Below are 86,234 nucleotides of genomic sequence, written 5' to 3'. Positions count from 1 at the left end.
GCGTCTGAGTGCGGCGGAAAGCCAGGGCGATTCCGCCCGCGCGCAGTTGGAGACGCGCCAATGGCTGCGGGCGATGCTGTGGCTTTCCGCCCTCATCGCGCTGGCGGGCATGGTGGCGGCGCCGGGCGTCATTCGCCTGCTGTTCGGCTGGGGCCGCATGACCGCCGAGGCGCAGCAGCAGGTCACCGAAGCCATGCGCTGGATCTTGCTGTTGTTGCCGCTGCAGGCGGCGCAACTGGTACTGGCCACGCGGCTCAACAGCCACCGCCGTATCGCCGATCAGGTGCTGGGTTACGGCGCGGGGCTCGCCGCGCTCGCCCTCGTCGGCGCCCTGCTGCCGGTCACGTCTTGGCGCGGCTTGGCGGCGTACGGTGCGGCCTGGGGGACAGCCACCGCGGTGCTGTGGTGGCGGCTGGCGCGGCATCAGGCCGATGCGCAGTGGCGCAACGCGGGAGTGCTGCTGGCAGCGCTGCTGCTGCTGGCGGCGGCAGGCGCTGCGCTGCGATCGATGCCGCTGCCCTGGGCGCTGGATCTGGCCTTGGCCGCGGTGCTGTTCGCCGCCGGCGTGTGGGCCTTGCTGCGCTTCGACCCCTTGGGACGGCTGGTGCGCGATCGCTACACTTCCCGTCGGCTGCGCCGCGCTGCCTGAACCTTGCTCAAGATGGACTTCATCCAAATCACCAACGATCCCGACTTTGCCGCTTTCGCCGTGGGCTGCGGCGTGACGCGGATCATGGTCGACCTGGAGCAGCACGGCAAGCAGCAGCGCCAGGGCGGCTTGGGCACCTTCATTTCCGACCATGTGCCGCAGGACGTGGCCCGCGTGCGTCAGGCCGTGCCGAAAGCGGCGCTGATCGTGCGCATCAATCCCCTGCATGAGGCCAGCGCCAACGAGATCGATCAGGCCATCGCCAGCGGCGCCAGCCACCTCATGCTGCCGATGTTCCGCAGTGCCGACACTGTGGCGCAGTTCGTCGCCCTAGTGGCCGGTCGTGCCCAGACCATCGCCCTGCTCGAAACCCGCGATGCGCTGCAAAGCCTGCTGCAGTGGGCGGGTCTGGACGCGCTGGACGAAATCTACGTCGGCCTCAACGATCTGCACCGCGAACTGGGCCTGCGCTTCATGTTCCAGCCGCTGGCGGACGGCGTGGTCGATCGCGTCGCCGCCGTGGCGCAGCAGCAGGGCAAACGCTTCGGCTTCGGCGGCATCGCCCGGCTGGACGAAGGCCTGCTGCCCGGGCGTGTGGTGCTGGGCGAGCACTTAAGGCTGGGCTCGCGCAGCGTGATTCTGTCGCGCACCTTCAACCGCGAGCGCATCGAAGCCCCCGATTCCGACTGGCGGGCCATCTATGCCGCTGAAATCCATCGCCTGCATCATGCCGTTCAGGTGCTGGCGCAGCGCGAGCCCGCCGAGATCGAGAACGACCGGCTGCTGGCCATCGACCTGATCACCCGCGTCGCCCAGAGTCTGGGTTTTGCCCCGACGCCGCGCTGAACCTCCGTGGCCAAACGTCTGTTCGACATCGTGCTGGCGCTGCTGGCGCTGTTGCTACTCTCGCCGCTGATGATCGCGGCGGCGCTGGCCGTGTGGCTGGACTCCGGCCGCCCGGTGCTGTTCGCCCAGACCCGCGTGGGGCGGGGGACGCAGCCCTTTAAGCTCTACAAATTCCGCAGCATGGTGGTGGACGCGTCGCAACGCGGCCCCTACAACACGAGGCAGAATGATCCCCGCATCACCCGCGTCGGCCACATCCTGCGGCGCAGCAGCGTGGACGAACTGCCGCAACTGCTCAACGTGTTGCGCGGCGACATGAGCCTGGTCGGCCCGCGCCCCGATGTGCCCGCGCAGCGCAGCAACTACACCGCAGATCAATGGGCGCTGCGCCACCGCGTACGCCCCGGCATCACCGGGCTGGCGCAGGCGCTGTACCGCTCCAGCGCCACGCCGCAGCAACGGCTGCAGGCCGATCTCGACTATGCAAGACACCACGGCCTGCTGGTCGATCTGCGCATCATCGGCCTCACCGTGGTGCAACTGTTCCGGCGCAACGCAAACTGACCCGCGCCGTCAAAGCGCGACAATCCCGCCATGTGTGGAATTTATGGATTTTTCGACCGGACCGGCGGCGAGCTGAGTGAGCAAACCCTCGCCGCGATGGACTCCAGCCTGGTTCATCGCGGGCCGGATGACAGCGGCGCCTTCACCGCTCCAGGCGTGACGATTGGCAACCGAAGGCTCTCCATCATCGACCTCGCCGGTGGTCACCAGCCCTTCGTCAGCGACGACGGGCGAATCGCCCTGGTGCAAAACGGCGAGATTTTCAACCATGTGGAACTGCGCGCTGAGGCGCAGCGCCGGGGCGTGCGCTTCCACTCCGATCACAGCGATACCGAAGTGCTGCTGCGGTTGTATGAACGCGAAGGGCTGGGCTTCCTGCCGCGGCTCAACGGTATGTTCGCCATCGCCATCTGGGACGGGCGCGATCCCGAAAACCCTCGGCTGCATCTGGTGCGCGACCGCATCGGCGTCAAACCGCTGTTCGTGCACGACGACGGCAGGCAGGCACTGTTCGGCTCCGAGATCAAGGCCGTGCTCGCCGCGCTGCCGGGCCGTCCCGCGCTCGATCTGCCCGCGCTGCAGCACTACCTTGCCTACAACTACGCCCCGCCGCCCTTCACCCTGTTCGCGGGCGTGCGCCACGTCATGCCGGGCACGGTGCTCACCGTCGATGGCGCTGGCAGCCACACCCGCCGCTGGTGGAGCCTGGCGGCGCAGGCGCCTGCGCCGCAGACCTTCACCGCGTGGCAGGAGGAATTTCTCGATCTGCTCGACGACGCAGTGAAGCTGCGGCTGCGCGCCGACGTGCCCTTCGGCGCCTTTCTCTCGGGCGGGGTCGATTCCAGCACCGTCGTGGCGCTGATGGCGCGACACGTGCGCGAATCTGCCCGCACTTTCTGCATCGGCTTTCCCGATCCGCGCTTCGACGAATCGCCCTACGCCCGCGAGGCTGCGCAGCGCTTCGGCGCCACGCACCGCGAGCGCATCGTGCAGCCCGACATGCTCGACGACTGGGCCCGCGTGCTGTGGCACTGCGACCAGCCGCACGGCGACGCCTCGTTCATGCCCACGCGCAGCGTCAGCCAACTCGCCGTTCAGGATGTGAAAGTCGTGCTCACCGGCGACGGCGGCGACGAGCTGTTCGCCGGCTACGACAAATACGCCAGCTTCATGGCTGCCCCCGCGCTGCGCGACCTGCCCGCGGCCGACTTCGCGCGGCACTACGTGGAGCACACCGGCCTGTTCGGCGAGCAAGCCCGTGCCGCGCTGTTCCAGCCCTGGCTGCGCGCAAAGCTGGCCGATGTGGACAGCGTGCGCGACGTCGCCGCGCCGTGGTTCGAGCAGGCCGCGCACTTCGACCGCATCAATCAGATACTGTTTCTGGACATGATGTTGCTGCTGCCCGGCAACAACCTGGTGAAGCCCGACCGCATGGGCATGTCGGTGTCGCTGGAGGCGCGCACGCCCTTTCTCGATTGGCGCCTGATGGAGTTCGCCTTCCGCGCCCCTGGCGATACCAAGCTGAAGGACGGCGACAAGAAGCATTGGTTCAAACGCGCGGTCGAGCCCCTCATCGGCGCCGACCTCGCGCATCGCAAGAAGCAGATGTTCACCGTTCCCATCGGCGAGTGGTTTCGCGGGCCGCGCAAAGCCTGGCTGGCCGAACTGCTGTTCGCCCCGCAGGCGCTCGGCGCGCGGCTGTTCGAAGCCGACACGGTACGCAAGCTGTTCGACGACCATGTCTCGGGCGCGGCGAATCACACTCGCGAACTGCGCGCCCTGGCCGCGCTGGAACTGTGGGCGCAGCAGTTCGAGCCCGAGATTCCCGCATGAGCCGGGCGCAGCGCATCCTCGCCGTTGCCTACGGCGGCGGTCACATCGCCATGATGCTGCCAGTGCTGCGCGCCCTGCGCTCACGGCAGCCCGATCTCGACATCACCCTGCTGGCCCTCACCACCGCGGCCCGCGTGGCGCGCGACGCGGGTGAGGCGCCGCTGGGCTATGCCGATCTGCTGCACTTGCTATCGCCCGAAGAACAAGCTGAGGCCCTGGCACTGGGCCGCGCACTGCAGCCGGGCAACACCCATCCCGACATTCTTGAAGCCGAAACCGTGGCGTATCTGGGCATCAACGCCTGGGATCTGCGGCAGCAACTCGGCGTTGTCGCAGCCGATGCGCTGCTCGCGGCCAAAGGTCGGCAGGGCTTCCACCCGCTGCACTTTTTTCGCCGCATCGTTGCCCATCTGCAGCCCGAGCTGGTGCTGGCGACTAATTCACCGCGCAGCGAATCTGCCGCGGTCGATGCCGCCACTGAGGCCGGTATTCCCAGCCTAGTCATGCTCGACCTGTTCGCCTTGCCGGGCGATGCCTTCGCCGCGCGCAAGCGCTATCCCAGCCGGGTCTGCGTGCTGTCCGAGGTTGCGTGCGACAACCTCGTCCGGGCCGGATGGCCGCCCGAGCGCATCGCCATCACCGGCAACCCGGCCTTCGATAACCTCCATGCCCCGCAAACCCGCGCGGCCGGGCTTGCCTTGCGCGCCGAGCTGGGCGCCCCACCGCAACGCCTCATCCTGCTTGCGCTGCAACCCGAGCCCGCCACGCACCCGGCCTCGCCCGGCCGCCAGGGCGACCCGCATCTGCCCGAACGCGTGCTGCAGGCCTGCATCGACAGTGTGCGCGCGCATCCCGACTGGATCCTCATCGTGCGACCGCACCCTTCGCAGCCCGCCCCGGTGCTGGGCAATCATCCGCAACTCCACCTGTCCCTACCGTCCGAACCGCTGCACCCGCTGCTGCACGCGGTGGACGCTGTCATCACCGGCACCTCTACCGTCGCGCTCGAAGCCCATCTGGCGGGCAGGCGCGTACTGCAACTGCTCGACTCCATCGCCGCACCCGCCATGCCCTACCTCGCGCTGGGCGTGGCCGATGCCGCTTGTCACCTGACCGATCTGCCGCAGACGCTGTCCGCCCTGCTCGTGCAGCCCAGCATGGAGCGCGCAGCCGTCCGCGGCGGCCCCGCCGCCGGACCGTCCCAGGGCGGGCGTCTCCCCCTCCCAACCTCCCCCACGCCGTGGGGGAGGAGTGGCCGCTCCCTCTCCACTTGTGGGGAGGGCCGGGGTGGGGATGCCCCCCTCGGGGGGCAGCGAGGGCAAAACCCGAGCGTGGGGGCGCCCAACACCGCCGCCGACCAAGTGAGCGAGCAGGCCCTGGCCCTGCTCGCAGCCCATCCACGCCTCACTCCATCTGCCCCGGCCTGAACCCATGACCACCATCGCCACGATCTGCGCCCGCGGCGGCAGCAAAGGGCTGCCGGGCAAGAACATCCTGCCCTTCGCGGGCCTGCCGCTCATCGCGCACAGCATCCGCTTTGCGCTGCGGCACCCCGCCATCAGCGCCGTGTATGTGTCCACCGACGACCCAGAGATCGCGCACATCGCCCGCGAGGCAGGCGCCGTGGTGCCTTATCTGCGTCCGGCGGAACTGGCGCGCGACGACACCCCCAAACTTCCGGTCATCGAACACCTCGTGGCCTATCTCGAAGCGCAGGGTCAGACCATCACCCGCATCGTCGATCTGCAACCCACCTCGCCGCTGCGCATCCCCGCAGATCTCGACGGCTGCCTCGCCCGCGCCGCCGCCCCGGACGCGCCGGGGCTGGTGCTCAGCGTGTTCGACAGCGGCTTCAACCCCTATTTCAACCTCGTCGAAGAGCAGCCCGACGGCAGCGTCAGCATCAGCAAGGGCGGCGGACTGGGTGCGCGGCAACAAGCGCCCAAAGTCTGGGCGCTCAATGGTTCGATCTACGTCTGGCGGCGCGAAGCCCTGGCTCACGCCGCGCAGCACGGCCTGTGGAGCGTGCCCGTAGCGGCTTACGCCATGCCGCCGCAACGCTCGGTGGATATCGACACCGCCGACGACTTCGCCCTGGCCGAGTGGCACTATGCCCGGCAGAACTCCGGAACCTAGGAGCCTGTCGGGCTTTGGTCGTCGAGCGCGAAAATGGGGCTCAGCTTGGACAGTTTTTGCCGGATTTGCAGGCCCATAGCCCCGCTATGGGCCAAAAAGCCGGTGAAAAATGGACTGCTGCGCCCCATTTGCAGCCGACGATTCCAAAGCCCGACAGGCTCCTAGAATGAAACAACCCCCTGACTCGCTACGCTCGCCTCCCCCTGAGGGGGTGTTAGTTCCTTCGGGACGGCCGTGCGGAACTGACATGCCCAACAACCGCGTCTTGCTCATTGCCGAAGCCGGCGTCAACCACAACGGTCAACTCGACCTCGCGCTGCAACTGGTCGACGCCGCCCGCGCCGCCGGGGCCGACGCGGTCAAGTTTCAGACCTTCCGCGCCGAAGACCTCGCGCTGCCCGGCACCGCCACCGCCGCCTACCAGCAAGGCGCCACCGGCGAGACCGATCAATTCGCCATGCTGCGCAAGCTCGAACTCAGCGCCGAGCAACACCGGATCATCGCCACGCATTGCGCGCGCGTGGGCATCGAGTTCATGTCCACCCCGTTCTCGGAAGACGCGGTCGATCTGCTGGTCAGCCTCGGCGTGCGGCGGCTGAAAATTTCGTCCGGCGAAATCGTCAACCGTCCGCTGCTGACCAAAGCTGCCGCCACCGGCTTGCCGCTCATTCTCTCCACCGGCATGGCCACGCTGGAAGAAGTCAAGCAGGCCGTCGGCTGGGTACGGGCGGCGTGGGCGCTATATGGTTCACCCCTTTGCGAAGACACGCCTGACCCCGCTGCCGGGCCGCCCCAAGGCGGGGGGGGCAGCCCCCTCGGGGGGCAGCGAGGGCAAAGCACGGGCGTGGGGGCCTCTGCGCTCACCCTGCTGCAATGCACCTCCGCCTACCCCGCGCCGGATGACGCGCTCAACCTGCGCGTCATCGCCACCCTGCGCACTGAGACCGGCCTGCCCACCGGCTATTCCGACCACAGCCTAGGCAATACCGCCGCGCTCGCCGCCGCGGCCCTGGGCGCCTGCGTGATCGAAAAGCACATCACCCTCGACCGCAAGCTGCCCGGCCCCGACCACAGCGCTTCCAGCGAACCCGACGAGTTCGCCGCACTGGCGCGCGACATCCGCCGCATCGAGGCCATGCTGGGCGACGGCATCAAGGCCCCGCGGCCTGACGAGATCGACGTGCGCGCTGTGGCCCGCCGCAGCGTGGTGCTGTCCACGGCCCTGCCCGCAGGCGCCGTGCTGCAGCGCGAACACCTGCAACTGCGCCGCCCCGCCAGCGGCATTCCCGCCGCCGAGCTGGATGCCGTCATCGGCCAGCGCCTGCGCGCCGACACCCCGGCGGGCGCCGTGTTGCAGTGGGAAAACCTCAAGCGCCGAAACGGAACCTAATGCCGTTTCAGGCTTCAGCAGCCCGGCGCATCCAAGCGGGTCTGCTCGGTCGCGAGTAAAACCGGCAAAGCATTCTGCACAATATTCCTAAGGGGCTGAAGAGCGGATTTATTTCCATCATCACGCGATATGGAACCTGATTTTGCGCATTTTCTAAATCCGGACTGCGCGAAATTTACAAAATTACCGCTGCACCGTGAAACCATGACGTGGTAATTTCGTCACATGAAGTAGATATCTTCGGGTTCGCTGCAAAACATCATGCCCACAAAAAACATCGATCTGATTTATTTCAACGCCGGAGGCGGCCACCGCGCCTCGGCTCTGGCCCTGGAAAAGAGTATTGCGCAGTCGGGTTTGCCCTGGCAGGTTCGGCTGGTCAACCTCACCGACGTGCTCGACCCGCAGGGCACGCTACGCAAATACACCTTCTCTCCGGAAGACTATTACAACGCCCGTTTGGCGCGCGGCCTCACCATCGGTCTGAGGCACGAACTCAAACTGCTGCAAGGGGCGTTGCGGCTGCTGCATCCCACCCTGCTCAAAATTCTCAAGCTGCACTGGCTGCGCACCGAGCCCGATCTGGTGGTGTCGCTGATTCCCAATTTCAACCGTTCGCTGTTCGAGAGCCTGACGGCCACTCTGCCCGGCGTGCCCTACGTGACCCTGTTGACCGACCTCGCCGATTTCCCGCCTCATTTCTGGATGGAACAGGGGCAAGACCAGCACCTTATCTGCGGCTCGGCGCAAGCCGTGCAGCAGGCTTTGCAGGCCGGGTTCGATGCCGAGAAAGTGCATGCGACCTCGGGCATGATCATTCGCCCCGATTTCTACACCGAGCCCGTGGGTTTCGACCGAACGGCCAGCCTGCAGGCCTTGGGTTTTGATCCGCAGCGCCCGGTGGGGGTGGTGATGTTCGGGGGGCACGGCTCGCGCAGCATGCTGGCCATCGCCGAGCGCCTGCCTGATGTTCAACTCATTTTCATGTGCGGTCACAACGCCAAGCTGGCGACCAAATTGCGCGCCTTGCCGACTACCGCGCCGCGCCATGTGATGGGCTTTACTAGCGCCGTAGCCGAGGTGATGCGGCTGGGCGATTTTTTCATCGGCAAGCCGGGCCCCGGCTCCTTGAGCGAGGCGCTGCATCTGGGCCTGCCGGTGATCGTCACGCGCAATGCCTGGACGATGCCGCAGGAGCGCTACAACACCGATTGGGTGCGTGAAAATGGCTTCGGCCTGGTGCTGCCGAGCTTTCGCGGCATCGAGGCGGCGCTGCCCGCGTTTCTCGACGATCTTGCCGCGAGCCGCGCGCGCGTGGCCGCGTATCGCAATCGGGCGGTTTTCGAGGTGCCGCAGATTCTGCAAGACATTCTGCGCAGCGCCGAGCAGGTGCAGCTTGATGCGCAGAGCTTGATGGGCGCTTCTACCCCCCGCCTTTTTGAAAATGGGCGGTGAACTGCTGCCACCACGCCCTGCGCTTGGCGGGGTCTGCAGCGGTGAGCGACACCTCGGCCAGCCAGCGTTCGAGCACGATCAGTCCGAGCCGGGTGGGCTCGGCAGGATGCAGGCGGATGTGCCAGTCGCAACCTGCATCATGCCCTGAGTAAGCCTGCGGGCCGTCGGCGCGCAGAGTGGGGAACGCCATCGTCAGCTGCCGCGCAAACGCGCTGCGGGTGATGGCCATATCGAGTTCGCAATGAGCAGGGGCGCCTAGGCCGTACATGAAGTGTGCTCAGCCTCCAGCGACGGGCGGCCAGATCGCCAGGGTTTCACCTTCCTGCAGCACGCGGGTGTCGCGCTGGTCGGGCGCGATATAAACACCATTGACCAGAACCAGATGCACCAGCTTCCAGGGCAGGCGAAAGCGCTCCACCACGTCTTGAATGGTGGTGCCCGGCGCGATGTCGAGCGTGATCTGATGGCCCTGCCGCGGCTGCGGCAGATAGTCCGTCAGGGTGGCCATCAGCTTGAGCGTGATTTGCACGCCAGTCTGAGGCTGAGCCTGGGCAAGAGGGGATGAGGTGGGCGCATCCATGAGGGAGTGACTCGCCTTCAATGATGCACCGTATCGCCGCGACGGTCTTGCGCCTGCGCGCTGGCGAGGTAGGCTTCCATCAGGCGGGTGGGGTCGGCCAGCAGGCGGTCTTTCCAGGCGCCGAGCTTGACCCGGCCTTCGACTAAGCCGCGCAATACGCCGATGTGCTGCGTCGTGCCGATGCTGTTGCTGCCCACCATCACATCGCCCTCGAATTGCAGGCTGAGGTGTTTGTATCCTGCCCGGTCGGTCAGCTCCACGCCTTGCCCTCCTTTCACGCCCTGCCATTGGCCGAAGCTGCTGGAGATCAGTCCCAGGGTGTCGAGCACGTTGATCTGCGTCACTCCGCGCAGCTGGGTGCGCCGACCGGCCATATTCATGGCTGCGACATACGCCTGATCGACCGCGTTGGGCTGGATGGCGCTGACCATCGGCTTGCCGTAAAGCATGTCGAACGCCTCGGCGCAATCTCCAGCGGCAAAGATGCCGGGAACATTGGTCTGCAGGTGTTCATCGGTGAGCACGCCTTGCAGGCAATGCACGCCAGAGCCTTCGAGAAAACCGATATTGGGCTTGACGCCGGCCGCCGAAATCACCAGATCGGCGGGCAGACGTTCGCCGGTGGACAGGCGCACGGCCAGCGGGGCGGCTATGTCGCTGGGGTTGGATTCGATGGACTCGATGCGCGCGCCGGTGTGCACCGTCACGCCCTTGCCCTGCACCCAGTCGCGGATCATGCCGCCGGCGGTTTCGCCCATCATGCGCGGCACCATGCGGTCGCCCATTTCCACCACGGTGAGCTGCACCCGGCGGCGCACCAGACTTTCCATGATGATGCAGCCGATGAAGCCCGCACCGAGCTGGATGACCCGCGCGCCGGGCACGGCGAACTGGGTGATGGCGCGGGCGTCTTCCAGTGTCCAGCAGGTATGCACCCGCTGAGCGTGAATGCCGGGAATGCGCGGCAGCGTCGGCGTGGACCCGGTGGCGATCAGCAGGGTGTCGAAGGACAGCGTTTCACCGGATTCGAGGGTGAGGGTTTTGCGCGCCGCGTCGAGCGACTTCACCCGCGCATGGCGCAGGCTGACGCCGATCTGCCTGAAGTGCTGCGGGTCTTTGCGCAGCCAGGTGCCGCGCTCGGTGATGTCGCCGTGCAGCAAGTACGGAATCGCCATGCGCGAATACGGCGGCCCTTCTTCGTCGCCGATCAGGGTGATGGTGTCTTCGGTGGCGCTGTGCTTGCGCAGGGTTTCTGCAGCAACGACACCCGCGGGGCCGTTACCGATGATGATGTGATGTTTCATGGGGTCTGCCTCGATTCCGAGCCGATCTCACGCCGTCCACCATCCCCCCAAACCGTAGGGGAGGTGGTGGGTGCACAACCCTCCCCACGCGTGGGGAGGGGGCTCCAGTCAAAGCCCGAGCCGCGTGCGGGTTTCGGGCTTGAGCGTGCCTTCCGGAGTCCAGCCGCGCAGCTCGTAATACCGGGGCAGCATCTCGGGCAGCTTGTTGGTCAGCCCCTTGGCCGGGCCGGTCTTGGCGGGCTCTTTGAGCAGACGCGGCGGCAAGGTGTCGTCCTTGGCGGTGAAGCCCGCGCGGTTGTTGTAGTCGCGCTCCATGTTCCAGATGCGCTCGCCTATGGTGTTCAACTCGTCCATGGTGAACTCTTCCAGGCAGGCGGCGGCAAGCTGCGGCTGCACGTCGGCCAGCGTCCAGGCGAAACTGGTGAACAGGCAGATACCGGCAGAGTCGAACACGGCGGTGGCGTCCTGAAACGCCTTGACCAGTTCGGGCTTGCCGTCGGCCACCAGCGGGTCAGTCTTGACCGGAATGCCCAGCACTTCCGAAGCCACCGTGTAACCGCGCAGATGGCAGGCGCCGCGGTTGCTGGTCGCGTAGGCCAGACCCATGCCTTGAATGCCACGCGAGTCGTAGGCCGGGAACTCCTGGCCCTTGACGCTCATGCTCAGTTCCGGGTGGCCGTACTTAGCCGTCAGGCGTTTGCTGCCCAGCGCCAGTTCCTTGCCGAAGCCCTCGCCGCGGGCGGTGATTTCGGCGAAGTAGGTCAGCGCCTTGGCCGAGCCGAAAGGTGCTTCCACGCCGAGTTGTTCCTTGGTCAGCAGGCCCATGTCGTACAGCTCCATCACCGCGCCCACGGTGGCGCCGAAAGTGATGGGGTCCATGCCGTCTTCGTTGCAGAGGAAGTTGGCGTAGGTCAGCGCCTCCAGATCGTTGACGCCGTTGGCCGAGCCCAGCGCCCAGGCGGCTTCATATTCCAGACCGCCCGATGCGCCCCAATACTGCGGCTTGTTCTCGACGCTGAAATGGTGTTCGTCGATCTTGCTGATGCGGCCGCAGGCGATGGTGCAGCCAAAGCAGGCCTGGTTGGTGACCAGATTGGGCTTGCCATCGGTTTTGCGCGGCTCGTGCATGGCCTCGCCGGAGATGTCTTTCGCGCCTTCGAATTGCACGTCGCGGTGGTTACGCGTGGGCAGGGCGCCGATTTCGTTGATCACGTTCATCAACACCTGGGTGCCGTATTTGGGCAGTCCCTGGCCGGTGACGGCGTTGTCGTGCAGCACTTTTTTGCCTGCGTTGACCGCAGCCATGAACGCCTTGGGGTCGCGCACATTGCCCACGCCCAGGGTGCCACGCACCGCGATGGCCTTGAGGTTTTTGCTACCCATCACCGTGCCCACGCCCGAGCGACCGGCGGCGCGGTGCAGATCGTTGACGATGGCCGCATACATCACCCCGTTTTCACCCGCACGGCCGATGGAGCTGACGCGGATCAGCGGGTCTTGGTGATGGTTCTTGATCCACGGCTCGGTTTCCCACACGGTCTTGCCCCAGATCGGCGAGGCGTCGAGCAGTTCGACCTTGTCATTTTCGATGGACAGATACACCGGCTTGGGCGATTTGCCTTCGACGATGATCATGTCCCAGCCCGCCATCTTCAGCTCGGCGCCGAAGTAACCGCCCGAATTGGAGCAGGCGATCGCGCCGGTCAGCGCGCCTTTGGTAATCACCGAATAGCGCCCGCCGGTGGACGCCATGGTGCCGGTGAGCGGCCCGGTGGCGTAAATCAGCTTGTTGTCGGGCGAGAGCGGATCGACCTTGGCGTCGACCTCCTCGACGAAATACTTGGTCGCCAGCCCGCGCTGGCCGATGTACTCGCGCGCCCACTGCCTATTCAGCGGCTCGCTCTTGATGGTGCCTTGCGTGAGGTTCACGCGCAGAATTTTTCCGGCCCAGGTCATGGTCGTCTCCTCAATGTGGTTGCGGTCAGGCTGCGGCGTTCTGGTTGCCCAGCTTGTCGGCCCATTGCTGCATGCGCGACAAGCCGGTCCAGCTGGCATCGACATAGGTGATAGCGCCAGTGGGGCAGGCTTCGGCGCAGGCCGGCTCGCCGCCGCACAAGTCGCATTTCTGCACCTTGCCAGTATCGGCCACATAGTTCACCGTGCCGAATGGGCAGGCGATGGTGCAGACCTTGCAGCCCACGCAAACATTTTCGAGCACGACCTTGGCGCCCGTGGCGGCGTCGAGCTTGATGGCCTCTACCGGGCAGGCGTGCAGACACCAGGCTTCGTCGCACTGGGTGCAGGTATAGGGCACCTTGCGGCCAGTCTCATGGAAGTCGAACACCTTGATGCGGCTTTTTGAGGTGTTGAAAATTCCGTAGTTTTCATACGAGCAGGCCATCTCGCATTGCAGGCAACCCGTGCACTTGTCAGGGTCGATATGCAGGGACTTTTGCATCTTGCATCTCCTCGATTGTTATGGACATCTGAGCCACTTGACCGCGCTGCACGCCCGGTACTTGCTGCGAACGGGCCTGATGCGGCTTTGACCATCGCAATATAGGCCGTGGTTCTGAAGGGTGAAAGCGGGCGAAATGCTTTGCCCGACTAGGGCGCTCGGGTATGTGCCGGAGCGTTATCCACCTGCTGTGCAACGGGAGAAACCACGAAGCTCGCGGCGGGCTTTCGCGCCCGAATTCACGCGGCCATCACCCGCCGCGCCAGATGGGTCAAAGGCCGCTCGATCAAATACTCCATACGGTGCGGCAGCGCCAGCGGCTTGAGCAGCATCTTCACCGCCTGCTCCATCGGAAGCCGCGCGCCCACATGGTGGTACAGACGTTGGCAGATATGCTCGAAAGGTACATCGCCGACTGCATCGAAGTGGGGCTGGAACAGCCAGACGTGACGCAGCGCGATGTCGGAGTCGCTGGTGCGCAGTTCAGCCAGCCGACGCTTGAGCGCGCCGAGAATGCGTGCGCGCGACAGATTGCGCTCGGCGTTGATCTCTTTGAAGTAGCGGTAAAAGTGCTTGTAGTGCTGCACCTCGTCGACACGAATGTGCTCGGCCAGTTCGTTGAGAACCGGCTCGCAAGTGAAGTCGCGCAGGGTCTGGTAGTAAGTGGCCGTGCCGGTTTCCACCACACAGCGGGCGACGAGTTCCAGTGCGCGGTCGTCTTCAAGTTCTTCGACGGTGCACAGGCGCGAGTATTCGCTGAAAAAAGAAGCGTAGGCTGCCTCCCAGTCGAACTCGGGCCAGACGGTCTGCACATAGGTCTTGAGCGCGCGGCCGTGCTGCAGTTCTTCCGGTTCCCACTGATGCTGCAGCCAGTCGGAAATAGCGGGATAGGCGTCGAAATGTTCGACCAGATTGCGGGTGTAGGTTTCCGAGCCCGACTCGACAAAAGAAGCGCTGGCCAGCAGATAGAACAGTTCGACGTTGTCGTGAACCGACTCGGTGTGGATACGCGGGTAATCGATCCAGTCCAGCGTCCAGTGCGGTTGATGGTCTGACGCGCTTCGGCCGGGGGATGGGGATGTTGGAGTGGCGCGGTTCATAAGATGACTTTCTACCCTGTCATGCTTCAAGCATAGACTGAAAATTCGACATCACAGTTCCTCACACGCCTCCCAACCCGTCTAAACTTGTCACAAGGCATGACCTCTTCACATTGGCACAAGGAGCCCTTCATGAAGTCCCAAAAAACCCTGGCAGTCGTTCTCTCCGCCAGCCTCGTCGCGCTGTCGCTGGGCGGCTGCGCGAACATGAATGAGTCGCAGAAAACCACCGCCTCCGGTGCGGGCATCGGCGCCGCTGCCGGGGCTGTGATCGGCGCTTTGACGGCGGGCGGCAACACCGGCAAGAGCGCCGCAACTGGCGCGGTAGCGGGTGCGGCAGTGGGCGCCTTGGGCGGCTATTTGTGGAACCAGCATCTGGAGAAGCAAAAGCAGGACTTGCAGGCTCAGGCGCAGGCCTCGGGGACGGGCGTGCAGGTCACGCAAACGCAGGACAATCGTCTCAAGATGAACGTGCCGGCCGATGCAGGCTTTGCCACGGGCAGCGCGCAGCTCAACCCGCGCATGTATCCCATTCTGGAAAGCCTGGCCACCGGCCTGAATCAGAACCCGTCTGAAACCGTGCAGGTGTTCGGTTTCACCGACAACACGGGAACCGACGCGATCAACTACCCGCTTTCTGAAAACCGCGCGCTGACGGTGAAGAACTTCCTCGTGTCGCGCGGCGTGGCGCCGCAGCGCGTCACCACCCAGGGACTGGGCCCGCAAAACCCGGTGGCGAGCAACGCCACGGCACAGGGCCGCGCCGCCAACCGGCGGGTGGAAATTTATGTGGCCATGCCAGCCCAGCGCTGAGACGGTGCCGCCCTGTGCGGTGCTCCACTAGCAGCGCTGCACTTCAGGCGGCGACGGCCATGGGTTCCGGTATCGGGCGCTCCAGCAGCTCCACGGTTTTGCACAACGCGTCGAAACACTGGGGGTCAAGCGCGGTGCCTACGGTCTTGGACATGATCTGCAGGGTTTCCGGGATGGGCACGGCGCCGCGGTAGGGCCGGTCGGCGGAAATGGCGTCGAAGATGTCGGCGGTGGTGATGATGCGGGTTTCCAGCGCAATGTGTTCGGCGGTGAGGCGGCGCGGGTAGCCGTTGCCGTCGAGCCGCTCGTGATGCGCGGCGCTGACGCGGGCCAGATCGGAGAAGGCGCTGATCCGTCCCAGAATCCGCTCTGTGTAGGTGGCATGCATCTGCACGGCCTGCCATTCGGCCGCGTCGAGTTTTCCGGCCTTGTCGAGTATCGCATTGCTCACGCCGAGCTTGCCCACGTCGTGCAGCAGTGCGCCGCGGTACAGCCAGCGGCGTCGCTCGGGCGCGAAATCAAGCTGGGTGGCGATGTGGTCGGCGTAGAGCGCCACGCGGGCGCTGTGTCCGGCGGTGTAGGGGCTTTTGGCATCGACAATCTGACCGAAGGCGGCGGCGATTTCGTCCAGATAGTCTTCGTCCAGCGGCACGCAGCATTGCGCGGGCTCCAGTGCGAGAACCTGGTGGTCGAGATCGGGGGCGCGCAGCGTCTGCCAGAAGCCTTCGCGTTCCGAGAGGGCGAGAAAGGCATCGACCAGTTCAGGGTCGAACCAGCCGCCGCGCCGACGGAGTACTTCCTCGCGCGCTTCGGCCGGGCCGCTGGCGGTGAAAAACACATCGACCACCTGCGACAGCAAGGCCAGCCGGGCGTAGAGCGGAATGTGCTCGCCCGTCAGACCTTCGGGTTTGCCGCTGCCATCCCAATGTTCATCCAGTCCGTGGATGCCTTGGGCGACGTTTTCGGGAAAGCGCAGTTGCCGCGCAATGTCGGCGCCGCGCTGGCAGCGGGTCTGAATGAGTTCCTGCGCGATGTCACTGCCATTGCGAAAGATGTTGAGCGTGGCGCGAAAGCGCTCGGCCAGGCCACTGCGCAGACCCGTGTGATCGAGCACGAAGCGCAGCACATGCGGCAGGCTGCCGTCGAGCAGCTTGAAGTCGCGCTTGAATTGCAGATCGTCGGCGAGGTAGAGCTCGCAGATGCGGGCGGCATTACTGCTGCAGCCCAGGTCTTTGAGCAGCAGGGTGTAGTACAGCTCCCATTGCTGCGGAGCGGGCAGGCCGATTTCTCGACCGACCGACATGCCGATCCAGGCGCAGCGCACGCAGTGGCCTTCGGGCTGGCCCTCGGTCATGTCGAGCGCGTGACTGAGGGCGCTCATCAGTTCGGCGAGTTTGAGATTTTCCATGCGGGCAGCATAGAAGCCAGGGATTTCCCGAGTTTGTTGTGTTGCACCATCTGATCGGCGCTTGCGTGAAATTTGTCACGAAAATGCCCTGAGCGTTGTTCTCATATGGAAATAACAGCCTCCCTACAATGGCGGTTTATCTCCCCCGCTCCGCCTGCCGGACGCCGCTGCGATGAACGCCCCCGCTTCACACGCTCCTGAATTAATGCCCACCTTGGGCGCAGACGCGGCCGATGCCGCCCCCCGCCTGCGCGAAATTCCGTACAACTACACTTCCTTCTCCGACCGCGAAGTGGTCATGCGCCTGCTGGGCAGAGAAGCCTGGGACTGGCTCAACCAGTTGCGGCAGGAACGTCGCACCGGGCGTTCGGCGCGCATGTTGTACGAGGTGCTGGGCGACATCTGGGTGGTGCAGCGCAACCCGTTTTTGCAGGACGATTTGTTGCAGAGCCGCAAACGCCGTGCCGCGCTGATCGGTGCGCTCGAACACCGCCTGCGCGAAATCGACCGCCGCCGCGACGACAGCGCGCACAGTGGCAACTCGGACGCGCAGCGCGACGCCCTGGTGCGTCAGTTGCTCGACCGCGCCCGTGGGGCCGTGGCCGCCTTCGCCGCCTGGTTCGACGAGGCCGCGGCGCTGCGCCAGCGCGCCCGCAAGGTGCTGGGACGGCACAGCGCGCAGGGCGCGATTCGCTTCGACGGCATGGCGCGGGTGTCGCATGTGACCGACGCCACCGACTGGCGGGTGGAATATCCCTTCGTCGTGCTCTGTCCCGACAGTGAGGACGAGATTGCCGGGTTGGTGCGGGGCTGCATCGAGCTCGGGCTGACCATCATCCCGCGTGGAGGCGGCACCGGCTATACCGGCGGCGCGATTCCGCTGGTGTGGAAGAGCGCGGTGATCAATACCGAAAAGCTCGACCGCATCGGCGCGGTCGAATACCTCGAACTGCCTGGCGTGGCCCACCCGGTGCCCACCATCCACACCCCGGCCGGGGTGGTGACGCAGCGCGTCTCCGACGCGGCCGACGCCGCTGGACTGGTGTTCGCCGTCGATCCCACCTCGGCCGACGCCTCCTGCGTGGGCGGCAATGTGGCGATGAATGCGGGCGGCAAAAAGGCCGTGCTGTGGGGTACAGCCATCGACAACCTCGCGTCCTGGCGCATGGTCGATCCGCAAGGTCGTTGGGTGGAGGTGCAGCGGCTCGACCACAACCTCGGCAAGATTCACGATGTGGATGTGGCCCGCTTCGAGGTGCGCACCTTGGCGGCCGACGGCGTGACCTTGCTGGAGCAGCGGCTGCTGGAAATTCCCGGCGCGCGCTTCCGCAAGGAGGGGCTGGGCAAGGACGTGACCGACAAATTCCTCGCGGGCCTGCCGGGTGTGCAGAAAGAGGGCTGCGACGGCATCATCACCAGCGCCCGCTGGGTGTTGCACAAAATGCCGCCGCATGTACGCACCGTCTGCCTGGAATTTTTCGGCCAGGCGCGCGAGGCGATTCCCAGCATTGTCGAGATCAAGACCTTTCTCGATGCCCGACCGGGCGGCGCCATTCTGGCGGGCCTGGAACATCTGGATGACCGTTACCTCAAGGCCGTGGGCTACGCCCCCAAGAGCGCGCGCGGCACCCTGCCCAAGATGGTGCTGTTCGGCGACATCGTCGGCGAAGATGAAGCCGCCGTGGCCCGCGCTGCCTCTGAAGTGGTGCGCATGGCCAATGCGCGGGTGGGCGAAGGCTTCATCGCGGTGAGTGCCGAAGCGCGCAAGAAGTTCTGGCTCGACCGCAAGCGCACCGCGGCGATCGCCCGACACACCAACGCCTTCAAGATCAATGAAGACGTGGTGATTCCACTGCCGCGCATGGGCGAATATGTCGATGGCATCGAACACATCAACGTCGAGCTGTCGCTGAAAAACAAGCTGGCGCTGGTGGCCGAGATCGACCGGACGCTGCGCGGCACGCTGCCGCTGGCGCGCAACGAAGAGCTGGCCGATGGCGAGCCTGCGCTGTCCAAGGAAGACCTGGAGGCCAAGCGCGCCCAGGCGCTGGAACTGCTGGCGGCAGTGCATGCGCGCTGGTCGTTCTATCTCGATCAGCTCGACAGGCCTTTGGCGGAACTGCCCGATGCACAGCGCGCGCTGTTGTCTGCATCGCCCGCATTGCTGGCGCTGCCTGCGGGGGCAAGTGCCGAAGGCCGCACGCTGTTCCACCTGCTGCAGGATCATTCCCTGCGCGCCTCTTGGAAGGCCGAGTTGCGCAAGCCTTTGGCGGCGGTGTTTTCCGGCGGCTTGTTCGAACCGCTGCGCCGCGAGATCGACGCCATTCATCAGCGCGTGCTCAAGAGCCGCGCCTGGGTGGCGCTGCACATGCACGCGGGCGACGGCAATGTGCATACCAATATCCCGGTCAACTCCGACGATTATTCGATGCTGCAGCAGGCGCACGACGCGGTGGCCCGCATCATGGCGCTGGCGCGCAGCCTGGGCGGGGTGATCTCGGGCGAGCACGGCATCGGCATCACCAAGCTGGAGTTTCTCACCGAAGCCGAGATCGGCGCTTTCCGTGCGTACAAGCGCGAAGTCGATCCCGAAGGGCGTTTCAACAAGGGCAAGCTGCTCGACGATCCGGCGTATCCGGCCGATCTGCGCAACGCTTACACGCCCAGCTTCAACCTGATGGGGCACGAGTCGCTCATCATGCAGCAAAGCGACATCGGCGCCATCAGCGCCTCGGTGAAGGACTGCCTGCGCTGCGGCAAGTGCAAGAGCGTGTGCGCCACGCATGTGCCGCGCGCCAATCTGCTGTATTCGCCGCGCGACAAGATTCTCGCCACCTCGCTGCTGATCGAGGCCTTCCTGTACGAAGAGCAGACCCGGCGCGGGGTGAGCATCCGGCATTGGGAAGAGTTTGAAGACGTGGCCGACCACTGCACGGTCTGCCATAAATGCGTGACGCCCTGCCCGGTGGACATCGACTTCGGTGATGTCACCATGAATATGCGCAACCTGCTGCGCAAAATGGGCAAGAAGAGCTTCAAGCCGGGCAACGCGGCGGCGATGTTCTTCCTCAATGCAACCAATCCGCAGACCATCAAGCTGGTGCGCAGTGCCATGGTGGACGTGGGCTTCAAGGCGCAGCGCCTGGCTACGCGCCTGCTCAAACCCGCCGCCCGCGCGCAGACCGCGGCGCCTAAGCTCACGGTGGGCAAGCCGCCGATCCGCGAGCAGGTGATTCACTTCGTCAACAAGCCCATGCCGGGCGGCCTGCCGAAAAAAACCGCGCGCGCGCTGCTCGACATCGAAGACAAGGATTTCGTGCCCATCATCCGCAACCCGCGTGGCACCTCGGTGGACAGCGAGGCGGTGTTCTATTTTCCGGGCTGCGGCTCAGAACGCTTATTCAGCCAGGTCGGGCTGGCGACGCAGGCCATGCTGTGGCATGCGGGGGTGCAGACCGTGCTGCCGCCGGGCTATCTGTGCTGCGGTTATCCGCAGCGCGGCTCGGGGCAGTTCGACAAGGCGGAGAAGATCATCACCGACAACCGGGTGCTGTTCCACCGCGTGGCCAATACTCTCAACTACCTCGACATCAAGACCGTGGTGGTGAGCTGCGGCACCTGCTACGACCAGTTGCAGGGCTATGAATTCGAGAAGATTTTTCCGGGTTGTCGCATCATCGACATCCACGAATTCCTGCTGGAGAAGGGCTATAGCCTCAGCCCCGGCGGCGCGGCGGGCGAGGTCAAGTACCTCTATCACGACCCCTGCCACAGCCCGATGAAAACGCAGGAGCCGATGAAAACGGTCAAGGCGCTGCTGGGCGACGGCGTGCTCAAGAGCGAGCGCTGCTGCGGCGAGAGCGGCACGTTTGGCATCTCACGGCCCGACATCGCCACGCAGGTGCGTTTTCGCAAGGAAGAAGAGCTGCGCAAGAACGAGCTGGCGCTGCGCGCCGATGGTTTTGCCGGGGACATCAAGATTCTGACTTCTTGTCCGTCGTGCCTGCAGGGGCTCACGCGCTATGGCAGCGATCTGCAGCATGGCTTGCTCGAAGCCGACTACATCGTGATCGAAATGGCGCGTCACCTCATCGGCGAAGACTGGATGGCCGACTACGTCAAGGCGGCGAACAACGGCGGCATCGAGCGCGTGCTGGTGTGAGCATGAAGTCTGCCCCCGTGCTGCTGGTGATCGACGTGCAGAACGGTTTTTGCACCGGAGGCGGCCTGCCGGTGCCGGATGGCGAAGCCGTGGTGCCGGTGATCAACCGGCTGGCGGCCAAGTTTTCGCAGGTGGTGTTGACGCAGGATTGGCACCCGCCGGGCCATGCGTCCTTCGCCAGCGCGCATCCGGGACGGCAGCCTTTCGAGACCATCACCTTGCCCTACGGCCCGCAGGTGCTGTGGCCGGATCATTGCATTCAAGGTACGCACGACGCGGCCCTTCACCCCGATCTGCACATTGCGCACGCTCAAGTCCTCATTCGCAAAGGCTGGCGGGCGGGCATCGACAGTTACTCGGCCTTCATGGAAGCCGACCGCAGCACGCCCACCGGCTTGACGGGCTATCTGCGCGAACTGGACGTGCGCGAACTGGTGTTGTGCGGATTGGCCACGGATTTCTGCGTAGCCTGGAGCGCCTTGGACGCCCGGGCTGCAGGTTTTGAGGTGACCGTGGTGGAAGATGCCTGCCGCGCCATCGATCTCAACGGCTCGCTGGATCAGGCCTGGGCGCAGATGCGCGCCGCCGGAGTGCGGCGCGCAATGTCCATCGCGTTCTGATCAGACGTTTTCGCCGGCGTGTGGCCCGTGGTGGTGAGATAGACGTGGATGATGAAAAAAATCAGCATCATGTAAGCGCCGATGGTGTGCGCCCAGGCCACAGTCTGCAGGCTGATGCCCCATTGCCGCCAGATAGGCCAGGCGCCCCAGTCGGCGAAGAACAGCAGCCAGATGCCGCTGATCCAGATAATGGGATTGATCATCAGCTTCACCCACAGATAGGCCAGGCGTTGCAGCGGGTTGTGCTTGCGCGCGACGGTCTGGTGATAGGGATGTTCCTCGCCGCGGAACATGCCATAGGCGTAATGCCGTGCGACCAGAAAAATCTTGTCGAATGTGGGGATGTATTGCTTCCATTCCCCGGTGGTGAAGTGCCAGAAGATGGCGAACACCCACAGGGTCACCAGCGCCCAAGCCGCAAAGGTGTGAATGCGCAGCGCGGTAAGGAACTCCGCGCCGAGGTCATACAGGCCGTGGATGCGAAAGCCGGTCAACATCAGCAGGATGATCAGCGCGGCCTGGCTCCAGTGCCAGAAGCGCTCGAACCGCTTGAACAGGATGACGTGTTTTTTGTGTGACATGACGAATTCCTCGAAGTGTCTGTGTGAGGTTGCACTGCGGGCTGCGGGTCAGTGGCTCTTGCTGCCGGGCTTGTTGCGGCGGCGCAGCCACAGAAAACTGCGGATGCCGCCATGCACCATCACCCCGGCCAGACTCAGCCCGGCAACGCCCAGGCCGATGGTCTCGATCCAGCTCTGATGGTCTTTGTCGCGACCCGGGATGTAGATGCCGTCGATCTTTTCCAGCCGACCGTTGTTGCTGTGGCATTGCGCGCAGCTCAGCGCCTTGTCCTTGGGTGCGACCATATGCGTGATCGGCCAGGTGGTGGTGGTCTTGACGAATTCGTACTTGCCCGACCACTCCAGCCCCGCCTCCTTCATGCCGGCGGCGATGGACTTTTGCCAGTCCATGGTGTGCCAGTAGGCCGCATCGTCGAAGCCTGCGTTGTGGATGGCGAGCAGGCGGTGCATCTCCGGGTCGTAGGGCTGGGTGCCCTTCATGGTCTTCACCGGCCAGATGCGTGATTTGCCATCGGTAGCGCTGCCGCCGTACTGGTTGATGGCGACGACCCCGTCTTTGTTAGGCGTCACGTTCTCGCCGATGTTCATCCACTTCACCGCGCCGTTGAACCAGGTGTAGTCGGGCACGACGTTTTCACCCAGTTTGAACTGGCCTTTGATGCCGAGGTAAGTGGGGTGGCCGTGCTCGTCCTTGATGACCAGGGGCTTGCCGTCCGGGCCGCGCTGGCCGGCCTTGGAATAATCCCATTCCATTTTGGTGGGCACGCCGCCGCGGGCGAACTCGGGGATATGGCAGGTCTGGCAGGCGATATTGCGGGTGTGCATGTTCAGGTCCTGCGCCAGACTGCCCTTGTGCGGGGTGTCGCCGTGGCAGGACTGGCAGCTTGCCGCGCTGCCCATATTGTGTTGGCTGCCGCGCACATACTGTCCGCCCTCGTGCTTGGCGTCGAGCTTGTAGTGGCTGCCGCTGACCTCGTGTCCGCCGGTGGCGTGGCAGGTCTGGCACTGGAAGTTCAGCCCGTCCTTGGCCATATGCACGTCGAGTGATTTGGGCGGATTAATCAGCGAGCTGTCCAGGTCGCCATGCTTCACGCCGTCTCCTCCGCCGCCGTTGAAGTGGCAGGTACCGCAGTTGGCGCGCGAGGGCGCGCCCACATGCTGCGCGATCAGGGCCAGATCGATCGGTTCGATGAACTTGCCCGAGCCAGGCGGCATTTCGATGCGGGTGGTGGGCGGGTTGCCCGACTGATAGGGCGCTTTGACGTATTTGCCGGTCTGGTCGTGACAGACTAGGCAGTCCACATCGGTATCGGGGCGTTTGCTGAAGGCGACGAACTCGCCGCTTTTCGCATCGCCGTAGCTGACATGACAGCCGGTGCAGAACTGCTGGTTGCTCGGCGTGGACACGCAGAAGTTGTTCATCACCTTGTTCTTGCCGACGATGCGCTTGGAGTCCTGCTCCACCTCCTCCCACTTCCAGTGGATGGTGCCCTTGATCTGCTTGGCCGCCTCGGTGTGGCAACTCAGGCAGGCGGCGGTGACTTCGGAGCCGCTCTTGAACGGACCCTGCAATTCCTTGAACTTGCTGTGATCCGCCGTGGTTTTTGTGCCTGTAGGCATTTTGGGCACCACGCGGTAAGGCGAGTGGATGTCGACCTCGGCTATCGCCGACTGCGGCGCCGACGGAGGGATAGACGCAGCAGGGTTGGCCAGGGCTAGCGGGGCGCTGGTCGCAACCGCGCAGACAGCGGCCAGACGAAGCCAGAAGCCGAAGCGGGCGGCAGGCGCGAAGCGGTGGGTAAACGGCATGACGAACACTCCAGTCGGTGTGCGAAACGGATCAATCAGGAGCGCATGGTTGCAGATACATACAGTTGCAAAAGTGACAGGACGCAAAAACTTCCCAGCCCGATATGCCGGAATTGCAATCTTTTGATCTGGGATAAATGAATCGCGTGGCTTGAATCCGTTTTGCCCGCTGGCGCGTAATTCGAACAACAGCCGCACAGAACGCGCTGTTCTCGTTTTTTCTCTTTCAGGAGGTTTCACCATGCAACGCACGCAAGCCGCAGCCCACACCGCCCTTTCCCCTTCCGCCGCCCCCGAGGATTCCAGCGGGCAGGGTGCCAGCCGCCGTCAGTTCTTCCGCGTCGGCGGCCTGTTCGCCGCGGGGCTGGCCGCTTCCAGCGCACTGGCACCAGCAACGAGTTGGGCAGGGACGATGTCCCAGTCGACCACGGACGACATCGCCATTCTCAACGTCGCGCTCGGGTTGGAATATCAGGCCATCGCTGCCTATCAGGTTGGCGCCGAATCGGGTTTGCTGGAAAAGCCGGTGCTCGCCGTGGCCGTGAAGTTCCAGGGACAGCACAAGGCGCATGCCGAGGTGCTGTCGTCCACCATCGGCAAGCTGGGCGGCACGCCGGTCATGGCCAAGAAGCCCGCTGAGTACGGCTTCCCCACAGCCTCGCTCAAATCGCAGGCCGACGTGCTGGAATTCGCCGCCGGGCTGGAAAAGGGCGCGGCCAGTGCCTATCTGGGCGCGGTGCCGCAATTCCACAACAAAGATCTCGCCAAGGCCGCGGCCAGCATCATGGGCGACGAGACCATGCACTGGGCCATTTTGCTCAACGCCTTGGGCAAAGACCCGGTGCCTGCGGCGTTCATCGTCTGATCGCCGGGGGCATCCCGAACAGCGGGTGCGGCGCGATGTCGGTAACATTCGCCGCAAACCCGCCTGCTTTGCGGCACGCCTTCATCGGGCGGCGCTGCGAACGCCGGGTTGCCCCTCACGCTGCGCTCATGCCCGACCTGCAATCCCTGCTTGCCTACACCGCCCTGGCCGACCGCGACGCGTTCGGCCAGTTGTACGCGGCCACGCAAAACCGGGCCTGGGCGATCTGCCTGCGGCTGCTGCGCGACCGGTCGTTTGCCGAAGAGGCGATGCAGGATGCGTATGTGAAGGTCTGGCATCAGGCCGCAAGCTACCGGCCTGCTTTGGGTAGCCCGGAGGCCTGGATTTCCGCGCTGGTGCGCAACACCTGTCTCGATCGCCTGCGCGCCAACAAGCGCGAGGCGCAGTATGTCGTTTCACTGCAGGGCGATGAGGCGGATGATCCGCCCGAAATCGCGGATGACCGCACGCCTGAAGCGCTGCTCGAAGCCCGCTTGCAGGGCCAACCGATGGAGGATTGTTTGGGACAGTTGCAACCCCGCCAGCGTGATCTGCTCGCGGCGGCGTATGTCTTGGGGCAGTCGCACGCCGAAGTCGCCCGCGAGCGCGCTCTGCCGCTGGGCACGGTGAAAACGCTGATCCGGCGCGCGGTGCTGTTTTTGCGCGACTGTCTGGGGGAGGGCGCAAGGTGACGCTGCCCGCACGCTACCGCAACAGCGATCTGCTCGACCGGCTGGCGGCCGACTGGCTCACAGGCGGGCTCAGCCCGGCTGCGCAGCGTCGCGCCCAGCGTTTGCTGGAGCAGAGCCCTGAGTTTGCCCAAGCGGTGCAAGGCTGGCGCACGCGGCTCGATGCCAGCTTGCTGTCGGCAGCGCAAATCGGTCAGCCGTCCGACTCGGTCTGGCAGGGCATCACCGCGCGCCTCGATTCCCCGCGCGTGACTCAGCCTGCGGGGGCTGGTAAGTCGACGTCTTGGGGCGTTGAAGCCTGGCGGCGCTTGTCTCTGTGGCTCGGCGGCGTGGCCGTGGCAGCGGTGGCCTTTTCAGTCGTGGTGCTGGTGCAGAACCCGGAGGTCGGCCGTGGTACGGCCGCTCCGGTGCAGATGGCGGCGTTGATGCATGGCGCGGGCGGGCAGGCCGCCGTTGTGACGGTGCAGAACGGCAAACTGACTTTGACGGCCGTTGGCGCCATGACGCCACCCAGCGGCAAGAGCTACCAACTCTGGCTGTTGCCCACGCAGGGCGCCCCCATTTCTTTGGGCGTCGTGGCGGCGGGACAGAGCCGCTACCCCATTCCCAAGTCGGCGCAGTCGCATCTGTCGCAGGCCAAGGCGTTTGCCGTCAGCGTGGAGCCGCCCGGTGGTTCTCCCACAGGCCTGCCGACCGGGCCGGTGATCATGGTGGGCGCGGCGCAGCGCGCGTGAGCGATGTCGAGCGAAACGGCCTGCGCACTCTGTGAGACCGACGGCGGGCGGCTGATCTGGCGCGGTGCGGAATTCCGCCTGATCCGGGCAGACGACGCCCTGCTTCCGGCGTTTTACCGGGTGGTGTGGAATGCGCATGTGGCCGAGTTCAGCGACTTGAGCGCGCTGCAGCGCCTGACCTGCCTGGACGCGGTGGCGCTGGCCGAGCAGTCGCTGCGCGAAACGCTGGCACCCGACAAAATCAACCTCGCCAGCCTGGGCAATGTGGTGCCGCATCTGCACTGGCATGTCATCGCGCGCTGGCGCTGGGACGCTTATTGGCCGCAATCTGCCTGGTCTGCTGCGCAGCGCCCAGCCGATGAGGCCATGCTGGTCAGCCTCGGTGCGCGCCTGCCGGAGGTGGATGCGGTTTTGAAGCGCGCGTTCGCACAGCGTTTCGGCGGGGAATAAGTCGAAAAATCAGATCAGGGCGATCAGACGTACTCGCCTTTGCTCAGATCGTGCTCACCGCGCTCGTGAATGAAGTTGGCGCGGCCGACGATGAGGTTGTCCACCTCGCCGATGCGCGTCACATCCTTGCCGGTGTAGGGCAGCGAATGCAGCACGTAGCGCATGGCGTTGAGGCGCGCGCGCTTCTTGTCGTTCGACTTCACCACAGTCCAGGGGGAATCGGCCGTGTCGGTGTGGAAGAACATGGCCTCTTTGGCGCGGGTGTAGTCGTCCCACTTGTCGAGCGAGGCCATGTCGATGGGCGACAGCTTCCACTGCTTGAGCGGGTGCACCTGTCGCTCCTTGAAGCGGCGGCGCTGCTCGTCCTGGCTGACTGAGAACCAGAACTTGATGAGATGAATGCCGCTGCGCACCAGATTGCGCTCGAACTCCGGCGCTTGGCGCAGAAATTCGTGGTACTCGGCGTCGGTGCAAAACCCCATCACGCGCTCGACCCCAGCCCGGTTGTACCAAGAGCGGTCAAACAGCACGATCTCGCCGGCCGTGGGCAGATGCTGCACATAGCGCTGGAAATACCACTGGCCGCGTTCGACCTCGCTAGGTTTTTCGAGCGCCACCACGCGCGCGCCACGGGGGTTGAGGTGCTCCATCACCCGTTTGATGGTGCCGCCCTTGCCCGCTGCGTCGCGCCCCTCGAACAGAATGATCACACGCTGTCGGCTTTCCTTCACCCAGGCCTGCAGCTTGAGCAGCTCGGTTTGCAGCACGAATTTCTGCCGCTCGTAATCTCGCCGCAGCATCTTGAATTTGTAGGGATAGCCGCCCTTGCGCCAGTCTTCGGCCAGCTCATCACTGGTGTGTTGCGGGGCGGGCTCGTCCGCCGGCATGCCCAGCGCCGCCCGCATGGCCGCTGCATCGTCGGGGGCGTCACCCTCCAGGATGGCTTGCACGCCTTCGTTGTGGAGGTCTACAGGCGGCGGGCCTTTGAGGATGGTGTCGAGCGCCGCCAGTTCAGCCTGCTGCGCCGCCTCTTGCGACTGATCGATCACGAACTTGCGCACGCCAGCAGGCGTGAGATGCGGCGGAATGTCGCCTCGCGCAACCTTGTTGTGGGCGGTGTTGTGCGCGGCCTGGCGCTGCTGTGCCGACTTTGCCGGGCTGACCCGCTTGCGCGCAGGCCGTGCTGTTGTTTTACGTGGGGCGGTGGGTGAATTCATGGCATCTCCAAGTAGATACTGCCTTTATAGACCCTGGGTGCGGCCGCTCACAATGACATTGGACAAACGGCAGCGCTTATAAGCGCCCCCAGGGCCGGGCTGCGCCCAGCCCGCCCCCCGTGGGGGTCAAGGAAACTTGGGGCGGCCCGGCGTTTCCTTGAGCGCTGTGTTCAGCTTGACCTGACCCCCGACCACTCCTCGCCGAGATCGTGGGCGATGGCGAACTGGTCGAGCACGCGCGCCAGGCTGGCGTCGACCATCGCTTCGATGCTGGCGGGCCGCAGATAGAACGCGGGCAGGGGCGGGAAAATGACGCCGCCCATTTCCGTGACGGCGGTCATATTGCGTAGATGGGCGAGGTTGAGCGGCGCCTCGCGCGGCAGCAGCACCAGCTTGCGGCGCTCTTTCAGGCACACGTCTGCCGCGCGGGTGATGAGGTTGTCGCAAAAACCGTGGGCAATGGCTGCCAGAGAGCGCATGGAGCAGGGCGCCACCACCATGCCCAAGGAGGAAAACGAGCCGCTGGCAATGGTCGCGCCGATGTCGCCGACGGGATGCACCACATCCGCCAGCGCCTCGACTGCCTTGCGGTCGAGGTCCATTTCCACCTTGAGGTTGAGCACGCCGGCGGCGGAAATCAGCAGATGCGTCTCAACGCCGCCGAGCCGCTGCAGATGTTGCAGCAGTCGCACGCCATAGACGATGCCCGTCGCTCCGGTCAGCGCCACGATGAGTCTTGGCCGGGTCATGGGAGCGGCGGGCTGAAGGGGGGCGTCAAGCGAATGTGAGTCAAACGAATGCGCGCTTATTTCAGGCTGCCCAGCAGAGCTTGCAGCTCGCCGCTTTGCGCCATCTCGGCCATGATGTCCGAGCCGCCGACGAATTCGCCCTTGACGTAAAGCTGCGGGATGGTGGGCCAGTTGGCGTATTCCTTGATGCCCTGGCGAATGCCTTCGTCCTGCAGCACGTCCACAGCCTTGATCTGGCTGACGCCGCACGACTTGAGCAACTGCACCGCGCGCCCTGAAAAACCGCACATGGGGAATTGCGGCGAGCCTTTCATGAACAGCACTACGTCGTTGTTCTTGACGATTTGATCAATTTGCTCTTGCACACTGGACATGGCGGCATTTCCTGGTTGATGTCGATCAAGCAATTTTAGAGGGCGGCCGGTTTTGTTGCGGACGGGAGCCTATTTCGAGAATCGCCGCAACCAGCCGCGACTATCCCGCCGCTCACCCGTTCGATACCGGCCAGATCACGTGCGCTGAACACCTTGCGATACCCGTGAGCCTCCAGCAAATCGCGCACGGCGGCCGCCTGATCGTAGCCATGCTCCAGCAGCAGACAGCCGTCGTCCCGCAGAAACCGGTCGGCCTGCGCAATGATCTGGTGCAGATCGCCCAGCCCGTCCGGGTTGGGATGCTGGCCGGTCAGCGCGAGGGCGGGTTCATGGCGCAAGGCGGGCAGATGCGGGTCGTGCGCAGCGATGTAAGGCGGGTTGGAAACAATGCAGTCGAAGCGCGCTGTCGTCGCCGGGGGTTGCAAGGCATCCCACCAGTTGGACTGGAGAAAGTGCACTTCGCCGCCTGCGCGTCGGGCATCGAGCAGCCGCTGCGCATTGCTTTGCGCCACGGCGAGCGCGGCAGCGCTGGCGTCCAAGGCCCAGACCCGCACATGCGGGCGGGCATGGGCGATGGCGATGGCAATCGCTCCGCTGCCGGTGCCCATATCGAGCACCGTGGGCGCGTGGGTGGCGGGCAGGGCGTCGAGATGGCGCAGGGAGAGTTCCACCAACAATTCGGTATCCGGGCGGGGAATGAGCACATCGGGGGTTACTTCGAAACTCAGGCCGAAAAACTCGCGCTCTCCCAGCACATAGGCCAGCGGTTCGCCGCCGAGCAGGCGCGTCGCCAGCGCCTGCAGCCGGGTCAGTTCGGCCGTCTCAAGCAGGCGTTCGGGATGGGCGGCTTGCTGGGCGCGGCTCCAGCCGAGTACGGCCTCGATGAGGGCCTGTGCGTCCAGCCGGGGTAGGCCGCAGGTTCGCGTCCAAGCGGCCAGATCGCGCGGCGCTGTCATCTCATGCTCCTAAGGCTGCTAGTTGCGCGGCCTGATCTTCGGTGCGCAGGGCGGTGAGCAGCTCGTCGAGGTCGCCGTCCAGGATGGCGTCGATTTTGTAGAGGGTGAGGTTGATGCGGTGCTCGCTGACCCGGCCCTGTGGAAAGTTGTAGGTGCGGATGCGGTCGGAGCGGTCGCCGCTGCCCACCAGGCTTTTGCGGGTGGCCGCTTCCTCCGCCTGCCGGGCCTGTCGTTCTCGCTCGGCCAGACGCGCGGCCAGTACCGACAGTGCGCGCGCCTTGTTGCGGTGCTGCGAGCGCTCGTCCTGACACTCCACGACCAGCCCGGTGGGCAGGTGGGTGATGCGTATGGCCGAGTCGGTCTTGTTGATGTGCTGCCCGCCCGCACCCGAGGCGCGAAAGGTGTCGATGCGCAAGTCGGAAGGATTAATCTGGATCGCCTGAGCCTCATCCATTTCGGGCATCACGGCCACGGTGGCCGCACTGGTATGAATGCGTCCCTGCGTCTCGGTCTTGGGCACACGCTGCACGCGGTGGCCGCCCGATTCGTATTTCAGCAGACCGTAGGCGCCTTCACCCGCGACGCGCAGAATCACTTCCTTGTATCCGCCGAGATCGCTCGGGCTCTCGCTGATCACTTCGGTCGCCCAGCGCTTGCGCTCGGCATAGCGCGCATACATGCGCAGCAAGTCGGCGGCGAACAGCGCGGACTCTTCACCCCCCGTCCCGGCCCGGATTTCCACGAACACGTTGCGGCTATCGTCCGGGTCGCGCGGCAACAAGGCGACCTGAAGCTGGGCTTCAAGCGCGTCGAGGGCAGCGCGTGCATCCTGAATTTCCTGCTGCGCCAGCTCCTTCATGTCAGGGTCGCTCAACAACGATTCCGCCTGCGACAGGTCTTCTGTTTTTGCCTTGTATTGCACATACAGCCCGACCACGGCTTGCAGCTCGGCCAGTTCCCGCGTCATGTTGCGAAAGCGCTGCAGATCCGCGGTGCAATCGGGTGCGGCAAGCAAGGCGTCAAGCTCGTCGGCCCGGCGTTGCATCTGCTCCAGTTTGTCCAGCAGGGAAGGTTTCATGGGGGATGTGGAACAGCCGCGCCTGAGTGCGCGGGCGGTAAACCGAAGGCGTTATAAAAAGAAGCGCCGGATTTGGAGGGCGCGGAGGACGCGCTAGACCTGCGAGTCAGAGGGGGAATCGGAATCGCGTCGGTGCGGGCACAGAAACACCCGCTCGACCGCCTGCGCCACGACTTGGCGATGAGACGGATCGCCCTGGTGCAGCGCGGTGAAGGCGCCGTGCAGGAATTTGTGCGACAGGCCCCGCGCGAGTGCGTCCAGCACGGCCTCGGGCGACTCGCCCCGAGCCAGCAGACGTCGGGCGCGTTCGACCTCGTGCGTCTGCCACTGTTCGCTTTGCGACTGCAGTCGTTGAATGAGGGGCACCTGCGAGCGCAGATCAAGCCATTCGAGAAAACCATGCACCCGGTTTTCGATAATGGCCTCGGCCTGTTCGATCGCGGCCTGGCGCTTCTCCGTATTGCTGCGCACCAATGCAGACAGATCGTCGACCGAATACAAATAGACATCGCGCAGTTGCGCGACCTCGGGCTCAATGTCGCGCGGTACGGCCAGATCGACCATGACCATGGGTTTGTGCCGCCGCTGTTTGATGCTGCGTTCAACCGCGCCCAGACCGATGATCGGCAGGCTGCTGGCGGTGCTGGTCACGACCACATCAAATTCGCCCAGCCGCTGCGGCATGTCGGTCAGCCGAATGGCTTCCGCCCCGAACCGCTGTGCCAGATGGGCGCCGCGCTCCACGGTGCGATTGGCGATCACCATGCTCTTGGGATGGTGCGCGGAAAAATGCGTGGCCACAAGTTCGATCATGTCGCCCGCGCCGATGAACAACACGCGACACTCCTGAAGGCTCTCGAACACAGTTTGTGCCAGGTGCACGCTGGCTGCTGCCATGCTGACCGAATGAGCGCCGATTTCCGTATTGGTGCGTACCTCTTTGGCCACGGAAAAAGTTCGCTGAAACATCTGGTTCAGCGTGCTGCCCAGAGCGCCCGAATCCGAGGCGACCCGCACCGCTTCCTTCATCTGCCCCAGAATCTGCGGCTCGCCGAGCACCATGGAGTCCAGACCGCTGGCCACACGGAAGGCGTGTCGAACGGTACCGTCTTGTACCAGGCGATAACTATGGTCGGCCAGATCATCGAACTGCACTTGGCGCTCGGTGGACAGCCAGTGCAATAGGGCATCACGCGGGTCGCTTTCGGCCGCGCAATAGATTTCAGTGCGGTTGCAGGTCGATAGAATGGCCGCTTCGATGGGGCCATTTCGGCGCCCGTTCAGCATGTTCACCTTCAGCCGTTGAAGCGCGTCTACCAAGGTATCGGCAGAAAACGCCAGCCGCTCGCGTACCCCGACGGGTGCGGTTTGGTGGTTGAGTCCGATGGCAGCGAGCAACATAATCAGATCGTGATTTTAAGAACTGTCGCGACTTTGAGCGACTGATCTTGATCAAACCAAGAATGCGCTTGGGGCCTTCAAAGGTGACATTGTCCACCATTAAACGACCTGGTGCATCGGTGCAAACAGCAGGTTTCGCGTATTGCTGACGTTCTTCCCGCACGATTTCTTCGAGAATTTTCATGCTCCCCCTCTTTTTATCGTGGCTGATCCAGACAAGCCTCATGCCCTTGTTTGTGGGCGCCTTGACCGGGGGATTGGCGCACCTGGCCTGGGGAGGTGGCTGCGCCGCCAGTTGGGGACGCCGAGCGAGTTGGGCGGCGATCGGTGCGCTGCTGTTGCATCTCGTACTCGTGGGGGGCGGATTGCTTCGCGAAGGATCGATCTGGGATTACGCTGCCGTACTGCTGGCGGCCACTCTCATCAGTGCTGTCGCTTGCCGGGGTGGCCGCGTCACCAAACGCTCTTGAGCATCAAAGGCGGAAGGTCGCGAAAAAGGAGTTGACAACGGCTTTGCGCCCTTGCATAATTCAATGCTTCGCCGTTTTGCAGCTCTTTAAAGGGTGCAGAGAAGCGCGAAGCCAGCCGATGTTCGTGATGCTGCGAGTTGGCGCACGGCGGCTGCTGAACAAAAACTGAGCAACACAGATCAATTCCCGCACCAGGGAGCCAAGACTGGCGCATTTTTTGCGACTAAGTTGGGTGAAGGAAACTACATGATTCAGACGCAATCCAGACTGGATGTCGCCGACAATACGGGCGCCAAATCCGTCATGTGCATCAAGGTGCTGGGCGGCTCCAAGCGCCGCTACGCCGGCGTGGGCGACATCATCAAGGTCAGCATCAAAGAGGCTGCCCCGCGCGGTCGCGTGAAAAAAGGTGAGGTTTACAGTGCCGTCGTGGTGCGTACCGCCAAGGGTGTCCGTCGTGCGGACGGCTCCTTGATCAAGTTCGATGGCAATGCGGCCGTGCTGCTCAATGCCAAACTCGAGCCCATCGGTACGCGCATTTTCGGCCCGGTGACGCGTGAACTGCGTACCGAGCGCTTCATGAAGATCGTGTCTCTGGCGCCTGAGGTTCTTTGAGCCCTGCTCTGAGCTGTCGAAAAAGGATTTGTGATGAACAAGATTCGCAAAGATGACGAAGTGATTGTCATTGCTGGCAGCGACAAGGGTCGCCGCGGCAAAGTGGCGGCTCGTGTGGATGCCGACCATATCGTGGTCGAGGGTGTGCATACGGTCAAGAAGAATGTGCGCCCCAATCCGATGAAGGGCGAGGCGGGTGGTGTGGTGTCCCGCGACCTGGCGATTCATCAAAGCAATGTGGCTATTTACAACCCCGCGACCGGCAAGGCGGATCGCGTCGGCTTCAAGACTCTGGGTGATGGCGCCAAAGTGCGCGTCTTCAAATCCAGTGGCGAGCAGATCAAGGGCTGACCGGAGGATTTATGTCGCGCCTGCAGACGATTTATAAAGACAAAGTCGTGCCCGAATTGATGGCCAAGTTTGGCTACAAGTCGGTCATGGAAGTGCCCCGCCTGACCAAGGTGACACTCAATATGGGTGTGTCCGAGGCGGTGGCTGATAAAAAAGTGATGGAGCACGCGGTGGGTGATCTCACCAAGATCGCGGGCCAAAAGCCGGTTGTCACCAGGTCGCGCAAGGCGATTGCCGGATTCAAAATCCGCGAAGACCTGCCTATCGGCTGCATGGTGACCTTGCGTGGTGGTCGCATGTACGACTTCCTCGATCGTTTTGTGACTATCGCCCTGCCGCGTGTACGCGATTTCCGCGGCATCTCCGCGCGTGCTTTCGACGGTCGTGGCAACTACAACATCGGGGTCAAAGAGCAGATCATCTTCCCGGAAATCGAGTACGACAAGATCGATGCGCTGCGCGGTCTGAATATCAGCGTGACCACGACGGCGAAAACCGACGAGGAGTGCAAGGCCTTGCTCGCCGCGTTCCGCTTCCCTTTCAAGAACTGAAGAATCATCATGGCGAAACTGTCCCTGATCAACCGCGAAAAGAAGCGCGAAGACTTGGTTGCAAAATTTGCATCGAAGCGCGCTGAACTGCAGGCCATCGTTGATGACGCCTCCAAGTCTTTTGAAGAGCGCTACGAGGCGCGCTTGAAGATTCAGCAGATGCCGCGCAATTCCAGTCCAACCCGGCTGCGCAATCGCTGCGCCATCACCGGTCGCCCGCGTGGGACGTTCCGCCAGTTCGGGTTGTCGCGCAGCAAGATTCGCGAGCTGGCGTTCCGCGGGGAAATCCCCGGCGTGACCAAATCCAGCTGGTAATCGGTCACACAGACAAGTTGAGTTCGGTTGTCACGTATCGATTATTGCGTTGCTTGCCGACTAGACGCCAAAAGTTTTTAGGAGAGTATTGATGAGCATGAGTGATCCCATCGCCGACATGCTGACGCGTATTCGTAACGCGCAGATGGTCGAGAAGGCGAAGGTAACGATGCCAGCTTCCAAGATCAAAGCTGCAATCGCTCAGGTCCTGCACGAAGAGGGCTATATCGACGGCTTCAATATCCGTCGTGAGAGTGATGCCAAGGCGAATCTTGAGATTTCGTTGAAGTACTACGCGGGCAAACCGGTGATCGAGCGTCTTGAGCGCGTCAGTCGCCCGGGCCTGCGCGTCTATCGCGGCAAAGAAGCCATTCCCCAAGTGATGAATGGCCTGGGCGTTGCCATCGTTTCGACTCCCCGTGGGCTGATGACCGACCGCAAGGCGCGTCAAGTCGGCGTGGGTGGCGAAGTTCTCTGCTACGTCGCTTAAGGAGAGAACGGACATGTCACGTATTGCCAAATATCCGGTTGCAGTGCCGGCAGGTGTTGAGGTCAGCCTCAGTGCCGAGACTATCGCCATCAAGGGCGGGCTCGGCAAGCTGGAGCGTGCCCAATACGCCGGCGTGCGGATCGCCCAAGAAAATGGGGAACTGACTTTCGCGCCGGCCGACGAGTCTCGTGAGTCGCATGCCATGTCGGGAACCATGCGTGCCCTGGTTGCGGGCATGGTGCACGGCGTGTCCAAGGGTTTTGAGCGCAAGCTCACCCTGGTTGGTGTGGGCTTCAAGGCTCAGGCTCAAGGCGCCAAGTTGAATCTCTCGTTGGGTTTTTCCCATCCCATCGTCAAGGACATGCCTGAGGGCATCAAGGTCGAAACGCCGACTCCCACCGAGATCGTCATCAAGGGTGTGGATAAGCAACTCGTTGGCCAGATCGCTGCCGAAGTTCGTGCCTATCGTCCGCCTGAGCCCTACAAGGGCAAGGGTGTGCGTTACGCCGACGAAGTGGTGGTGATCAAGGAAACCAAGAAGAAGTAAGGGCCAGGATCATGATCAGCAAAAACATTTCCCGCTTGCGCCGTGCCCAGGCAACTCGCCGCCGTATCGCGCGTCTGCGTGTGGTTCGTCTGTCGGTGCATCGCACCAATCAGCATATTTACGCCAACATCATTTCCGCCGAGGGCGACCGCGTGCTCGCCTCTGCATCAACCGTGGAAGCGGAAGTTCGCGGACAACTGGGCGGGCATGGCGGCAACCTGGCAGCCGCGGTTGCCGTGGGCACCCGTATTGCCGAGAAGGCCAAGGCGGCCGGCATCGACACCGTCGCTTTCGACCGTTCGGGTTTTCACTTTCATGGGCGCGTCAAGGCGCTCGCTGAGGCTGCGCGTGAAGCCGGCCTGAAGTTCTGAGAACGAGCACATCATGGCTAAAGTTCAAAACAAGTTTTCCAACGAAGCGCGCGACGATGGTCTGCGCGAGAAGATGATTGCGGTCAACCGCGTCACCAAAGTCGTCAAGGGCGGTCGTATTCTCGGTTTCGCCGCCTTGACCGTGGTGGGCGACGGCGATGGCCGCATCGGCATGGGTAAAGGCAAGGCGCGTGAAGTGCCTGTGGCCGTTCAAAAGGCCATGGAGCAAGCGCGTCGCAATATGGTGAAAGTGCCCCTGAAGGGCGGCACGCTGCACCACAAGGTGATGGGCCAGCATGGTGCTTCGAACGTCATGATGCTGCCTGCTGTGCAGGGTACGGGCATCATCGCGGGTGGCCCAATGCGCGCCATGTTCGAAGTGCTAGGGGTGACCGACATTGTGGCTAAGAGCCACGGTTCGTCCAACCCGTACAACATGGTCCGCGCAACGCTCGACGCCTTGACTAATATGAACTCCGCTCAGGAGATCGCCATGAAGCGTGGCAAGACCGTTGAAGAAATTCTGGGTTGAACATCATGAGTGACAAGAAAACCATCAAGGTCAAGCTGGTTCGCAGCGTGATCGGCACGCGCGATTCGCATCGTGCGACGGTGCGTGGCCTCGGTCTGCGCAAGCTGGGCAGCGTGCGTGAGCTAGAAGACACGGCTGCCGTGCGTGGCATGGTCCGCAAGGTCAGTTATCTGGTTGAAATCTGCGAATAAAGCCGATTCAGATCGGGCGCAAACCAGCGGCTGATCCAGCTTCGGTTTGCGCGCAACAGCAGAATTTGTGAAATTCGCGATTAGTGAGATTCAATATGCAACTCAACACCATCAAACCCGCCGCTGGCGCCAAGCACGCCAAGCGCCGCGTTGGCCGCGGAATTGGATCGGGTCTCGGTAAGACCGCGGGCCGCGGTCACAAGGGCCAAAAATCGCGTTCCGGCGGTTTCCACAAGGTGGGCTTCGAAGGCGGTCAAATGCCCTTGCAGCGCCGCCTGCCCAAGCGCGGCTTCAAGTCGCCGATTGCGCGCTACAGCGCGCAGGTCACTCTGGCTGATCTGAACCGCATGCAGGAAGACGAAATCGACATGCTCACGCTCAAGGCTCACGGACTGGTGCCTGATCTGTCGCGTACCGTCAAGGTTATAGCTTCGGGTCAGATCGCTCGCGCTGTCAAACTACAGGGCATTCTGGCAACCAAGGGCGCCCGCAGCGCCATCGAGGCGGCCGGCGGAAGCATCGCCGAAGTCGCAGCAGCCTGAACGGACGTCTCGACATGGCCAGCACAGGCGTGACTCAGCAGGGCAAGTACGGCGACCTCGGTCGTCGTCTGCTGTTCCTGCTCGGCGCACTGGTGGTGTACCGCATTGGTGCACACATCCCTGTGCCCGGAATCGATCCGACGCATCTGCAACAACTTTTCCAGAACAATTCGAGCGGCATTTTGGGCCTGTTCAATATGTTCTCAGGTGGAGCGCTGGCACGTTTCACGGTATTTGCGCTGGGGATCATGCCGTATATCTCGGCGTCGATCATCATGCAATTGCTCACTTATGTGGTGCCCTCGCTCGAAGCCCTCAAAAAGGAAGGTGAGGCAGGGCGGCGCAAGACGACACAATACACGCGCTATTTCACTTTGGTGCTGGCGCTTTTTCAGTCCTTCGGTATTGCAGTGGCGCTGCAGGCTTCCCCTGGCCTGGTCATCAGTCCTGGCATCGGTTTTCAGCTATCTGCCGTGCTGACCCTGACCTCTGGCACCATGTTTCTGATGTGGCTGGGTGAGCAAATCACCGAGCGTGGTCTGGGGAATGGTATTTCCATCATTATTTTCTCGGGTATTGTGGCTGGTTTGCCTTCCGCGATCGCCGGGCTGATGGAGTTGGTCAGTACAGGCGCGATGAGTGTATTGGTGGCGCTGTTCGTATTAGCCATCGTGGTGCTGGTGACCTATTTCGTGGTATTTGTCGAGCGGGGTCAGCGCAAGATTCTGGTGAACTACGCGCGGCGGCAGGTGGGCAATAAGGTGTATGGTGGACAAAGCTCGCATCTGCCCCTGAAGTTGAATATGGCAGGCGTGATTCCACCGATTTTTGCATCGTCCATTATTTTGCTTCCCGCAACGGCAGTGAGCTGGTTTGGTGCTGCCAAAGGTATGGGCTGGTTGAAGGATATTGCCGGTGCGCTTTCGCCAGGGCAGCCGCTCTACATTCTGTTGTACGCCACTGCGATCATTTTCTTTGCTTTTTTCTACACGGCCTTGGTTTTCAATAGCCGTGAAACTGCCGATCAGCTCAAAAAAGGCGGCGCGTTCATTCCTGGCATTCGGCCAGGGGAGCAGACCGCCAAATTCATCGACAAGGTGCTGATGCGCCTGACGTTGGTGGGGGCGATTTACATCACTTTGGTTTGCCTGCTGCCGGAGTTTCTTGTATTGAAATACAATGTGCCGTTCAGTTTTGGTGGAACTTCGCTGCTGATCATTGTGGTGGTCACCATGGATTTCATGGCGCAAGTGCAAGCTTATGCCATGTCGCATCAGTACGATGCCCTGCTGAAAAAAGCCAATTTCAAATCGGGTCTTGGCGGGGTGCGTTAACGGAGTTTTATGGCCAAGGACGATGTCATTCAGATGCAGGGGGAGATTCTCGAAAATCTCCCGAACGCAACCTTCCGCGTCAAGCTGGAAAACGGCCACACGGTTTTGGGGCATATTTCCGGAAAAATGCGCATGCATTACATCCGCATTCTTCCGGGAGACAAGGTCACGGTTGAGCTGACGCCCTACGATTTGTCACGTGCGCGGATTGTGTTCCGCGCCAAGTAATAGCAAGAGAGGATCATCATGAGAGTGAGCGCATCGGTTAAAAAAATGTGCCGTAATTGCAAGATTATTCGTCGCAAAGGTGTTGTGCGTGTGATTTGCACCGACCCGCGTCACAAGCAGCGCCAGGGTTGAGCCCAAATCATTTTTTGAAGTTCGAGGTATTCAATGGCACGTATTGCTGGTATTAACATTCCGCCACATCAACACTCCGAAATCGGCCTCACGGCGATTTACGGCATTGGTCGCACCACCGCGCGCGCCATTTGTGATGCTTCGGGCGTTCCCTACAACAAGCGGATCAAGGATCTGTCCGACGCCGATCTGGAGAAGGTGCGCGAAGCCATTGGCAAGCTCACCATCGAGGGTGACCTGCGTCGCGAGATCTCCGTCAACATCAAGCGCCTGATGGATCTGGGTTGCTATCGTGGCTTCCGCCATCGTCGCGGCCTGCCCGTGCGTGGTCAGCGCACCCGCACCAATGCCCGCACCCGCAAGGGACCGCGCAAGGGCAGCATCACGCTGAAGAAATAAGTAAGGAACATCGCAAATGGCTAAACCGTCTTCCCAAAACTCCGCAGCCCAGCGCGCACGCAAGAAGGTTCGCAAGAACGTCTCTGACGGCATTGCGCACGTTCACGCGTCGTTCAACAACACCATCATCACCATCACCGACCGTCAGGGCAACGCGCTGTCGGCATCGTCTTCGGGTGCGCAAGGCTTTAAGGGTTCGCGCAAATCCACCCCGTTTGCGGCGCAGGTTGCTGCCGAGCAGGCGGGCCGTGTGGCGCTGGAATACGGCATCAAGAACCTGGAAGTCTTCATCAAAGGCCCGGGCCCGGGGCGTGAGTCGTCGGTGCGCGCACTGAACAACCTCGGCATCAAGGTCACGCTCATCGAAGATGTGACGCCGATCCCGCACAACGGCTGCCGTCCGCCGAAGCGTCGCCGCGTCTGATTTTGTTGATAGGTTTTGTCGGCAGGTTTTGTTGAATTTTTGTTGCACTGATTTGTAGAACTATCCCCGCGCCCTTTGGTCGTCTAGTCGGCCCTGGGCGCGTTTTCAAGCCCACTGCCCGATTGTTCGGGCTCCCATGCAATTCACGGCATGGCAGTATTGAAAGGAATTCCAAGTGGCTCGTTTTATTGGCGCCAAAGGCAAACTCACCCGCCGCGAAGGCGCAGACCTCTTTCTCAAGAGCGCACGCCGCGGTATCGACTCCAAGGTCAAGCTCGAAACTAAACCGGGTCAGCACGGCCGCACTTCTGGTGCCCGCACGTCCGACTACGGCAAGCAACTGCGTGAAAAGCAGAAGGTCAAGCGGATGTATGGCGTGCTTGAGCGCCAATTCCGCCGCTATTACGAAGAAGCGCAACGCCGCTCTGGCAATACCGGCACCAATCTGCTGATGCTGCTGGAATCGCGCCTGGACAATGTGGTGTATCGCATGGGTTACGGCTCGACCCGCGCTGAAGCGCGCCAGTTGGTCAGCCATCGCTCGATCACTGTCAACGGCAAGGTGTTGAATATCCCCTCGGCGCTGGTGAAGACGGGCGATGTGATCGCGGTGCGTGAAAAGTCGCGCAATCAGGCCCGCATCCAGGAATCTGTGAAACTGGCTGAGTCGAATGGTTTCCCTGCCTGGGTGCAGGTGGATGGCGCCAAGATGGAAGGCGTCTTTAAGAAGGCCCCGGACCGCGATGAATTTGGCAACGACATCAACGAGTCGCTGATCATCGAGTTGTACTCGCGTTAATTTTTATCCACGCCCCGGACTCCCGGGGTGTGTTCGTGCCTTGCCAACGCTGGCAGCGGCCGCTCACCTCAGCCTTATCCGCGTAACGTGCGGAGGGTATTGAACAGGAAGCCTTATGCAAACTGCACTTCTTCGCCCCAAGTCGATTCAGGTCGAATCTCTCGGTCACAACCGTTCCAAAGTGGTGCTCGAACCTTTCGAGCGCGGCTACGGACACACCCTTGGCAACGCGCTGCGCCGCGTCATGCTGTCGTCGCTGGTCGGTTATGCGCCGACCGAGGTCAGCATCAACGGCGTGCTCCACGAGTACTCTGTGGTCGACGGCCTGCAGGAAGATGTGATCGGCGTGCTGCTCAACCTCAAAGGCGTGGTGCTCAAGCTGCACAACCGTGACGAAGTCACCCTGTCGCTGCGCAAGGAAGGCGAAGGCGTGGTGACTGCGGCTGATATTCAGACGCCTCACGATGTCGAGATCGTCAACCCGGATCACGTGATCGCGCATCTGTCGCAAGGCGGCAAGCTCGACATGCAGATCAAGGTCGAAAAGGGTCGTGGCTACGTCCCCGGCACCCTGCGTAATTTCGGCGAAGAAGGCGGCAAGAGCATTGGTCATATCGTGCTCGACGCTTCGTTCTCGCCGGTGCGCCGCGTCAGCTATGCCGTGGAAAGCGCCCGCGTGGAGCAGCGAACCGATCTGGACAAGCTGGTCATGGAAATCGAGACCAACGGCGTGATCAGCGCGGAAGAAGCCATTCGTTCGTCAGCGCGCATTCTGGTTGAGCAGTTGTCGGTGTTCGCCAGCCTGGAAGGCGCCGAGACGACCGAGGCCGCCGAGGCGGCTGCGGGTGGACAGACCTACGATCCGATCCTGCTGCGCCCGGTTGACGAGCTCGAACTGACGGTACGTTCGGCCAACTGCCTCAAGGCCGAGAACATCTATTACATCGGCGACCTGATTCAGCGTAGCGAAACCGAACTGCTCAAGACCCCCAACCTGGGCCGCAAGTCGCTCAACGAAATCAAGGAAGTGCTCGCCGCGCGCGGGCTGACGCTGGGCATGAAGCTCGACAACTGGCCGCCCAGCGGCTTGGACAAGCGCTGAGCGAACCTCGTTGATCAATCTCGTTGATTACAAGCTTTTTGATGACAAGTTTCGCCGGGTGGAGTACCCGGCAGTGCAGGGCCAGTACCTGATCCGGCTGGCCTAATTCATAAGGAAAGGAAAGCACCATGCGTCACGGAAACGGACTTCGCAAACTCAATCGCACCTCCAGCCATCGCAAGGCCATGTTTCGCAACATGGCCAATTCGCTGATCGAGCACGAGGCCATCAAAACCACGCTGCCCAAGGCCAAGGAATTGCGCGCCGTGGTCGAGCCCCTGATCACCCTGGGTAAAAAGCCCTCGCTGGCCAATCGCCGTCTGGCGTTTGACCGCCTGCGCAACCGGGACTCTGTGGCCAAGCTGTTCAACGTGCTCGGTCCCCGTTATCAGACTCGTCCGGGCGGTTATACGCGCACCCTGAAGTTCGGCTTCCGCGTGGGTGACAACGCGCCGATGGCTCTGATCGAACTCGTTGACCGGCCCGATGTGGACGCCGCGCCGGCCGAAGACAAGTCGGAATAAGTCAGGCGGAACCTTAAAGTATCGGCGGGCCCTCTCGCCGTCAACCTGAAAAAGCGCCAGCAGTTGCTGGCGTTTTTCATGGCCAAAGCAGTTTTCACAGCGAGCCCGTAGCATGTCCCCCATGCCAGAAAGCACTGCCCGCCTGCCCGATACACCCGCACCCTCCGTGCTGCTTGAACTCGATCAGGTCTATAAAAGCTATGGGCAGCTGCAGGTGGTCGATGGCCTGAGTCTGCGGCTGTCGCGCGGCGAGTGTTACGGCATCATCGGCCCTAACGGCGCCGGAAAAACCACCACCATTCAGCTTTGCCTCGGCCTGGCGCGGCCTGATCGCGGGCAGATTCGGCTGATGGGGCAGCCCGTGCCGCAGGCGGCCCGGCAGGCCCGCCTGCGTGTGGGGGTGGTGACGCAGTTCGACAGCCTCGATCCCGACTTCACGGTGGAAGAAAACCTGTTGGTCTTTGGTCGTTACTTCGGCTTGCGCGACGCCGAGTTGCGTCCGCGTCTGCCGCAGTTGCTGGCGTTCGCCGCGCTCGAATCAAAAGCGCGGGCGCGCATCAGCGAGTTGTCCGGGGGCATGCGGCGGCGGCTGAGTCTGGCACGCGCGCTGGTCAATGATCCGGACCTGATCTTTCTGGACGAGCCGACCACCGGCCTCGATCCGCAGGCCCGCCACCTGATCTGGGAGCGCCTCAAAGTGCTGACCGCGCAAGGCAAATCGCTGCTGCTGACGACGCATTTCATGGACGAGGCCGAACGCCTGTGTCATCGCATTCTGGTGCTCGACCACGGCCGCCGCATCGCGGAAGACACGCCCCGCGGTTTGATCGCCGCCCAGGTCGAAGCCGAAGTCATCGAGATGGACGGCGAGGGGCTCGACGCCGCAGAGCAGTTGCTGCGCCCGCATGTGCAACGCATGGAGCGCAGCGGAGATGGTTTGTTCGCCTACATGACGCACGGCGCCGAGGCCTTGCGCGCGCTGGAGGCGCTGCCTGGCCTGAGGGTTTTGCACCGCCGCGCCAATCTCGAAGACGTTTTCCTCAAACTCACCGGGCGGCAACTGCGCGATTGACTACGCGCGCGCCCGATCTGCCGATGCACCATGTCTGATCTCACTCTGCTCGAGCGCCACAGGTGGCGCTTCTTCCCTATTTGGCAGCGCAACTTTCTGGTGTGGAAGAAGCTCGCCATTCCCAGCCTGATCGGCAATATCGCGGAGCCTCTGATCACCCTTTTGGCCTTTGGGTTTGGCGTGGGCGCCCTGGTCGGCACGGTACATGGCGTGCCCTACATCCAGTTTCTCGCTTCCGGCGCGATCTGCATGAGCGTGATGATGGCCGCGAGTTTCGAGGCGCTATATTCCGCGTTTTCACGCATGCATGTGCAAAAAACCTGGGACGCCATCCGCGTCACCCCCACCTCTCTCGACGACGTGCTGCTGGGTGAACTCACCTGGGCGGCGAGCAAGTCCGTGTTCAGCGGCGTGGCCATTCTTGCGGTCATCGTGGTCCTGGGCATCAGCCGGCAGTGGACGCTGCTCATCGCGCTGCCCTTGCTGCTGCTCACCGGGCTGGTGTTTTCCGCCATCGGTCTCATCGTCAACGCCAAGGCGCGCGGTTATGATTTTTTCACCTACTACTTCACCCTGGTGCTCACGCCGATGACGTTTCTGTCCGGCGTTTATTTTCCGCTGACCGCGCTGACGCAGCCGCTGCAGTGGCTGGCGCAGGTGCTGCCCCTGAACGCCGCAGTCGAACTGGTGCGCCCGCTGTTTTTCGGACAATTCGACCCGAAGGCGGGGCTGCATCTGGCCGTGCTGGTGTTTGATTTGCTGCTGGCTTGGTGGGTGGCGCGCACGCTGACGCAGAGACGCTTTCGGGCCTGAGAGCCCCCCAGCGTCGATGCCGGGTAATTCAGCGAGTGCAGCAGGGCAAGCCCTAAGGCATTCAAATATGCCACTGGACTTATATTTCAACTTCCACGCGATGCGCGACGCCTGACGGGCTGTCAGGATTTCACGCGGCACGCGACCAAACGATAAGACAAGGGAGACCGTTCATGCGCCACAGCATTCCATCCACTTCGCGAGCACCGCGTTTCTGGGCAGGGCTCAGTCGTGCTCTGCTGGGCTTTTTCCTGGTCTGGGCCGGCGTTTTGCAGCCCGTGGCGCACGCTCAGCAGGCCGATTTCCTGCCCCCGGACGAAGCCTTCCAGTTCACCGCCAAAGTGCAGGATGCCAAGACGGTGCTGCTGCAGTTCAAGGCGCACGACGGGTATTACCTGTACCAGGAGCGGTTTCATTTCGAGTCGCAGACACCGGGCGTGGAACTCGGCAAGCCAGAATTTCCTCCGGCGCACAAAATTTTCGATAAGAACCTCGGCCACGAGGTGTTTCACTACCGCGGACTAGTGCCGATTCCCCTGCCCGTGCTCAAGGCACCGGCCACCTTCAAGATGTTGGTGACTTATCAGGGCTGCGCCGACGCGGGGCTTTGCTATCCGCCAATCGAAAAGCTCGCCACCGTCAGTCTTAGCGGGTTTGGCGGCAACGGAACGGTGAGCATTTCCGAACCCGATGACGAAAGCGGTAGCGCACCCGCGGCAAGCGGCAGCGGAGCCAGCGGCTTGGTACAGGGCTTGATGGCTGGCGCCAGCGCAGCACAACCGGCGGCGGCCTCGGCCTCTGCCACGACCGCGCCAGCTCCGGCTGCAACGGCATCGGCCGTCGCCGCCTCGGCTGCTGCGGCCGCTGTCGCCCAGGGTGGCGACTCGTCGCGCATTGGTCAGGCGCTGGCGTCGGGCAGCCTGCTCAGCATCATTCCCATGTTCCTGGTGTTCGGTCTGCTGCTGGCCTTCACGCCTTGCGTGCTGCCGATGATTCCCATTCTGTCGAGCATCATCGTGGGGCAGGGTGACAAAGTGTCCCGGGGGCGCGGCTTCGCCCTGGCCGTGGCTTATTCGCTGGGCATGGCCATTGTGTACACGGCCTTTGGCGTGGCGGCCGGTCTGCTGGGCCAAGGGCTGGCGGCCTCGTTGCAGAACCCCTGGGTGCTGTCGGTCTTCGCCTTGTTGCTCGTGGTGCTGTCGCTGTCGATGTTCGGTTTCTACGAACTGCAAGTGCCCAGCAGTCTGCAGAGCAAGTTGTCATCCACCTCCGACAAGATGCAGGGCGGACACTTCGCCGGGGTTTTCATCATGGGCGGCATTTCGGCGCTCATCGTCGGGCCTTGCGTGGCCGCGCCGCTGGCCGGGGCGCTGCTCTACATCAGCCAGACCGGCAACGCGCTCATCGGTGGGGTGGCGCTGTTCTCGCTGGCGGCGGGCATGAGCGTGCCCTTGCTGCTGGTCGGTCTGGGCGCGGGCACTTTGCTGCCCAAGGCGGGCGGATGGATGGATGGCGTCAAGGCCTTTTTCGGTGTGCTGCTCATCGCCACCGCGCTGTACATGATCGCCCCGGTTCTGCCGACCTGGCTGCTGATGGTGCTGTGGGCGCTGCTTTTGCTCATCAGCGCCAGCTTCCTGCGAGTGTTTGACCGGCTGCCCGATGAGGTTTCCGGCTGGAAGCGGCTGTTCAAGGGCTTTGGTGTGGCGTTGGCCGTGGCGGGCGCGGCGCTGATTGTCGGTCTGGCGGCGGGCAACCGTAATCTGCTGCAGCCGCTCGCCGGGCTGGGCGGCGGCACAGCGGGGGCGGTGAGCGCCGCGCCTGCGGTGCAGTTTCAGCGCATTCACACGGTGGCTGATCTCGACCGTGTGGTCGCCAGCAGCAGCAAGCCCGTGATGCTCGACTTCTACGCCGATTGGTGCGTGTCGTGCAAGGAAATGGAGCACTTCACCTTCACCGATCCCGCAGTGGCGCAACAGTTGGCGGGCTTTACGCTGATTCAGGCCGACGTGACGAACAACACCGCTGACGACAAGGCGTTGCTCAAGCGTTTCCAACTGTTCGGCCCGCCGGGCATCATCTTTTTCAAGAGCGGCAAGGAAGTGGGCCGCGTGGTGGGCTTCGAGGATGCCAAGACCTTCCTGGCGTCGATGAAGCGCGCGGGGGTTTGAGCGCGGTTTCGACGCTTGGCAGAGATTCAGTGCGCTGTGCTGCGGCAGTGTGCCGCGCGCACTGCGCTGATCCACTGCTGCCAGACCGGGTTCGGTGTCCAGATTTGCGACATCGGCCACGACGCTTGTTCTTCAGTTTCGCCACGAATGAGCAGGCGGTAGAGATAGACGAAGGCCGAGGCCCGCATATTTTTTGCGCAATGCAGCCAGACAGGTTGTTGCCCGAGCGCAGCCATCACCCCGGCGAACTGCTCAAACTGCACAGGTTTCGGCGCGCCCCACAGCACCGGGATGTGCACATAGTTCATTCCTAAGGCCGTCACCTGCTCGGCTTCGCCGGACAAGACCTTGGAAGACGTCGGCAGCGCGAGGTTGATGACCGTGGCCACGCCCAGAGCAGGCAGGCGGGCAATGTCGGCGACGCTGAGCTGGCCCGAGCACCAAAGACCTTCGAATGCCGCGAAGGTGTTTTCGGCGTCAAAGCGCAGCGGCGCTGACTCGCTCACGCTGCGGCTACCTCCACCAGGCAGTCGTAGAAGCACGGCCCATTGCCCAGATCGGTCAGGCGCTGGTGGGTGAGGGCATTGACGTTGTTGCCATCGGCGTAGAGCTTGCGCCACCAGATGCCTAAAGCGACGATCTGGCCAGGGCGGGTGCGCGAGCTCAGGCGGGCGCGGGTGAGGGTGGCGCCGCGGTCGTTGAAGGTGCGCACCATCTGGCCGTCGGCAATGCCGCGCGCTACAGCATCATCCGGGTGGAGCAGCAGCAGCGGTTCGCCTTCGAGATTGCGCAGGCTGTCGACGTTGACAAAGCTGGAGTTGAGGAAGTTGCGCGCCGGGGGCGAGATCATCGCCAGCGGGTAGCGCGTGGCAAGGTCTGGTGCAGAGGCGACAGATTCGTAGGGCAGCAGCACCTCGGGCAAGGGGTCGCGCCCGGCATCCGCTTCGCGTTGTGACCAGAATTCGCACTTGCCCGAAGGCGTGGGAAAGCCGCCCTGCGCAAACGGCGCGGCGGCGCCGGGCAGCTTGGCCCAGCCGCTGGCCCGCAATTGCTTCCAGGTGATGCCACCGTTGCGCGGATCGGGGGCGATGGCTTGCGCTGCGATCTGCTCATCGCTCTCGGCAAAGCAGGGGTCGGTGTAGCCCATGCGCGCGGCCAGTAACCGGAAGATTTCGGTATTCGGCTTGACCTGCCCCAGCGGGGCGATGGCGGCGTTGTTCGCCATCCAGTAGCGATGGCCGTAGGCCTTGTGCACGTCGAGATGTTCGAGCTGGGTGGTGGCGGGCAGCAGGTAGTCGGCGTAGTCGGCGGTATCGGTCTGGAAGTGCTCCAGCACCACGGTGAACAGATCGTCGCGGGCGAACCCGGCGCGCACCTTGTCACCTTCGGGCGCAACCGCGAGCGGATTGCTGTTGTAGACGATCACGGCTTCGACTTTCGGGCCGAATTCGGCTGAGCCCGGCCGCAGCAGATCGTCGCCGATGGTCACCATATTGAGGGTGCGCGGGGCGCGTCCGGCCAGCAGATCGGGACGTTCCAGCGCGGCGCCGTTGGCGGCGAAATGACTGGAGCTCGACATCAGCAGCCCGCCGGCATCGTGCCGCCAGGCGCCCACGAGCGCCGGCAGGCAGGCAATGGCGCGCACCGCATTGGCGCCGCCGCGCACGCGCTGCAGGCCGTAGTTCATGCGGATGGCCGCCGGGGTGAGCGTGCCGTAGTCGCGCGCCAGTTGGCGAATTTGCTCGGCGGGCACACCGCAGACCAAGGCGGCGCGCTCGGGCGGCCACTCCAGCGCGCGTTCGCGCAGGGCGTCGAAGCCCACGGTGTGCTGCGCGATGTAGTCGTGATCGAGCCAGTCGTGCGCAATGAGTTCGTGCATCAAGGCATAGGCCAGCGCGGCGTCGGTGCCGGGGCGCAGTTGCACATGGTCGTGGCACTTCTCGGCGGTGTCGTTGCGCCAGGGGTCGATGCACACCAGCTTGGCGCCATTGCGTTTGGCGCGCTGCGCGTAAGTCCAGAAATGCAGATTGCTGGTGATGCTGTTGCTGCCCCAGATGAGGATGAGCTTGCTGTGTTCGAACTGCTCGACGTCCGTCCCCATCTTGCCGCCGATGACCGCCTTGAGTCCGGCCTCGCCCGCGGTGGAGCAAATGGTGCGGTCGAGCAGGCTGGCGCCGAGCTTGTGAAAAAAGCGCGCCGCCATGCTTTCGCTCTGCACGAAACCCAGCGTGCCGCCGTAGGAGTAGGGCAGGATGGCCTGCGGGTCGCGGGCGGCAATCTCCTTGAGCCGATCGGCGATGTCGTCCAGCGCTTCGTCCCAGCTCACCGGGGCGAACTGGCCGCTGCCTTTGGGGCCGACTCGCTTCATCGGCTGCAGCAAGCGGTCCGGGTGATAGGTGCGCTCGGTATAGCGCGACACCTTGGCGCACAGCGCGCCGTGCGTGGTGGGATGGTCGGGGTCGCCGCGCACACTGATGGCCACGCCATCTCGCACGGTGACGAGCAGGGCGCAGGTGTCGGGGCAGTCGTGCGGGCAGGCGGAGCGCACGACGGTGTCTTGGGCGGAGACTGCGTTGGAAGAGTCGGGCATGGCGACGGTTTTTGAAGTCAGGGAGTCAGTCCGCGAGTTTAGGCGGCAAATCCCCTGATCGCAGTTTGCGGTTGACAAAGTGCCGAGAATCGGAAATAGTACGACCGTTCGTTTTTTATCAACCCCTCCCGCACACGACAAAAATGACCGCCAGCCACTCCCCAATCTCTCCGCGCCGAACGCCGCACCGCACGGCGGGCTCCGAAACGGCGGTAAAAGCGGTGGCAAAGCGCGGCGTGAGCGCAAGCCCGCCAGTTGAGCCAGTCGGCAGCGGTTCGGCCAAGGGGCGGCAGACGCGGCAGGCCATCATCGACTGCGCGCTGCAGATGGCCGGGCGCATCGGCCTGGAGGGTTTGTCCATCGGGGTGCTCGCCGACCGGATGGAAATGAGCAAATCAGGGGTGTTCGCGCATTTCGGTTCGCGCGAAGAGTTGCAGATCGCGGTTATCCGCCACTATCACGACCAGTTCGAGCAAGAGGTGTTTTACCGCGCCATCGAGCAGCCGCGCGGCATGCCGCGTCTGGCGGCCATGGTGCAGCGCTGGCTGCAGCGGGTGAGCGTGGAAATGGAGACCGGCTGCATCTACATCTCCAGCGCGGTCGAATTCGACGACCGCCCGGGCACGGTGCGCGATGCGCTGGTCGCCATGATCCAGACCTGGCACGACGCGGTGCGCCGCGCCATCGTGCAGGCCATCGAAATGGGCCATCTCAAGCCCGACACCGATCCGCAACAGCTCATGTTCCAGATTCACGGCTACATCCTGGCGCTGCATCACGATGCCCGGCTGCTCAGGTTGCCCAACAGCCTGGAGCTGGCCTGCCGCAGTCTTGATGCGCTGCTGCGCGACCACGCCACGCCCGAAGGGTTGCCCCTGCTTTTGCCTTGTCTGGCCAAGGAGCACCCCGCAAGCGACTCCGCACCCCATTGAGCGCGTTTCCAGTCCATTTTCAGCCCGTTTTTCGATTCACGATTTTCAGGAGACAGTTATGCCCCAATACACCCCGCCGTTGCGCGATATGCAGTTCGTCATGCACGAAGTCCTCGACGCCACCACCCTGCTCAAAGAGCTGCCGCCGTATGCCGAGGTCGATGCCGACCTGATCAACCAAGTGTGCGAAGAGGCGGGCAAGTTTTGCAGCGAAGTGCTGCAGCCGCTCAACGCCAGCGGTGATGCCGAGGGCTGCCATTACGACGCCGCCACGCACACCGTGACCACGCCCAAGGGTTTCAAGGCGGCGTGGGATCAGTTCGTGCAGGCCGGTTGGACTTCGCTGACGGCGGACGCCGAATTCGGTGGCCAGGGCCTGCCGCACCTGGTGGGCAGCGCGGTGCACGAGATGCAGAACGCCGCCAATCAAGCCTGGACCATGTACCCCGGCCTGACGCAGGGCGTGACCGAATTGCTGAACGCGCATGGCAGCGCCGAGCAGAAGGCGCTCTACATGCCCAAGCTGGTTGCGGGCGAATGGACCGGCACCATGTGCCTGACCGAGCCGCATTGCGGCACCGACCTCGGCCTGATTCGCACCAAGGCCGTGCCGCAGGCCGACGGCAGCTACAAGCTCACCGGACAGAAAATTTTCATCTCCAGCGGCGAACACGACCTGGCGGACAACATCATTCACATGGTGCTGGCCAAGCTGCCAGGTGCGCCCGAAGGCAGCAAGGGGATTTCGCTGTTCATCGTGCCCAAGTTCGTGCCGACCGCCGATGCGGGCGTGGGCGAGCGCAACGGCATTTTCTGCTCCGGCATCGAGCACAAGATGGGCATTCACGCCAACTCCACCTGCCAGATGACCCTCGAAGACGCCACCGGCTGGATGGTGGGCGAACCCAACAAGGGTTTGGCGGCCATGTTCGTGATGATGAACGGCGCCCGGCTCGGCGTGGGCATGCAGTCGCTTGGCCTCACCGAAGTGGCGTATCAAAACGCGCTGGCCTACGCCCGCGACCGGCTGCAGATGCGTGCGCTCACCGGGCCGAAGGCGCCCGACAAACCGGCCGATCCCATTCTGGTGCACCCCGACGTGCGCCGCATGTTGCTCACCGCGCGCGCCTGGGCCGAAGGCGGGCGTTTTCTGGCTTACTGGATTTCGCTGCTGCTCGACCAGTCGCTGCACCACCCGGACGCCGAGGTGCGCAAGGACGCCGACGACCTCGTCTCGCTGCTCACCCCCATCGTCAAAGCCTTCATCACCGACAACGGTCTGCAGGCCACCAACGAATGCCTGCAGGTGTTCGGCGGGCACGGCTACATCCGCGAATGGGGCATGGAGCAATTCGTGCGCGATGCCCGCATCAACCTGATCTATGAGGGCACCAACACCATTCAGTCGCTCGACCTGTTGGGCCGCAAGGTGTTGATGGACGGCGGGGCGCGGCTGCGCAAGTTCGGCAAGATCATCACCGATTTCATCGAAGAAGAAGGCGTCAACGAGGCCATGCAGGAGTTCGTCAACCCGCTGGCCGATCTGGCCGACAAGGTGCAAAAACTCACCATGGAACTCGGCATGAAGGCCATGGCCGACAAGGACGAAGTCGGCGCGGCCGCCGTGCCGTATTTGCGCGTGGCCGGTCATGTGGTGTTTGCCTACGCCTTCGCCCGCATGGCGCAGGTGGCGCAGCGCAAGATTGCTGAAGGCGACGACTCGCCCTTCTACCAAGCCAAGCTGCAGACGGCGCGCTTTTACTTCGGACGCCTGTATCCCGAATCCGCCGCCGCGATCCGCATGGCGCGCAGCGGCGCAAAGAACTTGATGGACACCGAGGCGGTGTTCGCCTGAATCCCCCGAAGGAGCTGACATGACACAGACGATACACATCCGCAAAGTCGCCGTACTCGGCGCTGGTGTGATGGGCGCGCAGATCGCCGCCCATTGCATCAACGCCCGGGTGCCGGTGGTGCTGTTCGACCTGCCTGCCAAAGAAGGCAGCAAGAACGGCATCGTGACCAAGGCCGTGGCCAACCTCAAGAAACTCAGCCCGGCGCCGCTGGGCGACGCGGCCGAGGCCGGCCTGATCACCGAAGCCAACTACGAGACCGATCTCGAACTGCTGCAGGGCTGCGATCTGGTGATCGAGGCCATTGCCGAGCGCATGGACTGGAAGCACGATCTATACAAAAAGGTCACGCCGCATCTGGGCGCGAACACCATCTTCGCCTCCAACACCTCGGGCCTGTCGATCACCGCGTTGTCGGCAGGCTTCGACGCCGAATTGCGCCGCCGCTTCTGCGGCGTGCATTTCTTCAACCCGCCGCGTTATATGCATCTGGTGGAACTCATCCCCACCGCAGACACCGACGGCGCCATTCTCGACCGGCTCGAAACCTTCCTCACCACCACCCTGGGCAAGGGCGTGGTGCGCGCCAAGGACACGCCGAACTTTGTCGCCAACCGCGTGGGCGTGTTCTCCATTCTGGCGGTGATCAAAGAGGGTGAGAAATTCGGTCTGGGTTTCGACGTCATCGACGACCTCACCGGCAGCAAACTGGGCCGCGCCAAGAGCGCGACCTTCCGCACCTCCGACGTGGTCGGCCTGGACACCATGGCCCACGTCATCAAGACCATGCAGGACACCCTGCCCGCGGATAAAGACCCCTTCGCCGCGCTCTATGCCACCCCGCCCGTGCTGGCGACGCTGGTCGCCAATGGCGCGCTGGGGCAGAAGAGTGGCGCCGGTTTCTACAAAAAAGTCGGGCGCGACATTCTGAAGTTCGACCCCGCCAAGGGCGACTATGTGCCTGGCGGCGGCAAGGCAGACGAGATCGTGACGCGCATGCTGAAAAAACCCGCGGCCGAGCGATTCAAGCTGCTGCGCGAATCGAGCAATCCGCAGGCGCAGTTCCTGTGGAGCATCTTCCGCGACGTGTGGCATTACGTGGCCCTGCATCTGGCCGACATTGCCGACAACGCCCGCGATCTCGACTTCGCCATCCGCTGGGGCTTCGGTTGGAACGAAGGCCCGTTCGAAAGCTGGCAGGCTGCAGGCTGGAAGCAGATCGCCGACTGGATCAGCGAAGACATCGCCGCAGGCAAGACGCTGTGCAGCGCACCGCTGCCCGCCTGGGTGGGCCAGGTGGACGGTGTGCACAAACCCGAGGGCTCCTACTCGGCGGCGAAGAACGCCTACATCGGCCGCTCGAAGCTGCCGGTCTATGCCCGCCAGCCGTTCAAGCAGGCCGTGCTGGGCGAGAACGCCCCCGACCCACGCGCGGCGGGCAGCACCGTTTTTGAAGATGAGTCGATCCGCCTGTGGACGGCGCCCGGCGCCGACGACGTGCTGGTCGTCAGCTTCAAGACCAAGATGAACACCATCGGTCCCGGGGTCATCTCCGGTCTGCACCAGGCGGTGGAACTGGCCGAAGGCCGCTACAAGGGCGTAGTGGTCTGGCAGCCGACCTCATTGTCGGGCGGGCCGTTCAGTGCCGGGGCCGATCTGCAGTCGATGATGCCCGCCTTCATGGCCGGTGGCCCCAAGGCCATCGAGCCGGAAGAAAAGAAGTTGCAGGATCTGATGCTCACCCTGCGCTACGCCCAGGTGCCCGTGGTGGCCGCAGTCAGCGGCATCGCCCTTGGAGGAGGCACTGAGCTGAGCGTGTACTGCGCCAAACGCGTGGTGCATTTCGAGAGCTATATGGGCCTGGTGGAAATGGGCGTGGGCCTGATTCCGGGCGGCGGCGGCCTCACCTACCTGGCCCGTCGTGCCGCAGAGCAGGCGCAGGGCGGCGACATTCTGCATTTCCTCAAGACGGGCTTCCAGGCTGCGGCCATGGCCACAGTGGGCAAGTCGGCGCTGGAAAGCCGCAATCTGGGCTATCTGCTGCCCAGCGACGCCATCGTCATGCATGCCCACGAACTGCTGCATGTGGCGGTGGGTCAGGCGCGGGCGATGTTCGACGCGGGCTATCGTCCGCCGATGCCGGGCCAGACTTTTCCGGTGCTCGGACGTAACGGCATCGCCACCATCCGCGCGCAACTGGTCAACCTGCGCGACGGCGGCTTCATCTCCGCCTACGACGACGAAATCGCCACGCGCATCGCCACCGTGCTGTGCGGCGGCGATGTGGAAGAAGGCGCCCCGGCCGACGAAGCCACGCTGATGGCGCTGGAACGCAAGCACTTTTGCGAACTGCTCGGCCAGGGCAAGACCCAGGAACGCATCATGGGCATGTTGCAGACCGGCAAGCCGGTGCGTAACTGATCCGCCACCAGGAGAACAACATGAGCAAACAAGTTCAAGACGCCTACATCGTTGCCGCCACCCGCACCCCGGTGGGCAAGGCCCCTCGCGGGCTGCTGAAAAACTATCGTTCCGACGACCTGCTGGTGCACGTCATCCGCTCGGCATTGGCGCAGGTTCCCAACCTCGATCCCAAGCTGATCGAAGACGCGATCATCGGCTGCGCCATGCCCGAGGGCGATCAAGGCATGAATGTGGCGCGCATCGGCGCGCTGCTGTCCGGCCTGCCCGACACGGTGGGCGGCGTGACCGTCAACCGTTTCTGCGCGTCGGGCATCACGGCCATTCAGATGGCGGCAGACCGCATCCGCTTGGGCGAGGCCGATGTGATGATCGCCGGGGGCACCGAGAGCATGAGCCGTGTGCCCATGGGCGGATTTCATCCCAGCTTCAATCCGGCCATCTTTGCCAACAACGAGCATGTGGGCATCGCCTACGGCATGGGCATGACGGCCGAGAAGGTGGCGCAGCAATGGAAGGTGACCCGCGAGGAGCAGGATGCCTTCGCGCTGGCCTCGCATCAGAAGGCGCTGGCCGGCATTGCCGCAGGCGAGTTCAACGAAGAAATCACCCCGCTGGACATCGTTGAAAAGTTTCCCCGCCTGGGCACCGCCGAGGTGGACATCAAGACCCGCAAGATGACCGTGGACGAAGGTCCGCGTGCCGACACCACGCTCGAAGCGCTGGCCCGCCTCAAGCCGGTGTTCGCGGCCAAGGGTAGCGTGACCGCGGGCAACAGCTCGCAGACCTCGGACGGCGCGGGCGCGCTCATTCTGGTGAGCGAGAAGATTCTCAAACAGTTCAACCTCGTGCCGCTGGCGCGCTTCGTCAGCTTTGCCGTGCGCGGCGTGCCGCCCGAGATCATGGGCATAGGCCCGAAGTTCGCCATTCCTGCGGCGCTGGACAAAGCGGGGCTCAAGCTCGACGACATCGGCTGGATCGAACTCAACGAAGCCTTCGCCGCGCAGTCGCTCGCCGTGGTGAAAGATCTGGGCATCAACCCCGAAGTGCTCAACCCGCTGGGCGGCGCCATCGCCTGGGGCCACCCGCTGGGCGCCACCGGCGCGGTTCGCGCGGCCACGGCGATCTACGGCATGCGTCGCCGTAAAGCGAAATACAGTATGGTGACCATGTGCATCGGCACGGGGCAGGGCGCTGCGGGCATTTTCGAAAACGTCTGATCGCAGCCGTTTGCAGCCCTTCGGCCAAGGCCCGGGCTGACGCGCCCGGGTTTTTAATTGGGAGACAACATCATGAGTCAGATGCAGGTGGAATTGCGCAGCGGGGTGCTGCACATCGTGTTCAATCGCCCCGAAAAAAAGAATGCGCTGACCCTGGCGATGTACGAGGCGGCCAACGAGGCCTTCGAACGCGCTGCGACCGACGCGGATGTCAAGGCGGTGCTGATCGCAGGCGAAGGTGGCAGCTTCACCGCGGGCAACGATCTGCAGGACTTTCTCTCCGCACCGCCGCAGGGCGAGGAGGCGCCGGTGCTGCAGTTTTTGCGCCATCTCGCCGGGTTGGACAAACCGCTGGTCGCAGCCGTCCAAGGCTTTGCCGTCGGCGTGGGCACCACGCTGCTGATGCATTGCGATCTGGTCTATGCCGCCGATGGCGCGCAGTTCGTGCTGCCCTTCGTGCATTTGGGTCTGTGCCCCGAGGCGGCGTCCAGCCTGCTGCTGCCGCAGATCGCCGGTTACCAGCGCGCGGCGGAAAAGCTCTTGCTGGGCGAACCGTTCGACGCTGCCGAGGCCTTGAGCATGGGCCTGGTCAACCGCGTGCTGCCTATCGAAAATCTGCGTGAATTTGCCGTGGCGCAGGCCGAAAAATTCTCTCGTCTGCCTGCGCCCTCGGTGCGGGCGACCAAGCGCCTGCTCAAAGGCCTGGGCGATCAGGGGCCGCAGGCCGTGCTGGCGCGCATGCGCTCGGAGGAGGCGGTGTTTCAGGCGCTACTCGGCGCACCGGCCGCGCGCGAGGCGATGATGGCGTTTTTGCAAAAGCGCAAACCCGACTTCTCGTCCATCACCTGAGTTCAAATTCCACCGGCGTAGCCGTTCTGCCGCCAGGCTTCGAACACGGCGACAGCGACCGAATTCGACAGATTGAGACTGCGCTGGCCTTCGCGCATGGGCAGTCGCAGCCGTTGCGTCGGGGCGAATTGCTCGCGCACCGCATCGGACAGGCCGCGGGTTTCGGCGCCGAAGACAAAACAATCGCCCGGCTCGAAGCGCACTGAGCCGATCAACCGACTACCGCGCGTGGTGAAGGCGAACAGGCGCTCGGGGCGCGGCTGCAGCGTTTGAATCAACGCGTCCCAACTGGCGTGCGTTTGCAGCGTGGCGTATTCGTGATAGTCGAGCCCGGCGCGGCGGAGCTGTTTGTCATCCAGCGAAAAACCCAGCGGTTCAACCAAGTGCAGGGTGCAGCCGGTATTGGCGCACAGGCGGATGACATTGCCGGTGTTGGGCGGAATTTCGGGCTCGACAAGAACGATGTGGAACATGGGTCACAATGCGGAAGATCAGCGGAAGATCAGGGAGCGGAATCGCGAGGAGTGCGCAAGGCGATGGCGACCCAGACCGCAGCGGCGCCCTGGCGCAGCAGCACCCGGGTGGCTTCATGCAGCGTGGCGCCGGAGGTCATCACATCGTCCACCAGCAGCAGGGTCTGGCCATCCCAGCGTGTATCGCAGGCGTAGGCGCCGCGGATGTTGCGGCTGCGCGCGTGCAGCGGCAGGCTGCTTTGCGCGGCGCTATGCCGCAGCCGCTGCAGCGCGTAGGCATTGCCAGGGCGGTTCAGCGTGGCAGCGATGCGCCGCGCCATTTCCCACGCGGGGTTGAAGCCGCGCTCCAGCAAGCGCTCGCGCGAAAGCGGTATGGGCAGAATATGGTCGGGCAGCGGCATGTCGCCTTGCGCCCAGCGCGCACCGAGCAGGTCGCCAAACCACCGGCCCAGCGCGGGTTCTGCGCCGAACTTCATGCGCAGAATGAACTGATCGTTGGGAAATCGATAGTCGCCTAGCGCCATGGCGCCCGCCCACAGCGGGGGGTGCAGCAGACATTGGCCGCAGACCTGCCCGTCGTGCGCCACCGCCACCGCGCAGCGCGGGCAGCGTGGACGCAGGGGCAGGTCTTCATGCAGGCAATCGTCGCACAGCGGCTGACTGCTGCGCGCGTCGCAATGGGCGCAGCGACCGGGCCAGAGCGCAGACCAGCGCGAGGCAGGCAAAATAGGGCGCTCAAGTGCGGACATCGCCGCACTATATCGCCCGCGCCTGCGGTGTCGCCGCCTTCGTCGCAGTCCCTTGAATAAAGCTGATGGATCGCCCCGATCAATTCCTTGCCGCACAACAACAGGCCCGCTGGCTGGCGGCTGCGGCCTGCGCGCGTGATCGCCTGGCGCGCTGGCCCGCGCCCTACATCTGGCAGGAAGCCGCGCGCCGCATGGCCGAACGTCTGCCTTTGCTGCGGGCGCAGGCGCAGCGCGTGCTCGACGCGGGCTGTGCCTGGGGCGATGGGCTCGACTTGCTGCAAAAGCAGTATCCCGCCGCGCAGATTCTGGGCTACGAGCCCTCGCCCCTGCTGGCGCAACTGGCCTCGAAGCGGTTTGCTCGTGCGGGGCTGGCGCGTTGGTTCGGGCGGCCCAGCCGGGTGCAAGTGCAGGCGGTGGATGCGGCAGACCCCGAATATCCCGCGCAGGCCGACGTGCTGTGGTCCAACCTCTATCTCGACTGGCACCATGACCGCATGCGGGTGCTCGAAGCCTGGCGGCGGCAGCTTCAGCCCGAAGGGGCGCTGTTTTTCACCACCTTCGGGCCCGACACGCTCAAGGAGCTTGGCGAGGTATGCCGCACCCTCGGCCATTCCTCGCAGCCGATGGCGTTCACCGACATGCACGACCTGGGCGACGAACTGGTGCAGGCCGGTTTTGCCGACCCGGTGATGGATATGGAGATGGTGCGCATGACCTGGCCGTCGGCGCAGGCGGCGCTGACCGAGCTGCGTGCCCTCGGCGCCGTGCCTCACGCCGCGCATTCGCGGGGCCTGCGCACGCCGCGGGCCTGGCAGGCGTTGGTCGATGCCCTGAATGCCACAGCCCGCGCACCGAGCGGGCACGGGCTGGAGAGGCCACTTTCGGCGTCGAGCAATTGCGCAACACTGCGCGTCAACCCGGATTGCCGACCCGTACCCATCGGGGCTAAAACTGCGTCAAATCGTCGCGATGGATGGCGGTCACATAGATGGATCGAAATGTAACGCGCCCATCTTGATCTCACGCAAAATCAGATCAACTGATGCCGTGATTTTCGATGCGTCATTCTGTCGCACCTATAATCGCTCACTCATATAGACCCGTCATGGCTTGGCGCAGATGCCGGGTTGTGACCCCGATTGACGCAAATGCACCACGCTGATCTTCCGCAAAGCGCACCCAACCTCCCGCCGCAGGATGTCCCTGCAGCCGAGGCTGGGGTGGCGCTTGAGCAGTCGTCTGGTCAAGCGCCTGATCGGGAGGCAGGCGAGGGCTGGATGCGCGACTGGGTGTTCCGCCGCAACTGCTCTATGTCGCCGCGACAGCTGATTGTGTTTTACGCCTCGCTGTGCGTGGTGTCGCTGATCGTGGCGTCTATCGCGTGGGACGTGGGTGGGTCGCTGGTGTTGCCGTTCACCGGCATTGAGCTGGGGTCGGTGGCGCTGGCGCTGGTGGTGTATGGGCGTCATGCCACGGACCGCGAACGAGTGCGTCTGTCGACGCAGCAGTTGCAGGTCGAGTGGGAAAACGCGGGTGTGGTGCAGTCGGTCAGCTTCAATCCGCATTGGGTGCGGGTGTCGCTGCCAGAAAGCGGGCTGGTTGAAGTGTCTTCGGCTGGTCGTACGGTTTACATCGGCCGGTATTCGCGCCCCGAGCGGCGTGCCGTGCTGGCAAAAGATTTGAGGGCCGCGTTGCGGGCCCTTTGAAGTGTTTTAGGGACGAGACCAATTCTTAGAGTGGGGCGACATGAAAGCAATACATCAAATCCGTCTGGCCACCGCAGCATCGCTGCTGGGCGTCATGGGCGCGGCCCATGCCGCAGTGGAAAGTCTGCCGGGTGGGCCGCAGGTGCTGGGGCTGTATTTCCAGAACCCGGTTTCGCCCATCGCCAAGCAGGAAAAATTCCTGATGGACATGATGCTCTGGGTCTGCCTGGGGATCGGTATCGTGGTGTTCGGGGCGATGTTCTATTCGGTTTACAAACACCGCAAATCCAAGGGTGCCGTGGCGGCCCACTTCCATGAAAGCACCAAGGTCGAGATTGCCTGGACGATTATCCCCATTCTGATCGTGATTGCCATCCTGATTCCGGCGACCCGTACCGTGATCGCGCAGGAAAACCACAGCGACTCCTTCATGACCGTCAAGGCGACGGGCGCGCAGTGGAAGTGGGGCTACGACTACATGGCCGGTCCGGGCAAGGGCATTTCTTTCTGGTCCACGCTGACCACGCCTTATTCGGAAATCTACGAAGGCAAGGATCTGCCCAGCAACTTCGTGCTGGCCGTCGATCACGAACTGGTCGTGCCGGTGGATAAAAAAATCAAGATTGTCACCACCTCGGATGACGTGCTGCATGGTTTCTATGTCAACTCGCTAGGTGTGCAGATGGATGCGATTCCCGGCTTCGTCCGCTCGACCTGGTTCACCGCCGAAAAGACCGGCACCTACTACGGGCAGTGTGCCCAGATTTGCGGCAAATACCACGCCTTCATGCCCATCGTGATCAAGGTCGTGACTATGCCCGAATACGAGCAATGGGTCGCGCAGTGGAAAAAGGCGCATCCCGACAGCACCCCGCCAGCCGACGGCGCGGCGCCCAGCAAGACCTGAGCCGGTGTGGTGAGAGACAAACCCTAAAAGCAGCCGAGTTTAGAACGAAGTATCAACATTTTCTGGAATGGCAGGAAAGGAAAGCACTATGAGCGCAGTCATCGATCACGCACCGCCATCGGCTCACGCCGGTGATCATGCCCACGAACATCCGCACGGCTGGCGCCGTTGGCTGATGTCCACAAACCACAAAGACATCGGCACGATGTATCTGCTGTTTGCCTTGTGGATGCTGTTCGAGGGCGGCATTCTGGCCCTGGCGATTCGCACCGAGTTGTGGAAACCGTATGTCTGGCTGCTGAACCCTGAGTTGTTCAACGCCTTCGGCACCATGCACGGCATCATGATGATCTTCGGTTCGGTCATGCCCGCGCTGGTGGGCTTTGCCAACTGGATGATTCCGCTGCAGATCGGTGCCCCCGACATGGCCTTCCCGCGGCTGAACAACCTCAGCTTCTGGCTGCTGATTCCCGCAGGCATTCTGCTGACGGCTTCGTTCTTCGTGCCAGGCGGCGCACCGGGTGTGGGCTGGACGCTGTATGCCCCGCTCACCCTGCAGCAAGGCATGGGCATGGATCTGGTGATTTTCGCCATCCACCTCATGGGCGCTTCGTCGATCATGGGTTCGATCAACATCATCGTGACCATTCTCAATCTGCGCGCCCCTGGCATGACGCTGATGAAAATGCCGTTGTTCGTCTGGACCTGGCTGATCACCGCCTACCTGCTTCTGGCCATCATGCCGGTGCTGGCTGGCGCCGTCACCATGACCCTGACAGACCGCCACTTCGGCACCAGTTTCTTCAGTGCCACAGGCGGCGGTGACCCGGTGCTCTATCAGCATCTGTTCTGGTTCTTCGGCCACCCCGAGGTGTACGTGATGATTCTGCCGGTCTTCGGTATTGTCAGCTCCGTCATCCCGGCCTTCGCCCGCAAGCGCCTGTTCGGCTACAGCTCGATGGTGTATGCCTCGGCCTCCATCGCCATTCTGTCCTTCCTGGTCTGGGCGCATCACATGTTCACCGCGGGCATGCCCACGACCGGACAGTTGTTCTTCATGTACGCCACCATGCTGATCGCCGTTCCCACGGGCGTGAAGGTGTTCAACTGGGTGGCCACCATGTGGCGCGGTTCCATGACGTTTGAAACTCCCATGCTGTTCGCCGTGGGCTTCATTTTCGTGTTCACCCTGGGCGGTTTCACTGGCTTGATGCTGGCCATGGTGCCCATCGACACGCAGGTGCACAACACCTACTTCGTGATTGCGCACTTCCATTACGTGCTGGTCGCAGGTTCGCTGTTCGGTATCTTCATGGGCTTCTATTACTGGTCGCCCAAGTGGTCGGGTGTGATGTACAACGAGACCGCAGGCAAGATTCATTTCTGGACCTCGATGATCTCGTTCAATATCGCTTTCTTCCCGCAGCACTTCCTGGGTCTGGCTGGCATGCCGCGTCGCTATGTGGCCTACCCGGTGCAGTTCACCGACTTCAACCAGATATCCACCATCGGCGCCTGGCTGTTTGGTCTGTCACAGGCTTACTTCCTGTTCGCAGTGGTGATTCCAGTGTTGCGCGGCAAGGGTGAAAAAGCCCCTCAACGTCCCTGGGAAGGTGCGGAAGGTCTGGAATGGGAAGTTCCCTCTCCGGCGCCGTTCCACACTTATGAAACCCCTCCCAAGCTGAATGCCGATGCCACCCGTGTGCTGGGTTATAACTGAGATCAGATATGAGTAATCGCCAACTTCCTCCCGAAAAACGCCGCCAGAATTTCAAAACGGCGATGATTATGGTCAGTATTGCCTTGGCGATTTACTTCGGTTATCTGATCAAGGCACAGGTTCTCGGTTTTTGACGAACGAGAGCGACAGGCCATCAGTACTGGTGTGCTGTCGCTCTCTCTTCATCAAGGAAATATGCGTTGAGCTCACCTTCTCAGCCTTCTTTCCTGCGCGCATTGGTTGCCGTACTCTGGTCTTTTGCCGGAATACGCAAATCGAGTGAGCGAAGTAAAGATTTTCAGAATGCAAAACCCGAGCATATCATTGCGGCAGGACTATTGGCTGCTTTGGTCTTTGTGGTCGGACTGATATTGATCGTTAATTTAGTGATTTCAAGCGCGGCGCGCACATAACAGGAGGCAATATGGCATCTACAACCCAGCCCCATGGCTATTTTCTGCCTGGGCCTTCCGCATATCCCCTGCTGACGGCGGCGGGTTTGCTGGCGATGGCGTTTGGCGCAGGGCTCTGGTTCAATGGCGTACAGCACATGGAGTGGCTGTTGTTGGCCGGTTTCCTCTGGCTGGTGTATGTCGTTTATCACTGGTTCGGTCAGGCGATCGGTGAGAGCGAGGGCGGCAAACATAGCCAACGCGTCGATACCTCCTTTCGCTGGAGCATGGCCTGGTTCATCTTCTCCGAGGTGATGTTCTTCGCCTCGTTTTTTGGCGCGTTGTATTACTCACGCGAATTTTCTCTGCCGGATCTCTCGGCTCTGCACAGCAAGATTCTGTGGCCGAATTTCACGGGAACCTGGCCGTCCACCGGTCCGGGCGGCTTGATTCCGTCCTTGCATGAGGCGCTAGGCCCTTGGCCTATTCCGACCATCAACACCGCACTGCTGCTGAGTTCTGGCGTCACGCTCACCATTTCTCACCATGCGCTGCGGGCATCGCATCGCGGTAAGGCTATTTTCTGGCTGTCACTGACGATTGCGCTTGGTGTGTTGTTCCTTTTCATGCAGGGCTATGAGTATCACCACGCTTACACCGTTGAGGGTGTGAAACTGACATCAGGTATTTACGGTTCGACCTTTTTCATGCTGACCGGGTTTCACGGTTTCCACGTGTTTCTCGGTGCGACCATGTTGTCCGTAGTGCTGGTTCGCTTGATCAGGGGTAATTTCACCGCAGATCATCACTTCGCCTTCGAAGGCGCCGCCTGGTATTGGCACTTCGTCGACGTGGTCTGGTTGCTGCTGTACGTCTTGGTTTACTGGCTCTAAGCTCCACTCAGCAAAAAAATGCGCCGCACGTTGCGGCGCATTTTTTGTTCGGGTTATTGCCCGACATCATGTGGGTGTATCCACCCCATCTTGTAGCTGATGATCAGAATCAAAAAAAGCAAGACCGAGAATCCCACCCGGAAAGTCAGTGCGTACACAGCGCGATTGCTTTTGCCCTTATCCTTCATCACAAAGAACAGGCCGGAAAACAGGCTGCCGATGATGAGCAGGAAGGCGATGGGGATCAGGATTTTCATGGTGCGGGCTTGTGCAGATGTCTAAACAGATTACCTCAGATTCCGGCATGCTGATGTCTGAGAAAGCCTTTGGCCCCAAAGAGTTGCTGATCATCATTTTGGGGCTGTTGGTGATCGGAGTGACAACGTCGCTCGGATTTTGGCAACTGGGCCGCGCGCACGAAAAAGAGGCGCTCAATTTGCAGATGGATCAGCGCGAAAAGGCGCATCCGCTGCAGATCGGTCAGGCCGGAGTTCGGCTCAGTCGCGATGTCTGGCGGCGCGCTGAAGCGCGTGGCGTGTTTGCCGAGCAGTGGACGATCTACCTGCAGAACCGACAGCAGAACGAGCAGGTGGGCTTCTGGGTGCTGACGCCGTTGAAGCTCGCAGACAGCGATACTTATTTGATGGTACTGCGCGGATGGGTGCCGCGAAATTTTCAGGCGATGGACTTGATCAAGCCCTATAAAACGCCTCAAGGATTGACAGTGATCGATGGACTTATTGCCCCGCCGCCATCAGAATGGTTTTCGTTTTTTGCCGAGCCGCCGGGCCAGGTCATACGCCAGAACGTCAACCTGCAGAAGTACGCGGACTTTCATCACATCAAGCTTCTGCCCTTCGTGTTGAGACAGTCAGGCGATCTGCACGATGGCCTTGGCAGGCAGTGGCCCGCAGCGAAAACCGGAGTCGGCACCAACTATGGCTATGCCGCGCAGTGGTTTGGCATGAGTGCCACGGGTGTGGTGTTACTGCTGTATTTTGTCTTTCAGCGTTTGCGCAAGACCAAGTCAAAGCGTGGCGCCGAAGGCCCGACTGCACCGCATGTGCTGTGACCGCACGTTCAGCCCTTAATTGACCGATTGATTGTTTCGACGCCTTTGACTTGATGCCCCGACCGTGAGCTCCCCCTTGACCTCCAGCCTGCCCCCCTCCGCCCAGCCGCCTGTGCGCAAACCGCGGTCGATGTTGACGCTGTGGCTGTTGTTCGCCATGGCGGCAGCGCCCATCGTGGCCGCGTTTTTTTTGTTTTACGTCGTCCATCCTGCGGGCAAGCCGCCATACGGCAGTCTGGTCGAGCCGCAGCGCCCGATTCCCTTGAATCTGGGCCTTAAAACGCTGGACGGTCAACCCTACAGCCTGAAACGGCTCGAGGGCTACTGGCTGATGGTGATGGCAGCGCCGGGCGCCTGCGACAAAGAGTGCCAACAATCCTTGTTTTACATGCGGCAGATCCGCATCGCCCAGGGCGATAACCGCGACCAGGTCGTGCGCGTCTGGCTGGTGACGGACAATGCGCCGATCAACCCAGGCGTGTTGGAGCCGGCCGAAGGAACGTTGATCTTGCGCGGCAACCCGCAACAACTGGCCAGTTGGCTGCCTCACAAAGACGGCAGCTTGCAGGGGCCGACGTGGCTAGTCGATCCGTTCGGCCACCTGATGATGCAGTTTCCGGCCAACCCCGATCCCACCCGGATGCGGCGTGTGCTCGCCAAGCTGCTCTACAACAACGCCGGTATCAAGTTCAAGCATGTGGAGCCCGTCCAATGAGTGTCGCAAGCAATGCCATCTGGCAGTTCTCTCTGCACTGGGTGCAGGCGCTGGTGTGGGTGCTGGTGCTGGCCGGGGTGTTCTGGATGGGGCTGAAAATGCGCTGGTCCAAGCTCACCGCGGTACTGGTGTTTCTCACCCTCGATCTGGTGATGTTCGGCTCGTATGTGCGCCTGACCGACTCCGGCCTGGGCTGCCCCGACTGGCCCGGCTGTTATGCCAAGTTCACGCCGCTGCAGGCGCATGAGCAGATCGCGCAGGCGGTAGAAGAGCAAGGCGGCACCCAGGGCTATGTGAGCCCCTTCAAAGCCTGGGTGGAAATGATCCATCGCTACGCCGGCAGCATTATCGGCACGTTGATCATGGTGCTGCTGGCCCGGGCGATCTGGGCGAAAAAACATGGAGAAGACATCAAGCTCGGCTTGCCGATCGTGCTCTTTTTCTGGGTGATCCTGCAAGGCCTGTTCGGTAAATGGACGGTGACCATGCAGTTGATTCCCCTGATCGTCACCCTGCATCTCATGGGGGGAGTCATCCTGCTGGCGCTACTGGCCTGGTTCTGGATGCGAAACCGGGCAGATTTGGTGAGCGTGAACGCCGGTACGCTCACGCGCGCTTTGCTGTGGATCGCAATGATCGCGGTCGGCATTCAGATTTTCCTCGGCGGCTGGACGAGTACCAACTACGCCGCGCTGGCCTGCAGCGGCTTTCCTACCTGCAATGGAAGTTTCGACCCCAATGCCAACTGGGCGCAGGGTTTCACGCTTTGGCGCCACCTAGGTCTGACCGGTGACGGCCAGCCGATCACCGAGGCCGCGCTGGTGGCCATTCAATGGGGGCACCGCCTGTTCGCCATCGTCGCCACCGCGGCGGTGTTTGCGGCCGTGGCGGCGCTCTGGCGTTTTACAGCATTGCGCCGTCTGGCGATGTGGATTGCAATTGCCGTGGTGCTGCAAGTCGTTTTCGGCATCGTGCTGGTCACCGAGGGACATCCCCTGATCGTCGCCGTGGCGCATAACGGCGGCTCAGCCGTCCTGATGCTGCTGCTCGTCATGGGGATTTACCGCGTCAGCGCCACCGCGCGTCAACAAGCGCCTTCGGAATCGCTCGGCTCGGCCTTCGTCAAAGTGACGCCGCCCCATCCCTTGCCGAAGCACTGAGAGGGTGTGAACAAATCCGCCATGACCGCTCCTCGCGCCCAAACACCCCCGCTCGGCGTTGCACTCGGTGTCGTAATTGAGCGCCGTGCCGACGGGCACGGCTGTGCTTTGCGCCTTGATCGGGGGCGTTTGGACGCGCTGCTCGGCCACGCCGGATTCATTCACACCCTCTGAGGCCCGCTTCAGGAGACTCTCATGAATCATCAAGTTCTCAACAACACCCCCAGCCCCCTGCGAGTTGCGTCGCAGCTTTACGCGCTGACCAAGCCGCGCGTGGTGCAGCTGATCGTGTTCTGCGCGGTCATCGGCATGTTTCTCGCCGAGCCCACCCTGCCGGCTTGGCAGCCGGTGTTGTTCGGTACGCTGGGCATCTGGCTGGTGGCCAGCGCCGCCGCCGCGTTCAACTGCCTGGTCGAGCAGAAGATCGATGCGGTGATGCGCCGCACCGCCTGGCGGCCCTCGGCCAATGGCGAACTGAGCGCGCCTGTCATCATCACGTTTTCTGGGGTGCTGTGCGCCGCCGGCATGTGGCTGCTCTACACCCAGGTCAACCCGCTGACCATGTGGCTGACCTTCGGCACCTTCGTCGGCTATGCCGTGGTTTACACCATCTTTCTCAAACCGGCCACGCCGCAGAACATCGTCATTGGCGGCGCCTCGGGCGCCATGCCGCCGGTACTGGGTTGGGCGGCAGTGAGCGGCAACGTCTCGGTCGACGCCATGCTGCTGTTTCTCATCATCTTTCTGTGGACGCCGCCGCATTTCTGGGCGCTGGCGCTTTACCGGGTGGAAGATTACAAAAAGTCCGGACTGCCTATGCTGCCGGTCACGCATGGTTCCGAGTTCACCCGTACGCAGATTCTGCTCTACACCCTGCTGCTCAGCGCGGTGACGCTGCTGCCCTATGTGCTGGGCATGAGCGGCCTGATCTATTTGGCCAGCGCGGTGGTGCTCGACGGCATTTTCATCGCCTACGCCTGGGCGCTCAAACGCGAGTACAGCGATTTGCTGTCGCGCAAGACTTTCCGCTATTCCATCCTGTACCTTTCGCTGCTCTTCGCCGCCCTGCTGGTGGACCATTACCTGCACTTCCACTTCGTCTGAACGCTCGTCTGATGCCCGCCCGCTTTTCTGCCGCACGTCGCTCGCTGGTTCTGTCTGCCGCTTTTGCGCCCCTTGCCCCTTTGGTGCTGGCGGCTTGCAGCAAACCCTATGTGTTTCACGGCGTGGACATCACCGGGGTGCCTTATGCCGATGGCTTTTCGCTGACCGATTTCAATGGCAAGACCCGCACCCTGGCCGACTTTGCCGGCAAGGTGGTGGTGATGTACTTCGGCTATACCCAATGTCCCGACGTCTGCCCGGCATCGATGCAGGTGGTGGCGCAGGCCATGGACGATCTGGGCGAGAAAGCCCGCGATGTGCAGTTTCTGTTCGTTACCGTCGACCCCGAGCGTGACACGCCGGAAATCCTCAAGGCCTACGTCACTCATTTCAACCCGACTTTCCTGGCGCTTACCGGCACGCCCGCGCAGATCGCGCTAACGGCGAAAGACTTCAAGGTCTATTACAAAAAAGTACCGGGCAAGACGCCGGGCAGCTACACCATGGATCACACCGCCGGGTTTTATGTGTTCGATCCCAAGGGCAAGATCCGGCTGTTCGAGCGCGAGGGCGTCTCGGCCAAAGATCTGGCACAGGACATCAACGCCCTGATTGAAGGGCATTGAGCCCGGGTCGCCAGTGTCCGCTGGCATGACGACATCCCTACAGATACAGACTTACGTCGGCCGGTTTGCGCCGTCACCCACCGGGCCGCTGCATGCGGGCTCTCTGGTCGCTGCGCTGGCCTCCTGGTTGGACGCGCGCGCGCATGGCGGGCTCTGGCTGGTGCGCGTGGAAGACGTGGACTTCACCCGCAACCAGCCCGGCGCCGCCGAGTGCATCCTGCAGCAACTTGCGGACTGCGGTCTGCAGCCCGATCAGCCGCCCGTTTGGCAATCGCAGCGCGAGGCGCTCTATCAGCAGGCGCTCGACCAACTCGTCACCTCCGGTCGGGCTTACCCCTGTGGCTGTTCCCGCTCAGACATTCTGGCGCTACTTGGCGCGCAGGGCCGCCTGCCGGCGCGTGGGCAAGAGGCGGTCTATCCCGGAACTTGCCGCACAGGGCTGCACGGCCGTAGTCCGCGATCATGGCGCGTGCGTCTGCCTGACGATGCCGCGCAGCCCCTGCGCTGGAGCGACCGCCGCTTGGGCGCGCAGTCTCAGGTGCTCAGCCAGGAGGTGGGCGACTTTGTGCTCAAACGCGCCGACGGCGCCTGGGCCTATCAACTCGCCGTGGTGGTGGACGATGCGGCGCAAGGCGTGACCGATGTGGTGCGCGGGGAAGATCTGGCCGCTTCGACCGCCCGGCAGATCGCCCTGCAGCGTCTGCTCGGGCTGCCGACGCCGCGCTATCTGCACACCCCGCTGGTGCGGGACGCGCAGGGACAAAAGCTCTCCAAGCATCAGGGCGCGGCAGCCTTCGTGGGCGGAGCGCAGAGCGTGCAGGAGGCGCTCGGTGTACTGGGGCTGGACGTTCGTTCCAACACCCTGCCCGAACTGCTGGCGCAGGCGGTGCAGGCGTGGCGCGACAAATAGCCTACAGCGCAGCAAGTCGTTTGAGCGCGGCGTCCAGTGTGGCGTCTTGTTTGGCGAAACAGAAACGAACCACGCCGCGCTGCCATCCGTCGGGCTCGAAGGCCGATAGCGGAATAGCGGCCACGCCGATCTCGGCGGTGAGCCAGCGGCAGAAGGCGTCGTCCGGCAGGTCGCTGATGGCGTCGTAGCGCACGCACTGAAAGTAGCTGCCGCTGCAGGGCAGCAGTTCAAACCGGCTGGCCGCGAGTCCGGCGCGGAAGCGGTCGCGCTTGGCCTGATAGAAGCCGGGCAGATCGCGGTAAGGCGCCGGGTCGGCCAGATAGTCGGCCAAGCCATGCTGCATGGGCGTGTTGACGGTGAACACGTTGAACTGATGCACCTTGCGGAACTCGGCGGTGAGCGCGGCCGGGGCTGCGACGCTGCCGACCTTCCAACCCGTGACGTGAAAGGTTTTGCCGAAACTCGACACCACGAAGGTACGCGCGGCCAGGCCGGGAAACCGCGCGGCGCTCTGATGCTGTGCGCCGTCGAACACCATGTGCTCGTACACCTCATCGGCAATCAGCACGATGTCGGTGGGCGCGAGCAGCGCTTCGAGCTGGCGCATATCGGCCTCGCTCCAGACCGTGCCGCTGGGATTGTGCGGACTGTTGATGAGCAAGGCACGGGTGCGTGGGGTGATGGCCGCGGCAATGGCGGCGAAATCCGGGCGGAAGTCGGCTTGCAAGGGCACGGTGCGGGCCACGCCGCCGCACAGGGCGATGTTGGGCAGGTAGCTGTCGTAGCTGGGCGTGAGCACAATGACTTCATCGCCCGGATGCACCACGGCGAGCAGGGCCGTGAAAATGGCCTGAGTCGCCCCGGCGGTGATGGTGATTTCGGCGTCGGCGTCATAGCGCATACCGTGCAGCGCGGCGATCTTGTCGGCCACCGCTTGCCGCAAGGCGGGAACGCCGGTCATGGGCGGATATTGGTTGGCGCCGCGGCGCATGGCCTGATCCACCGCGTCGATGAGGCGCGGGTCGCAGGAAAAATCCGGAAATCCCTGGCCGAGGTTGATGGCGCCATGCTCCTGCGCCAGTGCCGACATGACGGTGAAGATGGTGGTGCCGACTTGCGGCAGACGCGAGGCAATGTGGGGCGTTTGGTGAGTTTGGAGCGACATGGGGGACAGCGGCGGTCAGAGGGTGTGAACAAATCCGGCGTGGCAGAGCAGCGCGTCCAAACGCCCGCGATCAAGGCGCAAAGCACAGCCGTGCCCGTCGGCACGGCGAGCATTTGCAACGCCGAGCGGGGGTGTTTGGGCGCGAGGAGCGGGCGTGGCGGATTTGTTCACACCCTCTCAGATGGAAAACACGTCTTGCCCGTCCAGCTCACCACGCAGGGTTTGTTCCACCAGTTTGCGCGGCAGGCGGGGCGAGATCAGCTCGGTGAACAGGGGCACGAAACTGCGTTGCAGCACGCCGCGCTTGAACGCCACGCGCGTGAGCTGCTGACCGAACAGATGGCCGGCGGGAAGCGCGCGCAGTGCGGTGTCACGTTCAGCCGAGATGGCCATTTCGGCGATCAGCCCCACACCCAGCCCCAGTTCGACATAGGTTTTGAGCACGTCGGAATCGAGCGCTTCGAGCACGATCTGCGGTTGCAGGTTGGCATGGGCGAAGGCGGCATCGATCTGGCGGCGTCCGGCAAAGGTGGGCTCGTAGGTCACCAGCGGAAAGGTGGCCAGTTCGGCCAGGGTGAGCTCGGTGCGATCACACAAGGCGTGCCCGTGCGGCACGACGGCCAGATGCTGCCAGCTGTAGCAGGGCAGGGTGAGCAGGTCGGGCGAATCTTGCAGCGACTCGCTGGCCAGGCCCAGATCGGCGCGTTCTTCGCGCACGGCCTGCGCCACTTGGTCGGGCGTGCCCTGCAGCAGTTGCACCTGCACGGCGGGCATGCGTCGGCGGAACTCGGCAATCACCCAGGGCAGCTTGTAGCGGGCCTGGGTGTGAGTGGCGGCCACCGTGAGCTGGCCTGCATCGCGCGCGGCGTAGTCTTGCCCGATGCGCTTGAGGTTGGCGACCTCGCGCAGAATGATGTCCACACTGCGCAGCACCTCGACGCCCGGCTCGGTGAGTTTGCGGATGCGCTTGCCGTGGCGGCTGAAAATTTCCACCCCCAGCTCGCTCTCCAACTCGATGATGGCCTTGGACACGCCGGGCTGCGAGGTATGCAGCGCCCGCGCCGCCTCGGTGAGGTTGAGCTTGCGGCGCACGGCCTCTTGCAGAAAACGGAATTGGTGCAAGTTCATCGCAATCCTTGTTCGGCCGGTTTTAGCGGAACCGCACCTGCCAGGCAAACACGATCAGCCCCAGTCCGCCAAACAGCAGCATGGGCATGGCTGCGGTGATGGCCGGCGGCCACGTTCCCAAAATGCCCAGACTGGAAAACAAGGTGTTGAGCAGGATGAACGCGATTCCCAGCACGATGCCCGCGAGCACTTTGCCGCTGACGCCTTTCGAGCGCGTGTGCAGGTAGGCGAAGGGCAGGGCCAGCAGCAACATCACCACGGCGCTGAAGGGGTAGAACAGCTTTTTCCACAGTTGGATTTCATAGCGTTCCGCCGCCTGATGATTGGCGCGCAAATGCTGGATGTAGCGCCACAGGTCGATGGCCGACATCTTGTCGGGCGATAGCAACAGCACTCCGAGCACGCTGGGCGAGAGCGAGGTCCGCCAGCGATAGCTCGGCAACTGGGTCACTTTTAATGCGGCGCCGGTCTGTTGCGGGAGTTCGGTGCGGGTGACGTTGTGCAGCATCCAGGTGCCACCGCCTTCGTACTGGCCACTGGGCGCATGCAGTTCCGCAGCAATCTGCGCCTGGGCATTGAGCACGTAGATGTGGATGTCGGTGAGATCGCCTCGGGTGTTGATGGCCTTGATGTTGACGGTCTGATTGCCGCTTCGGTCTGAATCGTTGCGCAGCCAAACGCCCGAAGCCAATTGGGTGCCGATGCCGGAACCCCCCCCGGCCTGCAAGCGCGCCGACAGTTGCCCGGCTGCCGGTGCAAGCCACTCACCGAGCAGGAACAAGGTGACGACCAGTGCGGCGGCCAGTTGCAGCAGCAAAACCAGCGCCGCGCGCGGGCTCAGTCCCGAAATTCGCAGAATGGTGAATTCGCTGCTTGCGGCCAAAGAGGCCAGCGCGAACACGCCGCCCACCAGAGTGGCGATGGGCAACACTTCATAGGCGCGGCTGGGCATGCTCAGCGCGACATGCAGCAGGGTGCCGCTCAGGCTGAAACCCGGCTTGCCCAGATTGCTCAGGTCGTTGAGCATGTCGATGAAAAACAGCAGCGCAAGAAAAGCCAGGGTCACCAGACCCACTGCGCTGAGCACATGCAGCAGCAGAAAGCGGCGTACCGTGCGCATCAGGCGTGTGCTCCGGATCGTGCGCGGCCTGGCCACAGGCGGTGCAGCCAGCCGTTGCCCCGCATCAGCAGCAACAACAGGAACAGTACCGCGCCGCCATGCACCAGCAGGAAGCCGCTAGTAAATCCCACCCGGCCTTCGCTGATCCAGCCTTGCAGCACATTGAGCAGGTTGAAATAAATCAGATAAACCAGAATGGCGCTGATCAGGCTGCCCGCGCGGCCGGTTCGCACCGAACCCGAGGCCAGCGGCAGCGCCATCAAGGCCAGCAAGGCCGCAGACAACGGCACACCCAGCCGCCACGACAGTTCGCCCAGCCAGTTGGGAATGGCGGGGTTGAACAGATACTCGGTGGGTACGTTGCGGTTGGGCTGCGTGAGCCAGTTGACCGGCCCGGTCTTGTTGTCCGCCACATTGCTCAAACCGGTGGTTGCATCGAGCCGCATGTCCAGCGAATCGAAGGAGGTGATGGTGTAGTTGGCCTGCCCCGGCGTATGCGCGTAGCGGTTGCCGTTGCTCAGCACCAAAAAGGGCTGACCATCGATGCGCTGCACCTGCGCCGAGCGCGCCGTGATCAGCACCGTCTGTCCCGAGGTGTCATCGCGGATGAAAATGTCGTGCGCCACCCCCCCGGCCTGCGCGCCCTTGTCGATGAAAAACACCCGCTTGCCCGAGGCCGATTCGCGGAACTGCCCCGGCGCCACGCGCGAAATGTCGGAGCGTTGCTCGAAGCGGATGCGCAACGCCGTGGACTGCTGGTTGGCCCAGGGCCAGGCAAACAGGGTGAGTGCGGCGATCAACAGCAGAATGGGCCACGAAAAGCGCAGCACGCTGACCATCAACCGCAGCCGCCCCACCCCGGTGGTGCGCCAGATGGTCATCTCGGAATCGAGCCACATGCGAGTGAAGGTGAGCAGCACCGCCAGAAACAGCGACAGGGTGATGACGATCTGCAAATAGCTCAGCGCGGTCAGACCGATGAGCAGAAACACATCCTGCGGGCTGGCCTGACCATCGGACGCCTGACCCAGAATGCGAATGAGCATCAGGGTGATGACCACGGTGAACAGCACGGTGAAAGCGCCGCCGAAATTGCGGCTCATTTCACGGCGCAGGGTCAAATCGAGGAGCATGAGGAAAACTGGCGGCTGGGGCGATGTGGGCGGCGGGCCGCTGGGGGGGCGTAAAGCGAAGCGCGATGGAATAATGCAGCCACACTCACTCAGGAACCCTGAACATGAAATTCAGTATATCCGCCGTCAAAAAGCCGCTTCAGACCAAAACCGATGCCCTGGTGGTCTTTGTGCCCGAGGGGCGCGGCGCCAGCGGTCTGAACGATGCGGACGCACTCGACAACCTGATCGCCCAACTGGCCGTGGATGGCGATTTCAAGGCCAAGCCTGGCAGCGTTCTGTCACTGCACCGGCCCACCGCGGTCGCGGCGCGGCGTCTGCTGCTCGTGGGGCTGGCGGCCAAGCCGGAATTGCGCGACTGGAAAAAGGCGCTGCAGGCCGCCGCCCAGATGCTCAAGACCTTGCCGGTCAAGCAGGCGCATCTGCTGTCGGTCAATGGCCTGGATACCCTGGCTGAACTCACGCCCACGGTATTCTCCGAGGTGTTCCACCGCTTCGATACGACGCGTAACGTCGAAGACGCCGATACCCCTGCGCTCGAAGCCGTTCAGCTCTGCGCCGTGGGGGGCGATGCCGTGCCGGCTTCAGCGAAAGCCGCCCTGCAGCAGGCCGAGTCGGTCGCCATCGGCGTGCGCCTCACGCGCGAACTCGCCAATCTGCCGGCCAATTACTGCACGCCCACCTATCTCGCTGAAATGGCGAAAAAGATGGCCAAATTCCACGGACTGGACTGCAAGGTGCTCGGGCGTCCGGAAATGGAAAAGCTCGGTATGGGTTCGTTTCTGGCCGTGGCGCAGGGCTCGGTGCAGCCGCCCAAGTTCATCGTGCTGGAATATCGCGGCGCGGGCAAGAAAGACGCGCCGCATGTGCTCGTCGGTAAAGGCGTGACCTTCGATACCGGCGGCATTTCGCTCAAGCCCGGCGCCGAGATGGACGAAATGAAGTTCGACATGTCTGGAGCCGCGTCGGTGCTGGGCGCGTTCGAGGCCATTGCCCGCATCAAACCCAAGATCAACGTGGTCGGCCTGATCGCGGCCACCGAGAACATGCCCGACGGCGGCGCGATCAAACCCGGTGATGTGGTGACCAGCATGTCGGGTCAGACCATCGAAATTCTCAACACCGACGCCGAAGGCCGCCTCATCCTCTGCGACGCGCTGACCTACGCGGCGCGCTACAAACCGCAGTCGGTGGTGGACATCGCCACGCTCACCGGGGCCTGCGTGATTGCGCTGGGCAAGGTCAACAGTGGCCTGTTCACCGCAGACGACGCTCTGGCCAACGCGCTGCTCGAAGCCGGTCGCGCCACGCTCGATCCCTGCTGGCGCATGCCGCTTGAGACCGACTACGCCGATGCGCTCAAGAGCAATTTCGCCGATGTGGCCAATATCGGCGGGCGGCCCGCTGGCGCCATTACGGCAGCCTGCTTTCTGTGGCGCTTCGCGAAAGACTACCGCTGGGCGCACCTCGACATCGCGGGCACGGCCTGGAACAGCGGCGCCAACAAGGGGGCTACCGGCCGCCCGGTGCCGCTGCTGGTCAGCTACCTGCTGTCGCAGGCGCAATAAGCGTTGTCCGGCAACCCGACGTTGCGCGCCATCATGCCCTGCTCGGTCGAGTTTCGTGTGAACCTGCCCGACCCGCTGCGTTACGTCTGTGGGCTGCTGCGCACGGCGACGCAGCGCGGCGCTCGCGTGCTGGTAGCCGCGCCCGAGCCCTTGCTCACGGAACTCGATCCGTTGTTGTGGACTTTTCAGCCCGGCAGTTTTGTGCCGCATGTCTGGCAGGACGACCCGCTCGCTGACAAAACGCCGGTCATCCTGGCTCCTCAGCCCGATCTGCCCCGGGCCGGGCGGGTGACTGCCCTGGTGAATCTCGGCCCCGATCTGGTGACCGGCTGGGAATCTCTGGAGCGGGTGATCGAACTCGTCAGTGAAAACGGGCCCGACAAGCCCGCCGCCCGCGAACGCCTGCGCGCTTATCGGGCCGCCGGGTTCGATCCCACCATCATCCCGTCCCGATCATGAAATCTTTACCGCCCAACCCTGTCGTCTTGCCCGTGCTCACCGAGCGATTGGAGCCTGAGGATGCCGTGATCGAGGAAGACATCGTCGAACCCCCGTTTGCAGTCCAGCCCTCGGCCTATGCGCAGGCGGTCTATCGCGGCCCCGAGCTTGCACAGTCTGCAGACGTTCCGTTGCTGGAGGTGCCCGCCATCGACCTCGACGAACTCTGGCTGCGCATCGCACCCGGGCTTCAGCAGCAGTTGCTGGAGCTGGTTTACGCCGAGCTGGATGCGCTGGCCCCCCAACTGGCCGCCAGACTGTTCGACACCCTCAAGCCAACCCTGCGCGCCTCGCTCGCCGAGGCGTTGCAGCAAGCTTGAAACCGCTTGAACTGAAATAGTTTTGCCAGGCAGTCAACCCAAAAGCCAGCAGGCACATTGCTTGCTAGTGTTGGTAGAGGCGATCTGTTCAAAATTCTGTAACTCGGTTAATGTATCGCCCTGTCAGATTCAAGCTGACTTCACAACACAACACACGTCTTTCCTATTGGAGGCTCATTCATGAAACTGAAATACGTCGCTCCGCTGCTGGCCCTGTCCATGGCCATTGGCACCGCCTACGCTGCGGACACCATCACCGTCACCATCGGTAGCGCATCTCCCCTGTCTGGCCCGCAAGCCAGCTTCGGCCAGGACAACGCCAACGGCGTGAAAATGGCCATCAAAGATCTGAACGCGCAGAACATCGTCATCGGCGGCAAAAAGGTCGAGTGGAAGGTCGATGCCCAGGACGACCAAGCCGACCCGAAACAAGCCACCACTGTGGCGCAAAAATTCGTTGATGAAAAGGTCAATGGCGTCGTCGGCCACTTGAACTCCGGCTGCACCTTCCCCGCTTCGCGCATTTACAACAACGCCGGCATCCCCAACATCACCCCTTCATCCACCGATCCCAAGATTTCGCAACAAGGCTTCAAGACCTTCTTCCGCATCATCGCCAACGACAGCGCGCTGGGCGCAGGTTTGGCCAACTATGCCAAGAACACGCTGAAAGCCAAGACCGTCGCTGTGATCGATGACCGTACCGCCTACGGTCAGGGCGTGGCCGACGTGTTCGCCAAGACGGCCCAGAAAGACGGCATGAAACTGGTGGATCGCGAGTACACCAACGACAAAGCCACCGACTTCTCCGCCATTCTGACCAAGATCAAGGCTTCGCAGCCGGACATCATTTTCTACGGCGGCATGTATCCCCAGGCCGGCCCGCTGGTTCGCCAGATGCGCCAACTGGGCATCAAGGCCACGCTGATGGGCGGCGATGGCATCTGCGCACCGGAACTGGGCAAGCTCGCGGGTGAAGCCGTTGCTGGCGTCACCTGCGCCGAAGGCGGCTCCCCGCTGAGCCAGATGCCGGGCGGCGAAGCCTGGAAGAAGCGCTATGACGCCGAGTTCGGCGCCAGCGCGTTCCAGCTCTATTCGCCTTACTCGTATGACGGCACCATGGTGCTGGCGCATGCGATGATGAAAGCCAAGTCAGTCGATCCGAAGAAGTACCTGCCCTTCATCCAGAACATCGACTACAACGGCGTGACCAAGAAAGATATCCACTTCACCAAGACTGGTGAGTTGGTGGACGCCACCATCACCATCTCGACGTTCGACAAGGACGGCAAGAAGAGTGTGGTGGCCGTGCAGTAAACCCGGTGCGATTAGACCGTCTGTTGCGGCAGCGGTCCATCAAACCCAAGCGCCTTTCGGGGCGCTTTTTTGTGGGCGCCGACTCAGTCTGTGGGAGCGGCGCGCATAAAAAAGCCGAGAGACCTAGCGGCATCTCGGCTTTTCAGCGTCGCAGACCTATCGATCTACGTCCTTCAAGGCAACACTAGATATTGCGGGTGTCGCCTATGAATGCGTATGAATTACTTCTTCAGCGACAGCACCCACTCGGCCAGTTGCTTGGCTTGGGCGGGGGTGACTTGCGGGTTGGCGGGCATGGGCACCGGGCCCCACACGCCAGACACGCCGTGCAGGATGGCCTTGCTCAGGGTGTCAACCGCACCCGGTTTGCCAGCGTACTTGGCGGCGACTTCCTGGTAGGACGGGCCAACCAGTTTTTTGTCCACTGCGTGGCAAGCCAGGCAGTTCTTCGATTTGGCCAGAGCCAGCATGTCTTCAGCGGCGAAAGCCGATGACATGGTCATGGTGGCGGCAGCGGCCAGGGCAGCAGCGAAAACAGCTTTTTTCATTCCAGTCCTCCAGTAGGGTTAAACAAAACGGGTACAGCCAAGTAACGCATCTTAATCAATTCGGTTGACGCGCAGCACAAGAAGTCAGCGAGAATTGCTCAGGTGTCATTTCAGATTGATTTCACGCAACACGCGCAGTGCAAATCGGTGTTTCCTTTTGTATCTTGTCGCTATTTCCTCTCATGGGTGCACTGTCATGGCGTTTGTCATTCTGGGTCTGATCTTTATCGTCCTCAAACTCCTGAGCATCGGGCCCGTGGCGGCTTGGTCTTGGTGGTGGGTGCTCCTGCCCTTGGCGCTGGCGTTCATCTGGTGGGAGATCATCGACCCCATGTTCGGCATCTCGAAAAAGCGGGCCATGGGCGACATGGCCGATCGGCAGCAGGCAAGACGGCAAAAGTATCGTGAAAGCCTGGGGCTGGGCGGGGGAGAGCGCCGAAAAAAATAATCCGCGCAAGCCTTTGCCGGGCTGCGATACACTGGCTTTGGTCAGGAGAGCGCTGCGATGTTGTGCGGCCGCCGAAGGCGTAAGCCCTTACCGGGTGTACCGCTCAGGCAAAAGGACTGACCACACCGCAAGGTGTTCCTCACTGGAGAGTGGCGCTGAAATTGAGCGCTCACCGAAGGGGCAAGTCTGGCAACTCGGGTTCGCCGGATCAATCTCTCAGGTACCCGGGACAGCGAGGGGTTGAGTGCTGTGTCTTGCGCCGCGATGGCAAGAGATGCGGCGGCATTGGCGCCTTCAGGCGTCTCACCCCCCGCGAGAACCGACGTGTCCCACTCCGCAGATTCCGAACTGATTTTGACGCCCCTGCATGCCCTGCACCTTGAACTCGGTGCGCGCATGGTGCCATTTGCCGGTTATGCCATGCCGGTGCAATATCCGAAGGGCATTCTGGCCGAGCACCTGCATACCCGGCAAAGCGCGGGGCTGTTCGATATTTCGCATATGGGGCAAGTGGCGCTGCGAGGCGATGACGCCGCTGCGGCGCTCGAAACCTTGGTGCCCATGGACATCCAGGGGCTGCCCGAAGGCAAGCAGCGCTACGCCTTGTTCACCAATGAGCAGGGCGGCGTGCTCGACGACCTGATGGTGATTCCGCGTCAGCGTGCCGATGGAGCCGGGCAGGAGCTATTCCTCATCGTCAATGCCGCCTGCAAGGTGCAGGATGTGGCCTTGCTGCAGACGCTTTCTGATCGCTGCGAGGTTGTGCCCATGCCCGAGCAGGCCTTGCTGGCGCTGCAGGGGCCGCAAGCCGTGCAGACCTTCGCCCGTCTGGTGCCCGAGGCGGCCGACCTGGTGTTCATGACGGGTCGCTGGATGGATGTCCCGACCGAGGGGGGGGCGATTCGCATTTTTGCCACACGCAGTGGCTACACCGGAGAAGACGGGCTGGAAATCTCGGTGGCCGCCGCCGATGCGCAGCGGCTTGCGCGTTTGCTGCTCTCTCTGCCCGAGGTTGAGCCCATCGGTTTGGGGGCACGCGACACCTTGCGGCTCGAAGCCGGGCTCTGTCTCTACGGTCACGATATCGGCACCTCGACCACGCCGGTCGAGGCGGGGCTGACCTGGGCGATTCAGAAGGTGCGGCGCCACGGCGGCGCGCGCGCCGGAGGATTTCCGGGCGCCGAAGTTATCCTGGCCCAAATCGATCAGCCGAATCTCGCGCCCCGGCGCCGCATCGGCCTTATCGGTCTGGATCGCACCCCGGTGCGAGAGGGCACGGAGCTGCTGGCCGCCGATGGCCGCTCGGCGGGCCGGGTGAGCAGCGGCAGCTTTGCGCCGAGCGCGGGCGGCCCCGTGGCGATGGCCTATGTCGCCGCCGAGTTTGCCGTTCCCGCGGGCACGCTGTACGCCCAGGTGCGCGGCCGTGCCGTGCCCATGCAGTTGCAACCCATGCCGTTTGTGCCGCACCGCTATTGGCGTGGTTGATGGCGCGATTGCAGCCTTGATGCCTTGCCGCGTCTAATTTGATTCCCTTTTTGATATCCGGAGTTTTCCATGAGCCTGAAATTCACCCCCGACCATGAATGGATTCGCGTCGATGCCGCTGGCGTCGCCACCGTGGGCATCACCCCGCATGCGCAAGATGCGCTGGGCGACGTGGTGTTCGTCGATCTACCCGAAGTGGGCAAGACCTACGCCGCGCACGACACCGTGGGCGTGGTCGAGTCGGTGAAGGCGGCGGCCGATGTATTCAGCCCGGTTTCGGGCGAAGTGACCGAGGTCAATGAGACCCTGCGCGCTGATCCGTCGCTCGCCAACACCGACCCGCAGGACAGCGGCTGGTTTTTCCGCATCAAGCTGTCTGATCCGAGCCAGCTCGACGGCCTCATGGACGAAGCCGCCTACGCCGAACTGCTCAAGAACGCCTGAACACACCTGCCTTTCCGGAGATACGCATGTTGATGTCCACCCAACCCGCGCTGCGCGATCTTGAAGATGCGCAGGCCTTCCAGCGCCGTCACATCGGCCCCGATGCGGCAGAGCAGCAGCACATGCTGTCGGCGCTGGGCGCTGAAGATCTGTCGGGTTTGATGAGCGCGGTGATCCCTGCAGCTATCCGTCGCAAGCAGGCGTTCGATTTGCCGACGGCCATCGACGAAGCTCAGGCGCTGAGCGAGTTGCGCGGCATCGCCAGCGGCAACCGGGTGATGCGCAGCTATATCGGCCAGGGCTACTACAACGCCCTGATGCCCGGCGTCATTCAGCGCAATGTGCTGGAGAACCCGGCCTGGTACACCGCGTACACGCCGTATCAGCCGGAGATCAGCCAGGGGCGGCTGGAGGCGCTGCTCAACTTCCAGACCCTGGTGGCCGATCTCACCGGCATGGATGTGTCGAACGCCTCCATGCTCGACGAGGCCACCGCCGCCGCCGAGGCCATGACCCTGGCGCTGCGTTCGAGCAAGTCGCCCTCCAAATCGCAGCGCTTTTTCGTCGCTGACGATGTGCTGCCGCAAACCCTCGAAGTGCTGCACACCCGCGCCGCGCCGCTGGACATCGAGGTCGTTACCGGCGCGGTGGACGAGGCGCTGGAAGGTGAGTATTTCGGCGTGCTGCTGCAATACCCGGGCGTGGACGGCACCGTGCGCGACGACCGCGAACGCATCGCCGCGCTCAAGGCCAAAGGCGTGCTGGTCGTGGTGGCGGCCGATCTCTTGGCGCTCACCCTGCTGATGTCGCCGGGCGAACTCGGGGCCGACATCGCCTGCGGCACCACCCAGCGTTTCGGTCTGCCGCTGGGGCTGGGCGGCCCGCACGCCGGTTATCTGGCGGTGCGCGACGCGCTCAAGCGCTCGATGCCCGGCCGTCTCGTCGGCGTCAGCCAGGACGCGCATGGACAACCGGCTTACCGCCTGGCGCTGCAGACCCGGGAGCAGCACATCCGCCGCGAAAAAGCCACCAGCAATATTTGCACCGCGCAGGTGCTGCCCGCCGTGCTGGCCAGCATGTACGCGGTCTATCACGGCCCCGAGGGCCTCAAGCGCATCGCCCAGCGGGTGCATGCCTATACCGTGCTGCTGGCGCAGGGGCTGGAGCAGATCGGCCTGCCGGTGCTCAATGCCCAGTTCTTCGACACCCTGTCGGTACACACCGGCGCGCGCACTGAAGAGGTGCATGCCGCTGCGCTGAAGCGGGGCATCAACTTCCGCCGTATCGGCGCGCAGCATGTCGCGGTGTCGCTGGACGAAACCGTCACCCGCGGCGATCTGGCCGACATCCTCGCCTGCTTCGGCGTGACGCAGAATGAGGCGCTGTTTGCCGCCGCAGAAAAGGGTGTGGCGCCGCGCTGGCCGCAGCAACTGGCCCGAGTCAGCGCATTCCTCACCCATCCGGTGTTCCATCGCTATCGCAGCGAGACTGAAATGCTGCGCTACCTGCGCCGTCTGGCCGACAAGGACATCGCGCTCGACCGCGCCATGATTCCGCTGGGCTCGTGCACCATGAAGCTCAACGCCACCAGCGAGATGACGCCCATCACCTGGCCTGAGTTCGCCGCCATTCACCCCTTTGCGCCCGCAGACCAAAGCCGCGGCTACACCCAACTGGCGCAGCAGCTCGAACAATGGCTGTGTGCCGCCACGGGCTACGACGCCATGTGCCTGCAGCCCAACGCCGGATCGCAGGGCGAGTACTCAGGGCTGCTGGTCATTCGCGCCTATCACGCCAGCCGGGGTGAAGGGCATCGCGATGTCTGCCTCATTCCCTCTTCGGCCCACGGCACCAACCCGGCGTCTGCGCAGATGGCGGGCATGCGAGTGGTCGTCACCGCCTGCGATGCGCAGGGCAACGTCGATCTGGCCGATCTGCGCGCCAAGGCCGAGCAGCATGCCGACCAGCTCGCCGCGTGCATGATCACCTACCCGAGTACGCACGGCGTGTTCGAGACCGAAGTGCGCGCCATCTGCGACATCATCCACCAGTATGGCGGGCAGGTGTATGTGGACGGCGCCAATATGAACGCGCTGGTCGGCCTGGCCAGCCCGCCCGAGTTCGGTGCGGATGTGTCGCACCTGAATCTGCATAAGACTTTCTGCATTCCGCACGGCGGCGGCGGCCCCGGCGTAGGGCCGATCGGCGTGCGCGCCCACCTCGCCCCGTTCCTGCCAGTGCATCGTTCCACCGGTCTGGAGCGTGAAGGCGCCGTCGGTGCGGTCAGCGCAGCCCCCCTGGGCAATGCCAGCGTGCTGCCGATTTCGTGGATGTATATGCGCATGATGGGCGCGGACGGGCTGACGCAGGCCAGCCGCGTGGCCATTCTGTCGGCCAACTACATCGCCGAAAAGCTCAAGGACCACTATCCGGTGCTCTACACCGGCGAGAACGGCCGCGTGGCGCACGAATGCATTCTCGACCTGCGTCCGCTGAAGGATGCCACCGGCATCAGCAACGAAGATGTCGCCAAGCGCCTGATGGACTACGGTTTTCACGCACCGACCATGAGCTTCCCGGTGCCGGGCACGCTGATGATCGAGCCGACCGAAAGCGAGTCGCTGGCCGAGCTCGACCGCTTCATCGACGCCATGATCGCCATCCGCGCCGAGATTGCCCGGGTGGAAAAAGGGGAATGGCCTCGTGAGGACAATCCTCTGAAGGCCGCCCCGCACACCGCAGCGAGCGTGCTCGGCGCGGATTGGGCGCATGTCCACAGCCGCGAGGAGGCCGCCTTTCCGATTTCCGCCTTGAGGGCCAACAAATACTGGCCGCCGGTGGGCCGGGTGGACAACGCCTGGGGCGACCGCAACCTGCAGTGCGCCTGCCTGCCCATCAGCGACTACATCTAAAAAGACGCACCATGCACCCCCCTGAACTCCGCCAGCATTTCGCCAGCGACAATTACGCCGGCATCTGTCCCGAAGCCCTGCACTGGCTGCTGCAGGCCAATGCCTCGGGCCATCAGCCGGCGTATGGCGACGATGGCTGGACGCACCGCGTCTCCGACCGGCTGCGCGAACTGTTCCAGACCGATTGCGACGTGTACTTCGTGTTCAACGGCACCGCGGCCAACTCGCTGGCGCTGGCCGCCATGTGCCAGAGCTATCACGCAGTGATCTGCACCCCGGTGGCGCATATCGAAACCGATGAATGCGGCTGTCCGGAGTTTTTCTCCGGCGGCTCCAAGCTGCTGATCACCGAGGCTGAAAGCGCGCAGGCGCGGCGCGGCAAGCTCACGCCCGAGGCCATCGACTATCTGGCCACCAAGCGCAGCGACATCCATTCGCCCAAGCCCAAGGTCGTCTCCATCACCCAGGCCACCGAGCTGGGCACGGTGTATAGCGTCGAAGAGGTGCGCGCCATTGCCGCCATGGCCAAGCGCCACCATCTCAAGCTGCACATGGACGGGGCCCGGTTCGCCAACGCCGTGGCTACGCTGGGCTGTCATCCGAGCGACATCACCTGGCGCGCCGGGGTGGACGTGCTGTGCTTCGGCGGCACCAAGAACGGTCTGCCCGTGGGCGAAGCCGTGGTGTTTTTCGACCGAGAGCTGTCCGCCGATTTCGCCTGGCGCGTGAAGCAAGCCGGGCAGCTTGCCTCGAAGATGCGCTTCATTTCCGCGCCCTGGCTGGGCATGCTGGAAAACGACAACTGGCTGCGTCACGCCCGCCATGCCAACGCCATGGCGCAGCGTCTTTATGCTGCCATCCATGAGGTGCCCGGCGTACGGGTGATGCATCCGCCCGAGGCCAACGCCGTGTTCGCCCATCTGCCGCGGGGCGTCATCGACACCCTGCACGGCCAGGGCTGGCGCTTCTATGAATTCATCGCCGACGGCGGCTGTCGCCTGATGTGCGCCTGGGACACCACGCCGGAATCGGTCGATGCTTTCGCCGCCGATCTCATCGCGGCCTGCACGGCGCAGGCTTGATCTGAAGGAGGCGCCGTGGCCGTCTCCGTGTTCGATCTGTTCAAGGTAGGCATCGGCCCCAGCAGCTCGCACACCGTGGGGCCGATGCGGGCTGCGCGACTGTTCGCCCTGCATCTGCAAAGCAGTCAACTTATGTCCCGCGTCGCCCGGATCGAATGCGCGCTGTATGGCTCGCTGGGCGCTACGGGCAAGGGGCATGGCAGCGACAAGGCCGTCATCCTCGGTCTGATGGGTGAGCAGCCCGATACCGTGGATGTGGACACCATTGCCGCGCGCATCGCGGCGCTGCAGACCACGCACCGACTCGACCTGCTGGGCACGCAAGCGCTGGACTTCGACCCCGCGCGCGACATTGTGTTTTTCGCGCTCAAGCAGTTGCCGCTGCATGCCAACGGCCTGCGGTTTTCTGCCCATGACGCTGCTGGAGCGCTGATTGATCAGCGCGTTTACTACTCCGTGGGCGGCGGCTTCGTGGTGAGCGAAGACGTCGCGGCCGATGGCGAAAAGCAAAAACGCATCGCGCCCGACACCACCGTGCTGCCCCTGCCGTTTCACAGCGGGGCAGAGCTGCTGGAACTCACCCGTGCGCACCAACTCAGCATCGCGGGTGTCATGCGCCGCAACGAGCAGCATTGGCGCAGCGATGCCGAAATCAACCGCGGCCTGCAGCACATCTGGCAGGTCATGCAAGCCTGCGTCGCGCATGGCTGCGCCACCGAAGGCGAGTTGCCCGGCTGGCTGCATGTGCGGCGCCGTGCGCCCAAGCTCTATCGCACCCTGAGCGGCGCGCACGGAGTTGCGCTGACTGATGCCTCCGCGCTGCCGATGCCGCCAACGCCGCTGAGCGATCCGCTGCAAGTCATCGACTGGGTCAATCTCTTCGCCCTGGCCGTCAATGAAGAGAACGCCGCAGGCGGTCGCGTGGTCACCGCGCCGACCAACGGCGCTGCGGGCATCATCCCCGCCGTGCTGCACTACTACACCCGCTTCGTCCCAAACGCGAGCGAGGCGGGTGTGGCCGACTTTCTGCTCACCGCGGGCGCCATCGGCCTGCTCTACAAAGAAAACGCCTCGATCAGCGGCGCCGAGGTTGGCTGCCAGGGTGAGGTGGGCGTGGCCTGCTCCATGGCCGCCGGTGCGCTCTGCGCTGTCATCGGCGGCACGCCCGAACAGGTGGAAAACGCCGCGGAAATCGGCATGGAACACCACCTCGGCCTGACTTGCGACCCCGTTGGCGGGCTGGTGCAAGTGCCCTGCATCGAGCGCAACGCCATCGCTTCGGTGCAGGCGCTCAACGCCGCGCGCATGGCCCTGCACGGCGACGGCCGCCACATCGTCTCGCTCGATCAGGTCATCAAGACTATGCGCGACACCGGCGCGGACATGCAGACCAAATACAAAGAAACCGCCCGCGGCGGTCTGGCGGTGAATATCGTCGAATGTTGAGCGCGGCTGCCGCGTACGCCGAAGCCGGCAGCCGTCGGCAACGGCAGCCTTGGTTATGCTTTGAGAATTTTGCTGACCTGCATCGGACGTTTCCTCATGATCTTCCTCACCGGAGCCGCCGGTTTCATCGGCGCCAATTTTGTGCACCAGTGGCTGGGCCAGATGGACGAGCCCGTGCTGGTGCTCGACGCGCTCACTTATGCGGGCAACCTGGAGAGCCTGGCCCCAGTGGCCTCCGACCCGCGCTACCACTTCGCGCAGCTCGATATTTGCGACCGCCCAGCGGTGGCCGCGCTGCTGGCTCAGCACCGCCCCCGCGCCCTCCTGCACTTCGCCGCCGAGAGCCATGTCGACCGCTCCATCCACGGCCCCGGCGACTTCATCCGCACCAATGTGCAAGGCACCTTCGAGCTGCTCGAAGCCACCCGCGCCTACTGGGCCGCGTTGCCCGCGCCGGAGAAAGCCGCCTTCCGCTTCCTGCACGTCTCCACCGACGAGGTGTACGGCAGCCTCTCGCTCACCGACCCCGCCTTCACCGAGACCACCCCCTACGCGCCCAACAGCCCCTACAGCGCGAGCAAGGCAGCAAGCGATCACCTCGTGCGCGCCTGGCATCACACCTATGGGCTGCCTACGCTCACCACCAACTGCTCCAACAACTACGGCCCCTACCAGTTCCCCGAAAAGCTCATCCCGCTGATGATCCACAACGCCCTGGCCGACAAACCCCTGCCGGTGTATGGCGACGGCCAGAACGTGCGCGACTGGCTGTATGTGCAAGACCACTGCCGCGCCATCGCCCGCGTGCTCGAAGCGGGCAGCCCTGGTGAGACCTACAACGTCGGCGGCTGCAACGAGGTGAAGAATCTCGATGTGGTGCACACCCTGTGCGACCTGCTCGATCAACTCCGCCCCAAGATGGATGGCAGCAGCTACCGGGCGCAGATCACTTTTGTGGCCGACCGTCCCGGCCATGACCGGCGCTACGCCATCGACGCCCGCAAGATCGAGCGCGAACTGGGCTGGACTCCGCAAGAAACCTTCGCCACCGGCCTGCGCAAAACCGTGCAGTGGTATCTCGACAACCCGGATTGGGTGGAACACGTCACCAGCGGCGCCTACCGCCAGTGGGTCGGC

Annotated in this window: 90 protein-coding genes, 1 pseudogene and 2 riboswitches; of the genes and pseudogenes, 66 read left to right on the top strand and 25 right to left on the bottom strand. The window is 63.2% G+C overall.

Annotated elements, in window-relative coordinates; translation table 11 throughout:
- The 8 genes and pseudogenes from B7X30_RS04090 to B7X30_RS04055 all read left to right on the top strand — a co-directional run.
- Nucleotides 1–649: pseudogene (locus B7X30_RS04090) on the top strand (lipid II flippase MurJ); the annotation flags it as partial.
- 12 nt (nucleotides 650–661) lie between these two features.
- Nucleotides 662–1,495, top strand: a complete 834-nt coding sequence (locus B7X30_RS04085) for an aldolase/citrate lyase family protein (protein WP_286729196.1) — start codon at nucleotides 662–664, stop codon at nucleotides 1,493–1,495.
- A gap of 6 nt (nucleotides 1,496–1,501) precedes the next feature.
- Entirely contained in the window at nucleotides 1,502–2,059 is a 558-nt protein-coding gene (locus B7X30_RS04080) for a sugar transferase (protein ID WP_286729195.1), read from the top strand.
- A gap of 30 nt (nucleotides 2,060–2,089) precedes the next feature.
- A complete protein-coding gene (gene asnB / locus B7X30_RS04075; RefSeq protein ID WP_286729194.1) occupies nucleotides 2,090–3,892 on the top strand; it encodes an asparagine synthase (glutamine-hydrolyzing) in 1,803 nt (600 codons plus the stop codon).
- On the top strand, nucleotides 3,889–5,319 hold the full coding sequence (locus B7X30_RS04070) for a CDP-glycerol glycerophosphotransferase family protein (protein ID WP_286729193.1): 1,431 nt from the start codon (nucleotides 3,889–3,891) through the stop codon (nucleotides 5,317–5,319). Before asnB ends, B7X30_RS04070 begins: the two co-directional genes overlap by 4 nt.
- Nucleotides 5,320–5,323: 4 nt before the next feature.
- Complete coding sequence (locus tag B7X30_RS04065) at nucleotides 5,324–6,028, top strand: acylneuraminate cytidylyltransferase family protein (RefSeq protein WP_286729192.1); 705 nt, start codon at nucleotides 5,324–5,326, stop codon at nucleotides 6,026–6,028.
- Nucleotides 6,029–6,275: 247 nt separating this feature from the next.
- Nucleotides 6,276–7,418 carry an N-acetylneuraminate synthase family protein gene (locus B7X30_RS04060; RefSeq protein ID WP_286729191.1) on the top strand — a complete coding sequence of 381 codons (1,143 nt, stop codon included), beginning with the start codon at nucleotides 6,276–6,278 and terminating at the stop codon, nucleotides 7,416–7,418.
- A gap of 261 nt (nucleotides 7,419–7,679) precedes the next feature.
- A complete protein-coding gene (locus B7X30_RS04055) occupies nucleotides 7,680–8,873 on the top strand; it encodes a glycosyltransferase (protein ID WP_286729190.1) in 1,194 nt (397 codons plus the stop codon).
- Here the strand turns inward: B7X30_RS04055 and B7X30_RS04050 are convergent.
- From B7X30_RS04050 to B7X30_RS04025, 6 genes are all read right to left on the bottom strand, one after another.
- Nucleotides 8,842–9,141: a hypothetical protein gene (locus tag B7X30_RS04050; RefSeq protein ID WP_013107031.1), complete on the bottom strand. Its 300-nt coding sequence runs from the start codon at nucleotides 9,139–9,141 to the stop codon at nucleotides 8,842–8,844. The genes B7X30_RS04055 and B7X30_RS04050 overlap by 32 nt on opposite strands.
- 9 nt (nucleotides 9,142–9,150) lie before the next feature.
- Nucleotides 9,151–9,402, bottom strand: coding sequence for a MoaD/ThiS family protein (locus tag B7X30_RS04045; protein WP_041608735.1), 252 nt, complete (start codon nucleotides 9,400–9,402; stop codon nucleotides 9,151–9,153).
- Nucleotides 9,403–9,470: 68 nt separating this feature from the next.
- On the bottom strand, nucleotides 9,471–10,757 hold the full coding sequence (locus B7X30_RS04040) for an NAD(P)/FAD-dependent oxidoreductase (protein WP_286729189.1): 1,287 nt from the start codon (nucleotides 10,755–10,757) through the stop codon (nucleotides 9,471–9,473).
- 108 nt (nucleotides 10,758–10,865) lie between these two features.
- Nucleotides 10,866–12,713 carry an aldehyde ferredoxin oxidoreductase family protein gene (locus B7X30_RS04035; RefSeq protein ID WP_286729188.1) on the bottom strand — a complete coding sequence of 616 codons (1,848 nt, stop codon included), beginning with the start codon at nucleotides 12,711–12,713 and terminating at the stop codon, nucleotides 10,866–10,868.
- 25 nt (nucleotides 12,714–12,738) lie between these two features.
- Nucleotides 12,739–13,215, bottom strand: a complete 477-nt coding sequence (locus B7X30_RS04030) for a 4Fe-4S dicluster domain-containing protein (protein ID WP_286729187.1) — start codon at nucleotides 13,213–13,215, stop codon at nucleotides 12,739–12,741.
- Nucleotides 13,216–13,454: 239 nt separating this feature from the next.
- A complete protein-coding gene (locus B7X30_RS04025; protein ID WP_286729185.1) occupies nucleotides 13,455–14,315 on the bottom strand; it encodes a ferritin-like domain-containing protein in 861 nt (286 codons plus the stop codon).
- A gap of 132 nt (nucleotides 14,316–14,447) precedes the next feature.
- Here B7X30_RS04025 and B7X30_RS04020 point away from each other — a divergent pair, with 132 nt between their 5' ends.
- A complete protein-coding gene (locus B7X30_RS04020) occupies nucleotides 14,448–15,128 on the top strand; it encodes a YiaD family glycine zipper/OmpA-like lipoprotein (protein ID WP_013106923.1) in 681 nt (226 codons plus the stop codon).
- Nucleotides 15,129–15,171: 43 nt separating this feature from the next.
- On the opposite strand, the gene B7X30_RS04015 is transcribed toward B7X30_RS04020, so the two are convergent.
- Nucleotides 15,172–16,536 (bottom strand): HD-GYP domain-containing protein, encoded by a 1,365-nt coding sequence (locus B7X30_RS04015; protein WP_286729182.1) that lies wholly within the window; start codon nucleotides 16,534–16,536, stop codon nucleotides 15,172–15,174.
- 172 nt (nucleotides 16,537–16,708) lie between these two features.
- Between B7X30_RS04015 and B7X30_RS04010 the strand changes: the two genes are divergently transcribed.
- On the top strand, nucleotides 16,709–20,698 hold the full coding sequence (locus B7X30_RS04010; protein ID WP_288060649.1) for a DUF3683 domain-containing protein: 3,990 nt from the start codon (nucleotides 16,709–16,711) through the stop codon (nucleotides 20,696–20,698).
- 2 nt (nucleotides 20,699–20,700) lie between these two features.
- Nucleotides 20,701–21,318, top strand: coding sequence for a bifunctional nicotinamidase/pyrazinamidase (gene pncA / locus B7X30_RS04005; protein ID WP_286729178.1), 618 nt, complete (start codon nucleotides 20,701–20,703; stop codon nucleotides 21,316–21,318).
- Here pncA and B7X30_RS04000 read toward each other — a convergent pair.
- Together B7X30_RS04000 and B7X30_RS03995 are read right to left on the bottom strand one after the other, a co-directional pair.
- A complete protein-coding gene (locus B7X30_RS04000) occupies nucleotides 21,258–21,899 on the bottom strand; it encodes a cytochrome b/b6 domain-containing protein (protein WP_286729176.1) in 642 nt (213 codons plus the stop codon). The two genes, pncA and B7X30_RS04000, sit on opposite strands and share 61 nt — an antisense overlap.
- Before the next feature lie 48 nt (nucleotides 21,900–21,947).
- Nucleotides 21,948–23,708, bottom strand: a complete 1,761-nt coding sequence (locus tag B7X30_RS03995; RefSeq protein WP_286729174.1) for a tetrathionate reductase family octaheme c-type cytochrome — start codon at nucleotides 23,706–23,708, stop codon at nucleotides 21,948–21,950.
- A gap of 241 nt (nucleotides 23,709–23,949) precedes the next feature.
- Here B7X30_RS03995 and B7X30_RS03990 point away from each other — a divergent pair, with 241 nt between their 5' ends.
- The 4 genes from B7X30_RS03990 (at nucleotide 23,950) to B7X30_RS03975 (ending at nucleotide 26,446) form a co-directional block, all read left to right on the top strand.
- Entirely contained in the window at nucleotides 23,950–24,573 is a 624-nt protein-coding gene (locus B7X30_RS03990) for a ferritin-like domain-containing protein (RefSeq protein ID WP_286729172.1), read from the top strand.
- A gap of 128 nt (nucleotides 24,574–24,701) precedes the next feature.
- Entirely contained in the window at nucleotides 24,702–25,265 is a 564-nt protein-coding gene (locus tag B7X30_RS03985) for a sigma-70 family RNA polymerase sigma factor (RefSeq protein WP_276708279.1), read from the top strand.
- A complete protein-coding gene (locus B7X30_RS03980) occupies nucleotides 25,262–25,996 on the top strand; it encodes an anti-sigma factor (RefSeq protein ID WP_286729169.1) in 735 nt (244 codons plus the stop codon). The genes B7X30_RS03985 and B7X30_RS03980 overlap by 4 nt, the downstream gene beginning before the upstream one ends.
- Before the next feature lie 3 nt (nucleotides 25,997–25,999).
- Nucleotides 26,000–26,446 carry an HIT family protein gene (locus B7X30_RS03975; RefSeq protein WP_286729168.1) on the top strand — a complete coding sequence of 149 codons (447 nt, stop codon included), beginning with the start codon at nucleotides 26,000–26,002 and terminating at the stop codon, nucleotides 26,444–26,446.
- A 23-nt stretch (nucleotides 26,447–26,469) separates the two neighbouring features.
- Here B7X30_RS03975 and ppk2 read toward each other — a convergent pair whose 3' ends face one another.
- From ppk2 to hemA, 6 genes are all read right to left on the bottom strand, one after another.
- Complete coding sequence (gene ppk2 / locus B7X30_RS03970) at nucleotides 26,470–27,663, bottom strand: polyphosphate kinase 2 (RefSeq protein ID WP_286729167.1); 1,194 nt, start codon at nucleotides 27,661–27,663, stop codon at nucleotides 26,470–26,472.
- 170 nt (nucleotides 27,664–27,833) lie between these two features.
- Entirely contained in the window at nucleotides 27,834–28,412 is a 579-nt protein-coding gene (locus tag B7X30_RS03965) for a UbiX family flavin prenyltransferase (protein ID WP_286729166.1), read from the bottom strand.
- A gap of 56 nt (nucleotides 28,413–28,468) precedes the next feature.
- Complete coding sequence (gene grxD / locus B7X30_RS03960; protein WP_013106911.1) at nucleotides 28,469–28,786, bottom strand: Grx4 family monothiol glutaredoxin; 318 nt, start codon at nucleotides 28,784–28,786, stop codon at nucleotides 28,469–28,471.
- A 35-nt stretch (nucleotides 28,787–28,821) separates the two neighbouring features.
- Complete coding sequence (prmC, locus tag B7X30_RS03955; protein WP_286729164.1) at nucleotides 28,822–29,742, bottom strand: peptide chain release factor N(5)-glutamine methyltransferase; 921 nt, start codon at nucleotides 29,740–29,742, stop codon at nucleotides 28,822–28,824.
- A gap of 1 nt (nucleotide 29,743) precedes the next feature.
- Nucleotides 29,744–30,820 (bottom strand): peptide chain release factor 1, encoded by a 1,077-nt coding sequence (gene prfA / locus B7X30_RS03950; protein ID WP_286729163.1) that lies wholly within the window; start codon nucleotides 30,818–30,820, stop codon nucleotides 29,744–29,746.
- Nucleotides 30,821–30,913: 93 nt separating this feature from the next.
- Nucleotides 30,914–32,221: a glutamyl-tRNA reductase gene (gene hemA, locus B7X30_RS03945; protein ID WP_156053455.1), complete on the bottom strand. Its 1,308-nt coding sequence runs from the start codon at nucleotides 32,219–32,221 to the stop codon at nucleotides 30,914–30,916.
- Nucleotides 32,222–32,445: 224 nt separating this feature from the next.
- Here hemA and B7X30_RS03940 point away from each other — a divergent pair, with 224 nt between their 5' ends.
- The 22 genes from B7X30_RS03940 (at nucleotide 32,446) to dsbD (ending at nucleotide 46,191) form a co-directional block, all read left to right on the top strand.
- Nucleotides 32,446–32,691, top strand: coding sequence for a hypothetical protein (locus B7X30_RS03940; RefSeq protein ID WP_286729162.1), 246 nt, complete (start codon nucleotides 32,446–32,448; stop codon nucleotides 32,689–32,691).
- Nucleotides 32,692–32,937: 246 nt separating this feature from the next.
- A complete protein-coding gene (rplN, locus tag B7X30_RS03935; RefSeq protein ID WP_013106906.1) occupies nucleotides 32,938–33,306 on the top strand; it encodes a 50S ribosomal protein L14 in 369 nt (122 codons plus the stop codon).
- Between the two features lie 33 nt (nucleotides 33,307–33,339).
- Nucleotides 33,340–33,657, top strand: a complete 318-nt coding sequence (gene rplX, locus B7X30_RS03930; protein WP_013124110.1) for a 50S ribosomal protein L24 — start codon at nucleotides 33,340–33,342, stop codon at nucleotides 33,655–33,657.
- An 11-nt stretch (nucleotides 33,658–33,668) separates the two neighbouring features.
- Nucleotides 33,669–34,208, top strand: a complete 540-nt coding sequence (gene rplE, locus B7X30_RS03925) for a 50S ribosomal protein L5 (protein ID WP_013106904.1) — start codon at nucleotides 33,669–33,671, stop codon at nucleotides 34,206–34,208.
- Nucleotides 34,209–34,217: 9 nt separating this feature from the next.
- A complete protein-coding gene (gene rpsN, locus B7X30_RS03920) occupies nucleotides 34,218–34,523 on the top strand; it encodes a 30S ribosomal protein S14 (RefSeq protein WP_013106903.1) in 306 nt (101 codons plus the stop codon).
- Between the two features lie 91 nt (nucleotides 34,524–34,614).
- Nucleotides 34,615–35,013, top strand: a complete 399-nt coding sequence (rpsH, locus tag B7X30_RS03915; RefSeq protein WP_013106902.1) for a 30S ribosomal protein S8 — start codon at nucleotides 34,615–34,617, stop codon at nucleotides 35,011–35,013.
- 13 nt (nucleotides 35,014–35,026) lie between these two features.
- Nucleotides 35,027–35,560 (top strand): 50S ribosomal protein L6, encoded by a 534-nt coding sequence (gene rplF, locus B7X30_RS03910; protein ID WP_013124109.1) that lies wholly within the window; start codon nucleotides 35,027–35,029, stop codon nucleotides 35,558–35,560.
- Between the two features lie 14 nt (nucleotides 35,561–35,574).
- On the top strand, nucleotides 35,575–35,931 hold the full coding sequence (gene rplR / locus B7X30_RS03905; protein WP_286729200.1) for a 50S ribosomal protein L18: 357 nt from the start codon (nucleotides 35,575–35,577) through the stop codon (nucleotides 35,929–35,931).
- Between the two features lie 13 nt (nucleotides 35,932–35,944).
- Nucleotides 35,945–36,463 (top strand): 30S ribosomal protein S5, encoded by a 519-nt coding sequence (gene rpsE, locus B7X30_RS03900; protein WP_286729158.1) that lies wholly within the window; start codon nucleotides 35,945–35,947, stop codon nucleotides 36,461–36,463.
- Between the two features lie 5 nt (nucleotides 36,464–36,468).
- Complete coding sequence (rpmD, locus tag B7X30_RS03895) at nucleotides 36,469–36,654, top strand: 50S ribosomal protein L30 (RefSeq protein ID WP_013124108.1); 186 nt, start codon at nucleotides 36,469–36,471, stop codon at nucleotides 36,652–36,654.
- Between the two features lie 95 nt (nucleotides 36,655–36,749).
- A complete protein-coding gene (gene rplO / locus B7X30_RS03890) occupies nucleotides 36,750–37,196 on the top strand; it encodes a 50S ribosomal protein L15 (RefSeq protein ID WP_013106897.1) in 447 nt (148 codons plus the stop codon).
- A gap of 14 nt (nucleotides 37,197–37,210) precedes the next feature.
- Entirely contained in the window at nucleotides 37,211–38,530 is a 1,320-nt protein-coding gene (gene secY / locus B7X30_RS03885; protein ID WP_013124107.1) for a preprotein translocase subunit SecY, read from the top strand.
- A gap of 9 nt (nucleotides 38,531–38,539) precedes the next feature.
- A complete protein-coding gene (infA, locus tag B7X30_RS03880; RefSeq protein WP_013106895.1) occupies nucleotides 38,540–38,758 on the top strand; it encodes a translation initiation factor IF-1 in 219 nt (72 codons plus the stop codon).
- A gap of 18 nt (nucleotides 38,759–38,776) precedes the next feature.
- Nucleotides 38,777–38,890: a 50S ribosomal protein L36 gene (gene rpmJ / locus B7X30_RS03875; protein WP_013106894.1), complete on the top strand. Its 114-nt coding sequence runs from the start codon at nucleotides 38,777–38,779 to the stop codon at nucleotides 38,888–38,890.
- A 33-nt stretch (nucleotides 38,891–38,923) separates the two neighbouring features.
- Complete coding sequence (gene rpsM / locus B7X30_RS03870; protein ID WP_013106893.1) at nucleotides 38,924–39,289, top strand: 30S ribosomal protein S13; 366 nt, start codon at nucleotides 38,924–38,926, stop codon at nucleotides 39,287–39,289.
- 16 nt (nucleotides 39,290–39,305) lie between these two features.
- On the top strand, nucleotides 39,306–39,713 hold the full coding sequence (rpsK, locus tag B7X30_RS03865; RefSeq protein WP_013106892.1) for a 30S ribosomal protein S11: 408 nt from the start codon (nucleotides 39,306–39,308) through the stop codon (nucleotides 39,711–39,713).
- A 175-nt stretch (nucleotides 39,714–39,888) separates the two neighbouring features.
- On the top strand, nucleotides 39,889–40,512 hold the full coding sequence (gene rpsD / locus B7X30_RS03860) for a 30S ribosomal protein S4 (RefSeq protein ID WP_286729155.1): 624 nt from the start codon (nucleotides 39,889–39,891) through the stop codon (nucleotides 40,510–40,512).
- 115 nt (nucleotides 40,513–40,627) lie between these two features.
- Entirely contained in the window at nucleotides 40,628–41,614 is a 987-nt protein-coding gene (locus B7X30_RS03855) for a DNA-directed RNA polymerase subunit alpha (protein ID WP_013124106.1), read from the top strand.
- A gap of 128 nt (nucleotides 41,615–41,742) precedes the next feature.
- A complete protein-coding gene (gene rplQ / locus B7X30_RS03850) occupies nucleotides 41,743–42,138 on the top strand; it encodes a 50S ribosomal protein L17 (protein WP_013106889.1) in 396 nt (131 codons plus the stop codon).
- A 121-nt stretch (nucleotides 42,139–42,259) separates the two neighbouring features.
- The gene (locus B7X30_RS03845) at nucleotides 42,260–43,210 is read left to right on the top strand and encodes an ATP-binding cassette domain-containing protein (protein WP_465020118.1); all 951 of its coding nucleotides are present in this window, start codon (nucleotides 42,260–42,262) and stop codon (nucleotides 43,208–43,210) included.
- A gap of 30 nt (nucleotides 43,211–43,240) precedes the next feature.
- Nucleotides 43,241–44,023, top strand: coding sequence for an ABC transporter permease (locus B7X30_RS03840; RefSeq protein WP_286729151.1), 783 nt, complete (start codon nucleotides 43,241–43,243; stop codon nucleotides 44,021–44,023).
- Nucleotides 44,024–44,196: 173 nt separating this feature from the next.
- Nucleotides 44,197–46,191: a protein-disulfide reductase DsbD gene (gene dsbD / locus B7X30_RS03835; RefSeq protein WP_286729150.1), complete on the top strand. Its 1,995-nt coding sequence runs from the start codon at nucleotides 44,197–44,199 to the stop codon at nucleotides 46,189–46,191.
- Between the two features lie 26 nt (nucleotides 46,192–46,217).
- Here the strand turns inward: dsbD and B7X30_RS03830 are convergent, their stop codons facing one another.
- Together B7X30_RS03830 and B7X30_RS03825 are read right to left on the bottom strand one after the other, a co-directional pair.
- Nucleotides 46,218–46,697, bottom strand: coding sequence for a protein tyrosine phosphatase family protein (locus B7X30_RS03830; protein WP_286729149.1), 480 nt, complete (start codon nucleotides 46,695–46,697; stop codon nucleotides 46,218–46,220).
- The gene (locus tag B7X30_RS03825) at nucleotides 46,694–48,781 is read right to left on the bottom strand and encodes a molybdopterin-containing oxidoreductase family protein (protein WP_286729147.1); all 2,088 of its coding nucleotides are present in this window, start codon (nucleotides 48,779–48,781) and stop codon (nucleotides 46,694–46,696) included. The genes B7X30_RS03830 and B7X30_RS03825 overlap by 4 nt, the downstream gene beginning before the upstream one ends.
- A gap of 236 nt (nucleotides 48,782–49,017) precedes the next feature.
- Here B7X30_RS03825 and B7X30_RS03820 point away from each other — a divergent pair, with 236 nt between their 5' ends.
- The 5 genes from B7X30_RS03820 (at nucleotide 49,018) to B7X30_RS03800 (ending at nucleotide 56,056) form a co-directional block, all read left to right on the top strand.
- Nucleotides 49,018–49,713, top strand: a complete 696-nt coding sequence (locus tag B7X30_RS03820) for a TetR/AcrR family transcriptional regulator (protein WP_286729145.1) — start codon at nucleotides 49,018–49,020, stop codon at nucleotides 49,711–49,713.
- Between the two features lie 58 nt (nucleotides 49,714–49,771).
- Nucleotides 49,772–51,568, top strand: coding sequence for an acyl-CoA dehydrogenase C-terminal domain-containing protein (locus B7X30_RS03815; protein WP_286729143.1), 1,797 nt, complete (start codon nucleotides 49,772–49,774; stop codon nucleotides 51,566–51,568).
- A 19-nt stretch (nucleotides 51,569–51,587) separates the two neighbouring features.
- Complete coding sequence (locus B7X30_RS03810) at nucleotides 51,588–53,987, top strand: 3-hydroxyacyl-CoA dehydrogenase/enoyl-CoA hydratase family protein (protein WP_286729142.1); 2,400 nt, start codon at nucleotides 51,588–51,590, stop codon at nucleotides 53,985–53,987.
- A 20-nt stretch (nucleotides 53,988–54,007) separates the two neighbouring features.
- Nucleotides 54,008–55,207, top strand: coding sequence for an acetyl-CoA C-acyltransferase (locus B7X30_RS03805; protein ID WP_286729140.1), 1,200 nt, complete (start codon nucleotides 54,008–54,010; stop codon nucleotides 55,205–55,207).
- A gap of 72 nt (nucleotides 55,208–55,279) precedes the next feature.
- Nucleotides 55,280–56,056, top strand: a complete 777-nt coding sequence (locus B7X30_RS03800) for an enoyl-CoA hydratase (protein ID WP_286729139.1) — start codon at nucleotides 55,280–55,282, stop codon at nucleotides 56,054–56,056.
- Nucleotides 56,057–56,058: 2 nt separating this feature from the next.
- Here B7X30_RS03800 and trmL read toward each other — a convergent pair whose 3' ends face one another.
- Together trmL and B7X30_RS03790 are read right to left on the bottom strand one after the other, a co-directional pair.
- Entirely contained in the window at nucleotides 56,059–56,529 is a 471-nt protein-coding gene (trmL, locus tag B7X30_RS03795; protein ID WP_286729137.1) for a tRNA (uridine(34)/cytosine(34)/5-carboxymethylaminomethyluridine(34)-2'-O)-methyltransferase TrmL, read from the bottom strand.
- Nucleotides 56,530–56,558: 29 nt separating this feature from the next.
- A complete protein-coding gene (locus B7X30_RS03790; RefSeq protein WP_286729136.1) occupies nucleotides 56,559–57,278 on the bottom strand; it encodes a ComF family protein in 720 nt (239 codons plus the stop codon).
- A 65-nt stretch (nucleotides 57,279–57,343) separates the two neighbouring features.
- Between B7X30_RS03790 and B7X30_RS03785 the strand changes: the two genes are divergently transcribed.
- The 7 genes from B7X30_RS03785 (at nucleotide 57,344) to B7X30_RS03755 (ending at nucleotide 62,896) form a co-directional block, all read left to right on the top strand.
- Nucleotides 57,344–58,282 (top strand): methyltransferase domain-containing protein, encoded by a 939-nt coding sequence (locus tag B7X30_RS03785; RefSeq protein WP_286729135.1) that lies wholly within the window; start codon nucleotides 57,344–57,346, stop codon nucleotides 58,280–58,282.
- Nucleotides 58,283–58,426: 144 nt separating this feature from the next.
- Nucleotides 58,427–58,984, top strand: coding sequence for a DUF2244 domain-containing protein (locus B7X30_RS03780; protein ID WP_286729133.1), 558 nt, complete (start codon nucleotides 58,427–58,429; stop codon nucleotides 58,982–58,984).
- Between the two features lie 40 nt (nucleotides 58,985–59,024).
- Nucleotides 59,025–59,891: a cytochrome c oxidase subunit II gene (gene coxB, locus B7X30_RS03775; RefSeq protein ID WP_013124090.1), complete on the top strand. Its 867-nt coding sequence runs from the start codon at nucleotides 59,025–59,027 to the stop codon at nucleotides 59,889–59,891.
- An 88-nt stretch (nucleotides 59,892–59,979) separates the two neighbouring features.
- Nucleotides 59,980–61,611: a cytochrome c oxidase subunit I gene (gene ctaD / locus B7X30_RS03770; RefSeq protein WP_013106873.1), complete on the top strand. Its 1,632-nt coding sequence runs from the start codon at nucleotides 59,980–59,982 to the stop codon at nucleotides 61,609–61,611.
- A gap of 8 nt (nucleotides 61,612–61,619) precedes the next feature.
- Nucleotides 61,620–61,745 carry a hypothetical protein gene (locus B7X30_RS03765; RefSeq protein ID WP_013124088.1) on the top strand — a complete coding sequence of 42 codons (126 nt, stop codon included), beginning with the start codon at nucleotides 61,620–61,622 and terminating at the stop codon, nucleotides 61,743–61,745.
- Between the two features lie 66 nt (nucleotides 61,746–61,811).
- Nucleotides 61,812–62,024, top strand: coding sequence for a DUF2970 domain-containing protein (locus tag B7X30_RS03760; protein ID WP_013106872.1), 213 nt, complete (start codon nucleotides 61,812–61,814; stop codon nucleotides 62,022–62,024).
- 11 nt (nucleotides 62,025–62,035) lie between these two features.
- Complete coding sequence (locus tag B7X30_RS03755; protein WP_013106871.1) at nucleotides 62,036–62,896, top strand: cytochrome c oxidase subunit 3; 861 nt, start codon at nucleotides 62,036–62,038, stop codon at nucleotides 62,894–62,896.
- A 53-nt stretch (nucleotides 62,897–62,949) separates the two neighbouring features.
- Here the strand turns inward: B7X30_RS03755 and B7X30_RS03750 are convergent, their stop codons facing one another.
- Nucleotides 62,950–63,153 (bottom strand): twin transmembrane helix small protein, encoded by a 204-nt coding sequence (locus B7X30_RS03750; RefSeq protein ID WP_013106870.1) that lies wholly within the window; start codon nucleotides 63,151–63,153, stop codon nucleotides 62,950–62,952.
- A 17-nt stretch (nucleotides 63,154–63,170) separates the two neighbouring features.
- Here B7X30_RS03750 and B7X30_RS03745 point away from each other — a divergent pair, with 17 nt between their 5' ends.
- The 6 genes from B7X30_RS03745 to gluQRS all read left to right on the top strand — a co-directional run bounded on the left by B7X30_RS03745 (nucleotide 63,171) and on the right by gluQRS (nucleotide 68,483).
- Entirely contained in the window at nucleotides 63,171–63,968 is a 798-nt protein-coding gene (locus tag B7X30_RS03745; RefSeq protein WP_286729198.1) for an SURF1 family protein, read from the top strand.
- Between the two features lie 64 nt (nucleotides 63,969–64,032).
- Complete coding sequence (locus B7X30_RS03740; RefSeq protein WP_286729128.1) at nucleotides 64,033–64,683, top strand: SCO family protein; 651 nt, start codon at nucleotides 64,033–64,035, stop codon at nucleotides 64,681–64,683.
- On the top strand, nucleotides 64,680–65,843 hold the full coding sequence (locus tag B7X30_RS03735; protein ID WP_286729126.1) for a COX15/CtaA family protein: 1,164 nt from the start codon (nucleotides 64,680–64,682) through the stop codon (nucleotides 65,841–65,843). Before B7X30_RS03740 ends, B7X30_RS03735 begins: the two co-directional genes overlap by 4 nt.
- 195 nt (nucleotides 65,844–66,038) lie before the next feature.
- The gene (gene cyoE / locus B7X30_RS03730; protein WP_013106866.1) at nucleotides 66,039–66,947 is read left to right on the top strand and encodes a heme o synthase; all 909 of its coding nucleotides are present in this window, start codon (nucleotides 66,039–66,041) and stop codon (nucleotides 66,945–66,947) included.
- Nucleotides 66,948–66,958: 11 nt separating this feature from the next.
- The gene (locus B7X30_RS03725) at nucleotides 66,959–67,573 is read left to right on the top strand and encodes an SCO family protein (RefSeq protein ID WP_286729124.1); all 615 of its coding nucleotides are present in this window, start codon (nucleotides 66,959–66,961) and stop codon (nucleotides 67,571–67,573) included.
- Between the two features lie 25 nt (nucleotides 67,574–67,598).
- Complete coding sequence (gene gluQRS / locus B7X30_RS03720; RefSeq protein WP_286729123.1) at nucleotides 67,599–68,483, top strand: tRNA glutamyl-Q(34) synthetase GluQRS; 885 nt, start codon at nucleotides 67,599–67,601, stop codon at nucleotides 68,481–68,483.
- Between the two features lies 1 nt (nucleotide 68,484).
- Here gluQRS and B7X30_RS03715 read toward each other — a convergent pair whose 3' ends face one another.
- The 4 genes from B7X30_RS03715 to lptF form a co-directional block, all read right to left on the bottom strand.
- The gene (locus tag B7X30_RS03715) at nucleotides 68,485–69,648 is read right to left on the bottom strand and encodes a pyridoxal phosphate-dependent aminotransferase (protein ID WP_286729121.1); all 1,164 of its coding nucleotides are present in this window, start codon (nucleotides 69,646–69,648) and stop codon (nucleotides 68,485–68,487) included.
- Nucleotides 69,649–69,825: 177 nt separating this feature from the next.
- Nucleotides 69,826–70,776 carry a CysB family HTH-type transcriptional regulator gene (locus tag B7X30_RS03710; RefSeq protein WP_013106862.1) on the bottom strand — a complete coding sequence of 317 codons (951 nt, stop codon included), beginning with the start codon at nucleotides 70,774–70,776 and terminating at the stop codon, nucleotides 69,826–69,828.
- A 22-nt stretch (nucleotides 70,777–70,798) separates the two neighbouring features.
- A complete protein-coding gene (gene lptG / locus B7X30_RS03705) occupies nucleotides 70,799–71,896 on the bottom strand; it encodes an LPS export ABC transporter permease LptG (protein WP_286729119.1) in 1,098 nt (365 codons plus the stop codon).
- Nucleotides 71,896–73,029, bottom strand: a complete 1,134-nt coding sequence (gene lptF, locus B7X30_RS03700) for an LPS export ABC transporter permease LptF (RefSeq protein WP_286729118.1) — start codon at nucleotides 73,027–73,029, stop codon at nucleotides 71,896–71,898. Before lptF ends, lptG begins: the two co-directional genes overlap by 1 nt.
- A gap of 104 nt (nucleotides 73,030–73,133) precedes the next feature.
- Here lptF and B7X30_RS03695 point away from each other — a divergent pair, with 104 nt between their 5' ends.
- The 4 genes from B7X30_RS03695 to B7X30_RS03680 all read left to right on the top strand — a co-directional run bounded on the left by B7X30_RS03695 (nucleotide 73,134) and on the right by B7X30_RS03680 (nucleotide 76,732).
- Nucleotides 73,134–74,597 carry a leucyl aminopeptidase gene (locus B7X30_RS03695; RefSeq protein WP_286729116.1) on the top strand — a complete coding sequence of 488 codons (1,464 nt, stop codon included), beginning with the start codon at nucleotides 73,134–73,136 and terminating at the stop codon, nucleotides 74,595–74,597.
- A 3-nt stretch (nucleotides 74,598–74,600) separates the two neighbouring features.
- Complete coding sequence (locus tag B7X30_RS03690; protein WP_286729114.1) at nucleotides 74,601–75,056, top strand: DNA polymerase III subunit chi; 456 nt, start codon at nucleotides 74,601–74,603, stop codon at nucleotides 75,054–75,056.
- Entirely contained in the window at nucleotides 75,053–75,415 is a 363-nt protein-coding gene (locus B7X30_RS03685) for a hypothetical protein (RefSeq protein WP_013106857.1), read from the top strand. Before B7X30_RS03690 ends, B7X30_RS03685 begins: the two co-directional genes overlap by 4 nt.
- Before the next feature lie 180 nt (nucleotides 75,416–75,595).
- Nucleotides 75,596–76,732 (top strand): branched-chain amino acid ABC transporter substrate-binding protein, encoded by a 1,137-nt coding sequence (locus B7X30_RS03680; protein ID WP_013124077.1) that lies wholly within the window; start codon nucleotides 75,596–75,598, stop codon nucleotides 76,730–76,732.
- A 221-nt stretch (nucleotides 76,733–76,953) separates the two neighbouring features.
- Here B7X30_RS03680 and B7X30_RS03675 read toward each other — a convergent pair whose 3' ends face one another.
- Nucleotides 76,954–77,280, bottom strand: a complete 327-nt coding sequence (locus tag B7X30_RS03675; RefSeq protein WP_013106855.1) for a c-type cytochrome — start codon at nucleotides 77,278–77,280, stop codon at nucleotides 76,954–76,956.
- 196 nt (nucleotides 77,281–77,476) lie between these two features.
- Here B7X30_RS03675 and B7X30_RS03670 point away from each other — a divergent pair, with 196 nt between their 5' ends.
- The 7 genes from B7X30_RS03670 to rfbB form a co-directional block, all read left to right on the top strand.
- Nucleotides 77,477–77,728, top strand: a complete 252-nt coding sequence (locus tag B7X30_RS03670; protein WP_156053430.1) for a TIGR04438 family Trp-rich protein — start codon at nucleotides 77,477–77,479, stop codon at nucleotides 77,726–77,728.
- Nucleotides 77,729–77,760: 32 nt separating this feature from the next.
- Nucleotides 77,761–77,857, top strand: a riboswitch (glycine riboswitch).
- 3 nt (nucleotides 77,858–77,860) lie between these two features.
- A riboswitch (glycine riboswitch) is annotated at nucleotides 77,861–77,971 on the top strand.
- Between the two features lie 81 nt (nucleotides 77,972–78,052).
- On the top strand, nucleotides 78,053–79,213 hold the full coding sequence (gene gcvT, locus B7X30_RS03665; protein WP_286729111.1) for a glycine cleavage system aminomethyltransferase GcvT: 1,161 nt from the start codon (nucleotides 78,053–78,055) through the stop codon (nucleotides 79,211–79,213).
- A gap of 69 nt (nucleotides 79,214–79,282) precedes the next feature.
- On the top strand, nucleotides 79,283–79,657 hold the full coding sequence (gene gcvH, locus B7X30_RS03660) for a glycine cleavage system protein GcvH (RefSeq protein WP_156053428.1): 375 nt from the start codon (nucleotides 79,283–79,285) through the stop codon (nucleotides 79,655–79,657).
- A gap of 26 nt (nucleotides 79,658–79,683) precedes the next feature.
- Nucleotides 79,684–82,569, top strand: coding sequence for an aminomethyl-transferring glycine dehydrogenase (gene gcvP / locus B7X30_RS03655; protein WP_286729110.1), 2,886 nt, complete (start codon nucleotides 79,684–79,686; stop codon nucleotides 82,567–82,569).
- An 11-nt stretch (nucleotides 82,570–82,580) separates the two neighbouring features.
- Nucleotides 82,581–83,651 (top strand): threonine aldolase family protein, encoded by a 1,071-nt coding sequence (locus B7X30_RS03650; RefSeq protein ID WP_286729109.1) that lies wholly within the window; start codon nucleotides 82,581–82,583, stop codon nucleotides 83,649–83,651.
- A gap of 15 nt (nucleotides 83,652–83,666) precedes the next feature.
- Nucleotides 83,667–85,097, top strand: coding sequence for an L-serine ammonia-lyase (locus B7X30_RS03645; protein ID WP_286729108.1), 1,431 nt, complete (start codon nucleotides 83,667–83,669; stop codon nucleotides 85,095–85,097).
- A gap of 96 nt (nucleotides 85,098–85,193) precedes the next feature.
- Nucleotides 85,194–86,234 (top strand): dTDP-glucose 4,6-dehydratase (gene rfbB, locus B7X30_RS03640; protein WP_286729105.1); only part of this gene is annotated, 1,041 nt, incomplete at its 3' end.

Origin of the sequence: Thiomonas sp. 13-64-67 (assembly GCF_002282795.1) — a bacterium.
In the GTDB taxonomy this organism is placed as follows: Bacteria; Pseudomonadota; Gammaproteobacteria; order Burkholderiales; family Burkholderiaceae_C; genus Thiomonas; species Thiomonas arsenitoxydans.
This window is presented reverse-complemented; position numbering and strand designations above follow the sequence as displayed.

What these genes read in the sequence shown, in the direction of transcription:
- B7X30_RS03675 (WP_013106855.1), bottom strand. Translation starts at nt 77,280, where the DNA reads ATGAAAAAAGCTGTTTTCGCTGCTGCCCTGGCCGCTGCCGCCACCATG.
- infA (WP_013106895.1), top strand. Translation starts at nt 38,540, where the DNA reads ATGGCCAAGGACGATGTCATTCAGATGCAGGGGGAGATTCTCGAAAAT.
- B7X30_RS03825 (WP_286729147.1), bottom strand. Translation starts at nt 48,781, where the DNA reads ATGCCCGACTCTTCCAACGCAGTCTCCGCCCAAGACACCGTCGTGCGC.
- B7X30_RS03985 (WP_276708279.1), top strand. Translation starts at nt 24,702, where the DNA reads ATGCCCGACCTGCAATCCCTGCTTGCCTACACCGCCCTGGCCGACCGC.
- rplO (WP_013106897.1), top strand. Translation starts at nt 36,750, where the DNA reads ATGCAACTCAACACCATCAAACCCGCCGCTGGCGCCAAGCACGCCAAG.
- B7X30_RS03790 (WP_286729136.1), bottom strand. Translation starts at nt 57,278, where the DNA reads ATGTCCGCACTTGAGCGCCCTATTTTGCCTGCCTCGCGCTGGTCTGCG.
- gcvH (WP_156053428.1), top strand. Translation starts at nt 79,283, where the DNA reads ATGAGCCTGAAATTCACCCCCGACCATGAATGGATTCGCGTCGATGCC.
- rplF (WP_013124109.1), top strand. Translation starts at nt 35,027, where the DNA reads ATGTCACGTATTGCCAAATATCCGGTTGCAGTGCCGGCAGGTGTTGAG.
- gcvP (WP_286729110.1), top strand. Translation starts at nt 79,684, where the DNA reads ATGTTGATGTCCACCCAACCCGCGCTGCGCGATCTTGAAGATGCGCAG.
- rplQ (WP_013106889.1), top strand. Translation starts at nt 41,743, where the DNA reads ATGCGTCACGGAAACGGACTTCGCAAACTCAATCGCACCTCCAGCCAT.
- hemA (WP_156053455.1), bottom strand. Translation starts at nt 32,221, where the DNA reads ATGTTGCTCGCTGCCATCGGACTCAACCACCAAACCGCACCCGTCGGG.
- B7X30_RS04025 (WP_286729185.1), bottom strand. Translation starts at nt 14,315, where the DNA reads ATGAACCGCGCCACTCCAACATCCCCATCCCCCGGCCGAAGCGCGTCA.
- secY (WP_013124107.1), top strand. Translation starts at nt 37,211, where the DNA reads ATGGCCAGCACAGGCGTGACTCAGCAGGGCAAGTACGGCGACCTCGGT.
- B7X30_RS04000 (WP_286729176.1), bottom strand. Translation starts at nt 21,899, where the DNA reads ATGTCACACAAAAAACACGTCATCCTGTTCAAGCGGTTCGAGCGCTTC.
- B7X30_RS04070 (WP_286729193.1), top strand. Translation starts at nt 3,889, where the DNA reads ATGAGCCGGGCGCAGCGCATCCTCGCCGTTGCCTACGGCGGCGGTCAC.
- B7X30_RS04060 (WP_286729191.1), top strand. Translation starts at nt 6,276, where the DNA reads ATGCCCAACAACCGCGTCTTGCTCATTGCCGAAGCCGGCGTCAACCAC.
- B7X30_RS03765 (WP_013124088.1), top strand. Translation starts at nt 61,620, where the DNA reads ATGAGTAATCGCCAACTTCCTCCCGAAAAACGCCGCCAGAATTTCAAA.
- B7X30_RS03995 (WP_286729174.1), bottom strand. Translation starts at nt 23,708, where the DNA reads ATGCCGTTTACCCACCGCTTCGCGCCTGCCGCCCGCTTCGGCTTCTGG.
- rpsK (WP_013106892.1), top strand. Translation starts at nt 39,306, where the DNA reads ATGGCTAAACCGTCTTCCCAAAACTCCGCAGCCCAGCGCGCACGCAAG.
- gluQRS (WP_286729123.1), top strand. Translation starts at nt 67,599, where the DNA reads ATGACGACATCCCTACAGATACAGACTTACGTCGGCCGGTTTGCGCCG.
- B7X30_RS03650 (WP_286729109.1), top strand. Translation starts at nt 82,581, where the DNA reads ATGCACCCCCCTGAACTCCGCCAGCATTTCGCCAGCGACAATTACGCC.
- coxB (WP_013124090.1), top strand. Translation starts at nt 59,025, where the DNA reads ATGAAAGCAATACATCAAATCCGTCTGGCCACCGCAGCATCGCTGCTG.
- B7X30_RS03725 (WP_286729124.1), top strand. Translation starts at nt 66,959, where the DNA reads ATGCCCGCCCGCTTTTCTGCCGCACGTCGCTCGCTGGTTCTGTCTGCC.
- dsbD (WP_286729150.1), top strand. Translation starts at nt 44,197, where the DNA reads ATGCGCCACAGCATTCCATCCACTTCGCGAGCACCGCGTTTCTGGGCA.
- cyoE (WP_013106866.1), top strand. Translation starts at nt 66,039, where the DNA reads ATGAATCATCAAGTTCTCAACAACACCCCCAGCCCCCTGCGAGTTGCG.
- B7X30_RS03840 (WP_286729151.1), top strand. Translation starts at nt 43,241, where the DNA reads ATGTCTGATCTCACTCTGCTCGAGCGCCACAGGTGGCGCTTCTTCCCT.
- prfA (WP_286729163.1), bottom strand. Translation starts at nt 30,820, where the DNA reads ATGAAACCTTCCCTGCTGGACAAACTGGAGCAGATGCAACGCCGGGCC.
- B7X30_RS04055 (WP_286729190.1), top strand. Translation starts at nt 7,680, where the DNA reads ATGCCCACAAAAAACATCGATCTGATTTATTTCAACGCCGGAGGCGGC.
- B7X30_RS03685 (WP_013106857.1), top strand. Translation starts at nt 75,053, where the DNA reads ATGAAATCTTTACCGCCCAACCCTGTCGTCTTGCCCGTGCTCACCGAG.
- B7X30_RS03755 (WP_013106871.1), top strand. Translation starts at nt 62,036, where the DNA reads ATGGCATCTACAACCCAGCCCCATGGCTATTTTCTGCCTGGGCCTTCC.
- rplE (WP_013106904.1), top strand. Translation starts at nt 33,669, where the DNA reads ATGTCGCGCCTGCAGACGATTTATAAAGACAAAGTCGTGCCCGAATTG.
- grxD (WP_013106911.1), bottom strand. Translation starts at nt 28,786, where the DNA reads ATGTCCAGTGTGCAAGAGCAAATTGATCAAATCGTCAAGAACAACGAC.
- B7X30_RS03670 (WP_156053430.1), top strand. Translation starts at nt 77,477, where the DNA reads ATGGCGTTTGTCATTCTGGGTCTGATCTTTATCGTCCTCAAACTCCTG.
- B7X30_RS03855 (WP_013124106.1), top strand. Translation starts at nt 40,628, where the DNA reads ATGCAAACTGCACTTCTTCGCCCCAAGTCGATTCAGGTCGAATCTCTC.
- B7X30_RS03805 (WP_286729140.1), top strand. Translation starts at nt 54,008, where the DNA reads ATGAGCAAACAAGTTCAAGACGCCTACATCGTTGCCGCCACCCGCACC.
- B7X30_RS03710 (WP_013106862.1), bottom strand. Translation starts at nt 70,776, where the DNA reads ATGAACTTGCACCAATTCCGTTTTCTGCAAGAGGCCGTGCGCCGCAAG.
- B7X30_RS03965 (WP_286729166.1), bottom strand. Translation starts at nt 28,412, where the DNA reads ATGACCCGGCCAAGACTCATCGTGGCGCTGACCGGAGCGACGGGCATC.
- B7X30_RS03975 (WP_286729168.1), top strand. Translation starts at nt 26,000, where the DNA reads ATGTCGAGCGAAACGGCCTGCGCACTCTGTGAGACCGACGGCGGGCGG.
- B7X30_RS04010 (WP_288060649.1), top strand. Translation starts at nt 16,709, where the DNA reads ATGAACGCCCCCGCTTCACACGCTCCTGAATTAATGCCCACCTTGGGC.
- B7X30_RS03780 (WP_286729133.1), top strand. Translation starts at nt 58,427, where the DNA reads ATGCACCACGCTGATCTTCCGCAAAGCGCACCCAACCTCCCGCCGCAG.
- asnB (WP_286729194.1), top strand. Translation starts at nt 2,090, where the DNA reads ATGTGTGGAATTTATGGATTTTTCGACCGGACCGGCGGCGAGCTGAGT.
- rpmJ (WP_013106894.1), top strand. Translation starts at nt 38,777, where the DNA reads ATGAGAGTGAGCGCATCGGTTAAAAAAATGTGCCGTAATTGCAAGATT.
- B7X30_RS04040 (WP_286729189.1), bottom strand. Translation starts at nt 10,757, where the DNA reads ATGAAACATCACATCATCATCGGTAACGGCCCCGCGGGTGTCGTTGCT.
- rpmD (WP_013124108.1), top strand. Translation starts at nt 36,469, where the DNA reads ATGAGTGACAAGAAAACCATCAAGGTCAAGCTGGTTCGCAGCGTGATC.
- trmL (WP_286729137.1), bottom strand. Translation starts at nt 56,529, where the DNA reads ATGTTCCACATCGTTCTTGTCGAGCCCGAAATTCCGCCCAACACCGGC.
- B7X30_RS03680 (WP_013124077.1), top strand. Translation starts at nt 75,596, where the DNA reads ATGAAACTGAAATACGTCGCTCCGCTGCTGGCCCTGTCCATGGCCATT.
- B7X30_RS03695 (WP_286729116.1), top strand. Translation starts at nt 73,134, where the DNA reads ATGAAATTCAGTATATCCGCCGTCAAAAAGCCGCTTCAGACCAAAACC.
- lptF (WP_286729118.1), bottom strand. Translation starts at nt 73,029, where the DNA reads ATGCTCCTCGATTTGACCCTGCGCCGTGAAATGAGCCGCAATTTCGGC.
- lptG (WP_286729119.1), bottom strand. Translation starts at nt 71,896, where the DNA reads ATGCGCACGGTACGCCGCTTTCTGCTGCTGCATGTGCTCAGCGCAGTG.
- prmC (WP_286729164.1), bottom strand. Translation starts at nt 29,742, where the DNA reads ATGACAGCGCCGCGCGATCTGGCCGCTTGGACGCGAACCTGCGGCCTA.
- B7X30_RS03800 (WP_286729139.1), top strand. Translation starts at nt 55,280, where the DNA reads ATGAGTCAGATGCAGGTGGAATTGCGCAGCGGGGTGCTGCACATCGTG.
- B7X30_RS03745 (WP_286729198.1), top strand. Translation starts at nt 63,171, where the DNA reads ATGTCTAAACAGATTACCTCAGATTCCGGCATGCTGATGTCTGAGAAA.
- B7X30_RS03990 (WP_286729172.1), top strand. Translation starts at nt 23,950, where the DNA reads ATGCAACGCACGCAAGCCGCAGCCCACACCGCCCTTTCCCCTTCCGCC.
- B7X30_RS03845 (WP_465020118.1), top strand. Translation starts at nt 42,260, where the DNA reads ATGCCAGAAAGCACTGCCCGCCTGCCCGATACACCCGCACCCTCCGTG.
- rpsN (WP_013106903.1), top strand. Translation starts at nt 34,218, where the DNA reads ATGGCGAAACTGTCCCTGATCAACCGCGAAAAGAAGCGCGAAGACTTG.
- B7X30_RS04065 (WP_286729192.1), top strand. Translation starts at nt 5,324, where the DNA reads ATGACCACCATCGCCACGATCTGCGCCCGCGGCGGCAGCAAAGGGCTG.
- B7X30_RS03750 (WP_013106870.1), bottom strand. Translation starts at nt 63,153, where the DNA reads ATGAAAATCCTGATCCCCATCGCCTTCCTGCTCATCATCGGCAGCCTG.
- pncA (WP_286729178.1), top strand. Translation starts at nt 20,701, where the DNA reads ATGAAGTCTGCCCCCGTGCTGCTGGTGATCGACGTGCAGAACGGTTTT.
- rplN (WP_013106906.1), top strand. Translation starts at nt 32,938, where the DNA reads ATGATTCAGACGCAATCCAGACTGGATGTCGCCGACAATACGGGCGCC.
- B7X30_RS03940 (WP_286729162.1), top strand. Translation starts at nt 32,446, where the DNA reads ATGCCCTTGTTTGTGGGCGCCTTGACCGGGGGATTGGCGCACCTGGCC.
- B7X30_RS04030 (WP_286729187.1), bottom strand. Translation starts at nt 13,215, where the DNA reads ATGCAAAAGTCCCTGCATATCGACCCTGACAAGTGCACGGGTTGCCTG.
- B7X30_RS04015 (WP_286729182.1), bottom strand. Translation starts at nt 16,536, where the DNA reads ATGGAAAATCTCAAACTCGCCGAACTGATGAGCGCCCTCAGTCACGCG.
- B7X30_RS04050 (WP_013107031.1), bottom strand. Translation starts at nt 9,141, where the DNA reads ATGTACGGCCTAGGCGCCCCTGCTCATTGCGAACTCGATATGGCCATC.
- rplX (WP_013124110.1), top strand. Translation starts at nt 33,340, where the DNA reads ATGAACAAGATTCGCAAAGATGACGAAGTGATTGTCATTGCTGGCAGC.
- ppk2 (WP_286729167.1), bottom strand. Translation starts at nt 27,663, where the DNA reads ATGAATTCACCCACCGCCCCACGTAAAACAACAGCACGGCCTGCGCGC.
- B7X30_RS04085 (WP_286729196.1), top strand. Translation starts at nt 662, where the DNA reads ATGGACTTCATCCAAATCACCAACGATCCCGACTTTGCCGCTTTCGCC.
- B7X30_RS04035 (WP_286729188.1), bottom strand. Translation starts at nt 12,713, where the DNA reads ATGACCTGGGCCGGAAAAATTCTGCGCGTGAACCTCACGCAAGGCACC.
- B7X30_RS03810 (WP_286729142.1), top strand. Translation starts at nt 51,588, where the DNA reads ATGACACAGACGATACACATCCGCAAAGTCGCCGTACTCGGCGCTGGT.
- rpsM (WP_013106893.1), top strand. Translation starts at nt 38,924, where the DNA reads ATGGCACGTATTGCTGGTATTAACATTCCGCCACATCAACACTCCGAA.
- B7X30_RS03785 (WP_286729135.1), top strand. Translation starts at nt 57,344, where the DNA reads ATGGATCGCCCCGATCAATTCCTTGCCGCACAACAACAGGCCCGCTGG.
- B7X30_RS03715 (WP_286729121.1), bottom strand. Translation starts at nt 69,648, where the DNA reads ATGTCGCTCCAAACTCACCAAACGCCCCACATTGCCTCGCGTCTGCCG.
- rpsE (WP_286729158.1), top strand. Translation starts at nt 35,945, where the DNA reads ATGGCTAAAGTTCAAAACAAGTTTTCCAACGAAGCGCGCGACGATGGT.
- B7X30_RS03735 (WP_286729126.1), top strand. Translation starts at nt 64,680, where the DNA reads ATGAGTGTCGCAAGCAATGCCATCTGGCAGTTCTCTCTGCACTGGGTG.
- B7X30_RS03815 (WP_286729143.1), top strand. Translation starts at nt 49,772, where the DNA reads ATGCCCCAATACACCCCGCCGTTGCGCGATATGCAGTTCGTCATGCAC.
- ctaD (WP_013106873.1), top strand. Translation starts at nt 59,980, where the DNA reads ATGAGCGCAGTCATCGATCACGCACCGCCATCGGCTCACGCCGGTGAT.
- rpsH (WP_013106902.1), top strand. Translation starts at nt 34,615, where the DNA reads ATGAGCATGAGTGATCCCATCGCCGACATGCTGACGCGTATTCGTAAC.
- B7X30_RS04020 (WP_013106923.1), top strand. Translation starts at nt 14,448, where the DNA reads ATGAAGTCCCAAAAAACCCTGGCAGTCGTTCTCTCCGCCAGCCTCGTC.